The organism is Streptomyces sp. NBC_01142, assembly GCF_026341125.1.
Lineage (GTDB): Bacteria > Actinomycetota > Actinomycetes > Streptomycetales > Streptomycetaceae > Streptomyces.
In genome coordinates this window covers 1366046-1481388 of sequence record NZ_JAPEOR010000003.1, presented here as the reverse complement: position 1 = coordinate 1481388, position 115343 = coordinate 1366046, and the positions used below count along the sequence as shown (strand labels likewise).

Genomic DNA, 115343 nt, shown 5'->3' with positions numbered 1-115343 from the left:
TGTTCTCCCTACACCCGGGGCTGGTCTGGAAGGACCGCGGCGAGCGTACGCGCGGGCGGGCCGCCCGCGCCTTCCTCGAGCAGGAGGGGCTCGTCCGGCCGTACGACACGAGGGGCCTGCTGGACCATGTACGGCAGGCGCTCAGCGCGAGCACCGATCTCCGACTGCGGCTCCAGACCCTGCGGTTCGTCTTCCGGCTGTGGCAGCCGCGGCGTTCGCTGGGCGGGACGGAGATCTCCACGCTCGGCCTGTACGTACCGTCGGCGGACGGCCGGCTGATCAGGGCGAGCGGCGCCGTCTTCGGCCGGGGCTGGGGCCGCACGTCCGTCGGTGAGGACCTGGCGGCGGTGGTCGCCGCCGGGCAGGACGTGTCGAAGAGCCTCAAGGCGATCGCCGGACGCCTCCTCGCCGCGCCCGAGGAGTTCGCCAAGCGGGGCGAGACTGAGGAGTGGCGGGCGTTCCTGCTGGAGGCTGGGGTGGCCGACGGGCTGGTCCCGGTCAGATCCCCCAACGCCTTGAGCCGGGTAGACCAAGGCCGGGAGCTCACCGCTCGGCAGCTGGTCCGCATGGCGAAGGTGTCTGCCGAGGTGCAGGAGCAGTGGGAGCCGTACGTCCGCAACTGGTCCGGTGCCTACTACCCCCGGACGCCGTACCGGGGAACCCCCGCCTGGCAGCTCCCCGGCCAGGACGTCGTCGGACGCCTCGACCAGGAGGCCCGGCTGGCGTACGCACGGCTCGTCCTGCACGGCCTGGCCAGCTGGAACGACACGAGGTTCACCAGCGTCTGGACCAGTGCCGGCAGCCAGAATTCCCCGGACACGGAACAGGTCCCGACCCCGCTCGGAGCCTTCGTCCGGGAGCAGCCGTGGCTCCCGGTGCGGGGCCGCGACCGGGCCGTCCGGTTCGTCCGGCCGGCCGACGCCTGGCACTGCCCGCCCGGGCTGGAGGAGGAGCCCTCGTACGCGCCGACCGTCGACCATCGGCTGCGCCACCTCCTGGAACGCGGGAAGGCGGGCGACCGCCTGCGGGAAATGCGGCTGCCGACCTGGGACGACCCCCAGGACAGCGACCGCCTCATCGCCGCGCTGGGACGGCTCGCGGCGGAGGGCGCGCTGGGGGCCGAGGACCGGCCCGCCGCGCAGCGCGCCAACGAACGTGCCTGGAGGCACCTCGTACGGCGGCCCCGTCCTGCACTGCCCGAGGGCGCCAGTCTGCTCGCTGAGTCCGAGGACCGGCTGATCAGCGTACCGTTGTCCGCCCTGGACGGCGGGCAGAGCCATGGCGATGGTGATGCCACGACCGTGCTCTACGTCAGCGGTGAACGCGACGGCCTGACGGCCCTGCTGGTACGGGAGATGGCGCGCCCCCTACTCACCCTTCCCGGTGTCTCGGCGGAGGCCGCCGAGCTGCTGGCGGCCGAACACCCCGCCACCGTCCGGCACACCGACGACCTGACGTTCACGGTGACCGTGGACGGCGCACGGGTGGACCACGCGGCCATGGGAGAGCCACTGGTCCAGCAGCTGCCCTGGCTCACGCTGGCCGTGGGCGTCCTCTGCGACCACCTGGCGCGCGGCCCCCGGGCGAGCGAGGCCGAGCTGAGCGAGCTGACGTCCCTGGTCCGGAGCGTACGTCTGCACCGTTACCGCTCCTGGGACATCGAGCTCGACGGCCGGCCCGTGACGTTGCCGGGCCGCCTCGGCGGAGTGCTGCCGCTGCCCGATCCGAAGCATCCGCTCGTCCTCTCCCCGGCAGGCGAGCCGGGCTGGCCCGAGACCACCCGCATCGTGGTGGCGCTCGCCGAGCTGCTGGGACGGCGGGAGTTCGGCGACCGGCTGCGCCTCGCCGCCCACCAGCTCGCCTCCCGCCACGCCGACCTGCGCGACCCGGGCCAGGAGGAACTCGCCGACGCCCTGGAAGTCACGGTCCACCAGGTCGAGGAGACGAGCCGCCGGATCGACGGGGCCATCGGCGTGGTCCTAGAGCGCTGCCGGCCCTTCCTCGTTCACCTGCTCGGCACGGAGGCGGCGAACTCGCTGTTCCTGCCGCCGCCGGGCGACACCCGGGAGTTCCAGGCTCACCTCGAGGAGTACGCCGCCGAGCTCCCGGTCCCCGTACCCGAGTTCATCGCCAGGGCCCGAGCGGCCCGCAGTACGGACGAACTGCGGCGCGACCTGGGCATCGGATTCGCCGAGCTGAACGACACCCTGCGCGCGATGAGCCCACCACTGGAACCGATCAGCCACGCCGCCGAGCACGAGGAAGCGCTCCGCACCTACCTGGACCTGCGCAAGAAGGAGCTCGTCAACCGGCTGCGCTGGGCGGTGCTGGAGGACTTCGACGCGCGCCGTCCGATGCCCGACTGGCCCTCGGTCCGGGCCCTGGACTGGATCACCGCGCCGGAGGCATGGGAGTACACCGTGGACACGGCCGACACGAGGAGCCTGGAGGCGCACGTGGAGGAGCAGCTGGCGCTGCGCCTGGGCCGCTCGGTGCCGTTGCCCCGGTCAGGCGAACGCCTGCCCGCCCCTGACCAGGTACGCGGCGCGAACCTCCGTACGATCACCGGCCTGGCCGCCGACCTCGCGGTCCTGGTCAGGGCTGCCGGACACCCATTGCCCACGGCCCTGACCGGAGTCGAGCCCGCCGAGGAGGTCACCGCGCGGCTGGAAGCCGCAGGCACGCTGGACTTCCGACCCCTGTCCCCCACCGACGTCGTCGGCTGGCTTGCGGCCCTCGGCCAGTGGCCCGACGGGATGGCGATGGCAACGGATCCCGAACGGCACGGGCTGTCCGAGGGCGACCTGGACCGGGTGCGCAACGCGGCGGAACACGAGCGCCGCGAACGGGAGCGCAAACGGCGGTCGATCTCCGTCGGCGGCCGCGACTTCGACGTGCACTCAGGCGACTTCACCGCCCTCACCCGCGAACTCGACCGGGTAATGCAGAGCGGCTCGGCGCCGGGCATCACCGCCGCCGGGCCGCTCCGCTTCACGGACCCCCGTCGCCAGACCGGGCGCACCCAGGCCAGCAGTCACACGCGCGGGCGGCGGTACGGGGGCGGCACGGAGAGCGGGCTGACCACGGCCCAGCGGGAGGCCATCGGCTACGTGGGCGAGTGGTACGCGTACCAGTGGCTGTGTGCGTGCTACCCGGACCGCATGGACGAGACCGGCTGGGTGTCGGGCAACCGCCGCAAAGCCTTCCCCGGCCCGTCCGGCGACGACGGCCTCGGCTTCGACTTCCGGGTCGGCTCCGGCAGCCGGCCCTACCTGTACGAGGTGAAGGCGACCGGAGGCGAAGGCGGCCGCTTCGAGCTGGGAGAAAGCGAGGTCCGCGCGGCCCGCCAGCACGCGGGCAACGACCGCTGGCGCCTTCTGGTGGTCACACACGCCCTCACCCCTCACAAGATGGCCATCCAGATGCTCCCCAACCCCTACGGAAAGCGCGGCCGGGGCCGCTACCGCGAGGAGGGCGGGGCACTGCGCTTCTCGTACCTGCTGTGACCCTGACGTTCAACTCCAGCGCGAGATGAGTCGGGGTTGAACGTCAAGTTCAACGAGCTCGTGCACGGTTGGCGATGAGACGTCGGGCCTGGATGGTTGATCATGGTCGGGTGGTGGGGAACTCGACGCGTGCGGTGATCATCAGCAATCGGCGGATCACGGGCCTAGGCATCACGAGCCGCTCCTCCATGTCTCTGAGCGCGGCGACGATCGGATGAGGAGAAGTAAGCCGCGCGGGAACCGGAACCACCGAGGCGTCACCCGCCGGCTTCCGGCTCCGCGAGTCGGGGTGTGATCCCGGCGCGCACCCACCACGGACCGTCTTCACCAGGAGACCTGGTCGCCATCGGCTCAGGCGTGGCCGTGGCAACGCTCTTGGCCCTGCTGCTCAACGCAAGTCCTGAGCTGCCCCCAACGCCCGTCGGCCGCCCTGACGTCAGCGTCACCTCGCCCGCACGTTAAAGAGTCGCAATCGGCCTAGGCCGGTGTCAGGTCGTTCCATGCGCCTTGAAGGGCCGCCCCGGTCACCGGTGCCGCCTCAGCGACCTTCCGGAGGTCTTCACCGGTCAAGTACCGGTAGCTCTGCGGCGGATGGAACGATCCCGAGGCTCGCAGGGCGGCCAGCGGTACCGGGGCCTCGAAGGTGATCGGTTCTTCGAGAGACAGACCGCTGGCCTGGGTCGCTCCACTCATGTACTCGTCGTACTCACGCCGACTGATCCCAGCGCTCGTGCGGTTGGCCGACCAGACCTCCCGCGGCGAGGCCACCTGCACGGAAGAGATCCGCGCCATGCCCACAATGGCCATCGTGGGCGCGGTCGCGTACAGGAGCACAGGAGTTCCCGGTGGGGCGGCGACGCGCTGCCGGCGAACCTCGACCGTCTTGGTCCCAGCCAGGATCGCCGTGGCAAACCGAGGGTGGACGGACAGCAGCATCGCGCGCTCCGGATCACTCACGTCTTTCGGTGCCCCTCTTCGTACATGGCCTGGAACAGCGTGTTGCTGATCTTCGACAGCTGCATCGGCGGTACCCACCGTAGTCCCAGCCCCTTGGCCAACGCGGTCATTCGTGCATGCGTCACCTGTACGGGAAAGATCTCCGTGTCCGAAAACCTCAACGCCATGGCCTTGCCCGACACATCGGCTGCGGCACGCACTTCGGCATGACCATATACGCCAAGGTGTTCGAATCTCGAGAAGAGGGTGTCGGGGTCGTCGATGACCACCTCGTCGAGGCGCGAGCAGCCGATGACCATCTTGCCCTGCTGCCCGGAAGTCCCCTCACTGACGTACCACAGGATCCGGGCGGGAACGCTTTCTCCTCGGTGTCCGGACGAGCGGTAGTAGACGTGCTCGCGGCTGATGCCCAGTACGTCGTCCCGGGGAACGAGCATGGCCGGAATGTCGAAGAGCTCCGTGGACCAGCGCGGCTTGATGGGTGCGATGAAGGAGGGCAGGGCCGTGTCGGTCAGTTTAGCCGGCCACCACACCCGCTCGGCCATGCTCGCGATCTCGGGCGACACGCGATCACCCAGCCGTGGCGTCGACCGCCTCATCCGGCCCGCGATCTCCGCGGCCTTTTCCGAGACCGCCTCAGCAGGTCCGCAGACGTCGACCAGGAGTGCGGTGAAGCCGCTCTCGTCCTCGGTGAAACCGTCGGCGCCGGCAGCCGCCATCGCCGTCGGCGACAGGAACGGATCGGTGATACGGACCGCCTGCGCCCCTCGCTCCCGGCCAAGCCGCTTGAGCATGAACAGCAGTTGCCGTGCAAGTGTCTCCTCCAGCAGGTGCGACGCCGTACGGAGGAACGCGACGTTCAACGTGCGGCCGTCCATCGCCCAGACGTAAAGGGCCACCGGATACCCCTCTCCGTCCCGGAGCAACTCCCTGCGCCACAGCACCCCGTCATTGGCGAGGCTTTTCAGCCGCTCCGCGAAGCCCGTTCCACGGTCGCCCTCGGCCTGGTCGAAGAAGGCGACCAGCTCTCCTTCACCGCCTGGCGCGATCTCCTCGGCGGAGAAAGCAGTGCCCATGAGATCCGCAGGACGGTACACCTGGGCCTGGCGCAGTTCGTCCACATGCAGCGTGACCACAGCCGGCGAGACGACCTTGACCCGTGCGACATCCCAGGCGATGTCCGCCAGAGCCGCCAGTGCGGGATCGCGCGTCACCAGCACCTGGAGCCCGGCACACGACGTCTCGGCCACGTAGCGCAAGCGGGCGCGCTGCCAGCCATCGAGGGGGACATCAGGCAGCTCCTTTCTCACCGCCGCGGCCAGTTCCTCCAAGCGGATGGCCACGGCAACGCTGTCGGGAGACAGTGACCGCAACTCGGCAAGCCCCGCACGCTGATGGTTGCGCGCCTCACGCTCCTCGACATCACGCACATCGTGCAGAAGCTGCGGAGTAAACGCGAGCTCGATCAGGTCGGCGAGCCACCCCGCTTCGAGAGCACGCGACTCCGCAACCGCGCGCTCCGTACCCGCACCGCGCAGCCCGGCGAACACGCCATGGTCGACGGTCACCACCAGCAGCGCATCACTCTGGGCCTCGGTGAACAGATCCTCGTGCCCAAGGTCGAGCCACCAGGTGTCCAGCGTCTCCTTGTCCTTGCCCCGCCCCAGGCTCTCACCCTTGGGAACAAAGCCCAGCGCGGTCCACATACCGCTGAGCCCATAGTCGCGCCGACACTTCGCACGAATACCAAGCCGATGAGTATGCCGCGCGCGGATCGCCTCGATCAGCTCACGAGCAACACCCCTGCCTCGATGCTCCTCGGCCACGCACAAATGAGCCAGACGAACATACAGACTCCGCTTAGGCAGCCCGAAGAGCGCGTAACCGACGACCTCCTCGTCATCCACAGCTACCAGCAGGCCGCCGTCCTCGGCGTGCCTACGGTAGGCAGGCGGTGTGAGCAGACCCAGATACTTCGTGTATCGGTCGCCCAAAGCGACAACCGCGTCCAGCAACTCCAGCTGTTCCGCAGACACCGGCAGCACTCTGATCGCCATGTTCCCCCTCCGGTTCTCTCAACCGACAATGCCCCAGGACGGCATACTGCCCAACAGCGTCAGTGCCGAGCCACCGATTGATCAAAACCGGCTAAATGGCGGGAACTCACCAGACAGCCCGCAGCGATTCCTGTGACCGCAAATCCGAACAACCATCCCGGCCCTCTGGGCCAGTACACACTCCGGCGGTCACTCATGGGCAGAATCCGCGAGCTGGTTGATCAAGACCGATCTTCTCCACAGCCGCGTGGACGCCGCTTCTACGCTTGCCGTCATGCGCGAAGTCGAGTACCGGAGCAGCGGGGTTCCGTTGGAGGAGTATGAACTCACGCGCGGGGACCACCGCCGTCAGAAGCAGAGCGAGGAGATCAGCGAGTGGGCTCGGCGTCAGGTCGAGGAGGACGACGCCAAGTGCCGTGCAGATCCGGAGAGGACGGAGCGTCGTCGCCAGGCGTTCGAGAACGTCGCGAAGCTGATGCAGTCCTTTAAGAAGGCCGACCACGAGATCATGCGGTGGCGTGTCCGGCTGTACTGCGGCCACATCATCGAGACGGAGGCGCACTACACGTATCCCGACCCCCTCTCGGCCGGGTCATACGGCAGGCGATGCTCTGAGTGTGGGAAAGACCGGCAAACAATCGTGGCCTTCGAACCCATCGGACTGCGTGGCGAGCCACCGGAAGCAACAGAGCCCCTACCTCCAGCACCCCCGAAGAAGCCGACACGAGCCGAACTCGAACGACGCCTTAAGACGCTGGAGAAGGAGAACGAACGGTTGCGCGCGGAGCTCAGTGGCTGAAGGCGCCGGCCGAAGCCCCCGGGGTGACTCGCCAGCAGCTCACGGAGGCCGAAGTGACGGCAAGGGCGGAATTCGACGCCCGCACGGGCATCCAGTTCGCCCACACAATGGCAACTCATCGCTTCCTTCGGCGAAGAGCCGGCCACGCACCGGTCGGCGTTACGCCGCCATCGCCGCGTACACGCGGCCCGCGTCAGCCCCAGCTCGTTCGAGCGAACTGTTTCGAACCGCCCGTCGCTGACCAACGGAACTGACAACATGCCGCCGTCGTACGTCAACTTCAAGTCGAAGGCGGGCCATTGGAGCGGCAGGTCAATGAGCGGCAACTGTCAGTGCTGCAGTGGGTGGGGGCAGGGTGCCCTGTCGGCGTTTGGGAGACCAGCTCCTATAAGGGGTCGTCTCGATAGGCTGCGAGCAGTCCAGTTCGGCGGCCAAACTGCGCTCTGCGGGTGGCAACTCGTTTGCGATGGGCTGGGTGACCTGGGTGAAGATGCCTGCATGAACCGAGAAACAGATGAGGTACGCGAAGCGATCGCAGGCGAGCTGCGTTTGATGGACCCCAGCGTGCGTACATCACGCTCGCTTGCCCGGCAGCTACTGGACCCGGACTTCGTAGAGGTCGGCGCTTCGGGGCGACAGTGGACGTATGGGGAGATGCTTGCCGAGCTGCCCGAGCTGGGCGGTGCGGCAGAAAGCGGTCCGCGCTATGAGCCCTCAAATTTCATCGGCGTCCTGCTGGCACCTGGGCTGGTGCATCTCACCTACGAGACCACGTTTGATGGAAACCGGGCACGGCGGAGTTCGCTCTGGCGCAAACAGGGTGCGGGCGCGACCTGGCAGATGTACTACCACCAGGCCACACCCATCCCGCCCGACGGCATGTAACCGCGAATCTCGGGCGGTGATCCGTTCGCTGCCACCTGTATGGGGATGACGGAGCGTCTCGTGCCTGATGGACTGTGGGAGATCTTTCAGCAGGTCGTTCCTACGCGTCCAGTGCGTTCTCAGGGCTTGGGCCGGCAGAGGGCTGACGACCGGGCAGAGCTCGGGGCGATCATTTGTGTTGCCAAGACACGCTGCACCTGGCGGCAGCTCCCACCGGTCTTCGGCGCCTCCTGACAGCCGGTGCCTCGGCGCTTCACGGACTAAGAAGTCGTCTCAGTTGGATCGGGGAGCCGTGGCCCCGGCCACTTTCCGACCCGGTTGCGCATCAGTGTCTGGTGGTGTGGTCCAGGATCGCGGCGACGAGCGGCGTGTGCACCTCAGGTGGGAGTGCGTGCCCCATGCCGGGGATCTCGATGATGTATGCGCCTTGAATCGCCTGGGCGAGGTGGTGGGGATGGGGCGGCGGGGAGACCGGTTCGGCGGGAGCAGAGGTGACGAGGGTGGGCACTGTGGCCCCTGTCAGTTGCTCGGTGCGGTCCAGGTTGGACGCGTCGGCGCGGGCATGCGCGGTGCTGGTGGCGTAGTGCCCGGTGTGTTCGATGACCTTTCGCTCCAGGGCGCGGGCGTATTCGGCGTCGAAGGGAAGCTGATTGCCACCCAGGATCCGCCAATGCTCGACCCGCCGTTCCAACTCCGCTTCCAGGCCGAGGTCCACAACGGGACGGGACCACATCTCAAGCAGGCCGGGGGCGATACCGGGGAGTTCCTCAGGCGGGATCCGGGTTCCGTCCGGCTGGATGTACGGGACGGTGCTGAGCGCGCTCGTGCCGATCAGCGTCGCGCTGAGCAACCGGTCGGGATGGTCGGCGATGAGGAGTTGGGCGAGCATGCCGCCCAGTGACATGCCCACTATGTGGGCGCGTTCGACGTCGAGGCCGTTCAGCACCGTGAGGGCGTCTTCCGCAAGTTGGCTGAGGGGATAGGGCCGTTGGTCGAACGCCCAAGTGGAGCGACCGGTGTCGCGGTGGTCGTAGCGGATCACGCGATGGCGGGAGGTGAGCATGTCCACCAGTTCGTCCGGCCAGCCCAGGCCGGGTGCTTGCGCTCCCATGATCAGCAGCACCGGAGACGCGTCGGTGGCACCCCGGTCTTCAGTCCACAGGCGTACACCAGGTGCTGCGTCGATGAAGCGTTCCATGGTGCTCCTCCAGGGCGAGACCAACACTAGACGAGACGTATCGTATCGTATCGCTTTCGAGGTGACGCAGCGATCAGTGCGCAACACTAAGAGGATGTCCTGATCGGTTGAGGCGCCGGTAGCAGATCAGGACACTGGCCAAGCCGACGAAGGCGAGGAAGTGCTCGGCCTTGCGCTCGTAGCGGCGGTGCAGGCGACGGCAGCCGTTCAGCCAGGACATTGTGCGCTCGACTACCCAGCGGTGCCGGCCCAGGCGGCCGGACGGTTCGACGCCGCGGCGGGCGATGCGCGGCACTATCTGCCGACGGCGCAGCCATCCTCGCAAGTGGTCGAAGTCGTAGCCCTTGTCCGCGTGGAGTTTGGCCGGGCGGCGGCGCCGGGGTCCATAGCGGGAGCGGATCGGCGGGATGCCGCGCATCAGCGGGATCAGGGCCTGGCTGTCGTGGAGGTTGGCGCCGGAGATACCCACCGAGATCGGCAGTCCGTTGCGGTCACAGATGACGTGCATCTTCGATCCGAGCTTGCCGCGATCGGTCGGATTCGGTCCGGTCAGGGGCCCCCTTTGACCGCTCGGACACTGGCCGAGTCGATCGCGCAGCGCGACCAGTCCAGCTCGCCGTTCGCGCCGAGCCGGTCGAGGACCACGCGGTGCAGCTTGGCCCAGACCCGGGCCGCGGACCAATCAGTGAAACGGCGGTGGACCGTCTGCCAGGAGGCCCCGAAGACCGGTGGCACCTGCCGCCAGGTACAGCCCGAAGTAGCGACGAAGATGATCGCGGCCAGCACCGCGCGGTCATCGCACCTCCGGCGGCCTCCACCTTGGGCGCGTACCGGCGGCTCCGGCGCCACATCCTGGAAGATCTCCCACAGCCCGTCCGGCACCAGGCGCACAACCATGTCCATGCCCAGAGCAACGAGCGATCGCCAATCAAGACACCCTCTAATACTGCAACGGTGCTTGCCGTGACGGTTGGGCAGGTCGGTCGTTTATCAGGTCATGGGTGGGGAACTTGCTGATGCCCGGTCGTGGGCCGGTGAACTGAAGGCCTTGCACGAGCGGTTCGTGCACCGTTTCTCCAGGTCGGAGCCGCGGGAGTCGGCTCTCGCCTATATGCGGGGGCTGATAGCTCCGCTGGAGCGGAAGAACGGCTGGACGCTTGCCGAGGAGGCCGGGCATGGCGGCCCGGACCGGATCCACCGGCTGCTGAACCGGATCGACTGGAGCGCGGACGAAGTCCTGGACGACGTGCGGGACTACGTCGTCGAGCACCTCGGCGATCCGGATGCGGTGCTGATCGTGGACGACACCGGGTTCCTGAAGAAGGGCATCCGCTCGGCCGGGGTCCAGCGCCAATACTCCGGAACCGCCGGCCGGACGGAGAACTCCCAGATCGGGGTCTTCCTCGCCTATGCCGGCGGACGCGGCCGCACATTGATCGACCGCCGCCTCTATCTGCCCACCTCATGGACCGATGACCGCGACCGGTGCCGGGCCGCGGGCATCGACGACACGGTCGCCTTCGAGACGAAAGTGGTGATGGCCAAGGCCATGGTCCGCCGGGCGATCACGGACCGGATCCCGTTCCGGTGGGTGACCGCCGACGCCGCCTACGGCTTCTCCAAGGGCTGGCGTTCTGAGCTGGAGCGGGCGGATGTCTTCCACGTGATGGCCACCACCCGGCATGACACCGTCGTCACCCGCTGGGCCATGGACCACCCCGTTCACGATCTGTTTCCCGGGCTGTCCCGGCAGAAGTGGAAGCGCCGTTCCTGCGGCAACGGCGCCCACGGCCCGAGGGTCTACGACTGGGCGAGGGTCGAGGTCCGTCCCTGGCACCGCGAGGACCGTCGTCACTGGGTGATCGCCCGCCGAAGTGTCCGCCGGCCCGAGGAGATCTCCTACTACATCGCCTACTGCCCGGCCGACACCACACTCGACGAGCTGATCCGCATCGCGGGCAGCCGGTGGGCGGTCGAGGAGTGCTTCCAGACCGCGAAGCAGGAGTGCGGCCTGGACGACTACCAGGTCCGCCGCTACGACGGCTGGCACCGCCACATCACCCTGGCCATGGCCGCACACGCCTGCCTCACCGTCCTGCGGGCCCGTGAACTCGACACCGGGAAAGCAGAAACGGATCCTCCCAGCTCATACCCCTGACCCTCCCCGAACTCAGACGCCTGATCACCCGCCTCACTCGACCCCGCCCAAGCACCGACCACGTCCTGCACTGGTCACACTGGCGCCGCAGACGACAACACCAAGCCCGCATCAGCCACTACAAACGACGCGGCCACACACCACCAGAAGCCAACAAACCATCAGAGCAAAGACCGTTGCAGTACTAAGACCACCTCTCAGGCACTGCAGAACCGGGGCCTGGTCACGGTCTCCCGGAAGGCCGGGCAGTGGAGCGTCGCCCTGACGAGTGCAGGCCAGCACTACCTGGCGCACGGCACGTACCCTCCCCGCGGGTCACGCCCGCCCAAGACCCAGGCCACCGCTCCACGACCCCGGTCCCCCCGAGCGCACGAAACTCCGGCCACCGGGCGGACGTCAAGCCCTCCATCACAGCCTCGTATGACGTTCACGGAACAGCTGCTGCAGGAGCTTGCGGACGCCGGCGGCAGGATCGTCAAGAGCGGCAGCGGCCCGGACTTGGAGAAGTGGCCGTCCCGCGTCGCCGCGGCACGTAGGTCCGGAAGGGTCCCGGAGACGAAGGAGCTATACGGGGGTTGGTGCCGTGGCGGGTACGAGATCAAGCTCGTCGACATCCCCGCCTGGCGCCTTGCCGTCCTCGAACCCGTCCCTGTGCCAGCGCGGCTCGCGCATCCGCACACCGTGGTACAGGCCATGCAGAGCGAAACCCAACCGCTGGGCCTCACGAAGCCCGTCCAAGGACGTGCCCTCCGGCTCATCCAGGCGCTCATCACCGCTGCCGAGGCCATAGGACATTCCACTTCTGCTGGACGGCCCGGCTTCGCTCCCCCGTCTCATCGCCGCCGCAGGGCATCTCCCCATTTCACCCTGACCGCACAGGGCCAGACCGTGGGGTTCCTTCTCCTCCAGGAACAGGACCGGGCCGAGCACGTCGCCACCGAGAAGGAACTCGCCGCGACCAAGAAGGACTCCTGGGTCAGGATCCCCCGCTACGACTACACCCCGTCCGAGCGGCTCCGCTTCGTCCTCAGCGGCGGCCAGCCGCACCGGGCGAGCGAATGGGCCGACGCCCCGGGCCGCTCCCTCGAAGAGCAGCTCGCCGAGATCGCCCAAGAGGTCACGCTCCGCGGCGAAGCCGCCGAACGCAGACGCCAGGACGAGGCCGAAGCGGCACGTCAGAAGCGCATCCGCTGGGAAGCCGCCATGGAAGAAGCCCGCATCCGGTACGCGGAGGCGTACCGCGTCAGGCACTTCGAAGCGCAGGAAGCGGCTTGGCGCCACGCCACTCGGCTGACGGAGTACGTGAGCGCCGTGCGCGCGCGAGTCGAGGCCATGCCGCCGGGGCAGGTCAGAACCGACGCCGAAGCATGGATCTGCTGGGCAGCGGCCACAGTCGAGCGCCTCGACCCGCTGAGCTCACCACCCCGGTTGCCCGACGTTCCAGAGCCGCGAGCCGACGACCTAAGGCCCTTCCTCGGGCACTGGAGCCCTTACGGACCGACCTATTGAGCGCCCGCTCCGCCAACGTCCGACCCGCCGAACTACGGCATGCAGGAACTCGGCCTAGTTTCCTTCGAGTTCCTGCACAGACAGCCCGCGGGCACGCGCCCTCCACCCGGCACGACCTGCACAGTAAGTCAGGTGACATCCCGTCAGAACGAGCGTCATTTCAGCGTCAAGATATCGCGCGTAACGCCCACACCGCACATAATGCGCACGCACAAAACCGCAGGTCAGGAGCCCTTCGCGGCCGGTTCAAGGATGGCGACGCACTCCACGTGATGCGTCATCGGAACAGCGCCTTTCGTTCGACGGCACCTCAGTTGAGCTGACGTGAAAGACCCACTTCCGACACACGGCCTAGCCCCCGCAGCCGCCCGACCTCGCCCTGCGCGAGGTTTGCCAGCCACGTCCGCGTGCTCGACCGGGAGATCTGCGCCACAGCCGTGCAACCGGAGCCAGCGCCTCACACAGGTCCTCCGGTACCGAGACCGGACGACGGAACACCAACCTCCCGCCGCGGAACGCCCCTTCACTCGCTGCGATTTGACCAGGCTTTCCCCCGCGCAGCGGGCCAACCTCGGCCTGAGACTGCCCGGCGGGTTCGCCAGAACGGTCTGTCCGAGAGGATCCTCCTGATCCTCCAGAGCCGGCAGGCCAGCACTCCCGGACCGGACGACGCCCGCAGCAGCGAGGACGCCGACAACCGGCGGCGCCAGGACGACTGGTACGCCCGGCAGCAACGCGAGGAACAGGCCCGTCACTTCCACCACCTCCTCGCACAGGGCAGCACCGCGCCACCGGGCCCCTCGGATCCGGCCCCGGCTGGCCCGCTAGCCTGGGAAGCGGGAAGGCCCACGCCCTGTTGTCCCTCGCAGTCCCCGCCGCCGCGCCGCCCACCGGCCAGGTGACCACGTAGACCGGGCACCGGCCGACGCCGGGGCCCATGGCATCGGGCCGGGCGGCGAGTTCGGCATCCAGGACGCGAACCCGGCCCCCCAAGGGCGGGTCGCCGGACAGTACGGTGAGTGCGCCCCTCCCGTGCCGGGGGCGGCGACCCTCACCGTTCGACCGACAGCAAGGGGCGTCCGATCGTGGGCGACGACTACTTCGGCATCCGGGACTACCGGCCCCTCTGGCAGCCGGGTCGCGATGCCGCTGCTGTGCACGGCGAGCGCCTGGCCCGTCTCACCGGGCGGACCCTGACGCACGCCTGGCTGCTCTGGGACGTCGACGACGACGAGTGGTTCGCCGACGCGCCGGTCCTGCTCGACTTCGAGGGCGAGCAGCTGGAGATCCAGCACCGGAAGTTCGACGACCTCTCCCTGACGTGGCACACGGTCACCCCTGACACAAACCCTTTCACCTGGACGGGCTTCACGCTGCGCTGGCGCAACAACCTCGTTGCCGGGCCGGGCGAGTCGGTCTCGGCGGTCGAGCTGCTGGAATGGCGCGGGCGAGACATGGCACGCGGCATGGTCGCGGTGAGCATCGTCCTCGCGCACGGCCGGGTCACAGTCCACAACGCGCTCGACGAGAACGGGCTGGCCTTCGGCCCGCCCGAACCGGAGTACCACGCTCTCCCCCTGCAGTGAGCGACGGCACGGGATGCGCGGCCGTGGCCGGCAGATTGCAGCGATCCGGCCTTATGCGAACTGAATTCCGGCTATGCTGACCGCTGTTGAGCGGGTTGCGTGCCTGCTCTGTTTCCAGGGGCAACCGTCGGCCGCCCCTTCGTCGTTCCGGGAGGCACGCCCCCGGCCGAGTCCCACGAAGGCCCCGTCGCCGAGCCGCAGGGGCCTTTCGCATGCCCTCTTCCCCGTTCCAGGTTGGAGACAGCCATGCCCGCACGCCTCCACGACCCCGAACTGCAGGCCATTTACGACTTCCTCGCCCCCGCCGTGCGGCCGCGGCCAGCCGGTGCCGAAGCCGTCGCCGCCCACGAAGGGCTTGACCTCGCCGCCGCCTGGCAGACGTGCGACGGCGTACACCGGCACCGGCACGGCCGACGCGCCGGAGCCGTCAGCACGACCGCAGAGATTTGCAGGACCACATCCTCCGTGCCCTTCGGGCCGGGTCGCCGCGCACCCGGACGTCCGTCCTGCGGGCGCAGGCCGCCGCGTGGGCACGCCTTGGCACGTGGCCGCAGGAGACCGAAGCGTGGATCCGGGCCCTGGGAGCGGACGGCACCGGCCTCGCCGCGACCTGCCGCCGCCTGGGCGTCGGCCTGGCCGCCATGGACATCATGCTTGACGGCCAGTACGCGAGCCGCCGGCTCCGCGGCGGCGAGAGCGTGACTGCCGTCCAGGCCCGCGCCGCCGCCCTCGGCATCACCCTGCCCACCTGACCCACACCCGCACGGCGAAGACGGCACGACACGGCCACCCGCGTTGGTGCCGCGACGGCACAACGGCTGCCGAGCGGGCCGCGGAACAGCAGGGCAGGGCCGGTTGATGGCACTCGGATGATCCAGCGTGCCAGTTGTCTCGCCTCGGTCCAGCAGGTCCCGACATATGGCAGCCAGGGCCTCCTCATCAGTCAGCACGCGGGCGGCTCCCCTCTCGACCTGCCCACTGAGCCAGCCCTTGATCCTCAAGTCCATGGGACCCGCGCTCCTTCGGTCGGCGTCGTCGCACCGGCTGGCGGACCCACAGCGTTCATGTTCGATCCAGCATGGTCAGTTTTTGATTGATTGCGATCTCGGAGGGAGAACTCGCCGCCGTCAGCCGTCTAGACGGTGAGGGCGCGATCCGCGTCCAACGGGAACAGATGGAGATCGACTCAAAATGACGCCGTCCTTCGAGTGGGCCGGGCTCGCCTCGGTCATGGTGAGCGGGACAGCTCCCCTGCTTGCCGCGCTGGTTCCTGTGTACCTGGAACGGCGGAGGATCTCCCAGCGAGCTCGGCACATCCCTGCAGGTGACGGGCAGCAGACTCAGGAGTCGTCGGACTCTGAAGAGCGCACGGGCGTGTCGGTTCGGATCGCCATCACCCCGGCGCAGGGTGACATCGTCACCATCAGTGTGGTGAAGGGACCCGCCGCTGTCGCCCAGTCGACCGCGAAGGAGCGCGCCCCGTGGTAGGTGGTGAAGCTCGCACGAGCAGAGTCGCCGCCGAAGGCAATGTGGGCCAAGAACTGGTCGACTGCTACGAGGCGTTCATGGCTCATGAGCCTCCTTCGCTGCGGAGGAGGACGGACAAGAAACTGTCTCTCCATGCTTGTCAGGACGTCGCCCAGGAGGCGTTTCTCAGTGTGGCGCGCCGGTTCCAGGCCGGTGATCTTGAGGAATGTGTCAATGTTCGGGCCTACCTGAAGACCGCTGCGTGGAATCTGGCCCGCGACCGGTTGCGCGGCGAGCGGCGTCTTGAGCTCGCCGAAGACGTCCTGCGCTCGTCGGCCCCGGAGCAGAGGCTCGATTCGGTGGCGAATGAGGTCGATCTGCTGGAGGACTTGGTCCTGCCGGCCATCGAGGCCATGCCTGGGAGCATGCGTCGGCAGGTTGTCCGGCTGCAGAGCCACGGGCTGACGGATATCGAGATAGCAGCCGCTCTCGGCGTTCGCGCCGACCGAGTTCACCGGGAGCGACACAAGGCGGTGGTGGAGCTGCGGACTGTGCTGGTCAAGTTCATCAGGGATCAGCATCGGAACAGAACACGATGCTTGAAGAAGGACAGGTGACGGGTGTGAGCCGCTTCAACGAGGACAGTGGCAATCGCCGGGCGCCGGTGACTCCTGTCGGGCTCGTGAAGCTGATGAGCGCACTGTCCGGGCCGCCCGATTTCTGGGATCGCCCGGACGGGGACTTCGGTGTGCTGGGCGAGACTCTCGAGCCGGACCGCACTCAGCGGCAGCGGGCGAACTCGCTGTATCGGCTGGGTTCGAAAGCGCTGGGCCGCAATGAACTGCTGGATGCAGCGGACTGGTTGGGGGAGGCTGCGTCCTGTGGACACCCGGGGGCGTTGTTCCGCCTGGTCGTCGTGGCTCTGCGGGCGGGAGAAGACTGGACGCACGAGGCGCAGTTCCTGGTCGCGGAGGCGGCGCGTCTCGGGCATGGTGACGCGTCCCGTCTGCTGCGTGCCCTCGGCCACCGCCGTCCGGACCCGCAAGCCGGCGCCGTCATGCTCGAGGATGTCCAGTACTTCGAGGAGGCCCGCGTTCGTCTGGGCATCCCTGAGAAGATACTGGTTCCGGATGACGGGGTCTCCGACGGCGCCGGGGGGCCATACCTGTCCGAGAACGCTGCCACGACAGGCACTGCCGGTGCCTTTGAGGAGGGACAGCCACAACTGTTTCTGGTTCCCGCTCCCCCAGTGCCGACCGAGTACAGCCCCAGGCGTCCGGGGCTGCCACGGGGGCACGCCGACCGTGACCGCCGCCGGCTGTCCGCCTTCCTGGCTCCTGAGGGATCCATCCCCGCACTCGTCCTTCCGGATCTGCGCCTCGACGCTGCAAGCTCGTCTGCCTTGTCCGCCGACGCCGGCAGTCAGGCCAGGGAGGAACCGTGGTGGTCTGCGCATGCCCTGAGGCCAGCGGTGCTCACTGACATGGCACGGCGCTGTCCCACTCCAACGCCGATTCCGGGGAAGTGGCAGGCTACGCAACGAGCCAGAGACCTTCTCCACCTCATCCACGAGGCGGGCGGTATCGACACCCGCACACTCGCGCAGCGAGGACAGATGTCGATGAACTCCACCGTCAGGCTGCTGGAGTGGCTGCGCGCTCAGCAACTCGTCGACACCATCCGCGGCACCCACCACCCGGGGCCGCTCATGAAGCTGGCCACCGGCGCGGACCGTGACTTGCTCCAGAGAACCCTTGCCGACCTACGCGATGATCTCGACGCCGCGATCTACCTCAGCAGCTACACCAGCGGAGAGATCCACATTCACGAGGCAGCACACAGCTCCACGGCTCCCCCAGTCGACGAGTGGGCGCCGTTCACGGACACCGGCCATGCCAGCGCCGTCGGCAAGAGCCTTCTCGCCCAGCTCGACTTCGACTCCCGGATGGATCACCTGGCCCGCTATCCCTCGATTCAGCTCACCGAGCGCACCATCACCAACCCCCGTGCCCTGGTCGAGGAACTCGACGGACACGGGCCCCATGCTGCCCAGTTCGATCTTCTGGAATACTCCCGCACGGAGGTTTGCGTCGCCTACTCCCTCGGCCTGCCCGGCAGGGCCTCGAGCATCGCCCTGTCCCTGCCAGCCAACCAGCATCCGCGGCTCATCAGCGCGGCCCGCTCACTCAGTGGGCGTGCGACTGGCATCTTGCTCGCCCATCTCCTCACCGACGACACGACCGCCGGCAATCAGGCCGTAGTCCTGCTGCCGCCCACCGGCACCCCCGGCGAGCAGGAATGGCAGCTGGAGGCGCTCGAAGCCCGACGGCCGTTTCACGCATGAACATTCGGGGACTTCCATCTGGCTTGTCCTCCCGGAACAATGACAGTTCGGATCCCGCGTAGAAAGAAGGCTCGATGACGCTCGGTCAGCACGATGAGTCGGGATTTCGGCTCGGCTGGCGCGGCATCCGCTACCCCGGCATGTCCATTGACGACCTGTGGCTGGCGGTCGGCAAGGCCCCGGACGGAACCTGGTGGTTCGACGCGTACTTCATCGGACGCGTGACACTGCGCGGCGGCGCGCCCCGGGCCGCCGCGTTCGCCCAGTGGCTGCTGACGCCCCCGCCCGAGGTCCAGTACGAGAAGGAGTTCATACTGGTTCACGGCGAGCCACAGTGCAGATCACGGCAGATCGCGGACGGTACCCGGCTCACTATCGAGATCTTGATGGGCCGTGAAGAAGCCGGTGGGCCCGAGTACCTGCAGGTACTCCCGTCGGGCGAGACGCCTAGGCAAGGCATCGCCTTCGAGGTGTGCGCGCCACTCGAGTGTCAGCCGGTCCCCCGCGCTGATCTCGAAGCCGCCGCAGCCCGACTCCTCACGATCTCCGCTCCCGAACGTCCGGACGTCAGCGCCTGACGTGACGTGCGGATCGACCAGGTCAGGAGGGGCAGGAATCTGGAAGGTGCAGTCGGAGGACGTCGACGACTGCGCGAACCCTGATTCATCGTTCGCAGCAACCTCCGGCGGCCTTCGGTTACTTGGGGACGTTGTCTGAGGGCGTCCTGAGCGAGCTTCGGTTGCGACGGCTCCACCCCCCCTCACGGTCCAGGCGCGTTCCCGAGCCTGTGGCAGGGACTACCGGGGCAAGGTCGCTGCGGCGGTGACCCGGTCGAAGCGACGCGGACGTACTACCTCGCCACCGACGCGCTCGGCGACGTCGAGGCGTACGTCGATTCCTCGCGGGCGTGGGTGGTCCGCAAGGCCCAGCAGCTGGGCCGGTACGAGCGGCTCCTGCAGATGCGGCTGGTCAAGAGGTGACCGCGCGGTTGCGGCATCCGCGTACTGACCGGCGACGCCCCGCCCGGCTGGCTGGCCGGCCCTTGGCGGCTCGATCACCCGGCCGATCCGGTGGGAGCTGATCCGGGACGGCTTCGTACAAGAGTGCGGGGAGCAGGGGGCTCCTGCCGCGACGGGGGAACACGGCAGGAGCCCTCATCGGTCCGTCTGCCCCGGCCGCGACCGTCAACGCCCCGCACTGGCAAGGGGTTCAGGTGTCGCCCGTCCAGGCGAACCGTGACCCTCGCGCCGAACCCGTGCCCGGGTAGCAAGCGTCATGCCGGGCATGGAATCTGTTGACCTGGCGCATGTCGCCGAGCCCGGCCTTGTCGTCCTCGATTTCACCGCCGCTGATGAAGCGACCGCGATCGCCGTCATGCACGACCTGGAGCAGTGCTGGGCCACCTCCGGCACCAGTCCCGTCCGCTGCCGGCCCGGCGAGCGGGCGTGAGCGTGCGCGTCTACGCCGACGTACGACGCCCCGGCAGCCTCGACACCTGAGACCACCGGGGCTCCACACCAACCCGTTCGGGCGGACTGTCTCTACGGTGCGGGCGTGTACTGGACGACCGTGTCCTCGCACGGCCCTTCGGCGAACACCTTCAAGGCCTCCAACTCGGCGGAGTCCGCGCCCAGCTGCCAGCGGAGCTTGGTAGCCACCCACTCCCCCACATACCGGCAGTGCCCCTCCGCGGCCGGCGGCAGCCACTCCGCCGGATCCTGATCCGCCTTGGACCGGTTCGTCCGCGCGGTCACCGCGACCAGCGACGTGGCCGCCTTCTGATCGTTCGCATACGCCTCACGTCGGGCCGCGGTCCAAGCGGAGGCGCCGGAGTCCCACGCTTCAGCGAGCGGGACCATATGGTCGATGTCGAGCGCGCCGGGGTCGGAGACCTCCTGCCCGTCGTAATAGGACACCCACGTGCCGCCGGTGAGTCGGCAGCCTGCGCCGACGGTCGGGACGACGACCGCCTCCGCGATCAGGACTTCATTTCTCGTGCTGCAGCCGTCAGTCAGGACTTCCCCGGAGTTCCAGTGCTTGAAGGAGGTACGGGCGTAACCGGTGCGGTCCTCCGCCACCACCGGCAGCAAGCCGACCGCGTCGGCGAGCGTGGTCACTTCCGCTGCCTGGGCCGGTGCGGGCGCGGTAAGGGGGACAAGGGCGAGGGCGAGGGCGAGCGCGCTGAAGCCGCGCAGCAAGTTCTTGATCACAAGCGAGTTGATATCGCTTGAGCCCTTGCTGTTGCGGCTTGTCGAGCATCTGCTCACCCGGTCGGGGGTGTGAGTTCACCGCAGGAACGATTCGATCCTGCCGCCGAGTTGCTGCGCTTCGGCTTCACTGGTGACTGCTTGCCTGGGGGCAGGCGGCTGGGTGGCCGCTGATCCAGGACAAGCCGCCGACGTCGAGGCGGGCTGGGGCTCGGGCTCGGGTGACCGCTACGCAGGCGAGGCGAGCTTCTGCTTCGTCGATGAGGCCGGAGATGGGGCAGCCGGTAGCGTCTTGTTCGTCGGTGTCGTTGGACGACGTGCCAGGTGGGCAGGGTGCGTCCCTTGTCGGCTTAGCAGAACCGCAGGTGGGAACGGGATGGTTCGGATCTCCGCCCCGAGAAGCAGAGGAGTGCTGATCGCCGGCTGTTCGGCTGTTCGGAAGGCTCGTCATGGTGCGAGCAAACGAGTACGGCGGCGCGCAGTGTAGGGTCTCGCTGCTCGCGGCTAGAGCGCTGCCGTGACCTGCGGCTTCTGCGGTGTCTCACGGCTTGGCCGGCGGGTTCTGTCTCACGAACGCGTCATTTCCTACGGAGGGGACGGCGCATCCTCTCCCCTCCACAAGTCTCGAGCTGTTCCCGGTGCGGCTTTCGGACTGTCCTGGACCCGCCGCAGCCGTGATCACGGCCGTGACACCACCGGCCCCATGGCCTCGGAGCGGGACCCACGCGTGAGAAGGACGGATGACCCCCGTCGGAGCGGGGGTCATCCGTCCTTCTCACGAGGATTCAGCAGAAGGCCACCTTGGCCGAGTTCCTCGGGGCAGCGGACGAGGTGATCGCCGGGGCCGGGTCCTGCGCACGCCACAGCGTGCTGCGCAGATCGGAACCGCGGACGAGTTGTATGCGCCAGGGGTCGATCCGCAGCACGTGGTAGCCGGGATCGTCGGGACCGCCGCGCCAGTAGTGGACCGGGTCGTAGCCCACACCCGGCGGGCCGCCACGCTTGTACAGGTCCCACGCATGAAGCTTGGATTCCTCGTCGTCGGCCCAGGTGGAGACACTGTCCACGAAGACCGCGTTCTGACGGGGATTCCAGTACGCGTACGTCGTGTGGGGGTTGCCCGCGAGATGCGCGCTCTTGACGGGGGTCCGGTACGCGGCGAGCCAGCCGACCGGCACGCCGTCCACGATCTCCCACACGGGCAGCAGCACACGAGCGCGCGGGCGGTGCTGACGGTCGACAGTGATCATGGTCGCGTACTTGATGTCGCGGATGTAGTCGAGGAAGGAGTCCTGGATCTCGGAGAACTCGCTGACGGTGTCGGTCATGAGTCTGTCCCTTCGAGGCTCAGCGGGAGACTGGGACGTTGATTCGCTCAGCGGCAGAGTCCACCGCGGCGGAGGGCTCGCCGCCGCGCCGGGTGCGCAGGCCGAACGCGCTGATGACAGCGGCGACGACCGCCGCCGCGAACGGGACGAGCAGGCCGGCCCGGTAACCGTCCAGCAGTGCGTCACGAGTCTCCGCGTGCGTGGCGGCCACGCTGACGGCGGTGACTGCGGAGAGCCCGAGGGCGGCACCGAACTGGAAGGCGGTGTAGAGAAGGCCGCCCGCGAGTCCTTGCTCCTCCTCCGCGATCCCTTCCGTGGCCACGATGGTGAGCGGGCCGTACGCCAGGGAGAACGCGAGGCCGAGGGTGATCAGGCTCGGGAACATCGCCGCGTAGCCCCAGTCCGCACCCAGCGGGAGGAACAGTCCGTAGGAGAGCACCGCGAGCAGGAGTCCCCCGAAGATCACCTTGGCGATGCCGAAGCGGTTGACCAGCCGTGGGGTGAGGGTCGGCGAGAGAATCGCGTCGACTCCGATGACCAGCATCGCGAAGCTCGTCTGCAGCGTCGACCAGTCGCGCAGTTCCTGGAGATACAGCACGACCAGGAACTGGAAGCCGAAGAACCCGGCGGCGAACAGCATCGCCGAAAGGTTCGCCCGCACCAGGGAGCCGTTGCGGAAGATGCCCATGCGTACCAGGGGCTCGGGGGAGCGCCGTTCGATGACGAGGAAGGCCGCGAAGAATGCCAGCCCGGCCAGCAACGTTCCGGCGCTGGCAGTGATTCCTGCGTGGGCCGCACGCTCGACGCCCAGCACGATCAGCACGAGGGCCGCGGTGACGGTGAGCGCGCCGGCGGCGTCGACGTGCTTACCGGATCTGTCCGGGCGTGCCGACCTGGGGACAAACGCGAGGGCAGCGATGAGGATGAGGAAGGAGAGCACGACCGGGGCGAAGAAGACCCACCGCCAGCCGATGGCGGTGAGCAGCCCGCCGGCGACCAGGCCGATCGTGAAGCCTCCCGCGGCGGTACCCGAGTAGATGAGCAGGGCCTTGTTCCGCTCCGGGCCCTCGGCGAAGCCCGTGGTGATGATGGACAGACCCGCCGGGGTCATGAAGGCTGCGGCGACGCCCGTGATGAACCGCGCGACCATCAGCATCCATCCCTCGGTGGCGAATCCGCCGAGCCCGGAGAAGAGCAGGAAAACGATGAGCCAGAAGACGAACATCTGACGGCGTCCGAACAGGTCGGCCGCCCGCCCGCCGAGGAGCATGAAGCCGCCGTAACCGAGTACGTAGGCGCTCATGACCCACTGCAGCTCACCGGTGGAGAGTGAGAGGTCGGCGCGGATCGACGGCAGCGCCACATTGAGCATGGCGACATCGATGCCTTCGAGGAAGATCGCGCCGCACAGCACGAGCAGGATGCCCCACTTGTGTGCGCTCAGCCCGCTCGAAGTACTCAAGGCACTCACGACGATGCACTCCTTCCGGAGTGGTGGGAGTTGGTGGTGCCTCAAGCTTTCGCCACGCCCCGGACGGGAACAACAGCGATGATCGCAACGTTCGGAAAGCCAGGCTTACCAATCCATGTGCCATGCGATCCCGGAGATGTACGTGGACCAGAACGAGCTCGAATGCTTTCTCGTACTCGCCGAAGAACTGCACTTCGGCCGTACCGCCACCCGCCTGCATCTCTCCCGCGCCCGGGTGAGTCAGCTCATCCAGAAGCTGGAGCGCCGCGTCGGAGCATCTCTGTTCACGCGCACGAGCCGACGTGTGGCCCTCACCAGCCTGGGCGACCGCCTCCGTGACGACCTCGAACCGCACTACCGCGGCATCAAGAACGCCTTGGTGCGTGCCGTCGCCTCGGCACGCGGCATCGAAGGAGTCCTGCACGTCGGCTTCTCCACGCCCTTGGCCGGCGAGATGGTGATGAAGACGATCGAGAAGCTGCGCATCACTCATCCCGAACTCGCCGTCGAGGTATGCGAGGTGCCGCTCTCCGATCCGTACGGGATGCTACGAAAAGGCGATTTCGACCTCCAGTTGACGGACTTCCCCGTGCGCGAGGACGACCTGACCCGCGGCCCCACACTCCTCGCCGAGGACAGGGTGCTGGCTGTCGCGGCCGGGCATCCCCTGGCCGGACGGGACACGGTGACGCTTGAGGACCTGGCCCGTGTGCCGTTGCTGACGATCGCGGGAGACATCCCGGAGTACTGGCTGGAGCATCAACTGCCGACGCGCACACCCAGCGGCAGGCTGATCGGTCAGGGGCCGTCCGTCACCAATTTCCAGGAGGCTCTGACACTCGTCGCCGGCGGCAAGGGAGCCTTGCTGTCAGGGGCCCACATTGCCCTTTACCACGGCCGTCCCGGCATCTCCTACATCCCGGTGGAGGGAGACAAGCCCCTTGGATACGGCCTGATGTGGCGGTCCGACGGCGGCAACCGGGCGATAGAACTCTTCGCCCGTGCAGCAGGCGAGATCGCACGGGACATGGCTCCGGCCGATCCCAGGAGAGCGATACCCGGCTGATCGGGCATCCCGGGGTGTCGGCCCCGGGTGATGAAGTCCTCAGCCGAACCGGCCTCCACCTCGACCGGCTGACGAGGCAGGGGGAGGAGACAGGACAGGGTCCGTTTGCCTACAGATGACCGGGACTGCCTACACATCGCCGGGACCGGACAGCATCGCCGGCGCGGCTTGACCCGCCTACTGCCGGGACCCGGTATCCCTTTCCCATGCACTGAAAGTGCATGGGAAAGGGAGTAAAAAGTACGCGATAAGTTCGTTTCAGCTGGTGCCGCGACTCATCGACGAGTGGCGTACCCCGGCCTGGGAAGCGGCCCACCGGTTGGTTCGGTCGCAGGCGTGAGGCGGCGTTGCCGGACGTGCTTGACCGGGATGGTGTCCACCGCGGGGGGCTTGACCAAGGCGGGGACGGGGACGCCCGGTCCATGGGGCGTGGCGGGGGTCAGGCTTGGCGGTTGCGTGTTGTCCGTGAACGCGGGTCCGTAGCGCCGGGGATTGCGGATCGGTAGTCCGGCGCGGGTGTATCCCGCCGGCGGGAGAGGCGGCTGCGGGCGGAGCCAGGTGCGTGTGAGCCGGGCGCGTTTGCGGGTCTGCGGACCGTGAATCCGCAGGTAACCGAAGTCCCCAGGGGTCACGAACTTCAATGTCAGGTCGCCCGCGGCTCGTGCGCCCGGCGTGCTGTGTGCGGTGATGGGAGCCTCCTGGATGCGAATGACGACGGCTTCGGGTGTTCGGGCCGTGTGCGTTGGGGGTGTCGTCTCGTGCGGCACGAGGTGCCTGCGGGAGGTGCGGGTTGGTGGTGGGGCCGTGTCCTTCTCGGCGATGCGGTCCCAGGCCATTTCCCAGCGCTGCACTTTGCGCCGGGACTGACCCATGGTTTCCATGAAGGCGGTGACGTGTTCCCTTGAGGGGATGGCTTCGCCTCGCAGGATGGCGCTCAGGCTGCTCTTGGGCAGGCGGTGATGCCGTCCGTTCGGAGTCCTGCCCGCCTTGTGCTGCAAGGCGCTGAGGGACGGCTGTCCCTCCTTGGCGCGCAGCTGGATCATGGCGTGCCGTAACTGGCCGAAACTTTCAATGAGTTGTGGGTGGGTGAGGGCAGAGTCGACGGTGGCGGCCAGGTCCCGGAAGTCCTGCGGAGTTCCTCCGCGGCGGCGGCGGTTCTCTTCGGCCCAGCGGGCTGCCTTCCACAGGCGCAGTGCCTCGGTGGTGTCGGCTTCGGCGTCGCATGCGCTCGTGTATGCCTCGACGAGGCGCCACGAGGGGACGGTGTGTCCGTTGGCGGCGCGTGAGAGCACCGACGCTGTGAATTGGTAGTCGATCGTCTTCGCCATCGTCGCGTAGCTGATGCCCTTGCGCTGGCGCTGTGCCCGGAGCCACAGCGCCAGCGCCTCTAGCTGGCGTGTTCCAGCGGCGACGGCGTTCTCGCGCCGTCCCATGGGGAAGCGGTCAGATGCCTTCGGCGGGCGTCGGCTGCCCGACCCGCATGCCCTTGACCGCGCGGACGGCAACCACGAGGACGCCCGCGATGAACTCTCCGACGCCGAAGATCGGCATGCCGAGGAGGGCGAGGCCTGCGGCCACCAGTACAACGACGAGGACCACGATGACTTCACCGGTGGTCAGAGCACCGTTGGACCGATCCCCACCGCTCGGCGGCATGATCTTGAAACGCATGATGGTTCCACTCCCTTGATGTTGGCGTATCAGCACCCCGTACAAGGCGCGATGGTGTGGCTGCACAGTTGAAGCCGACGGAGGCTTCCAGACCTGCCCGCCGACCGAGGAGATCCTCTCACCGGTAATGCGACCATCACAACGAGTTGCCCCTGGGGGCACGGCAGTTGATACGCACACGTCCGAGCCGCCGTGGCTTGGTGCAGGCGAACGGGTGGTCGAGCATCAGCATCCGCACAGCGAGCGTGCAGGTCAGCAGAATTAAACCCGCCCGTTGATTCAATTCCGTCCATGGGACCGTTGCCGAGGAAGCATCGGCAGTGACACTCTCCTAGTAACGCTGATTCCCGGGCACACCGGGAACTCCCCTGGCGTCGTGGCTGCACCATGAAACAGGGACCGGGCACCACCGCGTTCCAGCGCGGCGCCCTCGAGGGTGGCGCATCCCCACCGGATGCGACCACCCTCCGCCCTACCCCCAAGCACATTCACGAAGGACCGCCACCCGAAGTGGTATGTGCCCAGGCCCGGGCCACGATTCCCGCCTGGCTGCAATGACTCGGGCGTGTCCCGACGGGTCGTGTGACTGGGCGTTTGTGGATCGTTCCGGTCGATGTGGGGCGGATGATCTCTCAGGTGACGAGTGGGCTCGGCTGGAGCCACATCTGCCAAAGAGCGTGGGGCGGAGCGGATGTTCCACGGCATCGTCACCACCGCGGCAATTCGGTTATGGCTCCGTACGTGAGCCGTCTGCGGGAGCCTGGCAGGCACTGCGGAACAGGCAGCCCACAGAAAAGACTCGCCGAAGTCCGAGGACTGGGCTGGCTCGTCGTGCATGCGGCGCAGTTTCGATCTCCGTCAGTTCTGAGAAGATCCAGCGCAGTGACTCCGGCGTGTAGGCGAGCCCGCCGTGGAGCCGGGACTCGCGGTAGTAGGCCGCGTCAGGGAGTTCGGAGCCCATCTCGCCGGCCGCGAAGTATGTGAGCCCTGACTGATCAGAAGATCATCAATCGTCACAAGATCAGCGACAGAGCCCGTTCGAGCGTACGCAGTTGGGGAGTTTGGACCGTACGCCGACAGGCTGCCCCACCGCGGCCTGGTGCAGCGGCCAGCCTGCTCGGACCGGCGGTGCGGCGACGGAATCCGCCTGGACACCGGCGGCGAGTGCGACAACTGCGGCAACGTGATCCACCGCCGGCGGGCCCGGCGGGCAAGGATCGCGGCGGAGGTCGACGCGCAGCTGCCCGGCCTCGGGCGATCTTCACCGGGATGGGCCTGGGAGACGTCAAACTCGCCCCTGCCATCGGCGCGCTGCTGGGCTGGAGCAGCTGGACCAACGTGTGGTGGGGCACCGCCGCCGGACGCGACCGTCGCAGCCAGATCGCCTTCGGCCCCTTCATGGCCATCGGGGCGCTCGCCGTATCGCTCACGACCATCTGAGAGCGTGTCTGAGATCCGCCGTATCGGCTGTATGGGTGACTCGTTGAGTGGTGTGTGAGTGCTGCTGGGGATGGTTACCCGTCTGATCTGACGGATGAACAGTGGGCGTTGATTGAGCCGTTGCTGCCTGCTCCAAGGACGGGTCGCAAGGGCGGGCGGCGGGAGAAGCACCCGCGTCGGCGGATCGTGGACGCGATCTTGTACTTGGCGCGGACCGGGTGCCAGTGGCGGTATCTGCCCAAGGATTTCCCGCCCTTCCAGACGGTGTACTGGTACTTCACCTGGTGGCACGACGACGGCACCGTGGAGCGCGTCCACGACGCGCTGCGGGTCAAGGTCCGCGAGGCCGACGGCCGTTCCGCTGAGCCGTCCGCGGGCCTGGTCGACTCGCAGTCCGTGCGGGCGGCCGACACGGTGCCGAAGTCCACCAGCGGCTTCGACGCGGGCAAGAAGACCAAGGGCCGCAAACGGTTCATCGTCACCGACACCCTCGGCCTCCTCCTGGCCGTGCACGTGCTGGCCGCAAGCGTCCAGGACCGCGACGGAGCCAAGCGCTCCCTGCTGTGGACCCGCCTGGACCACCCAACCATCGAGAAGATCTGGGCCGACCAGGGCTTCGCCGGCCGACTCGTCGAGTGGTCCTCTGCCGTCTTGCACCGCACGCTGGAGATCGTCCGCAAGGACCCCGGACAGCGCGGCTTCAAGGTCCAGCCGAAGCGCTGGGCGGTGGAGCGCACGTTCGCCTGGATCACCACACGCCGCCGCCTGGCCTGCGACTACGAACGCAACCCGGCCCACTCCGAAACCATGATCCGCTGGGCCATGACCGACCTGATACTCCGCCGACTCACCCGAGGCCGACCCGCCACCCGCCAAGGACCCCGACCACTACGGAAAATCACCCCGTAACCCGATCTCAGACACGCTCTGAGAAAATTCTTCCCAGTGGACTTTCTCCTGTATGGCTGAGGTGGTTCACGGGCCTGGGTGCTGCCCTACCGGGCGCCGGTAGGGGGGGTTCTTCGGGCAGCTCCAGGCGGGCCAGTCGTGCTCCCCTTCCTGGGACAGCTCCATGGGATGACGGTGGCCGGTGTGGCATCTCGGCCATACGGCGCCGGACAGGAGTTGGGCGTTCTCCAGGATGGCCGCCTGTGTGGCGAAGGCGACCGGCCAAAGGGCCATGCCCAGGGTTTCCGTGCTCAGTTCCTCATCGAATTCCAGTGTCCCCACTTTCACCCCGCTGACGACTAGCACCCTCCAGGCGTCAGGGTTCTGCACCCCGGGTGCTCCGTGGAGGAGGCGGCTGGTGAGCCCGCAGACCTCCAGGTCATGGGCGAGAGGGGCGAATACTTCTTCAGGGGACAGCGGCACGGGGACCCTCCGGGTGGATCAGGCGCTGAATCGGCAGTTGACGAACCGGGCCCCCCCGGACTTGGGCTTGCTGACGGACTTCCAGGTCCATAGGAAGGACACTTCGTCGCCGCGCTTGATAGTGTACTTCTTCGCCTTGCCCTTGGGGTTGAACGTCCGGGGAAGCGGGCCATGGAAATGGTAGTTCCACGGTTCGGTGTGGGGTTGGTAGACGTTGGCCTCTCGCTTGTTCGCGAAGATCTGGGCCTTAAGGCGGATGATGCCCTGGGGGGCCATCCGCTTGGACAGCTTCAGCCCCCAGGGGATGCCGTATTTCTTGGACTCCTGGAGGGTGACTTTGCCGACCGCGTGCCTGAAGGTGCCTCGACACTTGGGCAGTTTGGCCTTCGCCGCAGGCGACCTCTCAGCTAGTGCCTTGAGATCGGTGAGGCTTCCGGCGCCCTGGGGGATGTTCTTGCTTCGGAGCTGGCCAAGGATATCGGCCAGCTCTTCTTGAGACACCGAGGAAGCTACGGTCTTGTGGCGCTGCTCGGGCACGGCGTTTGCGGGAGCGGCACCGGCGAGCACTGCGGCGGCGGCTATGCCTATGCCTATCGTCTTCAGTTTCGTCATCCGCCTACCCTAGGAAGGCGGGGCGGGTGGATTCCATTGTCTCTTCGGGCAGTGCCTGAGAGCGTGTCTGAGATCGGGTTACGGGGTGATTTTCCGTAGTGGTCGGGGTCCTTGGCGGGTGGCGGGTCGGCCTCGGGTGAGTCGGCGGAGTATCAGGTCGGTCATGGCCCAGCGGATCATGGTTTCGGAGTGGGCCGGGTTGCGTTCGTAGTCGCAGGCCAGGCGGCGGCGTGTGGTGATCCAGGCGAACGTGCGCTCCACCGCCCAGCGCTTCGGCTGGACCTTGAAGCCGCGCTGTCCGGGGTCCTTGCGGACGATCTCCAGCGTGCGGTGCAAGACGGCAGAGGACCACTCGACGAGTCGGCCGGCGAAGCCCTGGTCGGCCCAGATCTTCTCGATGGTTGGGTGGTCCAGGCGGGTCCACAGCAGGGAGCGCTTGGCTCCGTCGCGGTCCTGGACGCTTGCGGCCAGCACGTGCACGGCCAGGAGGAGGCCGAGGGTGTCGGTGACGATGAACCGTTTGCGGCCCTTGGTCTTCTTGCCCGCGTCGAAGCCGCTGGTGGACTTCGGCACCGTGTCGGCCGCCCGCACGGACTGCGAGTCGACCAGGCCCGCGGACGGCTCAGCGGAACGGCCGTCGGCCTCGCGGACCTTGACCCGCAGCGCGTCGTGGACGCGCTCCACGGTGCCGTCGTCGTGCCACCAGGTGAAGTACCAGTACACCGTCTGGAAGGGCGGGAAATCCTTGGGCAGATACCGCCACTGGCACCCGGTCCGCGCCAAGTACAAGATCGCGTCCACGATCCGCCGACGCGGGTGCTTCTCCCGCCGCCCGCCCTTGCGACCCGTCCTTGGAGCAGGCAGCAACGGCTCAATCAACGCCCACTGTTCATCCGTCAGATCAGACGGGTAACCATCCCCAGCAGCACTCACACACCACTCAACGAGTCACCCATACAGCCGATACGGCGGATCTCAGACACGCTCTGACAGGCACCATCCGTACCCGAAATTTCTCTTCCTGCAATTCCTCTTCCTGAGCACCGCCTTCCGGAAAGACAGATACCTGAAATCTGGTGTCACTGGGTCGTGCTCTGGATGGCGAGGCGGCGGCGCCCATGACGCACCTGAAGGCGGCGCTTGGCGGCGCCGTAGGCGATCGGCGACGCCCCCGACGCCCCCACCCGCTGTGGCAGCCGTCCGCTGACGTTGCCGTCGCCGTTGCCGTCAAAGGGGGCCTGCGTGCAAATGGGAGTAGTTCCATGGCACGCAGGCCCCCTTCCTCATCTCTCGTTCACAGATGCGAACTGAATCGCCGAGAGACCTGCGATCTCACTTGCAGGAACGGCTGCGCGTCCGTCACCTCTCTCCCGGAGCGTCTCCCATGGCCTTCAAGGCTTCACGCGCCGCGGCAACGACATCACCCCACCCTTGGGAATGAATCATCTCTGCGTCGCTTGATACAGAAGAAGACAAAACGGAATCAAGCGAAGAGTTCAGTGCAGCCATTGCGGAGACTTCCTCATCGTCAACAAGGACGTACCCCAGCCTTCCGGTCGGCTCAGCCAAGACACCCGAGTCATCGAAGAAATCTAGCGCCTCATCAAGGTCAGAGGCCCCCGGGGCTTGACTCGCCCAATTCTCCTCTTGCCACTCCCTGTCGCTTAGCTTGACCAGCCAATCAATCAGCTGGCTACGTATCCAGGGCGTCTGAAGGTCATGACCCTTAGGGGGCATTCCAGCTCCTCCATGTCTGCCACTCGCTGAGCGGGATGTGAGCTTCCGCCGGGTAATCCTGTATTCGCGCATTGGGAGGCAGAAGCTCGCCGCCACGACCCACGACCCTTCCCCCAGAGTTAATCACTACGTGATCAACTTGTTGGGTTCCCCATTGAGAATTGGGATCCCCCCTGTCGATACGAACACTGTCTTGCCCCTTCGGAGCGCGCCACACGAAGCCCTGCTTATTTGCATTTTTCCTGAATTTGCTCGTCATATTGGGGCCAGACCAGCCGCCCGGTATTTTCTCACTCCCATACGGGAACCAACCAGGACCGATTCCCGGGCAATTCGAGTTGTGAACGAGCACCGGCGTTTCGCCCGCCAGCACATAGTACGTGTGAAGGTCATCGACAGTGAGGTTGTAGGTTCTGGCGTGCCTGGTAAAGGCATGGTTCGCTGTCAGGATGACGGTGTGGCCGTCGTCAGTGAGCAGGGTCATTCCTGGTGCGAGCTCAGCCGCTTCGACCCAGCGGTGTTCGGAGGGTGACCAGAAGGGGTGCTCGTGGGTCGCTGTCAGAGTCCGAATACCGTCACTGGTAGCGATTGACAGCTTGTTGAAGTACTTGTCACCCTGCGTAACGATGAGGCGTGTTACTTCCCGTGGCCCTGACTTGCCTGTCTCGGGGTCCGTTGCCAGGACTTTGTCGCCGATCTCAACGTCCTCAATGTCCTTCGTTTCTCCATCGGCCATAAGGACGTCGGTACCGGCAAGGAAGCACTTACCACAGAGTTTCCCAACCCGGACTCCATATACTGTCGCAAGGAGCTCCGGAATCATGTCGAGGACTTCTTGGGCTGTCTGGTAGTCAGCTGCTTCACTTGCGCACTGCTCTGTATGAACGAGGCAGTAGGTTGCGGCAATTTTCTTCGCAGCTGCAAGGTCCCCCGTTTTCATGAGGTGCCGGTACGCTTCACGGCATCCAGCGCGACCGAAGCACGCCATGGCCGTTCTGTCGCCGTCCCCGACTGCGGCCTCCCAGTAGCTTGCGCCGTCGACCCGGTGGAAGACCCCTATCCACTGAATTGGCAAGCGCTCATCGTCCCGCGACATCAGGTTGAGGAGCGTTTCCTCAATGGAGCTCTCACCGCAACCGCTTGTGCAAGGGTATTCGGGGCGGGGCTTGCTGTAGTCGACGGCTTCGTTGGGCCGGCCGTTTCCTTTGGAGCCGTCGGGGCGGGTGGGGCAGGCTTCTGAAGAGCCGCCGGCTCCTCCGCACGCGAGGCCGAGACCGGTGGGGTCTGTGAAGGTGAGGGGGTTGTTGATGCTGTAGCTGTAGCCGTTGAGTGTTTGTGCCTTGTCCGTCTCGAGGAGAGGGTCGACGCTGATGAACTGGCCGATGGACGGGTCGTATTGGCGGGCGCCGATGTGGGTGAGGCCGGTGGTTTCGTCTCTGGTCTTGCCAAGGAAGCCCTTGTCGTCGGGCCAGGTGCCGCCCGTCGGTGTGCCGCGCTCTGCGCCGAAGGGGCTCATGTAGCGCTTGGTGATGGTTTGTGAGCTGTCGGCGGTGATGGACAGGCTCTGGGTGCCGTGGTGGTCGCCTGCGAGGTACGAGAGCTTGGGGGTGCCGCTTTCATTGCTTCGGGCAGCGACAGCGCGGCCGCCGGAGGTGTAGTAGCGCTGGGCCCAGGTGGTGCCGTTGGCTTCGAGATGGAGCTCGGTGGTTCCGGCGTACAGGATCCGTTCGCCGTTCTCGGTGCTGCGGATCAGCAGGGTGCCATCGGCGTCGTAGATGTAGGTGGTGGACTTGCCGTCCTCGGTGAGCTTGGTGAGCTCGCCCCTTTCAGACCAGATGAGGTCCTGGGGGGTTTTCTTTCCTGGCCGCTTGGTGGTGTTGCCCGTTGCATCGTAGCTGTAGGGGCGGTCGGGCTTGGCGCAGTCGGCCTTGGTGCTGGTGCCTGTCAAGGCGTGCGGCTGGTCGCCCTTGTAGCAGTAGGTCGTCTTCGTGTCGCCTGCGGGCTTGTGCTGGGTTTCGCTGGTTCGCTGGCCTGCCGTGTTGTAGGCGTAGCTGGTCGAGTACGGGGCGGGGCCGGAGAGGTTGTCCGGGCTGCGTGGGTCGGCGCATTTCTGGGAGGCGGGGGTCCAGGCTTCGGTGAGACGGCGGTGGCCGTCGTAGGAGAAGCACTGGGTTTCGGCGCTGCTGGTTCCGCCGAGGGTGGTGGGGTCGGTGATGGAGGTGATGTTGCCGGCGGGGTCGAAGCCGTAGTTGAGGTCTTGCAGCATGTACGGGTGGGTCTGGTCGGTGACATGACTGCGGGTGAGTCGGCCGGTGCCTTCTTCGTAGGTGTTGGTGACGTAGCTCTTCTTGTGATCCTCGGTGTTGGCGGTGCCCATGGTGAACTGCTGGGGCTGGCTGAGTGCCGAGTAGTCCGTGTCGAGGAGGTAGCCGGTGGAGCCACCCACTGCGGTGACCTGACCAAGTTCGTTGTAGTCGTATCCGATGATCTCGGATGCAAGACCGCCGAGGGCGGGTTCCTTGGTGTTCTGCAGGGTGCCGTCGATGTTGTAGTAGCTGCTGAATTCCAAGATCGACGGTGTGCCGGATTTGATCAGAGGGTCGGCGGCGGGGAGTTTGAGCTGAGTGGTGACGGGCCGGGAGAGGCTGTCGTATTTAGTGACTGCCTTGGTGTATGCCTGGCCGCTTTTGCCGTCCAGGTAACGCGTGGAGGTGTCGGGCTGGCCCTTGACGAGGGTGTCGTACGTGTTGGCGGTGATCTGGTTGGCGTCGCTCTGGGAGCCGGACCAGGTGCCGGTGGGACGGCCCAATGAGTCGTAGGCCGTGAGGACAGACTTGCCGCGTGCGTCAGAGGACTTGATCACCTGGTCGAGATCGTTGTAGACGCTGGTCGTTTTGCCCTTGTCGGGATCGTCAGCGACTACTTGACGGCCGAAGAGGTCATAGGTGTAGGTCCACTCCGCCTTGTCCGGGCCGGTGACCGATGTCTGCAGCCCGTCCAGCGCGGAGGCAAACTTCGTGGAGGCGTAAAGAGTGCCCAAGCCTCCGCCGTACTCTGCGTCGGCGGGACTTTCACCGACGTATTGACGGCTCTCTACGGTGCTGCCGCGGGCGTCGGTGATGGTGCGTGACGCCAAACCGCCTGCGAGAGCGGTGGTGGCGGTTGAGTCACCGGTGTAGCTGGAGCTGGTGGACCATTTCTTGGCCCCGTACACGTACAGCGTGCTGGACGTTGGACGACCGGCGCCGTCGAAGACAGTTTGGGTCTGGTTGGGTGCTTCGCCGTATTCGGCTCGAGTGTATGTGCCGTTCGGAGTGTTCTTGTTGTCGAAGATTCCGGCGTGCGTCTCGTACGCCAGGCCTCGGCTGTCATAGCGGGTGTCGGTGAGCAGGCGGCCGCCCTGCGGGGTCGGAGACTGGGTCTGCAGGGGCCGCAGAAGTGAGTCGAAGATTCCGTGGGTGGTGTTGTAGGTCTTGCCGTCCCGCTTCAGGGTCGAGGTCGCCACTGAAGATTCACTGGTGTTGTCGAGATGGTAGGCGAATGTGCTGTTGGGGCTCTGGCTGCTGCGGATGCGGTCTGGCAGCCACACGTCGGTCAGCCGCCCAAGCCCGTCATAGGCGACTTCGGTCAGCTTCTGGTTGGCGTCGTAGCTGCGCAGTGTCAGGCCGCGCCGGGGGTCGAGGAAGCTGACCGAGCGGTGGCCCTTGGCGTTGGTGGTGATGGTCTTGGTCAGCGGTCCGGCGTCGGTGGGTGTGTAGGCGGTGGAAGTGGCGTTGCCGGCGGCGTCGGTGACGCTGAGCGGGCGGCCGAGGCCGTCGTAGTTGGTGGTGGAGCGTTTCTGCCAGGTGACGGCTCCGGCGGCGGTGTACGCCTTGGCGCGTCCTGTCCAGGTCGCCATTCCCGCTTTCGGTTCCGCCGTCGGTGACCAGGTGGCGCCGTCGTAGGCGACGGCGGTGTCGGAGAGCACGTCGCCCCGGCGTGTGTCGTCGGCCGGCAGGTCGAGTTTCGCGTCAGTCACCGCGCATGGTTTGGCCACCGTGCGGCTGCGGGAGATCAGGCTGGTGAGACCGCCGTTGCGGGCGTACCAGGTGCGGGTGCAGGTCTCGTCGCCGCTCTTGGTGTTGTCGCCCAGGTCTTCGGCCTGATAGGGCATGCCGTAGCTGTCGTAGTCGGTGTCGGTTGTGCGGGAGCGCCAGGTCTTGGGCACCGTCAGGTACGAGTAGTTCGTGGACTTCTTGGTGCGTACGTAGCGGGCCACGTGATCGTCCGCGTCGGGCACTTTGTCCTGGCGGGCCGTTTCCGTCGACCAGGGCTCGTTGGCTACGGCGCTGACCGGGGTGCTGCCGTTGTAGGTGACTTGCTGTCGCAGCTGTCCGGTGTACTGCCCGGCATCCTCGATTCCCGCGATGCCCAGGGCAGGGGTGGCCAGTGCCGGTACCGTGACGGAGCGGGTGGTGCCGTCTGCCTTCTTGTCGCCGTGCATGCCCTGCAGGTAGAGGGAGACGGTCTTGGAGCGTGTGGTGTCCTTTGCTCCGCCGTAGACGGTGACCTGTCGGTAGCCGCGCCAGTCGGACCAGGTGCGTTCGTCCTTGGGAGTGAACGGCTCGTCGCTGTAGTGCCAGCCTGCGCCTGCGTAGTCGTAGGTGTGCTCGACCGCGTCGTTGTGTCCGGTTGGGTCGGATACCACTACGGCGAGCACCCGGTACTTGTGGAACCAGTCCACGGACGCCTTCTGGGCGCCGTTGATGTGCCAGTACTGCGGGTAGCAGGAGCGGGTGTTGGCATCTTCCGCCGAGCCGAGGACCTCGCCGCGGCGGCATTCCGGCGACGACAGCGTCACCGTGGTGATGCCGCCCGTCTCGGAGGTGATCGTGGAGATCCGGGGGCGGGTCAGCGGCAGGATGTTCTCTGCCGCGTCTACCCGGTTCGGGCGCATCTGGTAGGTGAAGGAGATCGGCTTCAGCTGAGCAGGGCTGCTGGCCGACTTGCCCCAGCGCTTGAGCGACTTGAGCGTCAGCGCATGGTCCGAGGTGTCGTCGAGGTCACCGCCGTCTTCGTATTTCTGTTCCAGTTCCCAGGCGTCGACCTGGTCATAGTCGCTCTTGGTGGCGTTGTAGGAGTAGGTGTGGATGTCGGTGAGCCGCTTGCGTGTGAAGAACGACGGGCCGGCCGCGTTGCATTCGTCGTCGTCCTTGGAGCAGATCGCGTCGAAGGGGACGTCAGGCCATTTGTCGGCCGTGTCCTTGGTCAGTTCTGTGCAGTCCGAGACGGTGCAGCGCTCGGCGTACCCGAAGGTGACCCTCGCATCGGCCTGGTCGGTGAACAGCGCTCCTTTTCGCAGGCCGTATTTGATGTCCTTCAGATAGCCGCCGCGGATGTAGGAGGCGTTGGCAGTCTCGGACTTGTTCTTCTTGTAGTGGTTCGAGTCCTTGGCGTACCAGTAGGTGGAGGCGTTGCCGGAGGTGTCCTCGACGTAGTCGAGGTTCCACCGCCACGCCTGCGTCAGCGACCGGCCCGCAAACGAGGTGCCCTCGGCGTAGCCCGGCTCTGCGGAGTCGTCACCGAATACCGGTACGGTCCAGGTGGAGTTGGTGCGCTGGGTGCCGGCGCCGTCCAACTTGTCCAGGCCGAAGACGTACTTGGTTCCGTCTCCGGTGACGACGGTCCAGTACTCACCGTTGTCGTCGCCGTTGTCCGCCCCCGTTGAGCGCGTTACCTGGGAGGCGTCGTCCTTGGCCAGCTTCCACTTGCCCGGGTCCTTGTGCTTGACCAGACGGTCCGACTTGCCGTTCAGGACCAGGCGCGCGTTGTCGTACGTCCAGCACTGGTCGAAGACATCCTCCTGCCCGTCCTCATCACACGATCCGTAAGCGCGCTCGATGTACGACTCGGACAGGGCGAAGCCTTCACCGACCGAGGTGCCCTGGTTGTTCGTGGTGGCGGTGCGGCCGTCGATGGTGCCGGAGTCGTAGGACAGTGACAGGTTCGGTGTCGGCCCGGCTGCCGCCGGCGGCATGGTGAAGCCGTAGGACCAGGTGAATGATCCCGAACTGCTGCCTGCCTCCCACGCCGAGGACGCGGACAGCTCTGTCGCCGAATAGTCTCCCGACCCCGTGGGCGACTGGCCCGTGCCGGCCGCGGCGGCGGTGAGTGCCAGAACCATCGCACCGGACCCGCTGTGACTGCGGGCCAGCTGTGTCGACGCGCCGCTCTTGGCCTCGGGCAGGGTGATGTGTGCCGAGACGGACTGTCCGGTGACGTCATTGTCAGACTTCAGCGGTGTCTGCTTGCGGCATGCGGCTGCCTCCGGCGTGCTCAGCACGCACGCGGGCATCTGCACCAGGCGGAGCCGCTGGGACCAGCCGCCGCCTATGGCCGAGGCGAATTTGCTGTAGTCCACGCTCAGGGCTGCTGTGTGCGCGGCGTTCGTCTCCGCGGTCAGCAGCACGCCGGTAATGCCGGCGTTCTGGGCGGCGTTCTGGTCCAGCACGGTGACCTGGGTCTGCCTGTCGGCTGCCGTGGCCGTCTTCGCCGGCAAGGGGCCTACTGTCACCGGCATGCCGCCCGGTGACGCGTTGCCCGCCTTGCCGTTGACGAGTCTGACGGTTGCCGTGCCCGGCTTTGGCCAGGCTGCCTCTTGCTCCGCCCGGGCGCGCCTGGCCAGCTCGGCGTTGGCTGCCTCGTCTTTGGCGACCTTCTCCCGGGCTTTCTTGGCTCCCAGGCTGTTGACTGCCTTGACCTTGCTCACGCGCTGCTGCGGCAGATCAGGCCTCCCCAGCCCGCCCGGCTTCGCCTCTGCCTCCGCCACAGGTGCCAAGCCAAGGGGCACCACCATGGCCAAAGCCAGTGACTGCAAGACCAGTCGGCCGTGCCAGCTCCGCGCTATACCGCGACGCCGTCTTGAGGTGCCTATGCCAAACGCCATCTGCTCTGCCCCACCCAGTTCCGCAAGAGAAAAGTTCACAACGTCGTGCGTGCGGCCCGCCACGGGCCGCAGTGCGGGCAGCTGCTCCGGCCGCCGCCCGCGCTGTGGCCTGTCAGTCGCCCACGCTGTTCTCGATCTGCGTATGGCTTGCCATGGCCCCCGCCCACAGCCGCACCTCAGAGATCCGGCCCGGCAGGTAGTGCTTCCATCCGCCCGATGTGAAACCCCGGCCGATTGCGAAGTCCCCCGCTCCAGCCTTCGCAGTGAACTCTTGATCAGCGCCGTTCTGATCATGTGCCAGATACAGGCTGATCCTTCCGGCCTGTGCGTCGAAGAGGCCGGTCAGACGGACTGGGGTGTCCAGTGCCGCTTCCAGGCTTGAGGTAACCGAGGAGAAGGTGCCGTCCGTGTTCAGCCGGCCGAAGTGCCAGAAGCCGGCCGGTACGGTCTTCTCCTCGCCCATGTCCCCGTCCAGCACTGTCTTCTTGCCGGTGAGCTGGAACCAGAATCCCCACGCGGAGCCATCCGCCGTGCGCTGGCCGAGGACCTGACCGGTGTAGCCGACGTCCTTGGACAGGAGCTTCGCGCCGTCCAGGGCCGCCAGTGCGGTGACGGTGAATGATCCGGTGTCGTCCACCAGAGGGCCGGCGGCCGTGGCCGCGCCGTCGACTCCGTCCAGGACGATCTCCTCGCCCTCCAGCGAAGCCCCGCCGGAGAGCGCGAGAGCTTTGCCGTAGCCAGAGGTGGAATCGGCAATCGTGGTGCCGCTCTCGCGGGAGGCAGACCAGTCCGCCACAAGCTCCGCCCCCGCGTACTTGTCAGAGGTCAACAGCCGTGCCTCGTCCGCGACCTCTTTCTCCGTCAGTTCTCGTTGCCACACCGCGACCTCGTCGATGGAACCGTGCATGTAGTCCCTGTAGGCATCGGCGTACATCACGCGGCCGATCTGCAGCGGCCCGTCTGCGGAGAACGGCGTTCCCCAGGCGACCGACGACTGGAACTGCCCGTTGAGGTAGAAACTGACCTTCTTCTCCACTGCATCGTGGACCCCGGCTACATGTGTCCATACATCGCGCGGGGAAGGCTGCTTGGCCTTGGCCTCCTGGAACGTGCCCTCCCCGGTGAGAACCCGCATACTCCAGGTATTCGAGCCGCCTCCGTATGAGAGATACAGCGGGCTGTACTTCTTCGAGAACGGGCTGGTTGTCTCGGCTGTCTGGCTCAGCACGGTCAGCGTCTTCGCTGTGTCCGGGTCGACGCGCACCCATGCCGAAACCGTGTACGACGATCTGGTTTCCAGCACCGGGCCGCTCGTGGCCGCGTAACCCGTGCTGCCATTGAGGGAAAGGCCCTTGTCCGTCACCGGCGCCTCGAGCACGTTGCCCTTGCTGTCGTGTGTGATCAGACCTCGGCGACCTCGATCGTCCCGCGCCGCTCCACCGGCGAGTGTCGCATCGCGGCGGACAGAACCGCCCGTGGCGGAGTCGACCGCGGTCCCGCCGGCCTCGTTGAAGTGCCAGCGGCCCACCGGGCCGTCGCCCGCAGCCACCAGGAAGTCCACCACGTTCTGCGCGCCGAACCGATCGACATTGTCCTTGGCCCGCACAGAAAGCCGGTATGTGCCGGATCGCTCAGGAGTGATGGCGGCCTGCCAACCGAGTACAAAGAAGGCTGTCGACGCAGCGTTGGCGCACATGGGTGCCGGAGTGTTCGGGGCACAGACCTTCTTGGCATCGCTCCAGGACCCGCCCGAGGTGAGCCGGTACTGGAAAGCGACGACGTTGGTGTCACCCGCCGCCGGCTTGAAGGTGAAGGTTCCCTTCACACCCGGGCCACCCTTGGGCGCACAGTCGCTGGCGGTACATGCGGTGTACGGAGCGCCGATGGTGATCTGGGGCGGCAGGGGTGCGGACGGGTCGACCTTGAAGTAGCACCAGCCCGTCGTCGAGGCGTTCGACGGCCCGGACAGGTGGCTCTTGCCGCCGTTGTAGTACGAGCGGGTCCACGACCGGTACCGGTACAGCGTCCCCTCACTCAGCTTCTGTGCATCGGGGACCGCCTTGGAGAGCTTGATGTTGTCCCCGACGTAGCCGGTGCTCGGCGCCTCCATCTCGGTGATCGCGTTCGACCAGGTTCCGTTGGACGCCTTCTTCTCCACAGCCATCGCGACCCGCAGCTGTGCGTCTTTCTCACCACCAGAAGCCGTCTGGGCCGTCGCAGTCATAGCCGGCGTGGGATCCGAGACGATGGCCGGATCGGACGCGGACGTGTCGCACACCGCGCCAGAACCGGTCATCAGGCCAATGCCCGTGGGCTTCGCCGGCAGGCCCACGAAGTCCACAGCCAAAGTGGCGTCGTTCTTGAACCGCTTCCACGCAGAGGGGTCGCTCTCGTTGTTCGCCCGGATCTCCAACGTGAGCCGCGAGAACTTGCCCGCCGCGAAGTCCCGCACCGTCGGGGTGAGGTTCTCGTTCGGCTCGTCCGGGAGGTTGTCGTGGAACTCGATCGGCGCCTCGGGCGAATCCGGATCACACAGCGACCCCCGTCCCGCCGACACATTCTTGTCGCCCATCCAGTCCAGTTCCTTGGGACGCGACGACCATGAAGTGGACGAGGAAATGTTGTTCGTGCGCACCAGGTCCACCCAGCGCGGGTCGCACTGGAACGCCCACGGCTCCGTCACCCGGAACGTGGCATCCAGGACCTGCTTGCCCTTCAGACTTGCCGGCGAAAACTCGAAGTACAGCCGCTGGACATAGCCCGGTCCGCAGTAATAGCCGCTCCAGGTGCCGCACTTGCCCACGCCCATGCCTTGGCCATCGTCGCCGTTGCCCCAGCCGTAGGACTCGTAGCCGTCCGAACGCAACAGGGTTCGCTCGGACTCTCCCCAGGTCACAGTCGGGTCGATAAACAGAGGGAAGGCAGCTGTCTCCGTGGTGGCCAGCATGTCTGCGTCCGGCACCACCGACAGCCTGTACTCGCCCAGCTTCACATCCATCCGGGCCACCCTGTCGCCCTGGCCCGGCTCGAGGCCCGAGCCCGACGCAGCCCTCTCGGAAGCGTCCCCCGGCACCGCCTGCCCCTCAGCAGCCGGCAATGCAGAGCTGCGCTGTGTCTTGTGGGGCTGCTGCGTGGGCATCTTGCCCGCCGAGTTCCACATCTGTGCTGGCGGCGCCCGGAACACTGTGTTGCCGTCTCCGTCCACCGCGGCGAGGCTGCCCGCCGCGCCCTTGCGGACCGTAAGCCCCGTCGCCTTCAGTCCGAATTCGAGCTCCTTCAGTTCCGGACGGGATGCTGCCTTCGGGGACTTGACCACGAGCACATGCTGGAAACTCTCGGCCGTTGCCGTGACCTTCACATCAATGTCCGGAAGCACCTCCCGGTACAGAGCGCTCGAGCCGTCCAACTCCGGTTCCGGCAGGCGCCCTAGCCAGCTCAGCTCCAGCGACTGGCCCAGCTCACCGATCTGCACCAGCGGATCGTGGTCCCCGCCACCGGAGAACGTCATCTTCACGGTCGCTGCCTTCGGACCGACCGATCCGTCGGAGCGCCGCTCCAGCGTCGGATCCGGCGCCTGCCAGCCACCGTTCGGCGTCGCGACGCGTACTGGGACCGCCGACTCCTCCAGGGTGAAGGTGTAGCCGTCAGGGTTGGCGAACACAGTGGTCTGCTCGGAGCGCTCCCCCGTAACCTCCACGCGCTTCCCGGACTCGACCGCCTGGGCCAGCGCCTGCTGCCCCTCCGACAAGGCAGGGGCATCCCCCACAGCAGCGCCGGCAGCCGCCGCAGGCAGCGCAAGCGCCGAGAACACCGTCACAAACGCGGTCACGACCGCGGCACCACCGCGCATGCAGGCACGCATACGCAGACTCCCCCGCCCAAACCCCACAGTCCCCACCCCAGAGTCACAAGATCCCCACAAACGCAGCGAGTTAACGCCTGTTCACCCGACGTCGTCAACAACTCGAGCCTTGACCCAACCGGGCCTGAACCACAGAAATACGTACACATGCCCGACCCGGGGGCCCACTCCCCGCACTCCCGAACCATCCCGCAGGTGACACACCGTCACATTAGCCAAGTCCCGTGCATCCGCCCGCAAACGACCTTGCAACTACGCCTCAACCCCACCGGCCCGCAAGGCCAGGCATACATGCGCAAGCAGACGCGCGCCGCAAAATCCTTAGCGGAGCAACAAAATCCAATTGCGCTACGCCAGGTGACCAAAAGCCTGCGCCCCGCACAACGTGATGCACATCACTCAATGTGCGGCAACAATCCCGGCACTCACCGACCACACACGCACGCCAGACCCAGACGCCCCCGCCATGGGCCGAACTCGCCTGCCAGAAGCCGGGAATGCACGCCTCCGTCCCTCACACCCCCTCGACTTCACTGCGCAACTGGTGGTGACGTTGCTGCGCCGGCTCGACGATCCTGAGTGGCTGGAGCATCGGTTCTAGTGGTCGTCGCAACACCCCATCTCAAGGGGTGCGATGGACTTCGAGATCCGTAGGGTTCGCAAGGCTCAGGGGCCTGTGAAGCTCCGAGCCGAGCGGGAGGAATACTTCCGGCCCGTGCAGATGGGGCTGACCAACCGAGAGGCAAGCCGACGCGTCGGCGTTCATGAACGGACCGGCCGCGAATGGCGAAACGGCCGGACCGACCCGAAGCGGTGGCGGGCTCCTGCTCTGGCAGAGCAGGAGCCCGAGCCTTCGCCGACGAGGTACCTGCGGGAAGACGAACGCATCCACTCAGCCGCCCGGCTGCGGGAGAAGGTGTCCGTCCGAGCGATCGCCGCCGAGCTGGGCCTCAGCCCGTCCACGATCAGCCGTGAAGTACGCCGCAATGGCACACCCCTGCGCGGCGACCGCACCCGATGGGCCTACCGTCCCCAACGCCGCTCAGCGCCGGGCCGATGCCCGCCGGCCCCGGCCCAAGCCCAGCAAGATCGGCCAGGACGCCGGGCTGTGGGACTTCATCCAGGCTCACCTGGCGATGCGGTGGAGCCCGGAACAGATCTGTCAGGCTCTTCGCAGACGGTTCCCCGACCGGCCGGAGATGCACGTGGTCCACGAGACGATCTATCAGGCCCTCTACGTCCAGGGCAGCGGGGAACTGCGCCGCGCATCGTCCGGCAGCCATCAGGTACAAGACAGTCGCCAAGATAGCGAATGAACGCTGGAGATAAGCGTCTGATCAGGCTTCCGGAGTGATTGTCAGTGGGGCGCTCTAGGCTCTGCACCGTTTGGGAGATCGGTATCTGCTGTCCCGTCCCGATCGATGCTGAGGCTTCGGAGAGTGAGCGGTGTGAGACTGAGGTTAGCTGTCACAACAATGGCCTCCGAGCTGCCCTGGGCGGCTGTTCTGGCTCCGGGGCGTGGCCTTGTCTACGACGTACTGGCCTGTACAGCCCCCGAGTTAGGCAGACAACTCCACGAGAAGGGTGCCGGGGTGCACGGCATGGTGCCGTTCGGCCACAGCGCCCCAGTGTTCGCCTCGGCGCGGCGCAAGTCGGGTCGTTACGCGGCTGGCGGACGCGGTGTGGTGGAGTTCGGCAGCCCGATGCCGGAGGTGATGGAAGCGCTCGGCCGGGGCTTCGCCGGGCGAGACGTGCTCGACTGGGGCGGCGTCGCGCTCCGGCTGACCGGTATCACGGCGCTCACCCCTCCGGACTTCGCTTTCGGCCGGGCCATTCTGCGTACGACGACGCCGGTAGTGATGAAGGGCTCCGGACGCGGCGAGGACGGTGTTCGTACCACCCGGCAGGGCTGGCTGTTGCCGACCGAGCCGCAGTGGGCCGGATATTTCCAGGGCAACCTGCGCCGTAAGGCCGAGACCCTGGGGCTTGCCCCGGATGTGGAGCTGGAATCCGTCACCTGGATCGGACCGAAGCGGTCGTTCAGCGTAGGCCAGGGGCTGAAGCCCGGCGCCGCTGTGGAGGTGGAACTGGCCGGTCCTCCGGAGACCCTGCAAGCCCTGTGGAGCTGGGGACTCGGTCAGGCGAACGCAGCTGGCTTCGGATGGGTAGCCGCGTGAACGCCGCGCCCGATCTGGGCACGCAGTCCCGGCTGGTACTCACCGCGCATCCGCTGCAGCGGATCGGGGCGTACGCGCTTGCCGCGCTGGTCGATTGTGATCGCCCCGAGGATCTTGCGCCTGAAGACTTCAACGACGCAGTGGAACAGATAGATGGGCACGCGATCCAGGCAGCACTGTTGCGGGATAGCAAGGCCATTAACGGGTTCTGGTTGAAGTGCAGTCTCTCCCTGTTTCCCAACTCGCCGATGAACCACAACAGCAACGGCCGTAAAAGTGACGATGCAATCCGTGAGCGCATCAGAACCTGGCACGCTCTCGCAGATCCGGCCACCTGGCCTGGGGTTAGCTGTGTACTGTGCGGGCGCCCGGCTGTGGACTTCTTCGGCCATCGTGATGTGGTCCTGGCTGAGAGCGTCTCGTATCGGAACACCACCCCGCGAGGACATGAGGGGATGGCGCTGTGCCGTCCGTGTCATGTCTGCTTCTACGCGCTCCCGTACGGAAGCCACCTGACCGGCGGTTCCTCCGTAGCCGTGCACAGCTGGGACGAGCGCTTCCTCAGGCGCGCCGTGACCCGTCAAGTGGACCGCAGTCTTCGCATTGCGGAGACCGGCGATCCGAGCCGTCGTCAGACCGATGTCCGCGAGGTCGTCGCGCTGACTTCTCTGCGTCGCTATGGCGAGCGGGTCACCGATGGAGTTGACCTCCTTGTCTACAACAACTTCAACGGCAAGCCGTCCTTGGAAGCCCATTCTCTGGAACAGCCCCTGGCCGAGTGGCTGCGGATGACCTCGCGTGCCCCAAAGCTACGACGCGGATTCACCGCCCTGCTGCTGGCCCACGCCACCAAGACCGACGCCGGTGTGGTGGCCCTGGCGCGCAACGCCTTCCGGGATCCGGCACGGATCCTGGGCCGTGGCGTGCGCTACCTGGGCGGGTTGGTGACCACCACGGCCCCCGACCGAGAGCGGGTGGCCGACCTGGCGGCCTTGCTCTACTCCTTCACCACCGAGGTGACGCTGATGAATGAGAAGGACCTGTCCGAGATCAGGTTGACCGCCGGCAGGATCGCGCGCCTGCTCAGCGAGGAGACCTCCGGCGGCAAGCTCAGGAGGTTCCGTGCCGATCTCAAGGACTCGCCCAAACTGCGGAGTTGGCTGACCAGTCATGGGGTGCAATGGGCGATCAAACCGCCTAAGGGCTCCGAGGGACCGCTAGCGACCGAGCGGGCCTTCACCCTCCTCTTCGCCCCCGGTGCGGACAACCCAGCCTGGTTTCACCGGGACCTGCTCCTGGTCGGGGTGCTGGAGGAATTGTCCCGGCTCGGCTGGCAGGCCAAGGAGGACGCGGACGGCGACAAGGACGACGAGGAACTCGGCGCCGTCGACCAGAAGTTCATCACGGACGAAGCGGAGGACAAGCAGTGAGTTTCCTGGTGGGCAAGATCGTGCTGGATGTGGTCGCAGGCGCTCCCAACAACGGGGAGGGCGAGGACAACACCGGCCGGATCAAAAAGCTCAGGGTCGGGCGCGAGGAATACCCGTACGTCTCCGCACAAGCGTTTCGCAGGTGGGTGCGCGACTCGCTGCCGCTCGAGGAGTCTCGCTCGGCGGTCACCCGCATCGGCAAGGGGGCCAAGCAGCAGGCGTACACCGCCGGCCGCCCCGACCGGCACCTGGACGACGACCTCTTCGGCTACATGGTCGCTGTGAAGAAAGAGAACTATCAGCGTGACACCGTGTTGGCCACCGGCACACTGGTCTCCGTGGTTCCGCAACGCCCCACTATGGACTTCGGCACGATGAGCCGGGACTTCCCGGTCGGCGAGCACCCCGTCATCCACTCCCACGAGCTCTACAGCGCCACCCTCGCCGGGGATCTGCTGCTGGACCTGCCGCGCGCCGGGGTCTTCGAGACCGACGGCAACGGCCTGCGGGTGGCCATCAGCCAGACCGTCGCCGAGGAGGCCCAGGCCGCCGGCGCGGAGGCCACCACGCTGCGCGGCACCGCAGCTGTCCGGTTGCCGCTCGCGGAGCGCCGCCGCCGGATCGCCACCCTGCTGCAGACCCTGGCCGCTGTACGCGGCGGCGCCAAGCAGGCGCTGCACTACGGGGACCGCACGCCTTCACTGGTCCTGCTCGCTCCCCTCAAGGGCGGCGTCAACCCGTTCACCCGCGTCCTTGGAGCCCGCGACGGGAAGCCGGTCTTTCTCCCCGACGTACTGCGCGAGGAGCTCCATGCCTGGAGTGACGAGTTGGAGGACGGCCCGGTGCTGCTCGGCTGGGCCCCCGGCTTCCTCGGCGAGCAGCGTGAGCAGGTCCGAGGAGAACTCAAGGACCTGATCGACGAGGGCCGTCTGCTCCTGGAACACCCGCGCGTGCTGCTGAACCAGTTGGCCGAACAGATCCAGCAGGGTGACCACGACGCGTGGTTCGAGGACCCCACGGCATGACCGCTACGGACACCACGGCGCTGGAGGTCACCCTCACCGCGCCCGTCGTCTCCTTCCGCAACCCCCTGTACGCCGGGGTGCAGGTCACCCTGCCGTGCCCGCCGCCGGCCACCGTCGGCGGCCTGCTCGCCGCCGCGGCCGGTGGATGGACACGAGTGGATCCGGGGCTGCGCTTCGCCATGGCCTTCCGCGCCGGTGGCAAGGGAGTGGACTACGAGACATACCACCCTCTGGACGCTTCCGGGAAGAAGGCATCTCCCACCCCGCGCAACCGCGAGTTCCTCACCGACGCCGTGCTGACGGTGTGGCTGCTCGACGAGCCCGAAGCCTGGCAGCGCAGGCTACGCCGACCGGTGTGGCCGCTTCGGCTGGGCCGCAGCCAGGATCTGGTAGGCATCCGTATAGAGCGCATCTCGCTCCGTACAACGCCCGGATCACAGCGTTCCGCGGTCGTGCCGGACGGGGCTGGTACGGCGGGCACGTTGCTGCGGCTGCCCACCGCGATCGCGCTCGGCCGGGACCGTACCCAATGGGACGCCTACCGGTTCGACTCCTCCGGACGCTCCGAACACCCCGTCACCGGCAGTTGGTCGACAACCGACGGGCAAGCCGTAACCCTGCTGCCCACCTCCCATCCCGATACCGGCCTGCGCTTCTGACAGACCTGTCCCAGCCCCGGCCCGTGCCACAGAGACGGATCACCCTCGCTATGACGGACATCTTGTCCACGCTGCGGGCCAAGAGCGCCCAACGGCAGCGCCCAGCCGAACTCCTCACCACCCACCTCGCGTACACCCGCGCCGCCGCAGCCCAGCTGCGGCGGCGTGTGGGTCGGCTGAACGCGGCAGAGGAAATCTTCGACGGCAGCTTCTGGACGGCCGTGGAGCTCGCCGGCCTCGCCCACGACGGAGGCAAGGTCCCTGAGGGCTTCCAGAGGATGCTCACCGGCCGGATCCGCAGCTGGGGCGAGCGCCACGAAGTCGCCTCACTTGGCTTCCTGCCCTCCCTCATCAACGACCCCGACCTCCTGTCGTGGGTGGCCACTGCGGTCGCCACCCACCACCGCGCGCTCACCGGCCAGACCGGACACGACCTGGAGACCCTCTACGGAAGCGTCACCGCTACAGAACTCGCCGACCGCTTCGGTACGGTCGACCCGCGTGCCGTCGCGGCCCTGGAGGCATGGCTGCGCGAAACCGCCAGCCGGGCGGGGCTGCCGGTGGCAGCCTCCCAGGACCATGACGGCCTCACCACCGTCCAGTTGGTGACCTCCGCCCACCAAATGCTGGGGGAGGTCCTCGACCGCTGGGCCGACCGCGTGGGCCGCATGGAGGGCCTGGCCGCCGTGCTCCTGCAGGGCGCCGTCACCCTGGCCGACCACCTATCCTCGGCCCACCAGGCCCTGTCCACTGTCCAGCCGCTGGACGCCACCTTCCGCCTCCTGCTGGAGAAGCAGTTCGCCGACCGCGGCAGGACACTGCGCAAGCACCAACTCCAGGCCGCGGACATCACCGAACACCTTCTGCTGCGCGGGCCGACCGGCAGCGGAAAGACCGAAGCCGCCCTGCTCTGGGCCGCTCGCCAAGTCGCCGCTCTGGCGGCGGCCGACGGCGGGGTGCCGCGCGTCTTCTTCACTCTCCCCTACCTGTCCTCCATCAACGCCATGGCCAAACGGCTGGGCGAGACACTCGGCGACCCCACGGCGGTCGGTGTCGCCCACTCCCGCGCCGCCTCGTACCACCTCGCCGCAGCGATCTCCGCGGAAGACGGGGACGAGGAACACGAGGACGGCTCCCCGTGCCGCGTCGACGCCGCCACCAAGGCTCTGTCGCGCGCCGCGGCCACCAAGCTGTTCCACGAAAGCGTCCGCGTCGGCACCCCCTACCAGCTGCTGCGGGCCGCCCTGGCCGGTCCAGCGCACTCCGGCATCCTGGTCGACGCAGCGAACTCCGTCTTCATCCTGGACGAGCTGCACGCCTACGATGCCCGCCGACTCGGCTACATCCTGGCCAGCGCCCGGCTGTGGGAGCGCCTCGGCGGGCGGATCGCCGTCCTGTCCGCGACCCTGCCGGGTGTCCTGGCCAGCCTGTTCGAGGAGACCCTCACCGAACGGACTGCCCTGCTGGACGCCCCCGACCTCGGCCTGCCTACCCGTCATCTCCTGCGCACCCGCAGCCACCACCTCACCGACCCCTCCGCGCTGGAAGAGATCCGCCTGCGATTGGCGCAGGACGAGTCCGTCCTGGTCATCGCCAACAACGTCGCCCATGCCCTGGAGTTGTACGAGGAGCTCGCCCCCGCCGTCCGGGCACGCCACGGCGACAACGCCGCGCTCCTGCTGCACTCGCGGTTCCGCAGAATGGACCGCTCCCGTATCGAGAAGAAGATTGCCCGCCGGTTCGGGACCGTAGCCCCGGATGCCCAGTACACCCGCCTCCCCGGCCTGCTGGTCGCCACCCAGGTCGTAGAGGTCAGCCTCGACGTCGACTTCGACGTCCTGTTCACCAGCGCGGCCCCGCTGGAGGCTCTGCTACAGCGCTTCGGCCGGATCAACCGCATCGGAGCCCGCCCGCCCGCAGACGCGATCGTCCACCACCCCGCCTGGACCACCCGGCGCCGTCAAACCGGCGAGTACGCCGACGGCATCTACCCACGCGAACCGGTCGAGAGCACCTGGCACATCCTCACCCGCCACAAGGGCCGGGCCATCGACGAGTCGGACGCTACCGGCTGGCTGGACGAGGTGTACGCCACGGACTGGGGTGCCCAGTGGCGCAACGAGGTGCTGGAACGCCGCGACAGCTTCGACCGCGCCTTCCTGCAGTTCCGCTACCCCTTCGAGGACCGCACCGCACTGTCCGAGACCTTCGACGAACTCTTCGACGGCACCGAGGCCATCCTCGCCGAAGACCGCGACGACTACGCCGATGCCCTCGCCGAAGCCGGACACGACCACCAGTCCGCCGGCCGCCTCCTCGCCGACGAGTACCTCATCCCCATGCCCCACTGGGCCGGGTCGCTCACCCGCTACGAGAGAAGCCTCAAGATCCGCATCATCGAAGGCGACTACGACCCCGACCACGGCCTGCTCGCCGTACGCGGACTGCCCCAGCAGACCTACCGGGCTGGGGAGGTCCTGTGATCGACGCAGAAGACGTCGGCGGCGTCCACATCAAGTACCTCTACCACTGCCGACGCCAACTGTGGCTGTACGTACGGGGAATCCGCCCCGAGCACCTAAGCGCCACCGTCCAGCTCGGCGAGGCCGTCCACGACGCCTCATACACCCGAAACACTCCCGTCGATCTTGAAGCTGCCCGGCTCGACTTCATCGACGGTGCGCACTGGGTCCACGAGATCAAGTCCTCCTCCCGGCCCAGCCCGGCCGACCAGGCCCAGGGCCGTCACTACTGCCACCGGCTCCGCCGCGTAGGCATCGAAGCCCAGGGCGCCGTCCTGCACTACCCGAAGACCCGGCGCACCCAGCGCTTCCCGTACACCCCCCAAGCCGAGGCCCAGGCAGAAGCGGACATCGCCGAAGTCCTGGCCGTGGCTACATCACCGGCCTCCCCAGACCGGCTCGCCCGCTCTGCCTGCCGGGGCTGCAGCTTCACCGACTACTGCTGGACGGAATGAGATGCCCACCGCTGCCCGTACGTACTGGCTTACCAGCCCCTGCCGGATCCGCCGAAAAGATCAGTCGCTAATTATCGAGCGCGAGAACGCCGACAACGTCCACATCCCCATCACCGACGTCCGCGACATCGTCGCCTGCGCCGAGGTCGACATCAACACCTCGGTGGTCTCACTGCTCAACCGGCACCGCATCAACGTCCACCTGCTCAGCTACTACGGCGACTACGCCGGTTCACTTCTCACGTCGGAGACCAGCACCTCCGGAGAGACCGTCCTCGCCCAGGCCAGAACCGCCGAGGACCCCAAGGCCAGCATGGAGATCGCCCGCAGCATCGTGGACTCCTGCGCGTTCAACGTCCGCCGGGTCGTCGACCGCAAGCTCCTGGCCCGTCCGTACAAAGTGCTGCAGGAGTCCATCGGCGGAGCCCGGAGCCCGGAGCAGCTCATGGGAGCGGAGGGCACCTTCCGCCGCTCCGCCTGGGAAGTCGTGGACACCAAGCTCCCCGACTGGCTGCAGCTCGGCGGCCGCAGCCGCCGACCGCCGAAGAACGCCGGCAACGCGTTCATCAGCTACGTCAACGGCATCACGTACGCGAGACTGCTCACCGCCGTACGCCTCACCCCGCTGCACAGCGGAATCGCCTTCCTCCACAGCAGCATGGAACGGCAGCGGCACTCCCTGGTGCTGGACCTGTCCGAGATGTTTAAACCGCTCTTCGCTGAACGGCTCATGCTACGCATGGCCGGCCGCAACCAGCTCAAGGAACACCACTTCGACCGCGAGAGCAACCAGGCGATGCTCGCCGAAGCAGGCCGCAAGCTGGTGGTCCAGACCGTGCGCGACGAATTCGCTGTTACCGTCGCGCACCGGAGCCTCGGTCGGAGCGTCGCGTACGACGAACTGCTCTACCTCGACGCGCTAGCCCTGACCCGCCACTGTCTGGAGGGCGCCCCGTACAAGCCGTTCCGGATCTGGTGGTGACGACGCCGTGTACGTGGTCGTCGTGTACGACACCCTCGCCGAACGCAATTCCAGAATCCTGCGGACCTGCCGCCAGTACCTCCACCACGCGCAGCGCAGTGTCTTCGAAGGCCACCTCACCGAGGCCCAACTCCGCCGCTTCCAGGCCGACGTCGAGACCGCCCTCGACCTGACCTACGACAATGTCCTCGTCTATACCTTCCCGCCCGGTACGGTGCCCCAGCGCCTCGAATGGGGCGCGGTCGAGCCCGCTCCAAGCGACATCCTGTGAACGGGAGCTAAACCGTTGTCGATCAACAAGGAGCTCTACTTTTCAGCGCCACACCGAGCTGAGCTGCACAACCGGAGGTCTGCTGCAGAAGTACCCACCGGATGCCTTGCTGGACCGTCCATGACCTGCACCTTTACCCTGGGGTCCTCATCGACCCTGTGAGGGGTCTCAACCAGGCGTAGCCGTAGGCCAGGACTCGGCGCCCTACGCCGGTCCTCATCGACCCTGTGAGGGGTCTCAACACGTCGACCAGGACACCCAGACCGCCATCAACGTCGCGTCCTCATCGACCCTGTGAGGGGTCTCAACCCGTCGGTGACCACGTCGCAAATGACGGGCTCCTCGGGTCCTCATCGACCCTGTGAGGGGTCTCAACTCGTCGGACTGAGTCCAGATGACGAGCTCCCCCTCGAGTCCTCATCGACCCTGTGAGGGGTCTCAACGCGGTGATGCCCTGGGCGGCGAGGCGCTGCAGCACCGTCCTCATCGACCCTGTGAGGGGTCTCAACACGTGCTGCCCTTCGACAGCTACCTCACGAAGGCAGGTCCTCATCGACCCTGTGAGGGGTCTCAACGTGAAGCGGCGCCGTTCGGGGCCGGGGACGCGTATGGTCCTCATCGACCCTGTGAGGGGTCTCAACCCGCCCCTGCTCTCGACATTGACGCCGCCGATCGTTGTCCTCATCGACCCTGTGAGGGGTCTCAACTCGAACCAGGTGTCGCACTCCTGGTGCTCAGTGAGGTCCTCATCGACCCTGTGAGGGGTCTCAACCCGCGCTGCACCGTCACCGGCAACCAGGTCCGCCGCGTCCTCATCGACCCTGTGAGGGTCTCAACACGACACCGATGGCCATGCTGATGGCGGCACGCTTGTCCTCATCGACCCTGTGAGGGGTCTCAACCCGTAGAAGTCCCCGTTCCCGCCAACGGCTGTTTGTAAGTACCTCTTCGGGCCCCAGTGCAAGCACTTCTTCGGGGACCAGCGGGGTACGGAGTTGATCTGGCTCCACGTCCGCGGCCGTCGTGCCCCCGCGGGCCTTCCTCGCGGCGGAGTGTGGCCATCGTTCGCCACTCCTCGAGGGGTTGACCCAGGTAAGCCCAAAGGCTGCAACTTCTTGATCTTGAGCCTCTGAGGTGCGCTCGATGATGTCGACCTGGGCAGCCGGTCTCCTCCCCCGGCTTTGGCCGGGGGAGGAGACACGTCCGCACCTCTGGGTTTCCTGGCCGACAACATCAAGCGAGGCTTCAAGGCACGACCGTCTCACGCGACTTTGTCTCTGCCCACGTCAGGGCGTCGCGTGGCGGCAACGACGATTTATCACGGACAGCGGACAGCTAGACAAGTAGTTCTTTCTTGCCATTTCTTAGAAGCCGTTGTTGTATCGATCAGTGGGCTTGCCTGAACGACCAGAGTTCCTAGTGTTCCTACCCCATCCGGCCAGGCCCGCGGTCTGCCGTAGCCTCTATGGATGCAGGTCATGGAGTGGGACGGAGGTCAGCTGGCGGTAGTGCGTCCCCTGTCGGGCGGGTTCCCGCGGCACAGCCACGACGAGTACGTGATCAGCGTCAACCTCTGCGGCTTGGAGCGGGTCCGGCTAGATCGCACCTCATTCGACGTGAGCCTGGACGAGTTCACCATCTACAACCCCGGCCAGGTCCAATCGTGCACCACCCAGGTCCCGCCCGAGATGTCCTTCGCGGCCGTGAGCTGATACGTCCCGCCAACGGTGGTGGAATCGCTGACCGGCGATGCCACAGTCGACTTCGAACTACCCGTCGTCCGTTCTCCGCACCTACGCGCCGAGTTTCTCGCTGCCGCCAGGGCATTCAGCAAGCTAAGGGCTTGCAGATCATTAACACGTCGTCTTGATCTTGTTGCTGGGCTCGCCGGTTTGGGCGAGGACCCGAGCTCGGAGGGCCGCGAGGACGACGGGTGGTGTCGTCGCGGGTGGGATGACGATGCCGTGTGCCTCGAGCAGTCTCCTGTTCTTCAGGAGGGTGCGGTGCATCGCGGTGCGGCTGCTGCCGAATAGTACGGCGAGAGGTTCCGCGGCCAGGGCGACCCGCAGATGGAGCACGGTGGCCAGGACCTGTTCGGGGAAGGCGAGCCGGGGCGGACGGCCGCGCCGGGCATCGCCGTCGGGGGTCAAAGTCCTGGTGAGGGCGTCCAGTTGTTGCCGGGACATGCCGGTCAGGGCGGGATCGGACAGCAGGGCCTGCTCCCACTGCGGGGCCGGCGCATGCGGAGCCCGGGCCACCGGGACGGCAGGGCAGGGCTGCGGGTGCAGGGCATAGTTCCAGTCGCCATGGAATGCGTGCCGGGTCAGCGGCAGTGCCGCCATCTGGGCGTCACCGATGCGGACTCCGGTGGGATAGGTGTTGGTGTCGAGTGCGGCACTCACGCGCAGCCCGGTGCGGGTGGTGGTCGCAGCGATGGACTGGACGATGACTTCGTGGCTGGTCAGCGGGCGGCCCCGCCAGTTCATGGTGATGTGCGAGAACAGCCGGTGCTCGATCTTGTTCCACTTCGATGTGCCCGGCGGCAGATGACACACGGTGATGGTCAGTCCCGTTTCGGCAGCGAGCCGGGCCAGTTGCAGTTTCCAGGCTCGGGTGCGGTAGCCGTTGGAGCCGCCCGCGTCAGCGGTGATCAGCAGTCGTGCCGCCTGCGGGTAGGCAGCCCGGCCCTGGCCGTGCCACCAGCGGCGGATCGACTCGACCGCGAACGCGGCGGTGTCGTGATCGGTGCCGACGTTGACCCAGCCGGTGTCCGCCGCCAGATCGTAGATCCCGTAGGGGACGGCCTTGCCCAGCTGCGGGTCGGCGAAGTCATGCACGTTCACCGGCACCGGCTCACCCGACGGCCGCCACTGGCGGCCGTTGTTCTTGAACTCGCCGACGAGCTCTTTCTTCTTGGTATCCACGCTGATGACCGGCTGGCCGGCGTCCCGGTGCTCGCGGGCCTGCTCGTTGAGATAGCGGAACTGGGCATCCCGGTCCGGGTGCTGGCTGCCCTCGATTGTCTTGGCATTGGCCTGCAGGCTGAGCCCCTCCTCCCGCAGCAGGTTGGCGACGGTGTCGGCACTGACGCGGTGCCCGGCTCGGGTCAGCTCCCGCGCAAGCGTGCGGGTGGACTTCACCGTCCACCGCAGCGGCGACATCGGGTCACCCCGCACATCCGGCTCAACCAGCGCCAACAGTGCCGGCCGCAGCCCTGGATTCAGATCCGCGACCCGCTTGCGGCCCCCGCCGGGACGCCGCACCCGACCCAGAGGCCCCTCACCCGCCTCAAGTTCGAACACGCCCTTGCGGACCGTCGTCTCGCTGACCGCAGCGGCCTGTGCCACCGCCCGGACACCGCCGTGCCCCAGGCCCCGGGCCTCCGCAGCCATCAACAACCGCCGCTGCCGCTCGTCCAGCTGCGGGAGCAACACCGCGAACTTCACGGCGAGTTGGTCACGAGTCTCATCCGGGATGCGCATACCACACCAACGAGCCTCAGGGCGGGAAGCAACACCTTGATTCCCTGCAAGCCCTAAGGCTTGTCCCGTAAATGATCTTGGGTGGGTGCGGGCGTGGCTGGTGGCCGGTCCGGCCGCCCGCCTATCCGGCGAGGTTGAGGTTGTGGAGGCGGGCGATTCCGAGCATGGCGTGGTGGACGCCATCGCCCTTGAGGCGGCAGTCGCGGAGGATCTTCCAGGTCTTCATGCGGGCAAAAACGTGCTCCACGCGGGCGCGAACCTGTTTGTGGGACTTGTTGTGGGCCTGCTTCCAGTCAGGCAGTTCTTCACCTTTGCGCCGACGGTGTGGCATGACGAGTCCGGTGCCCGGATAGCCGCCGTCGGCGATCGTCATGGCCTTGCCGACGGCGGCCTTCGCGCCGGACTCCTCCCACGCCCTGCAGTCGTTGCGGTTGCCGGGCAAGGGCCGGCCGACCACGACGACCAGGCGGGTATCGGCGTCGATGACGACCTGGTGGTTCGTGGAGTACCGGTAGTTCTTGGACTGCTCGGCGATGCTGTGGTCGCGGGTGGGCACCAGGGTGCCGTCCACGATGAGCACGGTGTCCTTGCGGAACCGTTTGCGGGGCTGGAGCGCCAGCGACGGGCCGAGGTGGTCGATGATGCGGTCCGCCGCGGACTTCGATACACCGAAGAGCGGAGCGAGTTGGCGCATTGTCAGGTTCGTGCGCCAGTAGGCCGCGACGAGCAGAACCCGGTCCTCCAGCGGAAGTCCCCACGGGCGGCCCTTACGGACCGGATCTGCACCTTCGCGGCGCAGTGCGGTCACCAACCTGCCGAAGGAACGCGGGCTCAGCCCGGTGAACGGGGCTATCCAGGACGGCTCCGACGCCGTGATCACACCAGACACCCGAAGATCATCTCACCCGTGACCAGCAGTTACGGGACAAGTCTTAGCACCGGACGGACACCCTTCGCCCGCCGAATCCGCTGCTCTGGTTCAGGAGCGACTGGTGCTCGTGCTGTCGCGGCTGCTCGACTTGGCCGCAGGACGGCGCGCGCGTGCTCCAGAGCCCGCTGACGCCCGGATCGCCGCGGTGCTTGACCGGCTCCGCACCGACCTGTCCGTCGCGCCCCGGCTGGCCGAGCTGGCCGACGAGGCAGGCATGTCCCGGGAGCATCTGATCCGGACGTTCAGCCGCGCCACCGGCGCCCCGCCCTACGCCTGGCACCTGTCGGCCCGGCTGGCCGAGGCGCGGCGTCGGCTGCGTAGGGGCGAGCTCGTCGCCGACGTCGCGCACGGGCTCGGCTTCGCCGACCAGGCGCATTTCCACCGCCACTTCGCCGCGGCCTACGCCATCACGCCGGGCCGGTACCGTCGGCTGTCCCTGATCAACATCTGACAAGACCAGACTGCCCGACCCCACGCACAGTGGCTGCCATGTTCGAGATCTTCATGGTGGCTATGTGGTTGGGGCTGGTGTTCAACGCGGCACCAGGCGCGGTGTTCAGCGAGTCCCTGCGACGCGGGATACGGGGCGGGTTCCGCCCGGCCTTCGCGGTACAGGTCGGCTCGCTTGTGGGCGATGCCGTGTGGGCGGTGCTCGGCCTGGCAGGCGTGGGGGCGCTGTTCGCGGTGCCGGCCTTGCGCGTGCCACTCACGGTGACCGGGTGCTTGCTGTTGGCCTGGTTGGGGGCGGCGGGCCTACGCGACGCACTCGCGGGGAAGGTGCCCGATCCGACGGCGGAGCCGCACGACAAACAGGACTGCAAGGCCATGGCTGTGGGAGCGGGCATGTCGCTGGCGAACCCGTGGAACGTCGTCTACTGGTCGGGCGCGGCCGGCGGGGTGGGCGCCGTCCTGGGCTCGGGCGGCACGACGGAGCTGGGCGTCTTCTTCGCCGGGTTCATGGCCTCCTCAATGCTGTGGTGCATGATCTCGGCGGGGCTCATCGTGGTGCTGCGCAGGGCGATGCCGCCACTGGCCGTACGTGCGCTCGAAGCCTGCTGCGGTGTCTCGCTCCTGGTCTTCGCGATTCTTCAGCTGTACCGGCTCATGTGACGAGCGGTGCGCTGGGAGATTCGCCGGACCGTGCGGCTACGAACCGTTCCGGACTGACCGGGTTTGAGAAGCCGCCGATCAACGGGCTTGGTTGAGAAGCCGTTGTCGTGCCGAGCGTCGGGGCTGCGGATCGAACAGGGTTCCTGATCGGATGATCTTGGAGTGGCCGCCGCATGAGGTCAGGGCCTCCTGAGCAACTCGGGGCTACCACACCAAGGAGGCCCTGATGTCGCATGCCCAGTCGTGTGATTGCCTCGCGCACAGGTTCGGGAACGCGGCCGATCAGCCGGATCGGGTGCGAAGGTATCCATCGGACGTGACAGATGCGGAGTGGGCGGCCATCCGGCCGTTGCTGCCGGTGCCGGGCTGGATGCGCGGCCGGGGAGGACAGCCGGAGGCGTACTGCCACCGGGCGATACTCGATGCGATCCGCTACCTGGTGGACAACGGCATCAAGTGGCGGGCGATGCCTGCCGACTTCCCGCTGTGGGACCGGGTCTACGCGTTCTTTCGCCGCTGGCGCGACCACGCCCTGGTCAAGGAGTTCCACGACCGGTTGCGCGCGAGGATCCGCGAGAGAGAGGGGCGGGATACGGAGCCGACGGTCGGCGTGATCGACTCGCAATCGGTCAAGGCAGACGCCCGACCAGCTGAAACGCAGACCTCAAGTCCGGAAAGACAACAGCTTCTCAGACTCGCTCAGTCCGATCTCTTCGCAGTAGTCCGGCCAGGTCCGGCCGTCCTCGCGGAGTCACGAACGGCGTGCAGTGCCTGACCGCGCATCCACTGCGTCTGCGTTGGCGAACGCGCGCTCGCGGCGCTCCAGCTCGGTCCGGTAGCTGGGGAACCATTGCTGGTCCCCAGCTACCCGACCTCACGAGAGCTGCGTCACCCGACCGGAGCACTCAACACCGTTTCGGAGTGGGCGAGATCGGCTGTGCGACGTTCTGGCAGCCCGCCAGGTGCTCCGGGATCGGCCCCACACCGGCAACTTCGAGATCGGCTGCCTACGCCACCTTTCTACGGGTCACCTTTCAGTCGGAATGCGCGATTTAACCGATTCCGCCCACGCGACAACTCAAGGCGGGGGCGGCTTCCTTCGTCAGGGCGGCGAGCGGCGAGCACCTGCCTTTGCCGACAGCGCAGCAGTTAGGAACAGTTCGACTGTCTCATCCAGTTGCTGATGGTCGGCTGAGACGGGCCAGTCCGGCATACAAGTCACCTCGGCCCGAGGGTCGAGTGTGTCAGCCGGCCGGGAGATCCATTTACCGACTCTTTACCGATCGCGCTCGAAGCTGCCGACTCCCCTCGCCGGTGAACGATCGGCGCTGGGATCGCCACGCCTTGGCTGTTGAGGTGCAGCAAATGGATCCCGCGCGGGCCCTGGCCGTGTCACGGTTAGGTGGGGCTTTGCGCGTTGAACGATTGCTCTCAATACCGATAACTTGGGTGCAATCTGGTCGATGGTGTCTATGTGCCGAGAGCGGTTCAGTTGAAGTCATCTGGTGAGGTCTGTCGGACCGGGTCGCGGTCGGGGTGCTGACGCAGGCTAGAGCTGGAAATGAACAGATCCCCCGCCTCGCGCGGCCCGGCTCTGGAATGAGAAGGGGCGTGGGCGCACGGGTACAGGGCGGGGTGGGCGGCTGTTCAGTCCTGGCCCCCGGCCGGAGTGTCGGAGCCGTTCGCTGACTGCGCCGGGGGCGCCCCCGGTGCTGGCTCGGCTTCCGCCTCCGGCTTAGAGGAGCTAACAGAAAGCCGCCTGGTTGGGCATGCCCGTTGGTGCGGTGGCTCGTTGGACGTGTCATGGGGAAGGGAAAGGGCCCGCCGTGGTTGGTGTCGGACGACTTGTGGGGGCGGGTTGAGCCGTTGCTGCCCGTGAGAGCCCGGCGGGTCCGGAATCCGGGCCGGCTGCCGCTGGATGACCGTAGGTGCCTGCAGGGCATCTTGTTCGTGTTGCATACCGGTATCCAGTGGGAGTGGCTGCCGCAGGAACTCGGCTTCGGTTCCGGGATGACGTGCTGGCGCCGGTTGCGGGACTGGCACGAGGCCGATGTGTGGGACCGGCTGCATCAGGTACTGCTGACCGAGCTGCACCAGGCCGGGAAGCTGGACTGGTCGAGGGCGGTGATCGACGGTTCGCACCGGCAGGCACGTCGGGGCGGCCCCAAACCGGGCCGAGCCCGGTTGACCGCGCCTGACCGGGCTCGAAGCACCATGTGATCACCGACTCGCGCGGTACTCCGCTGGCCATCACGCTGACCGGTGGCAACCGGCACGATGTCACCCAGCTCATGCCCCTGCTCGACGCGATACCGCATATCAAGGGCCGGACCGGTAGGCCCCGTCACCGGCCGCGGCAGCTGTTCGCCGACCGTGGCTACGACTTCGACAAGTACCGCCGCCTGCTGTGGAAGCGCGGGATCAAGCCGGTCGTCGCCCGACGCGGAGTGCCGCACGGTTCCGGGCTCGGCACCATCCGCTGGGTGGTAGAGCGCACGAACGCCTGGATCCATGGCTTCCGCCGCCTCCGGATCCGCTGGGACATCCGCGACGACATCCACGAAGCATTCCTCAAACTGGCCTGCTGCGTGATCACCTACCGACGCGTCCAAGCATTGTGTTAGCTCCTCTTAGAGGCGGCCTGCCGCCGGCTTGCGGCCCTGCCCGACGCCCGCTCCACCGCGACCACCGGCCGTGCCGCCCGTGACGAGGCCCGGCACGCCCTGCGCGAGGCGTGACGCCTGGACGTCGAGCACCAGGTCCAGCTCGACGTCCTCAGCCGCTCTGGCCAGCTCCCCTCCGGCACACCGCGCGCAGGAGGGCAAGCCCAACCGCTGCGCGCTGGACTACGCCACCCATGTCACCCAGCATGTGAGCAAGTGCTCCTCGGCGCAGGCAGGCCCCCGAACCAGCGCCTCAGCAGTCACCGATCCGGGACGCTCCACGGACCTGGCTGGGCGTGCCGAGCATGGTGTCCGAGCCCGCTGCCACACAGATCTCGCTGTCCCACCAGAGGATGAAGTCGACCTTGATCTTCTCGCTCTTGGAGATGCAGTTCCTCCAGAAACGGTAGTTCTGGTCCAGGACGTAGTGGGTGTGATTCCCGCAGCGGTCCGCTGCTGTCACAGAGGCGGCGGTCGCTTCGACTTTCGGCGCAGGAGCCGCAGTGGCGATGCCCGCTGACCCGACCATGGCCAGGGCGAGCGCGGCAGCGCTGACACCCAGACCCCGTGAGCTGCGTAATGCCTTCATTTCGCCGTCCTTCATTGGTCCTGGGAGACACCGACGATCACCAGGCGCGTGCGAATCTCCCGCACTCGTCGTAGCGCTCCCGCCTCAGTGACCACCCCGGCCACTGTCGCTCTTTCTCTCACTGGACCTGGAAGGCAGCCGACAGGAATGCACTGCGACACACCAGGTTGCGCCTTGAGGCGATGCTCAGGTATCCGCTCTTGCGCACCGGAACGCCACTCCAGTGCGTAATAGGTGCTCGAGCGCGGCCATGGGGAACATCGGTACAGCGGTCATACGCGTCCTCCCCTTGTCGAAGGCGGCTTACCTCCAGGAGTTCGGCACCGAGCATGCCCGGACACGACCGAACGCCATGAATGCTCCGGGCTGCCGGCACGGGCGGCTACGCCCTTAAGCCATGACTTAAGGGCCCACGGCCACGCTGCGCGGCGCTATCGGTTCCCGTCCAGCAGTTCCCGGCCCAGGGCAGTGGCCATGTGCAGTACGGAACCACCGCGCCGACTGGTGGTGATGAGGCGCGCGTCGCGCAACGCCTTGGTGTGCTGGCTGACGGCCGCCAGGGAGACACCGAGTCGCGCGGCCAGTTCAGTGGTGCTGCAACCATCGGCGGCCACGCGCAGCGCGGCGGCCCGGGTACGTCCGAGCAGGACACCCAGGGCACCGTCGGCCACGGAGCCCCTGGGATGCCACAGCGCCGCGCCGGTAGCCGGATCGGTCACCGCGGGTACGGTCAGCCGCGGCACCGACGCGTCGTCGTACGGGTCGTACAGCAGGCTGAACTCACGCCAGGAGAACAGAGTCGGCACCAGGATCAGCCCTCTGCCGCCCAGGTGAACCTCGACCGGGCGGGGGTAGCGTACCTCCAGCACAGGCGGACGCCAGCGCACCAGCGGAGGGCTCAGGGAGGCCAGCAGAGCGTCGACTCCCCCTTCCAGGAACGTGCGGGCGTACTGCGCCCGTACGACGTCCAGCTGTGACTGGGAAGCCGCCCAGTACGGTGCGACGGCCACCCGGTGACAAGCCACGAGGCCGGCCGCCAGTAACCGCCGGGCATCGGCATCCCCCTCGGCGACGGCCCGAGCCCACGACATGTGGGCGGGGCGGACGGCAACGGGTTCCAATTCGCGGCGTACCCGGATGCGCGGTGCCCGCAGCAGAGCCTCCACCGCGTGGTCGATGTCGGGCGAGTCGCCGACCAGCGCCAGCAGGTCGAGGCCCGGGCCTCGGGCCGGCATCAGTGCAGTGAGTGGCCCGGTGTCCTCGCCCAGTCGGCCGGCCACCGTGGCGCGCCACCGTTGAAAGGGCACCGGGAGGGAACGCCGGCACAGCATCTCCAGGCTGTAATACGTCTCCGCGGCGGCCCCGATGGTACTGGCCACCCGGGTGCGGGCGAGATCCTCCGCGGTGAAATAGATGCGCAGCACCACAGACCTCCGTCACGGAGCGGGGGCACCTTCAGGTGCGGTGCCAGTCCCGGCCGCCGCCTCCGTGGCGACCGAAACATTGTCGGACGGGACGAGCGGGGCCTGGAACGCCCTTTCCGGACCTTTCAGGGGGTCAGCCAAGGTGAGACCCCGAAAGCGTGATCCTCAGCGGGGGACTCGTCGGCTGCGGTCCGGTCAGCGTCCAATGAGCCTGTGGAACATGGGTGCGCTGAGCTTGATTCTGTCGGGGATCTTGGATGGTAGAGCTCAGCTGCCGAGGGTTCGCCAGGACTTTGACCGGGGGATCTCGTTCTGGTCCAGGAAGGTCTGGAAGGCGGTCGGCGGTCTCGGCGAAGAAGGTTCCGCGGTCGCTGACTGGCTGCTGAGTCGTTCGATGTTCACGGCGATGGCCGTGAGTACGTGTTGCAGGTGGGCTTTCGGCTGTCCTGGGTAGCGGCAGCGGCGCATGCCGTGTCCGTGGACGAACTCGTTGACGGTGCCCTCGACTGCGGAGCGGACCGCGTAGCGGGTCTTCCAGTCGAGGGTCTGCTGCTCGGCGCGGACGCGGAGTTGCAGGTCGCGGAGTTCTCGTGGGGGAAAGCCCACGGTCCGGGCGCTGTCGGCGGTGGTGGTGCAGCGGGTGCGGGCCGGGCAGGGGCGGCACTGCCTCTTGGTGAACCGGGCCACGATCAGCAGGGCGGCGGTGGGTGAGGAGGTCGGGTAGGGGCCGTGCCAGCCCGCGCTGACCTGACCTTGGGGCAGGTGACCTGTCGGCGGCCGAAGTAGATGTGGAAGTCGTCCCGGTCGAAGCCTTCGTTTTTGCGGTGCTGGCGGGTGGGGTTGCCCGGCAGTGGGCCGCTGACAATGATCTGGTGTTCGCGCGCGGCTCGTTCCATGTGGACCAGGGAGGTGTAGCCGCCGTCGACCAGGTGCTCGGCGGGCAGCAGACCGCGGCGCGCCAGGCGGGTGTGGATGCCAGGCAGGGCCTCACCGTCGTTGGTGGCGGCCGAGGTGGTGGCCACGCCCGTGATCACGTTGACGCTGTCGGAGGCACACGTCTCGGTGACATGTGCGGCGAACCCCTTCCAGCGGACGATGTGCCCGTGCCGGACGTAGCGCGCGGTGGTGTCGTAGGGGGAGACGATCACCGAGGAGGAGGGTGGCAACCCGCCCTCGTCGGCGGTGCGCCAGCGCAGGCGGCCTGTCGCGTCGCGGTAGTAGTTCTGCACGATGATCTGCCGCAGCGCCTCGGCCTGCGGGCCAGGCCGGTAATCCGGTCCCTGCCGGTGGAGGTGTTCCATCAGTCGGGACGCGTCGTCGCCGGCGGCGAGGATCCTGGTCTTGGGCCGGGTGGGGTTCTTGCCCAGACGGACCGGACGGCCGTAGCGGCGCCCCCAGTCCTCATCGACCAGGCCGTCCAGCAGATGCGAAGCGGTGCGGGCCACTTCCTCCAGCACGGCACGGACGGCCTCGGTGACCAGTTCCAGCCGGGTCAGGTCGCGCACCGCGGCCAGGACATGGGTGGAGTCGGTGCGCTGCGTGGTGCGTTCTCGCACGAGACCGGCCTCCTTGAGGCGGGCCAGCGCGAGGTCGAGGAGGCGGTCGGCGCGGTCGCCCTCGGCGAGACGGTCGCGGAAGTCGGCCAGCACACTGTGGTGGAAGCCGGGATCGTCCAGCTCCAGGGCCATGGCGTACTTGAAGTCGATGCGGCAGCGGACTGCTTCCACTGCCTGACGGTCCGACAGGCCGAGCAGGAACTGCAGCACGCAGACGGTGGCCAGCTGGGCGGGCGACAGACGACGAGATCCGCCGGGAACAACGGACGAACGCACTCGAAGACCTCCAGCGCGCCCTTGTGACGGAAACTGAGAGGACCGATGCACAAGGCGACCCGTGCTTTGCGGAACTCCGGTCGGACGAACGCTTCCAGGAACTTGTCCGCGCCGGGCAAGACCGGTCTCCTCGCTTGTGACCACTGCATGAGCATCTCCGGTTCACCGACGATGACACACGGTCCAGCTCCGCAGGAGGGAGCTCACCTGGCCGACCTGCGATGACGACCTTCAGCCTCGACGAGCAGAACGGGCCGGAACCGGGCGGCGATCACACCCGCCCGGGTGCGCTGTCGCGGCCGATGCGAACCCACAGGTTCTCCGTCTCCGCCGTGGCCGGGGCTTCGCCGAGGACGCGGGTGTGCAGGTTCTCGACGGTCCGGCGGACCGGGTCGGGACCCAGGGCCCATAGGACCTGCACGCTGCCCGGCGGGCGGAAGACCAGGTCGATTGCTGACCACTTCTGGATCCGGTAGCCGAGGCGGGCCGCCCGGTCCGCGGCGGCCGGGCTGTCGCCGGCGGCCAGGCGGTCGGTGACGATCCGCTCCGCGTCCGGGTGGCGTCCCTCGCCGAACAGGTTGTGCATCTGCCGCTCGGTGACCGTCTGCCTGGGCGTCAGGCCGACCGCGGGCAACGCGCGGCCCCTCCACGCACTCGGCGGCACCCCGGCCTCGTCCTGCGCCTCAGCCAAGGGCTTGCGGCGGGGCCGGCGGCCGTCCCCGACCTGCCGCATGTAGTACCGGTACGAGGATCCTCTGCTCACCTGCTTGAACGTCATCACACAGGCCAGCCCAGCACAACAAAACAGCAGGTCAAGCGGCAAATGCGGGTCCGTCCCGCGGGGCGGGAGAACAGGAACGGAATCCCGGGCCGGCTTCCCGCACCACGGGCCCACCCGCCACCAGGCGCCCATCCGGCCGGCGAACGCGCGGTTCCCGCGATCCGGACCGGCAGAGCTCCAGTGCAACAACACCCGGACAAGCCAGAGCCCCCGAGGCGGGACGTGACGGCCGCTACGGGGACTCTCGCTCAGCAACCCCAAAGAGGCGCTTGGAGTTAACCCAGCCACTGTCCCACTCCCCTGCACATCGCCGGTCGGCCGCCACGGCACAAGTCACCTGGACGGACCGGTACACACGTACACAGGTCCCGATCCAGCGTTCGGGCATACCGTCGCGCTACTGGGGCGTGCGGGAGCCAGCCAGCATCACTGGGCCCGCCCCCGGACATGGCGGACCAGCTCGCGGGCGTCTGTACCGGCGGCCGCGCCACCGGCGAAGCACCGCGAACATGGGCGGAAGCCGCCAGCAACTACGAGAGCCAGGCATGCAGCCGCGTATTGCCATCAACACGGGCTGAGTGGACCTGCCCCTCACCACTTGCCCCGCAGAACTCAGGTCTGGGCCACGTAGGTCCGTGCCGAGCAGCGCCGCTAGCGCTGAGCCTCGCCTGTACGATGATCATGTGACCACTCGCCGCAATTAGGCACAGGCTCCGAGGCTCCCGCGCACATCCATGCCGCCCGAGCCGACCTTCTCGACACACTGCCCGGCGTCCATCTGCCAGATCTGAGCGAGCTGCGAGCCCGCCGAACCCTTGGAGTGCATCCCACCTCGTCGCCGAGCCCGCGACGGCACCTCGGAACGGGCTGCCCAGAGGACACGGAGCACATCCGGTAACTGGATGCGTGAACGTCACGGATGTTCCAGCGCCAGCGGCGGTTAGTTCCTCCCCGCTACACCCAGCCGTCGATGGTCCATTCCCTGGCGTCCGCATACAGTTGGGCGCCGGAGATTCGTGGGCCGTCAGGTCCGCATGGTCGTGCTCCTGGTTGTCCACTCCGCGCCCGCCCGCGCCTCGGGGCCCGATGTATGCGAGCAGTTCGCCATCCGGCCCGCCGGTCGCCTGGTTTGGCTGCATCACGGATTATTCCAAGGTCTGCGCCCGTGATAGGACTGTTCGGCTTGATGATCTACAGCTGATACGGGGGACGGGGTCATGGCTGTCACGGTGCCGGATTGGGCGGACACACTGCTGGATCTGGTGGGGGTGAACTGGCCCAACGTGGACGAGGACGCCTACCGGGAGATGGCGGACGCGTTGCGGGAGTTCGCGGACGACCTCGCCGACGACGGTCAGCTCGCCAACAACCACATGGAGCGTTTGCTGTCGTCGGGTCACGGCGAGGCGATCGATGCGCTGAACGAGCACTGGGGCAAGGTCAAGGGCAAACACCTGAAGGACATGATCTCCGCGGCCCGGACGATTGCGGGCGCACTCGACCTGGCGGCGGGCGCGATCGAAACCATGAAGTGGAAGGCGGTCGCGGAGCTCGGCATTCTGGCCGGCCAGACGGGTCTCGCCATGGCGCTGATCCCGGTGACCGGTGGTCTGTCGGCACTGCTTGGTGCCGGTGCGATCGCTTTCACGAAGAAGCAGTTGCTGAAGCTCATCACGGGTGCGATGGAGGAGGCGGTCGGTCACATCGTGGCGGTGATGACCGAACCGGCCGTTGCCTCACTGGAGAACATGGCCGCGGACCTGGTGGTCCAACTGGGGGCGAACGCACTGGGCGTGCAGAACGGTGTGGACCTCGACCAGACGAAGCAGGCCGGGAAGGACGGCTTCGACCAGGGTGTCCAGGGTGCCAAGGAGGGCATGAGCCTCGCCTCCGCCGGAGGCGGTGGCGGCGGAGGCGGTGGCGGTGGCCCCAAGGGCAAGGGTTTCCACATCGAGCACGACGAGCACGATCACGCCGGCACCAGGCTGAACTTGGTGAGCGTCGGGATCCACGGCAAGACCGCCGGCAAGCTGACGAAGGCGAAGACGGCCCAGGGCCGCAACAAGGGCCGGGACGACATCGCCGACGTACTGGACCCCGTCATCGAGAAGGCCATGGGCGCTCTGGTGAAGTCGGCCAAGACGATGGGCGACCATGTCGGCAAGACGCTGCCGAAAGCCGTGAAGCAGATATCCAAGGACCACAAGAACAACGACGACGACACCCGCGAACGCCTCGCCCGCCAGCGCAAGGACGACGATGGCCGGGACGGTGCCGGCGGCGCGGGCGATCACCGTCGTGGCCGCGGTGACGGCGACAGCGCTCGAACGAGGCCGAACGGGCTGCGCGAGGTCCGTGACGACGCGCGTCGCCACTCCATCCCGCTGGACCGCAAGACGTGCAAGTCCGACCCGGTCGACATCGCGACGGGGGAGATGACCCTGCCGCAGGTCGACCTCTCCCTGCCCGGGGTGCTCCCCCTCGTCGTGGACCGTACACACCTGTCGAAGTACCGCTACGGTCACTGGTTCGGCCGCAGCTGGTCCTCGCTGTTCGACGAGCGCCTGGAAGCCGACCCCGTAGGACCGGGTGTCGTCTGGGCGCGCAGCGACGGATCGTGCCTCGTCTACCCCCGGCTCCCGCAGCCCGGCGACGATCGGGTCCTGCCCACCGAGGGACCGCGGATCGCCCTCGCCCACGGCGGCGTGCACGAGGACGAAACCACCTACACCCTGTCCGAACCCGCGGGGCTCACCCGCTCGTTCACCGGGAGTCCGTACCGCACCTCCCCGGCCTACTGGCTCACCGAGCTCAGGGACCGCCACGACAACACCGTCGTCCTCGCCCGCCGCCCGGACGGCGCGCCCTCCACGGTGTCCCACAGCGGCGGCTACACGGTCAGGGTGGACGTGGCCGACAAGCGGATCACCGCCCTGCGTCTGCACACCCCGCAGGGCCCGGTCACCGTCATGTCATACGGATACGACGCGGACGGCAACCTCGATGCCGTCACCAACTCCTCCGGCACAGCGACGCGCTTCACCTACGACCCCACCGGCCGCATCACTTCATGGACCGACCGCAACGGGTCCACCTACCTGTACGTCTACGACGCCGCCGGCCGTGTGGTCCAGACCGTGGGACCCGACGGCTTCCTGTCATCGCGCTTCTCGTACGACAGCGAGGGTGGCATCACCCGTTACACCGACTCCACCGGCGCCACAAGCGTCTTCCGTTTCAACCGCCTCCTCCAGGTCGTCGCCGAGACCGACCCCCTGGGCAACACGGTCAGCCAGGTCTGGGACCGCTACGACCGGCTCCAGAGCCGCACCGACAGCCAGGGCCGCAGCGTCACCTACACCTGGGACGAGGACGGCAACCCCACTTCCGTACGCGAGCCGGACGGCTCCCTCGCCACCACGCAGTACGACGAGCGGGGCCTGCCCACCGTCGTGACCGCCGCCGACGGAAGCGTGTGGCGCCGCACCTACGACGACCGCGGCAACAACGTCTCCCTGACCACACCGGACGGGGTCACCACCCGCTACGCGTACGACCCGAACGGCGCCCTCGCCGCGGTCACCGACCCGCTGGGCAACAGCCGGACCTACCGCAACGACGAGGCCGGTATGGTCCTCGCCCACACCGACGCCCAGGGCAGGACGACCACCCTGGTCCGCGACGCGTTCGGCCGGCCCGTCTCCGTCACCGATGCCGACGGCGCCACCACCACCTGCACGTGGACCGTCGAAGGACACCTCACCTCGCACACGCGCCCCGACGGCGCCACCCAGCGGTGGACCTACGACGGGGAGGGCAACTGCCTCACCGAGACCGACGCCAACGGCGGCATCACGAGCTACGAGTACACCCACTTCGACCAGCCGGCCTCCCGCACCACTCCCGACGGCGCCCGCTACGACTTCCGCTACGACACCGAACTGCGCCTCACCGAGGTGCACAACGCCGCCGGACTGACCTGGACCTACACATACGACACCGTCGGACGCCTGGTGTCCGAGACCGACTTCGACGGCCGCACCCTGCACTACAGCTACGACCCCTCGGGCCGCGGACACAGCCGCACCAACCCGCTGGGGCAGACCGTCACCACCCACCTGGACGATGCCGGCCGCGTCATCGCCCGCGACGTCGAGGGCGCCGTCACCACCTACACCTACGACCGGTCCGGCCGCCTCACCGAGGCGCGCTCCGCCGACTCCGTCCTCGCCCTGGAGTGGGACGCCATGGGCCGCACCGTCGCCGAGACCGTCGACCGACGCACCAGCCGGTACGGCTACGACGCCCTCTCGCGCCGGACCCTGCGGGTCACCCCCAGCGGGTCCACCACCCGCCTCACCCACGACGAGGCGGGCAACCGCACGCACGTAGCCCTCGACGGCCACGGCATCGCGTTCGCCCACGACGCCACCGGCCGCGAGGTGGCCCGGTCCTTCGGCAGCCCCGAGCAGCCCGTGGTCCTCGGCACCGCCTACGACGCCGCGGGCCGGATCCGGGAGCACCGCCTCACCGCCCAGGACCGGACCCTCAGCCGCCGCCTCTACGCCTACCGCGCCGACGACCGGCTGGAGACCGTCACCGACGGGCTGACCGGCAACCGCAGGCATTACGAACTCGACCCGGCCGGACGGCCCCTGCGCGTCGAGTCCCACGGCTGGACCGAGACCTACGCCTACGACAGCGAGGGCAACCAGACCTCCGCCCACTGGCCCGACAAGGCCCCGCACGCCGAGTCCCGGGGCCCGCGTGCGTACAGCGGCAACCGGCTGCAATCCGCCGGCGCGCTGCAGTACACCTACGATGCGGCCGGCCGCATCGTCGAACGGCGCAAGAAGCGGATATCCCGCAAGCCGGACATCTGGCGCTACGAATGGGACGCGGCCGACCGGCTGACCGCATGCACCACACCCGACGGCACCCGATGGACCTACCGCTACGACCCGCTGGGCCGCCGCACGGCCAAGCGCCGGCACGCCTCCGACGGGACCATCGTTGCCGAGACCCTCTTCAGCTGGGACGGCAGCCGTCTGGCGGAACAGACCGACTCCTCCACCGGCACCACCTTGACCTGGGAGTACGACGGCCACTGCCCGATCGCCCAGGCCGAGCGCCGCACGACGCAGGACCCCGGCGGCGACCAGGATTCCGTCGACGCCCGCTTCTTCGCGATCGTCACCGACCTCGTCGGCACACCCACCGAACTCGTCGACCACACCGGCGCCACCGCCTGGCACAGCCGCGCCACCCAGTGGGGCGCCACCGCCTGGAACCGGGACGCCACGGCACACACCCCGCTGCGCTTCCCCGGCCAGTACGCCGACCCCGAGACCGGTCTGCACTACAACTTCTTCCGCCACTACGACCCCGAGGCCGGCCGCTACGTCAGCCCCGACCCCCTCGGCCTGGACCCCGCCCCCAACCCCGCCGGCTACGTCACCAACCCCGCCACCGAGGCCGATCCCCTCGGGCTGGCGCCCTGTATGCAGAGCCTGGAGGACATGGCACACAAGATCTCCCAGGTCCTGCCCAAGCGCGGACAAGAGGGACAGACCGTCGCCATCATCGCCACGCGTCACAAGGGGAAGGACGTGCTGATCGTCTCCGGGACCAGCAAGAGCAAGCTGACCCCCGCCCAGCGGAAACTGGCCGAGGAGATGGGCCTCTACCCGCTCCCGAACGACCAGTACCTCCCCCCGACACCGCCCAAGGTCCCAGGCGGGCACGCAGAGCAGAACATCCTCCACTACCTCAGCCGCCTGCACAGCAAGGGCTCGGACGACTGGCTGCCCACCCACGGCGCGGCCATGCGCAGCGTCTGCCCCGATTTCTGCGCCCCCATCATCCGCATCGAGGGCATGCTCGCGGGGCCGACGTACGGTGACGACAAACCCACCCACCGGCGACAGTTCTACTGGCCCAGCCGCTACACCCCGGACACGGACTAGGAAGAGCACATGAACTACCCCCACGTACCCGTACGGCTGCTCGCGCATGAGTCCCTGCCCGGCATCACCGAGGCATTGGGGAACATGGACGGCTGGCTCCTGCGCGACGGCGCACACTGGCTCGTGACCCGGCACGAGGGCACGATCACCACCAACAGGGTCAGCACCGATCGCTCTCAGGTGGTCGCTGCCCGCGCCACGTGGAGCGACCCGACTCCGGACGATCCCAGCCTGTACTGCTCGCCGCTGCCCGACGGTGCCTTGGCCATGAGCACCCGGGAGGCCGTCACCATCCAGGAGCCCGACGGAACCGTCCGCTGGGAGCACCGCCACCGGGACTGGCAGCATTCGCCCGGGGCCGCCGGCGCGTGCACGCCCGACCCGGCTGGCCGTGTCCTTCTGGCGACCATGGCCGGACCCCTCGGAGCCGACGGGCTCTCCACGGGCGACATCTGCCGCGCCCTCGACCTGGCCACCGGCGAGGTGCTCGCCGAGCACGTCCTGCCGTCCTTCTCAGCGGCGTACGCCTTCCAGCAGTTCCCGGACGCACGCCCTGAGGTTCTCCTCACCGCTTCCATGGGCCAGGACGGCACTCACTGCCTCCTGATCGCCTACACGGCTGCCGGGCTCGACGTCCGGGCAGCGGGTACCGCCGAGGAACCCTACGTCGGCCTCGGTGCGGACGGGGCGCTGGTCAGCCAGGACGTCGGCGGCGGATACCTCTGCCGCACGCAGGACGGCGCCGACGACGTGATCATCGAGGCCGGCGATGTTCTCCCGGACGAAAGGGTCTTCGTCGGCTACACCCCGGGCTTCGCCGACGACAAGCGGATTCTGGTCGTGACGGCCGAGGAACAGTGGGCGGAGGAGGGCACCCACCTCCTCCTCGACGCCCGCACACTCAGGCCCCTCGCCGAACTCGACTACCCGCAGACACCGGGAGTCACTGCCGTGCCGCTCGGCGACGGCACGTGGCTCATCCGCGACGAAGAGACAGTACAGCGCTGGACGACCGCCTGACCCGGATCGCCCTCGATTGAGGGCTCGCAGAGAATCAAGGTGTTGCTTCCCGCATTCGGGCTCGTTGACGTGGTATGGGCATCCCGGACGAGACTCGTGATCAACTGGCTTTGAAGTTAGGGGTGTTGTTCCCGCACCTGGACGAGCGGCAGCGTCGGCTGCTGATGGGGGCCGAGGCCCGGGTCCTGGGACACGGCGGTGTCCGGGTGGTCGCGTGGGCGGCTCAGGTCAGCGAGACCACGGTCCGCAAGGGCGTGGATGAGCTGGAAGCCGGTGCGGAGTCTCTGGGCCGGGTCCGCCGGCCGGGCGGCGGACGCAAGAAGGCCGCCGAGGTGGACCCGGGGCTGCGACCTGCCCTGCTGGAGCTGGTGGAGCCTGACATGCGCGGGGATCCGATGTCGCCGCTGCGCTGGACGACCAAGTCGACCAGGAAGCTCGCTGCCGAACTCACCCGCCAGGGGCACCGGATTGGCGCGGACACGGTCGGGGACCTGCTGCGGGAGGAGGGCTTCAGTCTGCAGGCCAACGCGAAGACCGTCGAGGGTGCACAGCACCCGGACCGCGACGCCCAGTTCCACTACATCAACGACCAGGCCAAGGACCACAGCGGCGCCGGCGATCCGGTGATCAGCGTGGACACCAAGAAGAAGGAGTTAGTCGGCGAGTACAAGAACACCGGACGGGAATGGCAGCCGTCGGGCGAACCGGTGCTGGTCAAGACACATGACTTCCTGGACCGGCAGGGGCCGGGCAAGGCGATCCCGTACGGGATCTATGACATCGCGGCGAACACCGGCTGGGTCAGCGTAGGCATCGATCACGACACGGCCGCCTTCGCGGTCGCCTCCATCCGCGGCTGGTGGCAGGCCCGCGGCCAGCTCGACTACCCGCACGCAACCCGGCTGCTCATCACCGCTGACGCGGGCGGCTCCAACGGCTACCGCACCCGGGCGTGGAAGAGCGAACTCGCCGTCCTGGCAGCCGAGACCGGCCTGGAGATCACCGTGTGTCACCTGCCGCCCGGCACACAATGCCGTTGCTTAACTACTGGACTATCGTCGCGTGGAGCGTGATGGCTTTGGTGGGCACCTGGCGCACGGGGACGCGTGGCTGGTCCTTTGGTCGGTAGGAGTAGAGCGAGTTGGGCCGTTTGAGGAACCGGTCCGCTTCTCGGAGCCGGCGAGTGCCGTTGTCGAGTTTCCGGCGAACCTTCGCCGCCAGCGAGGCCAAGAACCCTTGGATCTTTGTCGGAGTATCGGTGTGGTGTCGAACCACGCTGCGGCGGGTGTGCTTGAGGACCTTGACGAACGAGATGCGGTCCGGGTCGATGCCGTGTCCGTCGGCAAGTCGCATGATGATCTGGGTCAGGCAGTGGTGGACGATCAGGTGCGCCCATACTTCCTGGCGTACCAGCTGCGGGTCGGCCGATCGCAGGACCTCCTGCCGGCCTCGCTGGAAGGTCTTGATCTGCCGGTAGGAGGACTCCACCTCCCACCTCTCGTGATAGAGGGCCGCCAACTCGGCAGCGGGGTAAGCGTCTTGGTCGAAGAGGTCGGTCAGCAGACGGATCACCTCGCCCCCGTCCACGCGGTACTCGATCACGCGGACCAGGACACCGCCCGGATGAGCCCCCTTCTGTCCGCCAAGGTTCATCCGGGCCAGGTAGGTGCCGTCGGGCAAGTGCCGGACCGGCCGGCGGGCGACACACGAGCGGGCCCGCAGCAGCAGGTGGGAGCCAGCGCCGGCGTACGCCTTCCACAGCTCAACCCCGGGGAACCCGCGGTCCATGATCACGAGCATCCCTGCGGCCGAGGCGGCCATCTCCACGGCCGGGTCGCGCTCACCGCTGTTGTAGCCACCCACCCGCGCGTCAATCGAGGCGTGCGTGCCGGTCTCGGTCAGCGTCACTACCCGCACCTGCGGAAACCCGCCCGGCTTCCCGCTGGAGTCTTTCGGCCCGCCGAAGGCGCGTCGGTTGGCGTCGTTATCCGGAACGTCGAGCAGGAAACCATCGACCGCCGCGAGACGCATCCCCTGGTAGAAGGACCCCGCCAGGCCGGTCGGGGCCAGTGGGCCGGCCAGGCGATGGAAGAGCCGTTGCAGAACCTCCGGGCCCAGACGCTCACGGGCCCGGGTGAACGAGGCCTTGTGCGGGATGCACCCACTCAACTCCGGCATGCCGCCCACCACATGCTCGGCCACATCATCGCAGGAATCCTGGTGAAAGAGCGCCAGCGCGAGCGTGAAATACACCATGAACCTGGCCGGCAGCGCACCCGGCCGACAGTCCCGCTTACGACACTCCGACAGGACCTCGTCCACCAGCTCCGGCGTCACCCACCGCGTAACCACGCCCAGCCGCACTCGCTCAGATACCCCAGCCCACGGATGCACACTAGACACAACGGCCCAACGGTCGGCCCGTCACGCAAAACCGCAAGAAACTTCAAGCAACGGCATTGGCCCGGCACATCGAAGTGGAACAAGATCGAACACCGGCTGTTCTCCCACATCTCGATGAACTGGCGCGGCAGGCCCCTGACCAGCCACGAAGTCATCGTGAACAGCATCGCAGCGACCACCACCCGCACCGGGCTGAGAGTCGAAGCCGAACTCGACCCCGGCACCTACAACACCGGCCTGAAAGTCACCGACGCCGAGATCGACGCACTGCCCATGCACCGGCACCGCTTCCACGGCGACTGGAACTACACACTCCACCCTGCCGATCCCCACCCGGCCCCCAGCCATGACACGGAATCGGAAGCCGCCGCCGCGACGACCACCCAGCCGACTGGGCCCCCGGCCGGCATTGCTGCCTCCTCCCTCCGCGACCCGGAGCTGACCGGCATGACCATTCCACAACTGGACGCTCTGGTCAGTGCGTTGATCCCGGCACTGGCGCAACGACGCGAGCGAACCCGCCACGAACGCCGGGGCGGTGAGCGCCGAAGGAGGCCGCGGGCGGTGGCGTAGGCGGCGCCAGCTCGCTGACTGCGGTGCTTGACCAGCGCAAGCTGCTGGCCGGACGGATCGAGGAACTCCTGGAGGCACACCCTCTTTCGAAGGTCCTGACGTCCATGCCGGGCATCGGCGTCAGGACCGGAGCCCGCATCCTGATCGAGGTTGGCGACGGCAGCACCTTCCCGACCGCCGGCCACCTCGCCGCCTACGCCGGACTCGCTCCGGCAATCCGCAGTTCAGGGTCTTCGATCCGCGGCGAACAACCCTCCAGGAGAGGGGACAAGCAGCTCAAACGGGCCTTCCTCCTCTCCCCTTTCGCCGCCCTGGGCGACCCCGCATCGCGTGGCCTACTACGACAAGAAGATCAGCCAGGGCAAGCACCACACCCAGGCCTTGCTCTGCCTCGCCAGACGGCGGGCAGACGTCCTCTTCGCGGTGCTCCGCGACGGCATCTTCCACGAATCCCGGCCGACGGCCGCGGTCACATGACCGGCTCCGCCAGGAGGACGACCCGATCGGCCTCGACATCGAAGCCGAGCACCGGACGGCCATGGCCGCCCTCCGGATCCATCAGCACCGGCTTGCCCAAGTGCCGCCCGATCTCCCGCAGAAGGCCAGAACACATCCAGTCGCTCCTGGCCCTGCAACTCCCGCAGGTCAACATCGAAGTCGATCTCATCGTCTGCATGGAAACGGAAGATCGCCAGCACATCGGCAGCCGGCCAGACCCGCAGGTTCGGGTACTCCGCGTCTGCCGGACGGGACAGCACGGTCGCCGCCCGAGGCAGCGGCAGCACCGTCTCGCCTTCCGAGTACAGGCACCTCCAACCCTTCACCTCGACGAGATCGAGGACCGCCTGCCAGTCCCCCACCGAGGCATCAGGGACCCGCAGATCCGGCAACGCCCCCATCAGGTCCGGGTCGAAGAAACAGCTCACGTCATCCCACAGAAGATCAGCCACACCGCCATGCTGACCGGCTCCCCGACCCAACACAGCCCCGTTTCCCTTGACCAAGAGGATGGGGGCACCCCCCCACACACACAGGGTCGGTAGTAGCGATTCCCATGACCTTCGCGGTTTCGGTGTTCAGCGGGGTTCACGCGAACGAGGATGAACGGAGACGGTCCACCTTGGAGAGAGCCGGGGGCAGGCAATGGGGGATGCAGAGCAGCATCCGTTTGAGGAGCTGGGCGCGCGGCTGCGCACGCTCCAGCTGCAGCGAGGGCTCACCCAGGCGGGGCTGCGGCACCGCAGCGGGCTCGGGCGTACCACGATCAGCCAGGCTCTGAGCGGCGTCAAGCTGCCGTCGGAGGCCACCGTCGTCACTCTCGCTCGCGCGTTACGGGCGGACGTCGGGCCGTTACTCGAGCTCCGGCGCAAGGCCAGTCCTCCCGATGGCCGCGCTGCTCGCCGCCCTTTTGCCTCAGCCGGTGTCGCATCGTCGTTCGATGAGCGATACCTGAAGTACGTGGCCGCACGGCACTCGCGTCTGACGGTCGTAGGACTGGACCTGAGCCGCCCTGATCGGGCCTGCTGGCCGTTGGACGCCGCCTATCTGAGCCTCGAACTGGCCGAGGCCGATCACGGCCCTGGAGCCTTCGCAGATGACACACCTCGGCCGACAGTGATCCACCGGGCCGAACAGGCCATGGCAGGGCGTCAGCGCATCCTACTCAAAGGGCTTGCCGGGAGCGGAAAGACAACGCTGCTGCAGTGGCTGGCTGTGTCGGGCGCCAAAAACGAGCTGCCCGCCGATCTGGCTGGACTGCGTGATCGCGTTCCGTTCGTGCTGCCGCTGCGCACGCTGGTTCGGCGCGGACCTTTGCCGATGCCGGACGAGTTCCTCGCAGCCGTCGGTGTTCCGTTCGCAGCGCAGCAGCCGCCCGGATGGGCCGACGGCATGCTGACGCGTGGCGCTCTCGTCCTGGTGGACGGCGTCGACGAAGTACGGCAAGAGGACCGGTCGACGACCAAGGAATGGCTCGGCACTCTGGTGTCCGCCTACCCGCGCACCGCGTTCGTTGTGACCACCCGGCCTTCGGCGGTACCGGACGGCTGGCTCGCATCGCTCGGCTTCAATGAGCTGACGGTACGTCCCATGAGTGCAGCTGACATCGGCCTGTTCGTCGGCCGCTGGCACCACGCCAGCCGACAAGGCGCTGACGATGCGGAGAAGGCGCAGCTGCACAAGCTGGAAGCGCAGCTGCGGGTGACGGTGCGCGCTGAGCGGGACGTGGCGCAGCTGGCCACCACTCCCCTGCTGTGTGCCTTGATCTGTGCGCTTCACCGTGACCGTCGCGGGCATCTGCCGCACAGTCGCATGGAACTGTACGAGGCAGCGCTGTCGATGCTGCTGGTACGCAGGGACCGCGAACGCAGCGTCGCACTGACCGAGGGCATCCGGCTCACCGAGCTCCAAAGCATGCACCTGCTGCAGCACCTGGCGTACTGGCTCATCCGCAACCAGCAGACGGAAATGGATCTACACACGGCCCGAAGGCTCATCAAGGACGTGCTTCCGGCCATGCCAGCCGTCGCCGAGCAGGGCAGCCCTCATGAAGTTCTGACGCACCTGGTGGGGCGCACCGGGCTGCTGCGCCAGCCCACCGCCGACACGATCGACTTCGTCCACCGCACCTTCCAGGACTACCTGGGTGCGAAAGCCGCTGTCGAAGCGCTCGACTTCGCGCTACTGACGCGCCACGCCCACGACGCCCAGTGGGAAGACGTCGTGCGCATGGCCATCGCACACGCCCGCCCCGTCGAACGGGCCAGGATGCTGCACGAGCTGGTCACACGCGGAGACGAGGCGGAGGAGCACCGGGCCCGCCTGCACCTGCTCGCCGCTGCCAGCCTTCACTACGCCCCAGAAGTCGCCCCGCAGGCCCGAGAGATCGTCACGAGACGAACCACCGCACTCATGCCGCCCCGCTCGCACAAGGAAGCCGTCGACCTCATTGCCCTGGGTCCGGGCATCCTGGATCTCCTGCCACGCAGCGCTGCCGGCCTCGAGCCTGACGAGATCGACGCCGTCATCCAGACGGCTGCAGGGATCGCAGGAGACCCTGCCTATGTCTACCTCCAGCAGTTCACGAACCATCTGGACCAGCAGAACACCAGCTTCCAACTCGCCCAGGGCTGGTCGAACTTCGACGCCGACGAGTACGCCCGTCACCTCTTAAGCCGCCTGAACGGGAAGGCCACTCTCCAGGTCCGCACCCACGCCCAGCGGAGCGCTCTGCGCCATCTGACTCCCGTCAAGCGGATCATGTACTGGCTTTCCCTGACGCCAGAGGAGATCATCGAGCACTTGTCGGCCGAGCACACAGTGCACCTCGACATCCACGACGGCAGGTTCTCCGACCTGAGCTTCCTCAAAACCCTGCCAGCCCTGCGAACTCTGTATCTCCGCACGTGCACCGACGTCACCCACCTCAACGGCCTGGCCGGACTCCCCCTCACGTCTCTGCACCTCGGCGACGTGCCCGACTCCTTCTCCTTCGAAGGCCTCGCCGACCTACCGGAGCTGACCGACCTCTTTCTGTACACCCGGCTTCCCTGGACCAATCTCAACGAGCTCCCAGCACCTCCGCACCTCAAGAAGCTCTGGCTGGGGTCCCAGATTGCAGCCTCTGTCCCCGGCGTCAGCCGCTGGCAACAGCTGGAGGACGTCGTGATCAACCACCCCCTCACGACAGCGGAGTGGGAGGAACTCGCGGATCTTCCTCGCCTGGCGTCCCTGCAAGGACTCCGCAACATCAATGCAACCCGTGCTATGACCGCCATCACGAGACTCCAGATCTATCCCGGCCACGACGCCCCCTGCCTTGATCTGATACCCGAGCGCTTCCCGCGCCTGGAGTCCCTCATGCTGGACTGCCACGACGACTGGTCCCCCAACCTCGCACCCCTCAACGAGATGCCGGACGTGCAGATCACTCTCACCTCCCCGCCCCCCGACTTCAGGCTCAAAGGCCTACCCCCGGAGCGGGTCACCTTCACCCCGCGCCCCCGCACCATCAACACCAGCAGCTGACGACAACGCCGCCCCCGCCGACGGCGGGGGTCTGGAGCGAATTGGGGCTACGGAAAATGGCCTTCGCACGAGCGGTGCGGGGGTCTCGGAAAGACAGGAGCTCCGGCGCGTGGTTACGAGGCACCCACGCGGAGGGACGGGACGGCGCGCCTGCGCCACGGCCGATATCACCGCCGGGGGACCGAGGCCAGCGGTCTGCGGACACCCCGACGTACGGGCGTCTACCGGCCGCCCAGAGCGGCCAGGGCCGCGGTCACGGCGGCTGCCACCATCAGCGTGGTCGCGAAGGTCTTCGCCGCCCGCATCAGCGCTGCCGGGTAGGAGGCGCCGTCCCGACGGGCCAGATAGCCGGCCCCCGCCGCTGTCATCGAAGCCACCACCACGACCAAGGCCAGAGCCAGCACAGTCACGGCCATCTCGTTGTTCACGGAGTCTCAGTCCTTCGCTCGTCGACAGGAGTTGATGCAGCCGAATCTCGCGAAAGATGTGTTCGCCGAGGTACGCGCGAACGAAGATGAACACCGACGAACAGGCAGCACGGCACACGGCGGGGGACGGCGCAGCATGACCTATACAAACGTGCCGGAGACCGGACCCGCAGATGCGCTGGCCGAACTGCGCAACAGACTGGATACCTCCCGCGCCGAGCGACGCCTGAACAAGACCGAACTGGCCCGCCGCTCGCCCCGGACGCCGCCGCGACGCCCTTCGGCGCCTACCTGCAGGACCACCGGGACTGTGCCGCCGGCCACCCCACCCCGCCCGAGGCCCTCCACCGGTTCCTGACCTTCTGGACCCGCCTGCACGGCGTCCTGTCGCTGGAGCTCGCCGGCCCTTTCGCCGGCATGGACCTCGACCCTGCTCTGCTCTTCGCGGCCGAACTGGACCGTCTGCTGGCCCCCCGGACCTGAGGTCGTACGCGGCGCGACTCCCCCGATCCTGCGATCGGCTGGAAGCAGCGGACCCGATCGCCCGGGACGGGCCTGCCCGCCGAGTTCGGACCGTCACCGTCTAGCGGCGCGCACGACCGGCTGATGAGCGGGCGGCCGACGAAACCTGGGACGCGTGCCACCTGCCTGCCTAGGCCGACGGCGACCTTGACCGCGACCGGAGAACCGTGCGGCGATCCGGCAGCCCCGATCAGACCGCCGAGCACGGGACCCGCGGCTCGCACTGCGGCCGACCACATCGGACGGGGCCTTGGGCTCGTGGTGGGCTACCTGGCGCGGTCGCTCGGCATGGTTCCGATGGCTCCTCTCTCACGCAGCGAGGCGCCCAGGGCCGGGGCGTCGCGTCGCCGAAGCCGCCCGCCCGCGACGAAGCCCGCAACGCACTATGTGACGGAGGGGTCCGGGCCTGCGAGATCTGTCGCCCCGACTCCGAACGCGGCATCGTGAAATGACCACTGATGGGGGCGCCGCCCGCGGATGCCGTGGGCTTTAGGGGCTCGTGCCTCCGTACCAGTCCTGGTATCGGCGGGCCCGGGGGGGTGACCTGATGGTCGGCGGGGGTCTGCTTGATGGGTAGGTCGCGGCCGAGGGCTCCGCCTCGCACATCGGGCGGGGATCTGGCACGGCAACAGCCGTTGTGCACGCTTCCCTACTCAACCAGACCGCCGTTGACGCACGAAGGCGGACCTGGGCACAACAAAGGGTCCCCCGCGGCTAGAACGCCACGGGGGGACCCCTCGTGTCTCTACCAGAGGTGCTGCACCCACAGCTGATTGCCTCCGCCGTTCGGCTCCCACATGATGGGCCGAGCGCCCCAGGTGCCCGTGCCTCCCGGGACGTCGACCACCTGGTTGAGAGGGGTGTTCACGATGGCATTAGTTCCTCCGCCAAAGGCGAAGACCTGGTTCCAGGTGTTGTTGCAGTGCCAAAGGATCAGCTGGGAGCCCGTCCTGGTGTCGTCGTGCCGGTCCAGGCACAGGTTGCTCCTGGAGTTGACGATCCTCGGGCGTCCCTTGGAGTCCCAGCTTGTGTACCAGAACTGGTTCGAACCCCCGTTGCACTCCCACTGGATCACAGCGGCGCCAGGGCCGGCACCGCCACTGCCGTCCAGGCAGAGCCCCGTCTGATAGTTCCACAGCGACCCCTGGAAAGAGGCTGCGGAGGCGGGCTGTGCCACCACCAGGCTGCCGCCGACCATCGCCAGGCTCGCCGTGGCCACCGCCATCAAACGCCTGACGGTTCTACTCGACTTGATCTTTGAGATCATGATCCCCCCTCAAGGAAACAGGCCGTGCCCCCCTTGGCACGGCTTCCTACCAAGATCGATAGTAGGCCATTTCGGGGTACACAACCCCTCTCCGGGAGCCGCCGTCTCACCGTCCGGACTGGCCTCAACTCCCCAGCCGCCTAAGCGGAATGCTTCCGGGTGACCTTCGTCGCCACTCGCACTACGCGTCCCCTTGATGCGTACTCGAGGCATCGACGACAGTTCCCGGTCCCCGGTGTGCAAAAGTGGAACCGCGGCCATCGCTGTGGACGCTGATCAGGCCGCGGGCATGTTCGGCGTTGGCCTCAGCGTTCTGCCGAGTCAGTGAGAAGCCGTTGTCTTTCCGAATGTGATCGCTGCGTTTTCGCTGCTCAGGCATGATGCCGACGGTTCTGCGGCAGGGACGACACGTCGTGTTGTTTCGTCGGGGAGGTATGCAGGTGCCGTCGGTGATGGGGATGTTGGAGGCTCGGGAGTCGGTTGCCCGGGTGCGGGTGGAGGAACTGCGCGCCGAGGCGGACCGGGTTCGGGCCGAGCTGGCAGAGGCGGAAGCCGTGCTGGAACGGCGGGTCGTCGCGCTCGTGGAACTGGCCGAGGCCCTGGCCGCAGGTGCTGTGCCGCAGGAGCCGGTCCGGCCGGCACCGGTTCCGGTCGAGGTGAAGGAGCCCGTGGCCGGTTCGGTGGTCCCCGAGTGGCGCGAAGGTGTTACGGCTCAGGTGCTTGCTCCCGAGTACCGGAGGCTGGAGGCCAACGGCGGCGGGGAGGGGCTGCGGGCGAAGGACCTGGCTGCTCGGTTGGGCCTGGAGTTGGTGCCGGCGAAGGTCGAGGGTGTGCGGGTCAAGGCAAAGCGGCTGGTCGCGCGAGGCTGGCTGGCCGAGGACCGGCCGGGCCTGTTCCTCCTCCGATGCCCGGCGGGGTGAGTGATCAGGTGCGGCGGCGGGCGAGGCGGCGTCCCATGAGTATGGCCATCGACCAGTGCACCACGGCTTCGCTGGTGGCGGGCCGGGTCTCGTAGTCGCGGGCCAGGCGACGGGAGCGCATCAGCCAGCCCAGGGTGCGCTCTACGCACCAGCGTCGGGGCAGTACGACGAAGCCGTGCATGTCGTCGCTGCGCTTGACGATCTCCAGGGTGAGGCGGAGTTTGTTCCTGGCCCAGTCGACGAGGCGGCCCGCGTAGCCGCCATCGGCCCACACGAGCCGGATCGTGCGGTGGCGGGGCAGCATGCCGCAGGCGGCGTCCCGGTCAGTCACGTCGGCCGGGGTGACCAGCACCATCAGCAGCAGACCAAGGCAGTCCACGATCAGGTGCCGCTTGCGGCCGTTGATGTTCTTGGCCCCGTCGAAGCCCCGTGACGGCGCCGGGACGGACGCGGCTGCCTTGACCGACTGAGAGTCGACGATCGCGGCCGTCGGTTCCGTCTCCCGGCCCTCGCTCTCGCGAACCCGGCTGCGCAGTCGGTCGTGGAACTCGGTGATCAGGCGATGGTCGCGCCAGCGGCGGAAGAACGCGTAGACGCGGTCCCAGGCGGGAAAGTCCGCGGGCATCGCCCGCCACTTGATCCCGTTGTCCACGAGATACCGGATCGCGTCGATCATCTGCCGATGGCAGTAGCCCTCCGGCTGGCCGCCCTTGCCGTTCATCCATGCCGGCACCGGTAGCAGGCTGCGGACCACCGCCCACTCCGCGTCGGTCATGTCCGACGGGTAGCGTCGCACACGCTCGCCACGATCGGCCGCGTTGCCGTACACGTGCGCGAGGCAATCACACGGCCGGGCGGGTGAGTTGGACGCCGCAGGCAACGACACGGAAGACTGCGGCACCAGGGCCGGCCTCCTGTTGCTCATGGACTTCGACACCCACGAGCTGTGCAGGAGGCCCTGCCTCTATGCCCGGCAAGCCGGAAATCACCCGCCCGAGTCGCCGCACTCGAACCCACGCTCACCATGATCGGTACGACAACGGCTTCTGAGAGTGACACCCTGATCAGGCGTCGCCCTCGGCATCGTGACCGGAACCGTACTCGGTGAGGAGCAAGGCGATGTCGTCGGCTCGGTACGAGGAGCCCCGGGCGTTGCGCAGGAGCCGGTCGGCGAGTTCGTCCGGTGACTCCGCAGGGGCGTGGGCCAGGGATGACCGCAGGCGGTCAATCCCCACGTTGATGTCGGGGTCGTCCCAGCACTCCTTGATCTCCTCGGCGGCAAGTTCGACGAGGAGCTCGGCGCCGTTTTCCCTCAGGTAGTCGAGCAGGTCCGTCTGCTCGAGCGCTCGGGCCGCCTCGTACTCCGCGACGCTGATGCCTGCGGCTTCGAGTGCCTTGCGCTCTGCGTCCGACAGATCGCCGCCAGGGGCCTCCTTCTTCGTCTTGGCGGCTTCCTCGCGGGCCTTGCGTTCTTGTTCGCGCTGGTATTCCTCGGCCTTTTTGGCTGCCTCGTCGGCCTCGTGGGCGTACTTGTTGGCGTTTTTGGCGGCGGCTTCGGCTGATTTGGCGTGCTTTTCGGCGGAGTCGGCCAGGCTGTTGGCGTCGGCAGCGTCCTTTTCTGCCTGTGCTGCCGCGCCCTGGGCCACGGTGGCTTCGTGTTCGGCGAGGTTGGCGGCGCTGTTGGCGGCGGCGGCGTGGTTGTCGGCCTGGGCGGCGGCGCCGCGGGCGCGTGCTGCTTCTGCTTCGGCCTGGGTGGCTGCCTGGCGTGCCGCTGTAGCGTCCGCGTAGGCCTGGTTAGCGGCTTGGCGGGCGAGTTTGGCGTCGGCTTGGGCCTGGGTGTCGGCCTGGTTGGCGCGGGCTGCGGCGGCCCTGGCCTTTGCGCCGTCCTGGGCTGCTTGCGCGGCGGACTTCAGTGCTGCCGAGGCGGAGCGTGCCGCGTTTGCGGAGGAGCGGGCGGCGTCGGCGGCGGCTTTGAATGCCGGGGCGACTTGGGCGTTGGCGCGTTGTGCGGCGGCTTCGGCGGCCTTGACTGCTTCGGTGGCTTTGGCCTCGGCCGAGGCGAGTTGTTCCTGTCCCGTCTCCTGGGCGGCGCTCGCTACCGTGGCGGCGAAGTCGGCGTCGACGTCGGCGCCGGAGAAGGGGGCGGTCAGCTGGATGGCGGTGTTGGCGGGGTCGGCGATGGCCGCTGCGGTGGCCTGGGCGGCTGCGGTGGCCTGTACCGCGATGGTGGACTGGATGCGAGCCATGGCGGCTTCGCGGACCGCGCCGTCGGCCTCGTCCCGGGTGCGGTTGGCTGCCTGCAGGGCCTGGTTGGCTTCGATGGCGGCCAGTCCGGCCAGGCGGGAGGCTTCGTGGGCGGCGATGCCGGCACGGGCTTCTTGGGCGGTGGCCTCTGCGGACTTGGCGTTGGCCCGCTGGGCTGCTGCGTGGGTGGCGGCGGCCTCGGCCTCGGCCTTGTTCGCCGCGGCGCCGGCGGCGGCAGCGGCGGCCTCGGCCTTGTTCGCCGCGGCGTTCGCGCGGGCGGCGTGTGCGGTGGCCTCCGCCGCCGCGGCCCGTGCCCGGGCAGCCGCCCCCGCAGCCTCGGTGGCCGCGGAACGGGCGCGTACCGCCGCGCCGCTGGCTGTGTTCGCGGCGCTGCGGGCCTGACCCGCTGCCGTGCCGGCGGTGTTCGCGTCCGTCCGCGCCGCGTCCGCCGCGGTCCGGGCTTCACCGGCGTGCACCGTGCCGCGGGCCGAGGCGGCGATGGCCTCGGTGGCTTTCGCTCGGGCTTCCTGGGCGTTGTGCTGCCGCTCGGCCTCGAACGCCTTGTTCCTGGCGTCGCGGGCGTTGGTCTCCTCACCTCGGGCGTTCTCGTCGGCCTTGGCGGCGATGCCTTCATGCGTCGTGGCATCCGCTCGTGCCGAAGCCGCGGTGGCTGCGGCGGCCTTGGCCTGCGCCCGCGCTGCCGACGCGGTGCGGGCTTCGGCCTCCGCGCGTGCCCGTGCTGCCGCGGCGATGTCCCGCTCGCGTTCGGCCCGTGCCCGTGCCTGCGCGGCCAGATCGCGAAAGCGGCAACCGGTGCGGCCAGGCCGGTGACGGCCGCGCCGACGCCGGCGCCCCACAGGTGAACACGCCGCGCGGCCCCCTTGTTCGGGGTGCATACGGCTCGTCACTTTCCCTCAAGCACTCGAGCCCACCGAGAGCCAACCTCACCGCCCCCGACAGGCGCCAACAACCAGAGCGGGTCACTTCTAGGCGCGGGTACCGTGCGACCCGCACTTCGAGGGAGAGGGGTTCAAGCACGCACTCGAGCATCACGTGGCTGGCAGCCCGGGTGCCACGCTGGAGAAGACCGTGTTCTCGGAATACATGGACGCGGACGAGATCGGTGACCTGATCATGGACACGGTACGGAACACCAAGGGCAGACCGAACACGCCCGACCGCGATGGGCTGCCCCGGGACGGACTCGTCCACACGCTGAAGTACGACTACCCGATCGGCACCACTCAGGGCCCCAACCCGAAGCTGCTCTACAAGGTCGAGGTGGTCGTCAACCCGAACGGGTCGATCCGCACCGCGTATCCGAGGTAGGAACCAGACATGGCAGAGAAGATGAGGCACATGCACTGGGAGCTAATCGGGACGGGAAGCGCCACCTGGCGTTGGAGCGTCGCGGGCGAGGACCTGGAGGTCCACACCACGTACCTGGGCGACGCGCTCAAGAGCATCCTGCAGTCCGCCCGCGACCTGCAGATCGGATCCAGGTCGTCCTTCGCGGTCTTCGAGAGCGAGCCCAGCGGCACACGGGTCTTCTTCTCCGGTGCGGAGGACGAGGTCTACGTACAGATCGTCTACTTCGACGATCTGCAGTCCATGGATAACCGGTGGGCCGGCGGACAGCCCAGGTGGGCGGGACGCGTCTCCACCAGCGGCTTCGTCGACAACGTCCGGTCGATGGCCGAACAGCTGCTGTCCGAGGTCGGTGAATCCGGCTACCAGAAGGCATGGGGGTACCCGTTCCCCATGCACGAGTTGCAGGCACTGCGCTGATACACAGCCCCGCCGGAATCCGTTCCGGCGGAGTACCTCCTGCTCCCACCTGCGACGATGGTTACCTGAGCGCGGCATCCAACATCGAATCGCACGTGAAGGAATCGAGACCAATCTGCCCGCTGCGCCCCAGCCGCCGAGCAAAGCGGCCAGGGTGTGAGGGGCACAGGCGCCACGCTCAGTTGCTGGTTGTGGCCAGCTTCGCCGCGAAACCGAGGAACAGCGCTCCCGCCCCCGTCGTGAGGCCCGCTGACAGCTTCCGGCGGCGGCGGAACTGCGTGGCGAGATACGTACCGCCGAGGATCACTGCGGTCACGTACGCGATGCTGATGACTTGGTAGACGAATGCGAGAAGCGCGAAGGACAGCCCCGGGTACGCGTACTGGGGGTGGACGAACTGCACGAAGAACGAGATGAAGAACAAGATCGCCTTCGGGTTCAGGACGGTGATCACCAACGAGCGTCGGAACAACCTTCCGCCCGTCGACGGTCTCGGTCGCGTCAACGATGGCGCTCTGCCCGCTCACGCCGAGGTGGTCGACGACGTCAGCGAGCGTACGCAGCCGGATACTCGGCCCCACCGTGCAGCCCCGCTGGGCCAGCAGGGGCCGTATCTCTCCGATCGCGCGGGTGACGGTGGAGGTCCACTCCGAACCAGCAGGCCAGCACGTCTTCCCCATCACCGACGCACCGTCATCCGCGCCCAGGAGAACTGAGCGGCGTTCCGACAGCACCGAGCCCACAGCAATGTCTGCGGAGCGGTTCTATACGCCGAGGTCCTTGCGGAAGACCGTGGAGCTCTGCCGGACCGTCATGCCGACCCGTAGATAGAGGTCGAGCGCGCCGGTGTCCGAGTGGGTCCACAGGGTGCAGGAGCAAAGGCCCGTGCGGTGGAAGGCGCGGAACGTGTGTCGCAGCAGGAGCCGGGCGATGCCGCGGCCGCGGTGGTCGCGGCGTACGGCAACCTGTTCGAGGTAGCCCTCGTCCGTGCCCGGCACGTCCAGCCCCAGGCCGGATGCACGTCCACCTCGGAGCGCCGGTCCGCCCAGGCGCGGGCGACGAGGCGCCCGGCCGGGTCGAGAACGAGGACGGTGTCCGACTCCGGCACCAGGCCCGGCCGCGCGAGATCGGCAGCTACGGCCCCAGCGTCGCTCTGACCCCGCCCGTACACCTCCCGTTCGCAGGACGTGACCAGCGCGTGAATCGCCAGAACGTCATCGGTGGTCGCGGGCCGCGAACGATAGCCGGGCGTCGACCGGTCACCGACGTGCGGCTCCTCCGTGGGGACTGGTGAGCGTCGGGTGTCCTCCATGGGGCAGCGCACTTGCGGCGCCAGCGGACGGAAGATGCGGAATCGGATTGGACAGGGCAGGCCGATACCGACCACTGCGTCACCAGGTGGCGTCAGCTGCACGTCCAGCCCGCAGGGTGGCCCCGCCCCATGTGCATCCGCCGCAGGGACGCGGGGCCACCCCAGGTGGTTCAGGGGATGTGTGCTGCTACCCCTGGCGTTTGACGAACGTCATCGGAACCGCGATGCCGGGTGCCTGGACCAGTACACGTGCCGGGATGAGGGCCATCTTCTGCTTCCGGTCACCGTTGCCGTCGGTGAAGTCGAGCTTGTAGACGATGTACCCGATGTACGTACCGCCGTTGGCGCGCCCCTCGACTCACCCGGACACGCCGTCCGGGACGTCATAGGTGTTGTTCTGCTCGGTCATGGTCGTCCACTTGTTGGTGGTGGTGGTCGACTCGCTGTAGGTGAAGTTGAGCTCCGTTCCGGCATTGCCGCCGCCCGGCCCGCCGGGGGTGGTCAGTTGTGAGGTGACCTTTCCGCCGACAGACCAGCCGCTGGTCTGGCTGGTGTCCTGGCCGACCGTGGCCCCGGTCTTGGGAGAACTGCGCCTTACCCATCACCGCCGCTGAGGTCTGCATGGTCGGATACGCCTTGTCGAGCACGCCCACGAAACCGCAGGGCATCGGCTCGCCGCCTTGGGTATGGCTGGGCTGGCCGCACATCGACTTGGCGTCCCAGTTGCTAAGCCACGGCTCCTTGTCGTCGCTGCTGCTCCTGCGGATGTCGGGATCCTCGGTGGGGATGCTCTGCGGGAGGTTGAATCCGCTGCCGAGCACGGACGGGACGTCCTTGAGTGCCTGGTCGTGCGGGTAGGCCTTCTCGACGTCGTCGAGTTTGACCTCCTGTGAGCCCTGGCCGCTGGCCGGGTAGCCCTTGACGGCTTCCTTCTGGTTCAGGGGCGCGCTCTGGTTGAGGAAGTTGAAGACTTCCTGTTCGGTCTTGAAGAAGGTGTTGCCGTCGGCAGCGCGGGCCGGGGTGGGGGAGCCGATCAGCGATATGCCGGTGAGGAAGGCGGTGGCGAGTGCACCCGTCACCAGACTGACCTTCCGTCGGCCTCAACGAGCAGGGGCTGTGCACAGTGTGGACACGTGAATCTCCTTGACTTGTCGGGAACTTCTCGGGCGTCGACCGCTGGTCGGTCGCGCCGGTATTCAGAGGGCTTCAAGGGCTGTTCAGGGGCTGATCGCGCGCCGCGGTTTCGCGAGTGGCAGCCCGACGCGGCCCGGTCTGCGGGGTGCCGCACCCCCTCTTGGCTCAACTCGGCTGAATCGACCGCAGCATGTTCAGGCGGGCCGCTCGGCGGGCCGGCCAGATCGCAGCCAGGACCCCGGTCATCAGCGCAAGGGCCAGGAAGGTGCCCAGGCGCTCCCAGGGCAGGACGGTCTCGTACTCCTGCATCGAGGACGTGGTCAGGCTGCCTCCGGCCCAGGCCAGGAAGATGCCCGTGCCGATGCCGAGCACCGCGCCGAACAGGGAGATGACTACCGATTCCAGCCGGACCATCTGCCGGATCCCGGAGCGGTCGAGGCCGATGGCCCGCAGCATCCCGATCTCGCGGGTGCGCTCGAAGACCGACATGGCCAGGGTGTTGACGACGCCGAGGATCGCGATGACGACGGCCATGCCGAGCAGCCCGTACATCATGGTGAGGACCGTGGTGACCGACTCGTTGTTCTCCTTGATGAGCTGCTCCTGGTTTCGGACCTTAAGCAGCGGGCTGTCGCCAAGCGCGGCACGGATCTGACGCTCAAGGCCCGCAGCCTTGCCGGGCTCGGCCTTGACCAGCACGTGCTCAAGCTCCTGGGAGCTGGAGTGCGGGAGCACGTCGGTCAGCGTGCCCAGCACCTCGTCGGCGGCGCGGGTCTTGGCGTAGATGCCGACGACCGTCAGCTTCTTCTTCTGGGCCTTGCCGGTGTCCGCGCCGGTGCCCACCTCGGCATCGATGGTGTCGCCGACGTGCAGGCCGGCCTGCTCTGCGAACTCGTCGGAAACCGCGATCTTTCCGGGGCCGATGTCGTGCAGCGAGCCAGCGCGGAAGTCGAGCTGTGCGGCCTTGCCGAACGCCTTCGGGTCCGTGCCGGTGATCACAGTGAACTGGCCCTGGGTGTCGAGCTGCGCCGAGGTGACGGGGGCGGCCGCCGCGACCCCGGGCACCCGCGCGACCTTGCCGGCCGCGGCCGCGTCGAGCCCGCGGGCGGAGCTGTAGTTGACCTTGTAGTCGGCGGCCAGCCCCTGGGTGGCCTCGATGTCCATCGCGCGCTGGGCGGAGTGGGCGCCGACGGTCAGACCGGTGATCAGGGCGAGCCCGATCATCAGGGCAGAGGCGGTGGCGGCGGTGCGGCGCGGGTTGCGCAGCGCATTCTCCTTGGCCAGCTTGCCGCTGACACCGAACCAGCGCGTGGTGACCTTGCCGGCCAGGGCGATCAGCGGCCGGGAGAGCAGCGGGGCAAGCACGATCACGCCGCCGAGCGTCAGTACGCCGCCGAGCATCGCGCTGATCAGGTTCGACTCCTTGCTCGTCTTGAGCGAGGAGACGTACAGCATCACCAGCACCCCGGCCACGGCGAGCAGCGTGCCGAGCGCGTTGCGGACCACCAGGGCGCGGGCGGGCGGCGCCTGGTCGACGCTGCTGAGCGCCGCCACGGGGGCGATTTTCGCGGCCTTGCGGGACGGCAGCCAGGCGGCCAGGACGGTGACGAGGACGCCGACCGCGAGCGAGGCCAGTGGGGCCGCGGGCGTGATGACCAGCGGTCCGTCGGGCAGTGCGGCACCCGTCGTGTTGAGCAGCGGGCGCATGACGGTGGCGATGCCGAGGCCGAGCGCGAATCCGGCGGCGGAGGCTACGAGCCCGAGGAGGGCGGCCTCGATGAGGACGGAGCGGACGACCTGGCGGCGCGTGGCGCCCACGGCCCGCAGCAGCGCGATCTCGCGGCTGCGCTGGGCGATGAGCATGGTGAAGGTGTTGGCGATGATGAACACGCCGACGAACAGCGCGATCCCGGCGAAGACCAGCAGCGTCTTGGTGAGGGAGCTGGTGTTCTCGGCGATCTGGGCAGACTGCTCGGCGGCCAGGTCGGCGCCGCTGGTGGCCCTGGCGCCCTGCTCGGGGAGCAGCGTCCGCACCTGGTCGGTCAGCGCGTACTCGTCGGTACCGTCCTTGGCCGCGACCGCGATCTCGTCGAACTGGCCGGGGTGGTGGAACAGTTGCTGTGCGGTCTGGGTGTCGAAGAGCGTGAGGGTGCCGCCGGCGGTGACCTGCGGGTCGTCGGTGGAGACGATGCCGACCAGCTTCTTGGTCAGGGCGGGCCCGTCGGTAGCGAAGCGGACCGGGTCGCCGATCCGGTAGCCGGCCTTCGCGGCGGTCTTCGCGTCCAGCGCCAGCTCACCCTCGGCGGAGGGGCCGCGGCCTTCCTTCAGCGGGAAGCGGCTGTCCTTGCCGTTCTGGCCGGGCTGGTAGTTGGTGGCCAGGTCCTGCCCGTTGGTGTCAGCATTGACCGGGCGGCCGTCCATACCGGCCAGGGTGGCCTGCCCGTGGACGGTGGGGCGCACCGAGGCGACGCCGGGCAGTTGGCGGATCTTCCGCGCCAGCGCGCTGTCGAGGGCGGTGGCCGGCTTGCCGTCCTCGCCGCCCGCCATATCGGGGGCAGCCGTATCGGTGGCGGTGGCTGCCTCCGCCCGGACGGAGACGGCCACGCCCTTGAGGCTCTGGGCAGAGGCGTTGCGGAAGGCGTTCGCGGTGGTGTCGGCGAAGACGAGGGTGCCGGAGACGAAGGCGACGCCGAGCAGGACCGCGAGCGCGGTCATGATCAATCGGGCTTTGTGCGCAAGGACGTTGCGCCGGGCGGTACGCAGCATGGTGGTATGTCAGTCCTTGAAGTACGCGGTGGGGACAGGGAGCCGTGTGGGAGGAGAAGCCGTGCCGGAGGGGCGCGTCAGCTGGTCCGTCCCTTGGCGTCGAAGCGCCGCATGCGGTCGAGCACGGTCTCGGGGGTGGGGGCGGGCAGATCGTCGGTGACCCGTCCGTCGGCGAGGAAGACCACCCGGTCCGCGTAGGAGGCGGCCACCGGGTCGTGGGTGACCATCACCACCGTCTGGCCCAGCTCGCGTACGGACTCCCGCAGAAAGCCAAGGACTTGCGCGCCGGAGCGGGAGTCGAGGTTGCCGGTCGGTTCGTCGGCGAAGATGATCTCCGGACGCCCGGCCAGCGCGCGGGCCACGGCTACTCTCTGCTGCTGGCCGCCGGACAGCTGCGAGGGGCGATGCCGCAGCCGCTCGGAAAGGCCGACGGTCCACACGACGAACTCCAGCCACTCTTTGTCGTGCTTGCGGCCGGCGATATCCATCGGCAGCGTGATGTTCTCCAGGGCATCCAGCGTGGGCAGCAGGTTGAACGCCTGGAAGACGAAGCCGATCTTCTCCCGGCGGAGTTTGGTGAGCTGACGGTCGTTCAGGCTGGACAGCTCGGTGTCACCGAGCCGGGCCGATCCCCCGGAGAAGGCGTCGAGCCCTGCCATGCAGTGCATCAGCGTCGACTTGCCGGAGCCGGACGGCCCCATGATCGCGGTGAACCGGCCGCGCTCGAACTCCACGGTCACCGAATCGAGAGCGACCACGCGGGTCTCGCCCTCGCCGTAGACCTTGGTCAGCCCCGTCGCGCGGGCGGCAACGGAGGGGGTGCGGAGGCGGGTGGTAGCAGTGGCGTGCTGCGGCATAAGTGCTCCTGGAAGGGGTGCGGAACTCCCGACCATCGTGGCCGCGGCGCACCCCCGTATCCGTCGCTCTCAGGTCGGGAATGCACCGCCTACCGAAGGGCAGACCCGCCCCGGCCTTGTCGTCCTCGCGGACCACGGCCCCTCTGTCCGAAGAGAGAGCCAACGACCCCGGCGGGTGCTCAACCCTTGAGCCCGGCCTGGTGCGCCAGCACCGCCGCCTGCACCCGGCTGCCACACCCGGTTTTCTCGAGGATCGACCGGACATGGGTCTTGACCGTCCCCACGCCGATGCCGAGCCGCTTGCCGATCTCCAGGTTCGACAGCCCCTCCCCCAGCATGACCATCACCTCCCGCTCCCGGTCCGTCAGCCCCGCCACCCTGCTGTCCGGGGCGGCGGTCCCGGCCGCAGCCCCGCCGCCGCTCAACATCCGCCGGACGACGGCTCCGGTGACGCCGGGCGAGAGGACCGCGTCCCCCGCTGCCGCGGCCCGTACCGCGCTGATCAGCTCCTGCGGCCCCTCGTCCTTGAGCAGGAAGCCGGTGGCGCCGGCCCGCAGGGCCCGGGTGACGTTCTCCTCTTCGCCGAAGGTGGTGAGCATGACGACCTGCGGCTTGGGGTCGAGGGCGACCAGCGGTTCGACGGCCGCGAGCCCGTCGAGCACGGGCATACGGATGTCGAGGAGCACCACGTCGGGCCGGTCCTCGGCGGCGAGCCGGATGGCCTCGGCGCCGTTGACGGCCTCGCCCACCACCTCGATGCCGTCGGCGTGCCGGAGGATCAGCCGGACGCAGTGCCGGATCATCTCCTCGTCGTCGGCGAGCAGCACCCGGATCGCGGAACCCGTACCGGAGCCCGCAGAGTTGGCCTGGTCAGTCATGCGTCTTGCTCCCACGGGGCGGTTCCGTCGGCCTTTCGGTCACTATAGGGACGGTGAAACGGTCGATCGCGATCAAAATATCGGACCGGAAGCAGTAACGGACGATCTCCAACCGCCCGCCCTTGGCCACCCCGGCCCCCCACGGATACATGCAGTCCGTCGCGGAAGCCGGCCGCGGCGGCTCGCGCCCGGCAGCAGCCGCGCGCACCGCATCGTCGTCACCGGCCACGGAACGCTGCACCTGCTCCCGCGACATCCCCACCCGGGGCTTTTCGGGGCTCCGGTACACAGGCCCGTACGCATCGACCACCAGCACGAGCCCGAACAGCATCATCACGCCCACCCCCGCCAGGCCGAGCAGCCCGGTGACGGCACCAGCAACGCGCCGCTGGAGGGTGGAGAGCCCGCTGCCGGACCCGTCGGCGACGGCTGGCCTGTTCTCGTATGACTCCACTTCCGCCGTCTCTGCGCCGTGCCCGGGATCGGCAGGAATGCCGGCCGCCACAGCGAAGCCACCACCGGGCGTCCGGCCCGCCTCCAGGTCACCCCCGAGTAGCGCCACCCGCTCCCGCAGCCCGATCAGCCCACGCCCGGTGCCGAGCCCAGTGGCGGCGGGCGGCACGAGCGGCACGCCGTTGCACACCCGCACCTCCACCCGCTCATCGCCGTGGCGGACGGCGACGGTCACATGCGCCCCGGCCGCATACCGGTGAACGTTGGTCAGCGACTCACGCACCACCCGGTGCACCGCCCGCCGCACCCGCGCCGGCCGCGCATCGACATCCGGCCCCTCCCAAGAGAACTTGACGGGAATACCGCCACTGCGCGACTCCTCGACCAGCGCCTCGACATCCACGCGCGTACCCGTCGCATCGGTCAGCGCATCGGTGCCGGTATCCCGCTCCAACGGACCGAGGACCCCCAGCACCTCCCGCAGCTCCTGCATCGCATCACGGGCGGCACGGCCCACCACAGCGGCCTCGTCCCGCAGCTCGGGCGCCTCCTTGCGCAGCACCATCTCCAGCCCGCCCGCGTGCAGGGAGACCAGGCTCAGCCGGTGCCCGACCAGATCGTGCATCTCCGCGGCGATACGCGACCGCTCGAGCACCCGCGCCTCGCTGTCCGCCAGCCGCCGCGCCTCCTCCGCAGCAGCAGTACGCTCCCGCAACGCCCGCAACAGCCGGTCCTGCTGCCCCGCGGCGGTACCAACCAGCCCAGGCACCACGACCGTGGTCACGGCAAGCACCGCACCCAGCGCAAGACCGAACGACCAACTGCCCGGCCCCAGCACGGGAGTGAACACCGCACATGTCACCATCACCAAGGCAGCCGCCACCAGCAGCAGACCCACACGCCACCGCGGCGCCTCCCTCTGCCGGCTCGCGGTGTAGACGGCCACCGCTGTCAGCAGCGCCACGGACGGCACCACCCCCATCAGCGCCGCAAGCCCGACCACACTTGCCACCGGAAAACGGCGCCTCACCAACACCAGCCCGACGCCAATGAGCCCAAGGACCACCACCGCCGCCCAGCCCACCTTCAGCCTGACGTCGATTTCCGACTCACCCGTGTTGAAGAGCAGCACCAGCGCCCCGGCCAGGACCGCCTCACCCGCCGCCCGCCACAACTGCCGCCCCCGCTCCCCAGGCCCCGCGAAGGGGCTTCGGGAGCGGCGGTTCTCGATGACTGGTGGTGCGCTGGACGACATAACGCCGATTATCGGGGGCTTCGTGCGGGGGTTCCCTGCGCCTCGCGGACGATCCGCCTCTACCGAAAGGCAGAGGCCCTGCCCCCAAGCCAGAGGAACGGGTAAGAGTGCCCTCCTCGCCGGCGGGACCCCGGTTCTCCCTCGGCCAAGAGAGTGTTGATGGCAGCGAACACGCGGGTTTGCAGGTCACCGGCGAACAGCTCGGTAACGGGGGTGCGCGCGTGGTCGGGGGTCACCGGAAAGAGCTCTCCGCCCGGTGCGGCTGGCACCCGGCGAAGACCACTCGCAACAACGGCGTTGTACGGCCTCCACGGACACATCCGTCCCCGGCATCGCTCCAGGATCTCCGCCCAGCGGTGCAGGACGAGGAAAGCGGTGGCGTCGGCCTGCGCCTGGACCAGCTCGCTCAGGGCGTCAACGAAGGGCTGCGCGACGGTGCCAGCGGGCATTGCTGCCGCCGCCGCGCGGCTGTCACCGTCGAGCAGGACCAGTAGCCAGTCACGGACGGCGCTGGCGAAGCCGGCGGGCAGTTCGCTGGTGCGGTGGTCGGCCCAGGAGCGGATGGCCAAGGCGCTGTCGTCGTCCAGAAGGTCCAGATCGGCAAGTACCTCGGCGACCCGGTAGCTGGAAGCATGTCGCGGTATTCGCGTACGGATTTCGGTGACCCTCACGGGCACGCCGGGCTCCGCGCCGCTCACGCTCCCGGACGGCGATGACAGCCGGGAGACCAGGGCTCCGTCGTTCTCGCGGAGTGTCCGGGTTGATCATGTGATGCCCAGGGGACCGGGCCGAACCGGGCCCGCTCGGGATCCGGCGGTCGTCGGCCACGCTGCGGCCCACGCCGCGGCCGTCATGTCACAGCTGCTTCGGCGCGGCCCTGCTCTCCTTGGCCAGGTTCGAGTTCCGGTACGAGTACCCGAAATAGATCACCAGGCCGATCACGAGCCACACCGCGAAACGGAGCCAGGTCTGCCACGCGAGGAACGTGATCAGCCAAAGCGAGAACACGACACCGATCGCCGGCACGAACGGCATCCCGGGCAGCGGAACTTCCGCGGCAGGTCCGGCTGCCGGTAACGCAGCACGATCACAGCGATGCACACAACGACGAACGCCAGGAGAATGCCGATGTTCGTCAGCTCCGCGGCCTCGCCGATCGGCAGGAATCCGGCGATCAGCGCGGAGCCCACCCCGACGATCCACGTCACCCGCACCGGCACATGCCGCGTCGGGTGCGTCTTCGCGAACCAGTGCGGCAGCAGCCCGTCGCGGCTCATCGAGAACCACACCCGGGTCACACCCAGCATGAACGTGAACATCACGGTGAGGATGCCGATGATCGCGCCCACCGCGATGACATTCGCGAGACCGGGCCGCCCGACCGACTCGAAGGCCGTGGAGAAGCCGCTCTCCGGGTCGATCTCCGTGTAGTTCTGCATACCCGTCAGCACCAGACAGGCCAGCACGTACAGCACCATCGAGATCGCCAGCGAATAGATGATCGCCTTCGGCATGTGGTTCTGCGCGTCCTTGGACTCCTCGGCCGCCGTCGACATGGCGTCGTACCCGAACACCGCGAAGAAGACGGTCGCCGCACCCGTGAACGCCCCGCCGATGCCGTACGGAAAGAACGGGTTGTAGTTGGAGGTGTCGATGTGGAAGAAGCCGACCACGATCACCAGCAGGACGACCAGGACCTTCAGCACCACAACGACCGTCTCGAACCGGGCGGCGTTCTTGATCCCGAGGGTGAGCAGATACGCGGTGAACAAGCACAGGATCATCGCGAACAGATCGACCTGGTGCCCCTCCCCCGTGCCCGGCGCGCCCAGCATCCACGCGGGCAGGTCCACCCCCAGCGCCCCCAGGAGGAAGCCGAAGTAGCCCGAGATTCCGATGGCGACCACCGCCACGATCGCCGTGTACTCCAGCAGCAGGTCCCAGCCGATGAACCAGCCCGCCAGCTCCCCGAGCACGGCATAGCCGTAAGGCCGAACCCGCTTTCGGGATCAGGCCCGCGAACTCGGCGTACGAGAAAGCCGCGGCCGCGCTCGCCACGCCCGCGATGAGGAACGAGACAACCACTGCGGGCCCCGCCGTACCGTTGGCGACCGCGCCGGCGAGGGCGAAGATCCCAGCACCGATGATGCCGCCGACACCGATGGCCGTCAGCTGCCACAGGCCGAGAGTTCTGGTGAGCTGCTCGCTCGGAGCGCCTTCTTCGATCTGTTCGATGGGCTTGCGGCGCAGTACGCCCTGTCCCATCCGGAGCCCTGCCATGAGTCACTTCTTCGCATACTGCGGTCGGCCGATGGCGGCTCATGATGGCCCAGGTCAGGCGGTGGCGGAAGACGACATGCGGTGTCGCCGAGGTGAGGTTTCCGGGAGAGTTGCGAAACCACCGTCACGGCCCGGTGCCAGGTCTCCCAGCCGCACCGCGCAGACGAGGACGATCCGTGACCAGCTGCGGCGACGGATCCGTACGAACCTTGGTCGCTGCCCTGTCCCGTGACCCTGATCGTCGACTCGCAGTCGGTGAATGTACGAAGCCCGCTGCCGTGCCCAGCACAACCATCCGGCGGCGGGACCGGTCTAACCCTCATGCGGAAACGTCTGGTCGCCGGTCTCGTCCTCTCCCTCCTGACTGCCTGCGGGGCGCCGGGACCGGGGCCCGCCGAACCCACAACGACATCGAGACCGAGCACGCCCGTGCCTTCCGCGCCCTCCACGCCCTCCGTGTACTCCGACTTCGACGGCGACGGTGTAAGCGATCTCGTCATCACCGACACCTCGGCCACGGTCAACGGCAAGTACGCTGCCGGTTACGCGGCCGTCGTGCACGGCTCGTCCTCATCCTCGGCCGACGGTCCGAACCTCGAGCGACAGCAGGTGATCACGCAGAACAGCCTGAACCTGGGGAAGGCCGGCCAGGGGGGCTTCTTCGGCACCGGCACCGTCTCCGCCGACCTCGACAGCGACGGTCTGGCCGATCTCATCGCCCAGGCGGGCCGCAACACAGTTTTCGTCATCTGGGGCGGCAAGGACAAGCTCGCTGGCGCGGCGCGGCAGGCCGGCCGCGCGCCACTCGCAGGAGACTTCGACGGCGACGGTTACGCCGACCTCGTCACCGCGGGCGGAACACCGTCCACGGCCACCCTCTCCTACGGTCCCTTCACTCGGACGGGCATACCCAGCCGTACGAAGGCCCTCGACCTCGCCCCCGACGACCCGACGTACTACACGGCCGAACCCACCGCCGTCGGGGACATGACCGGCGATGGCCGGGACGATCTCGTCGTCACCTGGTCGCATGTGTTCGCGGATGAGATCCCCGTTCCGCGCGCCACCGTCGTGTACCGCGGGACCGCCGACGGACTGTCGGCCGCGGGCCCCCGCCTCAAGGACGGGCGGGGCAAGGACATGTTCGGCTCGCACACCCTCACGGCCGATGTGAACAAGGACGGCCACGACGATGTGATCGTCGGCCTCACCTGCGAGATCCTCGGCGAGGTGGCAACTCCTGCCGGTGGCAGTCGGCTGATGATCTCGTACGGCGGTCCTGAGGGCGCGAGCAGCGAGTTGAAGCCGGTGACGATCAACGAGAAGACACCAGGACTGCCCGGCTCGCCCAGTTCCTCATCCTGCGGCTTCGGGTTCGCGCCGGCGACGGGGGACGTGAACGGCGACGGTTACGCCGATGTGGCGTTCGCCGCACCAACCTCGGACAACACCACCACGTCCGCGGACAACACCTTTGATGTCCTGGTGCTGCGCGGCGGCCCGGAAGGGCTGACCGGCAAGGGCGCCCAGAACGTTCCGGGCTTCCCCGCCACGGTCCGGGTGGCGCTGCTGGACCTGAATGGGGACCGCGCGGCGGAGCTGGCGATCGGCACGGTGAACTCGCGTTCGACCGACGACCATGTACGGATCCTGCGCGGCGGCCCCTCAGGCGTCGACACCACCTCCCGGCCGACCCTGATCGGCCCGGAGGATCTGAGGCTGAAACCGGTGCCGGGCGACAGATTCGGCTCGGGCTTCGGTCACTGAGCACAGACAAAGCGCGGAGCGCTGGGACACCATGTGGCGACTGGGACCGGCGATATGGGCGGGGTGGACGGGTCGTGGTAGATCGGCGACGAACCGGGCCAGGTGGTCCTGGGGGCGCCGGACTGGATCTCCGGGAGGGTGCCGTCGGCGTCAACCAAGTAGGCGAGTACGCGACGGTGCCGCTGCCAGTCCAGCGGCCATGCGCAGTTCCAGTCCGGGTCGATCGCGGCGAGCTTGGCGCGGTCCTCAGCTCGCTCCGAGTCCTGCCGAGGCCTCTCTTCCTGCGGAGTCGGCCATGTGCTGCCCGATGGGCACCAGCTCGTTGTCGTCCTCGCCCCAGACGGCGTCCTGACGCGGGGCCAGGTACCCGAGAATTCACCGAAGTAGCATTGCCGATACCTCACGGCAAATTGTATTGCCGTAGCCATGACAGCACGAGAGACTCTCGTCGTCCGCCGCCATGTCGATTTCGGTCGACTGGCCAGCGGTCTGTGTACCGCCGCCTCGGCGTGACAGCCTCGACCGACTGCCGTCTGACCAAACAGTAATCCGGCGCTCGAACGCCATATCGCTACCGGATCTTCCGGAAGTCCTCCTGCCCTCAAGCATCTTCGCCCGCACGCCTGTTACGGCATACCAAGGAGGCGTCGGCGACCAGTTGCTGCTCGGGGGGCAACACAGTGACGGTCCCAGGAAACACCTGATCCGGATTCTCATCGAGCCTTTTCCAACCTCAGGCTGGCGCAAGGTGAAGCGCGAGGATGGCCTGGACGATGCCGGTGATGCGGGTGGTGCTGCAGCGGAGTTTCCGCAGGAGGCGCCAGGCCTTGAGGGTGGCCATGGCCTGCTCGCCGAGGGCGCGGATGCGGGCATGGGCGACGTTGACGCCTTGCTGTCCGGTGGAGAGGTTGCGGTGCTTGCCGCGGAAGGGCACCCGTACGGTGCCGCCGGCGCCCTGGTAGCCCTTGTCAGCCCAGCAGGCCAGGTCGGCCTTGGCCAGGGCGTCGATGATCCCGTGGGTGCGGGCGGCCTTGATGTCGTGGATAGCGCCGGGCAGCGCGGCCGAGGCCCACAGCAGGCGGCCGAACGGATCGGTGAGGGCTTGGACGTTCATGCCGTGCTTCTTGTGCTTGCCGCTGTAGAAGGGCCGGTTGGCGGCGATCCGGTCGATCGGCAGCAAGGTGCCGTCGAGGATGACGTACGCCTTCCTGGCCGCGGCGCGGACCGCCTCGGCCAGGGTGGGGGCGAGCGCAGCCAGCAGCTCGACGGCCTCGACCACGTACCGGTAGGCGGTGGTGGTGCCGACTCCGAACCCGGCCGCGAGCTGGGCGTAGGTGTGCCCGCACCGCAGATGGGCGGGGGCGAGCAGCGCCTGGCGTCCAGCGGTCAGGCGCCGCCATCGGGTCCCGCGCTCGTTGCGCCGAGCGCGCAGCTGCTCGGACAGCAGGCGCAGGGCCGAGGTGGACACGTCAATGCCGGACGGGTAGACAAGCACATGAAGCCCCTGGTGGAGACGGTTCTCTTGGTCGAAAACTCATCTACCAGGGGCTTCACCCGCCTGTCAGCCCAACTGCCCAATCCACCCAGCAGGTTGGAAGAGGCTGATTGAATGCCGTTGGAGGCAAAGGCGTCAGGTTCGGATTTCGTCGGCAGGAAGCGCGTGGCGCCTGGATCTGCCGAGCGCTCGTGTCGCCGTCACAGTCGACCGACGGCTACCCCCATGGTGTCGCCGGCGCCGACGGTGATGGGGGTCACGGCGTTGGTTGCGGTGTTGATCGCGAACACGGTTCCCTGGGGTGTCCCGTTGCCGTAGGAGCCGACCACGTAGGCGCTCTTGCCGTCGGGGGTGAGGGCCACCTCTGCGGGACGGAAGTACCTGCCTGACCCGGTGTCCGGCGGGATGTCGCCGATGGGGATGGTCTTGGTGACCTTGTCAGTGGTCAGGTTGATCACCGACACCTTGCCCTGCCTGATCTTGTTGTCGACGCCGACCACGTAGGCCCGCTTGCCGTTGGGGCTGATCGTCAGCCCGCCCGTGCCGGCACCGGGGATGGTGCGGACGATCTTCTGCTTCACGAGGTTGACCACCGAGACGGTGCTGCTGTTCCCGGTCACGTAAAGGCGCTTGCCGTCAGGGGTGACCGCCATGCCGTTGGCCGCTTCGTTGAGGCGGATGGTGGCGATGACCTGGTTGTCGGCGGTGTTGATCACGGACAGGCTGCCCTTGCTGTCGGCCACGTAGAGGCGCTTGCCGCCGGGATTGATCACCACCTGGTCGGGCCTGCTGGTCTTGATGGTGGCGGAGACCTGGTTGGTGGCGGTGTCGATCACCGACACCTTGTCCCCGTCGAAGGGGTTCTGCACGGCCACGTAGACGTGCTTGCCGTCCGGGGCGATCGCTTCGCCGTAGAGGAGGTCGGGAGAGAGTTCGTCCTTGTCGAAGGGGATGTCCGTGACGCTCTTCTTGGCGATGTTGACCGCCGACACGTACTTGGGGGGTCACCTCAAACGTTGTCGCCACGGCTCCGGGTAGAGGGTGAAGGTCAGATTGATCCTCTGGGTGTCGTCCCCGATCAGCTGCGCGCACCGCAGTTCCGTGGCGCGGCCGGAAGTACGCTCCGGGCGACTTCGCCGGCAGCGTGTGCACCCGCGCTAAAGACGCAGGTCACGCAGTCCGCTCCCCGCCCCCGCGGGGATGGTCCCGAATCTCCGGCACAGCTCACAAGGCAGCCTTCACCGCCGTCCAGTGCTGCTCGCTTTCCCCATTGATCTCGTCGAACTCGAGCTCGAGGCTGTCGGGCAGTAGAGGCTCCAGCGCGAAGCCGGGCGCGATCCGCGGTCGGATGGTTCCTGAGCCGTCCACGATGAACAGCAGCCCGTCCCGGCTTTGGACGTCGGAGCATCTCCAGATGCCGACACCCCGGTCGACATCCCCGCGTGAGTCCACGCAATAGTCCGAGTCCGCGGAACTGCGCAGCAGGCCGCTGGAGTCCAGGCTCCACAGCTGGGTCGGGGCGCCGGTGCAGCCCGCGGAGACGACGTCCGTGTAGTTCTCCAGCACGCCGCCCTCGACGGCCAGACACAGCCCGGAGTCATCGTTGACGATCCGGGTATATCCCCCTCCTGCAACGATGGGCACCGGGCGCAGTACTGGGACCTTCGACGGGGCGGGAGGCTTTGGCTTGGGGGCCACCTTGCTCGGGACCTTGGTGGTCGCACTCGCGGAGGGTGCGGGAGACTTCGACGGTGTCGGAGTGGGGCTGGTCGACATGTTGGGTACAGGGATCGCCGGTATGGTCGGGACGTCCTGCACTGGTGGCTCCTCCGAGCGGTCAGGCGCCGCTCCGGAGCCCGCCCCGATGCTTCCTGGCTGCATTCCGACGACGGCGATCGTGAGCGCCGCCGCCGCCACCGCTACGGCGACGAGCACCAGCGGCAGCGACGGACCGTTCTCGCGCCTGCGCGAACCCGTCCCGCCCACTGCGGTTGCCGGTACGGGCGTTGATGACCCGCTGGGCGGCCTGAGCAAGACCTCGCCGAGCAGGCCGCGTACCTGCGTACGCGCCGCGTACGCCGCCCCTCCCCAGCGTAGCAACCCCTGCGCCAGCGCGGTCCTCGGATCGTCCGTCATCCGTTTCAGCTCCGCGACCAGTTCGGGGCAGCTGGGGCACTCATCAAGGTGCTCCGCCAGGTCCTGGCTGTAGCGCCCGTCTCCCGGCTGTGCCGCCGCCTCGATGATGCGGCGGAAACCAAGACACCGCCGGTCGCCGCTGCTCTCCACATGCGCCTGGATGTATGCCTGGCGCATGGCGTCCTGGGCCCTGGTGCGCAACTCGGGGACGACGGCGGGCTCGACCTGGAGGAAAGTGGCGACGGTCGCGTCTGGCTCGTCGTCCACGACGGCGTGCCAGAGGACGCACTGCGTCGCCTCGGCAAGCCAGTAGAAGCCGGTGAGCATCGCAGACGACGACGCTCCTGCGTGCTGCGGGTGGGAGGCGTTCGGGTCGATCGAATCGGCGGCTTCGTCGAGCCATGTGGCGAAGTCAGGTTCGAGCACATGTCTGCGCTTGCCGGAGGCCCACGTGAGAGCAACCCGCTGCACGAGCATCAGCAGATGGTGCCGCCAGGTCCCGCGGGGCTCGATTCCCCGGCACGCCTCCTGCGCGGCGAGCTGGATCGCCTGGGCGGCCAGCTGGTTCCCGGCCGCCCACGTGCGCGCGCAGAGCCGCGCGTACGTGAGGACTGTCGGCAGATGACGGCGCTTGAGCTCCTGCGCGGCCGGGTACGCGGCAGGCGCACCTGAGCGGATCCGTTCCATGAGCTTCGCGTCCGACAGACCCGCGAACGTCGCGTCCCCGTCTGCGGTACCCCAGACGTCAGGGTGGAACTTTGGCACCCACTGACTCCTCACGTACTACGGCTGTGCGACCACCCCTGACGAGGCCGAACCACAGCTGGTGTTGCTTGCGCGAATCAAGAGTCAATAGTGCGCCAGCGGTCACAACGGGGAAAGATGTTTCCGTCGGTAAGTAGTCAGGAAGGCTCTGATCAGTGGACGAGAAGAGGCAGATCCAGGCCCTGGATCGATCCCAGCCGGTGCTGCCGACGATGCCGGGCATGCCCGAGCGGCGCACCCACGACTACTACCGGCACGACATCAGCCTGTTCGCAGCCTTCAACATCACCGCCGACGCAGGCTACGACGTTACCCGGCTGGCCTTAGGGCCCGTAAAGAATCAAGGTGAGGGTTTTGCCTGTGTTGCGAGGGCGGCGCCGTGTGCCGCGGCGTAGACGAAGAGGCCGGTGAGGGTGGTCAGGTGTGCCGCTGCGGGGCCGAGGGTGTGTCCGTGCTGGTCCATGAGGTGTCTGATCTCGCCGGTGGCGTCGCGGATGGTGTCCTTACTGACGGTGAACAGGCGGGCGAGCACGGTGGGCGGCAGGGCGAGGTGCTGTTGCAGCACAGTGGCCAGGACTCGGTCGGCCAGGTCCAGTTTGGCCTTGCGGCCGCCGCCAGGGGCCCGGCGCCGTTCGCCGCCATCGCGCCGGGTGGTGCGGTCCGGTGCGTGCAGCGCCTGCCATTCGGTGGCCAGGGCCTCGGCCAGCGCGGTCAGTGCGGTGCTGGTCATGCCGGTCAGGGCGGGGTGCGACAGTGCCCCGCAGTCGAGGCCGGCGGCAGGGCCGCCGGAGTGCGCCGGCTCGGCGGTCCGGGGGTGCACGGTGTAGTTCCATTCCCCGTGGAAGGCATGGCCGGTCAATGGCACCGCGTTCAGTTCGACGTCGCTGACCTTCACCCCGGTGGGGTAGCTGCCGGGGTCCATTTCGGCGTGGACGGTCAGGCCGGTGCGTGTGTTGGTCGCGGCGATGGTCTGCACGATGACCTCGTAGCTGGTCAGCGGGCGGCCGCGCCAGTTCATCGTGATCGCGGAGAACAGCCGGTGCTCGATCCGGTTCCATTTCGATGTGCCCGGAGGCATGTGGCAGACAGTGACGGCCAGGCCCGTCTCGGCGGCGAATGATGCGAGTTCGGTCTTCCAGGCGCGGGTGCGGTAGCCGTTAGAACCGCCGGCATCGGCGGTGATCAGCAGCCGTGTCGCCTGCGGGTAGGCAGCGTGGCCCTGGCCGTGCCACCAGCGGCGGATCGATTCGACCGCGAAGGCCGCGGTGTCGTGATCGGTACCGACGTTGACCCAGCCGGTGTTCGCCGCCAGGTCGTAGATGCCGTAAGGCAGGGCCTTGCCCAGCGCGTCACCGGGGAATTCATGGACGTCGACCCGCACCGGATCACCGGCCGGCCGCCACTCGCGTCCGGCATTCTTGAACTCCCCGACGACTTCCTTCTTTTTCGTGTCCACGCTGACCACCGGCTCGCCACCCGCCTGATGGTCCTTGACCCGGTCGTTGATGTACCGGAACTGCGTGTCCCGGTCGGGGTGCTGAGCGCCCTCAAGGGTCTTGGCATTGGCCTGCAGGCTGAAACCGTTCTCCCGCAGCAGCCTGCCCACGGTCGGCGCTGACGCGGCATGGCCCTGCCGGGTGAGCTCCCCGGCCAGAGACCGCAGCGACTTCGTCGTCCACCGCAGCGGCGACATCGGATCGCCCCGCTCGTCCGGCTCGACCAGCGCCAGCAACGCCGGAACCAGCAGCGGGTCAAGCTCCTCGGCGTTCTTGCGACCGCCGCCGTCCCGGCGGACCCGGCCATCGGGCAACGGGCCCTCGCAGCCCTCCAGCTCGAAGACCCCCTTCCGCACCGTCGTCTCGCTCACCCCCGCGGCACGCGCGACGGCCCGGACCCCGCCGTGCCCCAGCAGCCGGGCCTCGGCGGCCAGCGCCAGCCGCTGCTGCCGCTCATTCAGATGAGGGAACAACACTCCGAATCTCAGGGCAAGTTGGTCACGAACCTCGCTCGGTATGCGCATACCACACCAACGACAGTGAGACCGTGAAGCAACGTGTTGATTCTTTACGGGCCCTTAGCTTGGCGTTTATCGTCTGTGGTCGAACATGGCCTCGAACTTGCTGGAGTTTTCGGCTGAGTGCCAGACGTGAGAGCGGCCTTCGCCTGATTCTGTGCTTCGTCACAGAGGCACTTGACCAGTACGAAGGCCGGAGCGATGAGTCTGCTGCAGCGGGGTGTCCCGCGGGATGCGTTTGCCGAACTGTCGTGGTTCCGGACGGAGTTCTATGCGTGCCTGACCGAGCGGCGCGACGCGTTGTTCGAGCTGGGTGACGCCTTGTTGTGTGTGGACGGTCCGGTGAAGACGTTGGTCGAGTTGTCCCTGGCGCCTGAGCACCGCCGCGGGCATGGTGCGTTGTACGGGGGGCTGAACCGCGGGCATCTGGATGTGGCACGGCTGCGCAGGGCGCTGGCGGGACTGCCGCTTCCCCGGACGGCTGAGGGGCGGTTGGTCCTGGCGGTCGATGTCAGCAACTGGCTGCGGCCGGATGCGAATACCAGCCCGGATCGGCTGTTCTGCCACACATACGGTCGGGGCAGGGGCTCGGCCCAGATGATCCCCGGGTGGCCCTACTCCTTCGTCGCTGCCCTGGAGCCGGGGCGGACTTCGTGGACTGCCATGCTGGACGTGGCCCGGCTGTGTCCGTGGGACGACGAGATCGCCGTCACCGCCGTCCAGGTCAGGGAAGTGTTCCAGCGGCTGTATGTGGCAGGCCAGTGGCAGATCGGCGACCCGCCCGTCCTGGTCGTCGTCGATGCTGGCTATGACGTGACCCGCCTGGCTTTCCTGCTCGCGGAGCTGCCCGTGGAGCTGCTGGGCCGGATGCGTTCGGACCGCGTCCTGTACTTCCCGCCCCCGCCTCAGCCGGCGGGCAAACGCGGGCGCAAGCCCAAGCGCGGGGCGGAGTTCAAGTTCGAGGATCCGGCCACCCAGCCTGTCCCGTCCGTCACCACGCTGACCGACACCACCCACTACGGGAAGGCCGTCGCCACTGCCTGGGACCGTCTGCACCCGCTGCTGGTCCGGCGCTCGGCGTGGGCCAACTACCCCGAAGGACAGCTGCCGGTCATCGAAGGCACGGTCATCCGTCTTCAGGTCGACCACCTGCGTGGCGACCGCAGCCCCAGGCCAGTCTGGCTGTGGTGGTCAGTCACCGGCGCCACCGCCGGGGATGTGGACCGGCTCTGGCAGGCATTCCTGCGCAGATTCGATCTCGAACACACCTTCAGAATGATGAAGCAGACGTTGGGCTGGACCGCTCCCAAACTCCGTGCGCCAGCCGCCGCCGACCGCTGGACCTGGCTGGTCATTGCCGCCCACACCCAACTCCGCCTCGCCCGGCCCCTCGCAGAAGACCTCCGCAAGCCCTGGGAACGGCCCGCACGCTCAGGGCGCCTCACACCTGCGCGTGTCCGTCGAGGATTTCGCCGCCTCCACGGGAAAACCCCTCAGCCGGCCGGTGCACCGAAAACGAGCACCGCAGGCCCCGGCCGACCAACCGGCATGAAGAACAAGCACCGCGCACGCCAGCACCCCGTCGGGAAACAGGGCAAACCGAACCTCGCGGCAGCCATCACGAACAGCAACGCTGCATAAACGCCAAGGGCGTGCAGATCATTAACTCGTCTTCTTGATCTTGGTTTGGGTGGGGTTTGAAGCGAGGAACGCCGTGATGTCGGCTGGTGTGCGGAAGCGGGCGGTGGAGGCTTTGATGCGATGGCCGTGTGCTTCGAGGAGTGGGCGGACGTCCTGGCTCGCTCTGCAGATGGTCACGGCGGTGACGCCGAAGAGTTGGCCCAAGAGGTTCATGGTGGCGAGTTTGCGCAGGTGGAGCACGGTGGCCAGGATTCGGTCGGCTGGGGTGAGTTTGGCTTTGGCGCGCCTGTTCCGGGTGCGACCAGACGCTCGTGGCCACGACGTGTGCGGAGCACTTCCTCGCGTTGAATCTCCAGCGCGGGCGTCAGGGTGTCGATGAGTTGGGTGAGTTGTTGGCGGGGCATACCGGTCAGTTCAGGGTCCTGCAGTGAACGCCGCGTGAGGCGATCCAGCTTGTTCGCCGGGGTCTGGTCTGACGTGCTGTCGATCTCTGTCGCGTCCAGAGGATGCTGGGGGTGGTGAAGTCGGCCCGAAGCGCGGTCTCGTCTTTCGATCGAGCCGTTTCTTCGGGCCGCTTCCCGCACCCGGCGTGCCACTCTCATGGCACCGGGCGCTCCACAAGTCCCGCCTTGCTGTCGATGATCGTCCTCATGCCGTGGTCGGCCAGGGGGAAGGGATGGTCGCGCCCCGGTAGCGGTAGCGCGTTGTGCGCACCTTTCCGGGGTCGAACAGCGTCCGTTCCTCCCCAACCGGCCACCAACCACCCCCGCAGTCGCCGTGGAAGCGGTGCCGGTGCATGGGCAGGGCGTCGATGTCCCTGTCGGTGACCTTGATGCCGGTGGGGTACGGATTGGTGTCTAGTGCTGTGACCGCATTGGTTGGCCGGGTCGGTAGATGGAACGGTTGGATGTGCGGTGGCGTCCGTTTCGACCGTTGGGGGTGTGGTGGCTGAGCCTGTCCGTGTGCGCAGGTTGACCGACCAGGAGGGGCAGAAGCTGCAGCAGATCGTGCGTCGGGGCAGCACCAATTCGGTGCGGTTCCGGCGGGCGATGATGCTGCTGGCCTCGGCCGGCGGGAACCGGGTGCCGGTGATCGCGCAGCTGGTGCTGGCCGACGAGGACACCGTCCGGGATGTGATCCACCGGTTCAACGAGATCGGCCTGGCCTGTCTGGACCCTCGGTGGGCGGGAGGCCGTCCCCGCCTGCTCAGTCCTGACGACGAGGACTTCGTCGTCCAGACGGCCACCACCCGCCCGACCAAGCTCGGCCAGCCCTTCAGTCGCTGGTCCATCCGTAAGCTCGCCGCCTACCTGCGGCGCGTTCACGGTCGCGTGATCCGGATCGGCCGCGAGGCGTTACGGTGCTTGCTCGCCCGCCGCGGCGTGACCTTCCAGCGCACCAAGACGTGGAAGGAGTCACCGGACCCCGAGCTCGACGCTGTTCGCGGGCGGCACGATGCCCGATGACCTCTCGGTGCGTCTTGTGGACCTGGGCCCGCCGCTGCGGCACCCAAGCGGCGAACGCGGCGTCCATCTCCTCGACGGAGGAGAAGGCCCGTCCGGACAGGACGTGGTCGCGGACAATCAGGACCTGCCGCTCGACCCGGCCCTTGCCCTGCGGCCGGTAGGCAGCCAGCACATCGATGTCGAAGTCGTAGTGGCCGGCGAAGCCGACCGCTTCCGGATGCAGCGGGACCGCTTCGCCGGGGGCGACATGCCGGCGGACAACGGTCTTGGTTCGGTCGTAGACGATCGTCATCGGCACCCCGTTGAAGTGCGCGAACGCCCGCCGGTGGCAGTCGAAGAACGTCTGCAGATCCAAGCTGGTGGTGAAACAGCAGAACGGGTCACGCGAGTACGACAGCACCATGTGGAACGAGTAGACCTTCGGGATGCCCAGGTGAGCGAGGACCCGGCCCTCATCCCCCCAGTCCACCTGAGCCTGGGCCCCCGGGATCACCTCGAACCGGCGGTGCATACCCGCCAACTCCCTTGGTGTGATGCCCAGTTCTTCTGCGATCCTTGGGCGGGCTTCCTGAACGTAGAGCTTGACCCGCTGATAGTTCCCCGTGAACCCATACTCCTTGGCCAGCCGCTCGTGAATCACCGCGGCCTTCATCAAGACCTCGGCCCGCAGCATCGCGTCGATCAGCGGCGCGACCTCATCGACCACCCGTTTACGCACCGGACCGTTCGCCGTCCGGCGCGGCGGCGCAGACGACCCGTCGGCAGACAGGTACTTGCTGACCGTCCGCCAGTTCAGCCCGGTCTCTTTGGCGACCTCCGACAGGCTCATCGCCCCGGACTCCACCAGACCGCGAAAACGCCGGAGTTCAAGCCATCGCTGCGGGTCCAAGACCATGGCCAGCCCACCCCTCTCTGCAGCCTTTGGGCAACAGGCAGCAGCGTGCCGGGGACCGGCTCTCAGCACATCAAGAACTCTGTACGTTCATCCGTACGCGGCTATGCGCGTTCATGTGTACGCCGACAACCGGGCGAGTTCGGTCTTCCAGGTGCGGGTGCGATACCCGTTGGAGCCGCCCGCATCGGAGGTGATCAGCAGTCGGCCGGCCGTTGGATAGGCGGCCCGCCCGGCTCCATTCCACCAGCGGCGGATGGATTCAACGGCGAACGCGGCGGTGTCGTGGTCGGTGCCCACGTTGACCCAGCCGGTGTTCGCGGCGACGTCGTAGATGCCGTAGGGCACCGCCCTGCCTAGCTCGCGGTCGGGGAAGTCGTGGGTGTCGATCCGCACCGGCTCGCCTCTCGGCTCCCATTCACGGCCGTTGTTCTTGAAGGGGCCGACCAGTTCCTTCTTCTTCGTGTCCACACTGATCACCGGAGCCCCGCTGTCCTGGTGGTTGCGGGCCTGCTCGTTGAGGTAATGGAACTGTGCGTCCCGGTCGGGGTGCTGCTTGCCTTCCAGGGTCTTGGCATTGCTCTGCAGGCTGAAGCCCTCCTCGCGCAGGAGGTCGCCCACCGTATCCGCGGAGATCCTGTGGCCTTGCCGGGTCAGCTGCCCGGCGAGCTTGCGGGTGGATCTGGTGGTCCAGCGCAGCGGCGACATGGGATCTCCGCGGACGTCGGGCTCGACCAGCATGAGGAGTGCCTCCCGAACGGCTGGGTTCAGGTCGGCGACGCGTTTGCGGCCGCCGCCGGGCCGACGGACCCGCCCCAACGGGGCCTCTCTGGAGTCGAGTTCTCGCATCCCCGCAGACACCGTGGCCTCACGAACACCGACTGCACGAGCGACCCTTTTGATCCCGCCGTGGCCGAGGGACTGGGCCTCTGCCCCTATTAACCTCGCTGTTTCGGTTGGGGGTGATGAGGCGTCGCTGATCGTCAGCTGTCGGGTGGGCGAGTGTTTTCTCTGCTCGGGCATGGCGGAGTCCCGGCGCGGGGGTCGGGTTCTCCGAGGTCTTTCGGGTCGTGGGCGGGCTGGGGGTTACCGGTCAGCCGGCGGGTCGGGGCAGTGCGGCGAGGCGATGGAATGCCGTGGCGAGTTCGTCTCTCCAGGGCCAGGTCGCCGATATCCGCAAGCGCAGACGCCGACCGCCGCGGGTGAGGCGTGCGGCGACGTGCAGCAGCCGGTAGCGGAGCTTCTTCGGCTCGGCAGACGCGAGTTCACCGTCCAGCAGCAGGACGCGCATCCAGGCCAGCAGGTCGATCGCCGCAAGGCTGAGTTCGAGCCAGGCGGCATTGACGTTGAAGTCGCGGGAGGGGAAGCGGCCGAAGCCGGTGGTCTTGCCGCACCGGATGTGGTCCTCGACGCGTGCATGGCCGCGGTGACGGACCTCCAGGAACTGGGCGGATCCACCACCGGGGGAAGGGGTGTCGGTGAGGAACACCTGATGCCGCAGGCCCTCGTCCTGGTCGAACAGGGACAGCTGGGCTCCGGGGTGCGGCCGCTCCCGGCGCACGATGATGCGGGTGCCGGCCGGGTAGCCGTCCAGGTCGACCATGCCGGTCAGCTCGGCGACCTCGGCCCCGGCACGCAGTGTCCCGTCCTGGTCCAGGGCGGGATGCCAGAGACGGCTGGGCATGGCCCGGATAGCGCGTCGGACCGGCTCGGTGATGGCGTATCCGACCGAGAAGAAGGTACGGATTCCTCGTTTGCGCAGGTCGCGGACGTGAGCGAGGAAGGCTTTTGCGGATCCGGCGCCGTCGGTGCGGATGAGGAGGTCGGTGCCGTGCCGGTGGGCGTCGGGGATCTGCCCGAGCGCCTGGTCGAGCACCGTGATGTGGTCGCTCGCGGTGTTGGCGCCGGCATTCCCGGGCCGCAGCCGGCCGGACAGTGCCTCGCCGGTGTTGGCGAGGAAGCACAGCAGCGGGTGGAACCCGAAGCCGCCCTTGTAGGTGGGTGCGGCCTGCGCTTTCTCTGAGTGGCAGGCGATCAGTGTGGCATCGAGATCCAGGACCAGACCGGGCAGCAAGCGCCCCGCGGTGCGGACTGCGGGTATGCCCTCACCGTGTTCGGCGGCCTGCAGCCAGGCGACTTCCCGGGCCTGGGCGCGAGCAGAAGCCAGCGAGGCGAGGGCGGTCTCGTCGACGTCGGCGAGCAGCCGCCAGGCCGTTGGTGTCGAGGCGATCGGGCCGAACACCCCTACCTGGTCCCGTAGCACGGCCAGGTCCGCGATGGCCTCACCGCCGTCGGCGAGCATCACCGCCAGGTCGGTGGCGATCCGACCGGGGTCATGTCCCGTCCCGCGCGGCCGAAGCGGCCTGAGCGCGGCGGAGTACGCGGCGGTCAACCCCATGGCATCGGCGAGATCCGCCAGCAGCCGTGCCCTGGCATGACCGACCACCCCCGAACCATCGGCGCTGACATGGATCTTGGGACGCAACCCGATACCCTGCACGTAGAAAGTGCCCTCCGCCTGGACCGACAGAACCCCTCAGCAAGGTTCATCGTCCCAGGTCAGGAAGGCACTTTCGCGTTTCCGCCGCAACAGCCGCCGTATTCAAGCGAAACGGCGAGGCTAGTGCACGGAGTTCTCTTGGTACCAGCGACGGACCCGAGGGGGCGTGTGACAGGGGCTTCACGCCCCTGTACGGAGCGGAGTTGGCGCCACTGCTCACCGGGACAGCCGGCCGGGCAGGGATGCCCTTCCTCAATAGTTGCCGCCCGTGCCGTCGACGAAGCCGCTGGTCCAGGTGGAGCGCCCCGAGTGGAGCGAGGGCGAACGACCTGGAGGGGGCATGACCCAGGTAAGCCCCAAGGTCGCCACTTCTTGATCGCTGTCACAAATGTTTCTCGCAAGGGGATGGGACCGCTTGTGCGTGAGAGTGAGTTGTGCGAACCGATTCGGGATCCAGAGCGGTTCGGCGGCTCATTGTTGACCTTGCTCCGGGAATGGGACTGTTTGCGAGAACTGCTGTCGAGTCCAGGTCTTCCTGCTCCGAGGCCGGAGCAGGAAGACCCGTAGCCTCTAGTGCGGCAGTTGTAGATCGTGATCTTGCTGGGCAGTGTGATGCTTTTGAATCTGTGGGCCGGTATCGCGGCACGGCACGTTTCGAGGTTGGCCCGGCGGAGTGGCTCGTCTTACCGGACGGAGGGGAGCGAGGCGCGACGGGGCCCCGCCTGCCCTGCTCCTTGGCTCACGATCGCATGGCTGGGAAGAGGTCGCCGAGCACGTCCTGGCCGATGGCGATCGCCTGCGCGCCCGTGATCACGGCGTCCTGCGGCACGTCGGGCACGGTCGCGCCCATCGCCTTACCGAGCGCGAGTATGCCGCTGAAGAGGGCCTTGCCCAGCCCGTTCAGGGGGGCGTCCAGCGGCAGCAGCGGCTCGGGCATCGGCTCGACCGGACGGGCGGCGACGTCGGGCCAGTCCGACTGCGGCCGTGGCGTGTCGAGGGAGAAGACCGGCCTGAAGCTGCGGGCCGTGGCGTCGCGCCCGCTCAACGGCGGGCCGAGGTTCCATCGCTCGCGCATGGTCGAGATCAGGGAGGTGGACCGGTGTGTCTCGGTGACGACGGTGCGCTCCGGGATCCACGCCGAGATCGCCAGTGTCGGGATGCGGACACCCGAGCGGTCAAACGCGAAGCCGAACTGACCCGGGGGCGCGGAAGGGTCCGGTGGTGCCGCCGGCGGTGGGGCGACATGGTCGTAGGTGCCACCGTGTTCGTCGAAGGTGACGAGCAGTGTCGTGTTGAGGTAGTTCGACCCGTTCGGGGAGGACGACGAGCGGATCGCGGTGTAGAGGCGGGCCAGCAGATCTTCGCCTCCGATCAGTGACGATGGTGGATCCCACGAAATGCCGGGGGTGAGCATGGCGTAGGCGGGGTGCATGTCGTTGTGGGCGTGGCCGATGATCTGCGGTTCGATGAAGGCGTAGGTCGGCAGTTCGCCCTTCTCGGCGTCCTCGAAGAACTGGTCGGTAGAGAAGAAGTGCGTCGCGAACCTCGGGCGCAGACGCGGGGCGTGGATCAGCCCGGTCAGCGAATAGTGCGACGGCGGGTCGCAGTACACCCTCCAGGTCAGGCCGTTCGCCTCCAAGCGATCGAAGAACGTCTCCGCGGTGTTGTGCGCGATGAACGACTCCGGTGGGGTCATGTTCACGACGTAGCCGCTGGAGGTCGCGGCGTGGAAGAACGACCGGTTGGGGAACGTGCACGAGGGCACGTCGCAGAACCAGTGGTCGAACGTCGCGAACCCGCGGGCGATCCCGGACGTCACCGGCATCTGCTCGGGTGTGTATCCGGTCATGAACTGCGCGTACTCGTCATACGTCGGCTGTCGGCCGAACTCCGCGCTGTACATGCTGATGTAGTCGGTCAGGAACCCGTCCATCGTGGGCTGCCGGTTCGGGTAGTCCGGCGTGTTGAAGGTCTTCTCCGGTTGGAGCACCCCGCGGTTGCCCTCGTCGAGGATCCCGAACAGCTGGGTGTTGATGTGGGGGAACTCCTCACCCGGATCGGGCCACGGGGTGTTCATCGTCGGCGCTGTGCCGTAGGGCAAGACTTCCAGGCCCGCCCTGTGCTCGGCCCACTCTGGGATCGGGTTGCTGAGGTTCTTGCCGATCACGCCCTCGAACGACTCCACCTCGCCCGGCTCGTACAGCCGGCCGAGCAGGTTGCCGAACGAGCGGTTCTCGAACATGACCACGACCACATGGTCCATAGCATTCGTTGGGTCGGGACTCGCCATCGACGGACTCCCATCCACGATGTCGGCTCGCCGGGGAGAACCGGCGCTTGTCGAATGCCGCACCGGCGCGACCTTGACCTGCCGTCCCAGGCGCTCGCCATTCGATCTGCCCGCGAGAACCCGTCACGACTCCGCATGGTTACTCATGGTTACCGCGCCCTTCCTCAGGACGGCCCCGGTGTTCAGAGCTGCTCGTCCATTATCCGCGGCCCACCGACCATCACGCATCACCTACATCTGGGGCCCCACGACTGCAGCGCGGCACATCCGCCTTCGCGTGCGTGTGAGCGTGTCCGTGCGGGCCTCGTCCCTGAACGAAGCCCAAGCAACACCAGCAACGAAACCAGGCCGACCGGGTGACGCTCCCAGGACTCCAAGAGCACTGCACACCCCCTTGCGGCTGTCCAATACGGCAGCTGCAAAATCATGATCGCGATTGATCTGCTGCTTGTCGCAGGTAGTGGCTGTCGCGAGCTCGGGCCTGGTGGCGTCGTCGCCAGCGGGACCAACGGAGGCGGTGCGCAGCGGCGTGGGCGGGCCGCACGATCAGAGTGTTGAACAGGTGCGCGATCTCGTTGCTGGTCAACGGGATTAGGGTCTGTTGCGAAAGTGCTGGTCACAGCCACTCGTTGATGGCCGCGATCAGCACGGTTGCCTCATAGCGGACGGCGAGTTTGTCGTACCTCGTGGCCACTGCGCGGTGTCTCTTGAGGCGGTTGATGCCGCACTCGACCGCGTGGCGTTGTTTGTAGTCTTCCCTGTCGAACTTCGGTGGTCTGCCTCCGCGGGAGCCGAGGTTCTTGCGGTTACGGATCTGGTCCGCCTTCTCCGGCATGGTGCAGGCGATCCGGCGTCCGTGCAGATAGGCACGGTTCGCTCGGGAACCGTAGGCCTTGTCGCCCCGCACCTTGTCAGGTCTGGTTCGCGGCCGTCCGGGGCCTGGACGGGGTACTCGGATCTTCTCCAGGACCGGGCGGAAGTAGGGACTGTCGTGCCGGTGGCCGGCGGTGATGAGCAGTGACAGTGGTTTCTGCCCCTGCTCGGTCGCGAGGTGGATTTTCGTAGTCAGACCGCCGCGGGAACGTCCGAGGCCGTGATCGTCGGGCTCGGTGACGAAGCCGCCGGGCGATTCCTTTTGAAGGTCCCCTTTTTACGTGCCCCGGCGGCGTGCTGATGAGCACGGCAGACCGTGGAGTCCACGCTGACGTCCCACGTGATCAGGCCCTTCGCATCGGCATCGGCCTGCAGTTGCTCCAGAATCCGGTGCCAGGTGCCGTTACGCTGCCACCGGCGGAACAGGTCGTAGACCCGGTCCCACGGCCCGTACCGCTCGGGCACATCCCGCCACGGCGTTCCCGCCCGCGTCCGCCACCGTATGCCGTCTATGAGCTGCCGCCTGGTCCAAACCGGCGGCCTCCCGGCCTTCTTGCCCATCGGCAGCAGCGGCTCCAGCCGCGACCACTGTGCATCTGTCAGATCTCCATGCGCCACAACGCATGATCATCACCGATCAAGATCCACTTTCGCAACAGACCCTAGTCCGGCCGGTGCGGGCCGGTGAGTGCGTTCGTCTGCGGTGGCGACGGCGAGGAAGGCGTGCGCGAGCATTGCGAGGGTGACCCAGCGGTGCCAGGACGTCCACCGGCGGACCTGGTGCTCGTCCAGTCCGGTCAGTCCCTTTCCGGACTGGAAGGTCTCCTCGACCGTCCACCTGCGCCCGGCCACCCGTACGAGCGTGGACAGTGACACGGTCGTGGGTGAATAGCAGCGATAGAAGGCGAGTTCGCCTGTACGCC

The 115343-nt window shown here is 67.7% G+C and carries 81 protein-coding genes, 19 pseudogenes and 1 CRISPR repeat array (2 of these 101 running past the window's edge); of the genes and pseudogenes, 45 read left to right on the top strand and 55 right to left on the bottom strand.

The window, feature by feature from the left end:
• A protein-coding gene (locus OG883_RS40870) for a sacsin N-terminal ATP-binding-like domain-containing protein (RefSeq protein ID WP_266552331.1) crosses the window boundary here: on the top strand, positions 1-3506 show its 3' portion. 1921 nt of this gene lie to the left of the window's left edge; only the last 3506 of its 5427 coding nucleotides appear in the window; its start codon lies beyond the left edge, outside the window; its stop codon occupies positions 3504-3506.
• 477 nt (positions 3507-3983) lie between these two features.
• Here OG883_RS40870 and OG883_RS40865 read toward each other — a convergent pair whose 3' ends face one another.
• Together OG883_RS40865 and OG883_RS40860 are read right to left on the bottom strand one after the other, a co-directional pair.
• On the bottom strand, positions 3984-4463 hold the full coding sequence (locus OG883_RS40865; protein WP_266552329.1) for an ASCH domain-containing protein: 480 nt from the start codon (positions 4461-4463) through the stop codon (positions 3984-3986).
• The gene (locus tag OG883_RS40860; protein ID WP_266552326.1) at positions 4460-6478 is read right to left on the bottom strand and encodes a GNAT family N-acetyltransferase; all 2019 of its coding nucleotides are present in this window, start codon (positions 6476-6478) and stop codon (positions 4460-4462) included. Before OG883_RS40860 ends, OG883_RS40865 begins: the two co-directional genes overlap by 4 nt.
• A 316-nt stretch (positions 6479-6794) precedes the next feature.
• Between OG883_RS40860 and OG883_RS40855 the strand changes: the two genes are divergently transcribed.
• From OG883_RS40855 to OG883_RS47120, 3 genes are all read left to right on the top strand, one after another.
• Positions 6795-7319 carry a hypothetical protein gene (locus tag OG883_RS40855; protein ID WP_266552323.1) on the top strand — a complete coding sequence of 175 codons (525 nt, stop codon included), beginning with the start codon at positions 6795-6797 and terminating at the stop codon, positions 7317-7319.
• A gap of 498 nt (positions 7320-7817) precedes the next feature.
• Positions 7818-8204 carry a DUF4440 domain-containing protein gene (locus tag OG883_RS40850; protein ID WP_266552321.1) on the top strand — a complete coding sequence of 129 codons (387 nt, stop codon included), beginning with the start codon at positions 7818-7820 and terminating at the stop codon, positions 8202-8204.
• Positions 8205-8243: 39 nt separating this feature from the next.
• Positions 8244-8438 (top strand): transposase, encoded by a 195-nt coding sequence (locus tag OG883_RS47120; protein WP_353963148.1) that lies wholly within the window; start codon positions 8244-8246, stop codon positions 8436-8438.
• 91 nt (positions 8439-8529) lie between these two features.
• Here OG883_RS47120 and OG883_RS40845 read toward each other — a convergent pair whose 3' ends face one another.
• Positions 8530-9402 (bottom strand): alpha/beta fold hydrolase, encoded by an 873-nt coding sequence (locus OG883_RS40845; protein ID WP_266552319.1) that lies wholly within the window; start codon positions 9400-9402, stop codon positions 8530-8532.
• A 73-nt stretch (positions 9403-9475) separates the two neighbouring features.
• A protein-coding gene (locus tag OG883_RS40840) for an IS5 family transposase (RefSeq protein ID WP_266553272.1) occupies positions 9476-10299 on the bottom strand; the annotation gives its coding sequence in 2 pieces (ribosomal slippage) (positions 9476-9954 and positions 9954-10299; 825 coding nt in all).
• A gap of 100 nt (positions 10300-10399) precedes the next feature.
• Here OG883_RS40840 and OG883_RS40835 point away from each other — a divergent pair.
• From OG883_RS40835 to OG883_RS40800, 8 genes are all read left to right on the top strand, one after another.
• Entirely contained in the window at positions 10400-11560 is a 1161-nt protein-coding gene (locus OG883_RS40835; protein WP_266533120.1) for an IS701 family transposase, read from the top strand.
• A gap of 420 nt (positions 11561-11980) precedes the next feature.
• Positions 11981-13069, top strand: a complete 1089-nt coding sequence (locus OG883_RS40830) for a hypothetical protein (RefSeq protein WP_266552316.1) — start codon at positions 11981-11983, stop codon at positions 13067-13069.
• 1019 nt (positions 13070-14088) lie between these two features.
• Positions 14089-14655 (top strand): hypothetical protein, encoded by a 567-nt coding sequence (locus OG883_RS40825; RefSeq protein WP_266552313.1) that lies wholly within the window; start codon positions 14089-14091, stop codon positions 14653-14655.
• A 446-nt stretch (positions 14656-15101) separates the two neighbouring features.
• Positions 15102-15407: a hypothetical protein gene (locus tag OG883_RS40820; protein ID WP_266552310.1), complete on the top strand. Its 306-nt coding sequence runs from the start codon at positions 15102-15104 to the stop codon at positions 15405-15407.
• A 439-nt stretch (positions 15408-15846) separates the two neighbouring features.
• A complete protein-coding gene (locus tag OG883_RS40815) occupies positions 15847-16143 on the top strand; it encodes a hypothetical protein (RefSeq protein WP_266552307.1) in 297 nt (98 codons plus the stop codon).
• Entirely contained in the window at positions 16137-16739 is a 603-nt protein-coding gene (locus tag OG883_RS40810; protein ID WP_266552304.1) for an RNA polymerase sigma factor, read from the top strand. The genes OG883_RS40815 and OG883_RS40810 overlap by 7 nt, the downstream gene beginning before the upstream one ends.
• The gene (locus tag OG883_RS40805; protein WP_266552301.1) at positions 16736-18466 is read left to right on the top strand and encodes an IclR family transcriptional regulator C-terminal domain-containing protein; all 1731 of its coding nucleotides are present in this window, start codon (positions 16736-16738) and stop codon (positions 18464-18466) included. Before OG883_RS40810 ends, OG883_RS40805 begins: the two co-directional genes overlap by 4 nt.
• Positions 18467-18540: 74 nt before the next feature.
• The gene (locus tag OG883_RS40800) at positions 18541-19044 is read left to right on the top strand and encodes a hypothetical protein (protein WP_266552298.1); all 504 of its coding nucleotides are present in this window, start codon (positions 18541-18543) and stop codon (positions 19042-19044) included.
• Positions 19045-19263: 219 nt separating this feature from the next.
• Here OG883_RS40800 and OG883_RS40795 read toward each other — a convergent pair whose 3' ends face one another.
• Entirely contained in the window at positions 19264-19524 is a 261-nt protein-coding gene (locus OG883_RS40795) for a hypothetical protein (protein WP_266552295.1), read from the bottom strand.
• 226 nt (positions 19525-19750) lie between these two features.
• Here OG883_RS40795 and OG883_RS40790 point away from each other — a divergent pair, with 226 nt between their 5' ends.
• Complete coding sequence (locus OG883_RS40790; protein WP_266552292.1) at positions 19751-19915, top strand: DUF6207 family protein; 165 nt, start codon at positions 19751-19753, stop codon at positions 19913-19915.
• 92 nt (positions 19916-20007) lie between these two features.
• Here OG883_RS40790 and OG883_RS40785 read toward each other — a convergent pair whose 3' ends face one another.
• The 3 genes from OG883_RS40785 to OG883_RS40770 form a co-directional block, all read right to left on the bottom strand.
• On the bottom strand, positions 20008-20676 hold the full coding sequence (locus OG883_RS40785; RefSeq protein ID WP_266552289.1) for an HNH endonuclease family protein: 669 nt from the start codon (positions 20674-20676) through the stop codon (positions 20008-20010).
• A gap of 782 nt (positions 20677-21458) precedes the next feature.
• On the bottom strand, positions 21459-22001 hold the full coding sequence (locus tag OG883_RS40775) for a pyridoxamine 5'-phosphate oxidase family protein (protein ID WP_266552286.1): 543 nt from the start codon (positions 21999-22001) through the stop codon (positions 21459-21461).
• Between the two features lie 19 nt (positions 22002-22020).
• Positions 22021-23472 carry an MFS transporter gene (locus OG883_RS40770; protein ID WP_266552283.1) on the bottom strand — a complete coding sequence of 484 codons (1452 nt, stop codon included), beginning with the start codon at positions 23470-23472 and terminating at the stop codon, positions 22021-22023.
• Positions 23473-23608: 136 nt separating this feature from the next.
• Here OG883_RS40770 and OG883_RS40765 point away from each other — a divergent pair, with 136 nt between their 5' ends.
• Positions 23609-24538, top strand: a complete 930-nt coding sequence (locus tag OG883_RS40765) for a LysR family transcriptional regulator (protein ID WP_266553271.1) — start codon at positions 23609-23611, stop codon at positions 24536-24538.
• Positions 24539-24813: 275 nt separating this feature from the next.
• Here the strand turns inward: OG883_RS40765 and OG883_RS40760 are convergent, their stop codons facing one another.
• The 3 genes and pseudogenes from OG883_RS40760 to OG883_RS40750 all read right to left on the bottom strand — a co-directional run.
• Positions 24814-25971, bottom strand: coding sequence for a helix-turn-helix transcriptional regulator (locus tag OG883_RS40760; protein WP_266552280.1), 1158 nt, complete (start codon positions 25969-25971; stop codon positions 24814-24816).
• 10 nt (positions 25972-25981) lie between these two features.
• Entirely contained in the window at positions 25982-26209 is a 228-nt protein-coding gene (locus tag OG883_RS40755) for a hypothetical protein (RefSeq protein ID WP_266552277.1), read from the bottom strand.
• 780 nt (positions 26210-26989) lie between these two features.
• Positions 26990-27194, bottom strand: a pseudogene (locus OG883_RS40750) (SAM-dependent methyltransferase); the annotation flags it as partial.
• Positions 27195-27478: 284 nt separating this feature from the next.
• On the opposite strand from OG883_RS40750, the gene OG883_RS40745 reads away from it, so the two are divergent.
• Together OG883_RS40745 and OG883_RS40740 are read left to right on the top strand one after the other, a co-directional pair.
• A complete protein-coding gene (locus OG883_RS40745) occupies positions 27479-27649 on the top strand; it encodes a hypothetical protein (RefSeq protein ID WP_266552274.1) in 171 nt (56 codons plus the stop codon).
• 54 nt (positions 27650-27703) lie between these two features.
• Entirely contained in the window at positions 27704-28558 is an 855-nt protein-coding gene (locus OG883_RS40740) for an IS5 family transposase (protein ID WP_266537907.1), read from the top strand.
• Between the two features lie 66 nt (positions 28559-28624).
• Here OG883_RS40740 and OG883_RS40735 read toward each other — a convergent pair whose 3' ends face one another.
• The 6 genes from OG883_RS40735 to OG883_RS40710 all read right to left on the bottom strand — a co-directional run bounded on the left by OG883_RS40735 (position 28625) and on the right by OG883_RS40710 (position 42156).
• Positions 28625-29020: a hypothetical protein gene (locus OG883_RS40735; protein WP_266552271.1), complete on the bottom strand. Its 396-nt coding sequence runs from the start codon at positions 29018-29020 to the stop codon at positions 28625-28627.
• An 18-nt stretch (positions 29021-29038) separates the two neighbouring features.
• On the bottom strand, positions 29039-29632 hold the full coding sequence (locus OG883_RS40730) for a hypothetical protein (protein ID WP_266552268.1): 594 nt from the start codon (positions 29630-29632) through the stop codon (positions 29039-29041).
• A 78-nt stretch (positions 29633-29710) separates the two neighbouring features.
• Complete coding sequence (locus OG883_RS40725) at positions 29711-30565, bottom strand: IS5 family transposase (protein ID WP_266537907.1); 855 nt, start codon at positions 30563-30565, stop codon at positions 29711-29713.
• Between the two features lie 426 nt (positions 30566-30991).
• Positions 30992-31369 (bottom strand): hypothetical protein, encoded by a 378-nt coding sequence (locus OG883_RS40720; protein ID WP_266552265.1) that lies wholly within the window; start codon positions 31367-31369, stop codon positions 30992-30994.
• The gene (locus tag OG883_RS40715; protein WP_266553270.1) at positions 31359-38204 is read right to left on the bottom strand and encodes a polymorphic toxin-type HINT domain-containing protein; all 6846 of its coding nucleotides are present in this window, start codon (positions 38202-38204) and stop codon (positions 31359-31361) included. The genes OG883_RS40720 and OG883_RS40715 overlap by 11 nt, the downstream gene beginning before the upstream one ends.
• 202 nt (positions 38205-38406) lie before the next feature.
• Positions 38407-42156, bottom strand: coding sequence for a LamG domain-containing protein (locus OG883_RS40710; protein WP_266552262.1), 3750 nt, complete (start codon positions 42154-42156; stop codon positions 38407-38409).
• A gap of 634 nt (positions 42157-42790) precedes the next feature.
• Between OG883_RS40710 and OG883_RS40705 the strand changes: the two are divergent.
• The 10 genes and pseudogenes from OG883_RS40705 to OG883_RS40660 form a co-directional block, all read left to right on the top strand.
• Positions 42791-43421: pseudogene (locus OG883_RS40705) on the top strand (helix-turn-helix domain-containing protein); the annotation flags it as partial.
• Positions 43422-43631: 210 nt separating this feature from the next.
• Positions 43632-44333, top strand: a complete 702-nt coding sequence (locus OG883_RS40700; protein ID WP_266552259.1) for a CRISPR-associated endoribonuclease Cas6 — start codon at positions 43632-43634, stop codon at positions 44331-44333.
• Entirely contained in the window at positions 44330-45763 is a 1434-nt protein-coding gene (locus tag OG883_RS40695; protein ID WP_266552256.1) for a hypothetical protein, read from the top strand. Before OG883_RS40700 ends, OG883_RS40695 begins: the two co-directional genes overlap by 4 nt.
• Entirely contained in the window at positions 45760-46788 is a 1029-nt protein-coding gene (gene cas7i / locus OG883_RS40690) for a type I-B CRISPR-associated protein Cas7/Cst2/DevR (protein WP_266552253.1), read from the top strand. Before OG883_RS40695 ends, cas7i begins: the two co-directional genes overlap by 4 nt.
• Positions 46785-47447: a CRISPR-associated protein Cas5 gene (gene cas5, locus OG883_RS40685; protein WP_266552250.1), complete on the top strand. Its 663-nt coding sequence runs from the start codon at positions 46785-46787 to the stop codon at positions 47445-47447. Before cas7i ends, cas5 begins: the two co-directional genes overlap by 4 nt.
• Positions 47448-47497: 50 nt before the next feature.
• Positions 47498-49930: a CRISPR-associated helicase Cas3' gene (gene cas3, locus OG883_RS40680; protein WP_266552247.1), complete on the top strand. Its 2433-nt coding sequence runs from the start codon at positions 47498-47500 to the stop codon at positions 49928-49930.
• Positions 49927-50424 (top strand): CRISPR-associated protein Cas4, encoded by a 498-nt coding sequence (locus OG883_RS40675; RefSeq protein WP_266552244.1) that lies wholly within the window; start codon positions 49927-49929, stop codon positions 50422-50424. The genes cas3 and OG883_RS40675 overlap by 4 nt, the downstream gene beginning before the upstream one ends.
• Before the next feature lies 1 nt (position 50425).
• The gene (gene cas1b, locus OG883_RS40670; protein WP_266552241.1) at positions 50426-51406 is read left to right on the top strand and encodes a type I-B CRISPR-associated endonuclease Cas1b; all 981 of its coding nucleotides are present in this window, start codon (positions 50426-50428) and stop codon (positions 51404-51406) included.
• Between the two features lie 7 nt (positions 51407-51413).
• Positions 51414-51677, top strand: a complete 264-nt coding sequence (cas2, locus tag OG883_RS40665) for a CRISPR-associated endonuclease Cas2 (protein ID WP_266552238.1) — start codon at positions 51414-51416, stop codon at positions 51675-51677.
• A gap of 143 nt (positions 51678-51820) precedes the next feature.
• Positions 51821-52579: direct repeats of the CRISPR family, unit length 30 nt; unit sequence GTCCTCATCGACCCTGTGAGGGGTCTCAAC.
• Positions 52580-53146: 567 nt separating this feature from the next.
• Positions 53147-53389 (top strand): AraC family ligand binding domain-containing protein, encoded by a 243-nt coding sequence (locus tag OG883_RS40660; RefSeq protein WP_266552235.1) that lies wholly within the window; start codon positions 53147-53149, stop codon positions 53387-53389.
• Positions 53390-53530: 141 nt separating this feature from the next.
• On the opposite strand, the gene OG883_RS40655 is transcribed toward OG883_RS40660, so the two are convergent.
• A complete protein-coding gene (locus OG883_RS40655) occupies positions 53531-55159 on the bottom strand; it encodes an ISAzo13 family transposase (protein WP_266552232.1) in 1629 nt (542 codons plus the stop codon).
• A gap of 121 nt (positions 55160-55280) precedes the next feature.
• Positions 55281-56048, bottom strand: coding sequence for a transposase (locus tag OG883_RS40650; RefSeq protein WP_266534967.1), 768 nt, complete (start codon positions 56046-56048; stop codon positions 55281-55283).
• Positions 56049-56151: 103 nt separating this feature from the next.
• Here OG883_RS40650 and OG883_RS40645 point away from each other — a divergent pair, with 103 nt between their 5' ends.
• The 4 genes and pseudogenes from OG883_RS40645 to OG883_RS40630 all read left to right on the top strand — a co-directional run bounded on the left by OG883_RS40645 (position 56152) and on the right by OG883_RS40630 (position 59824).
• Complete coding sequence (locus tag OG883_RS40645) at positions 56152-56541, top strand: helix-turn-helix domain-containing protein (protein ID WP_266552229.1); 390 nt, start codon at positions 56152-56154, stop codon at positions 56539-56541.
• Positions 56542-56579: 38 nt separating this feature from the next.
• Positions 56580-57200 (top strand): LysE family transporter, encoded by a 621-nt coding sequence (locus OG883_RS40640; protein WP_266552226.1) that lies wholly within the window; start codon positions 56580-56582, stop codon positions 57198-57200.
• A 226-nt stretch (positions 57201-57426) separates the two neighbouring features.
• A pseudogene (locus OG883_RS40635) lies at positions 57427-57720 on the top strand (transposase); the annotation flags it as partial.
• A gap of 1283 nt (positions 57721-59003) precedes the next feature.
• A pseudogene (locus tag OG883_RS40630) lies at positions 59004-59824 on the top strand (IS5 family transposase).
• 6 nt (positions 59825-59830) lie between these two features.
• Here the strand turns inward: OG883_RS40630 and OG883_RS40625 are convergent.
• The 7 genes from OG883_RS40625 to OG883_RS40595 form a co-directional block, all read right to left on the bottom strand.
• Entirely contained in the window at positions 59831-60031 is a 201-nt protein-coding gene (locus tag OG883_RS40625) for a hypothetical protein (protein WP_266552224.1), read from the bottom strand.
• Between the two features lie 85 nt (positions 60032-60116).
• Complete coding sequence (locus tag OG883_RS40620) at positions 60117-60452, bottom strand: hypothetical protein (protein WP_266552222.1); 336 nt, start codon at positions 60450-60452, stop codon at positions 60117-60119.
• A 431-nt stretch (positions 60453-60883) separates the two neighbouring features.
• The gene (locus tag OG883_RS40615; RefSeq protein ID WP_266552219.1) at positions 60884-61876 is read right to left on the bottom strand and encodes a helix-turn-helix transcriptional regulator; all 993 of its coding nucleotides are present in this window, start codon (positions 61874-61876) and stop codon (positions 60884-60886) included.
• Positions 61877-62143: 267 nt separating this feature from the next.
• Complete coding sequence (locus OG883_RS40610; RefSeq protein WP_266552216.1) at positions 62144-62563, bottom strand: transposase; 420 nt, start codon at positions 62561-62563, stop codon at positions 62144-62146.
• Between the two features lie 2 nt (positions 62564-62565).
• Entirely contained in the window at positions 62566-63708 is a 1143-nt protein-coding gene (locus tag OG883_RS40605; RefSeq protein ID WP_266552214.1) for a transposase, read from the bottom strand.
• Between the two features lie 271 nt (positions 63709-63979).
• Positions 63980-64471: a relaxase domain-containing protein gene (locus tag OG883_RS40600; protein ID WP_266552211.1), complete on the bottom strand. Its 492-nt coding sequence runs from the start codon at positions 64469-64471 to the stop codon at positions 63980-63982.
• 718 nt (positions 64472-65189) lie between these two features.
• Entirely contained in the window at positions 65190-65315 is a 126-nt protein-coding gene (locus OG883_RS40595) for a hypothetical protein (protein ID WP_266552209.1), read from the bottom strand.
• A gap of 391 nt (positions 65316-65706) precedes the next feature.
• On the opposite strand from OG883_RS40595, the gene OG883_RS40590 reads away from it, so the two are divergent.
• The 3 genes and pseudogenes from OG883_RS40590 to OG883_RS40580 form a co-directional block, all read left to right on the top strand.
• Positions 65707-70455: an RHS repeat-associated core domain-containing protein gene (locus OG883_RS40590; RefSeq protein WP_266552207.1), complete on the top strand. Its 4749-nt coding sequence runs from the start codon at positions 65707-65709 to the stop codon at positions 70453-70455.
• A gap of 9 nt (positions 70456-70464) precedes the next feature.
• On the top strand, positions 70465-71475 hold the full coding sequence (locus tag OG883_RS40585; protein WP_266552204.1) for a hypothetical protein: 1011 nt from the start codon (positions 70465-70467) through the stop codon (positions 71473-71475).
• Between the two features lie 74 nt (positions 71476-71549).
• Positions 71550-72503, top strand: a pseudogene (locus tag OG883_RS40580) (ISAzo13 family transposase); the annotation flags it as partial.
• 16 nt (positions 72504-72519) lie between these two features.
• Here the strand turns inward: OG883_RS40580 and OG883_RS40575 are convergent.
• Positions 72520-73827, bottom strand: coding sequence for an IS4 family transposase (locus OG883_RS40575; protein ID WP_323181059.1), 1308 nt, complete (start codon positions 73825-73827; stop codon positions 72520-72522).
• Between the two features lie 111 nt (positions 73828-73938).
• On the opposite strand from OG883_RS40575, the pseudogene OG883_RS40570 reads away from it, so the two are divergent.
• Together OG883_RS40570 and OG883_RS40565 are read left to right on the top strand one after the other, a co-directional pair.
• Positions 73939-74205 (top strand): annotated as a pseudogene (locus OG883_RS40570) (ISAzo13 family transposase); the annotation flags it as partial.
• A gap of 272 nt (positions 74206-74477) precedes the next feature.
• Positions 74478-74928, top strand: a pseudogene (locus tag OG883_RS40565) (transposase); the annotation flags it as partial.
• Here the strand turns inward: OG883_RS40565 and OG883_RS40560 are convergent.
• Positions 74921-75401, bottom strand: a pseudogene (locus OG883_RS40560) (hypothetical protein). The pseudogenes OG883_RS40565 and OG883_RS40560 overlap by 8 nt on opposite strands.
• 193 nt (positions 75402-75594) lie before the next feature.
• On the opposite strand from OG883_RS40560, the gene OG883_RS40555 reads away from it, so the two are divergent.
• Positions 75595-78477, top strand: coding sequence for an NACHT domain-containing NTPase (locus tag OG883_RS40555; protein WP_266552198.1), 2883 nt, complete (start codon positions 75595-75597; stop codon positions 78475-78477).
• 221 nt (positions 78478-78698) lie between these two features.
• On the opposite strand, the gene OG883_RS40550 is transcribed toward OG883_RS40555, so the two are convergent.
• A complete protein-coding gene (locus OG883_RS40550; RefSeq protein ID WP_266552195.1) occupies positions 78699-78905 on the bottom strand; it encodes a hypothetical protein in 207 nt (68 codons plus the stop codon).
• A 252-nt stretch (positions 78906-79157) separates the two neighbouring features.
• Here OG883_RS40550 and OG883_RS40545 point away from each other — a divergent pair.
• A pseudogene (locus OG883_RS40545) lies at positions 79158-79388 on the top strand (TetR-like C-terminal domain-containing protein); the annotation flags it as partial.
• 206 nt (positions 79389-79594) lie between these two features.
• The gene (locus tag OG883_RS47115; protein WP_353963147.1) at positions 79595-79879 is read left to right on the top strand and encodes a DUF6233 domain-containing protein; all 285 of its coding nucleotides are present in this window, start codon (positions 79595-79597) and stop codon (positions 79877-79879) included.
• A 293-nt stretch (positions 79880-80172) separates the two neighbouring features.
• Here the strand turns inward: OG883_RS47115 and OG883_RS40540 are convergent, their stop codons facing one another.
• A complete protein-coding gene (locus tag OG883_RS40540) occupies positions 80173-80694 on the bottom strand; it encodes an RICIN domain-containing protein (protein ID WP_266552192.1) in 522 nt (173 codons plus the stop codon).
• A gap of 452 nt (positions 80695-81146) precedes the next feature.
• Here OG883_RS40540 and OG883_RS40535 point away from each other — a divergent pair, with 452 nt between their 5' ends.
• A complete protein-coding gene (locus OG883_RS40535) occupies positions 81147-81614 on the top strand; it encodes a hypothetical protein (RefSeq protein ID WP_266552189.1) in 468 nt (155 codons plus the stop codon).
• A gap of 4 nt (positions 81615-81618) precedes the next feature.
• Here the strand turns inward: OG883_RS40535 and OG883_RS40530 are convergent, their stop codons facing one another.
• On the bottom strand, positions 81619-82389 hold the full coding sequence (locus tag OG883_RS40530) for an IS5 family transposase (RefSeq protein WP_266552186.1): 771 nt from the start codon (positions 82387-82389) through the stop codon (positions 81619-81621).
• A gap of 289 nt (positions 82390-82678) precedes the next feature.
• Positions 82679-84715: a hypothetical protein gene (locus OG883_RS40525; RefSeq protein ID WP_266552183.1), complete on the bottom strand. Its 2037-nt coding sequence runs from the start codon at positions 84713-84715 to the stop codon at positions 82679-82681.
• 196 nt (positions 84716-84911) lie between these two features.
• Here OG883_RS40525 and OG883_RS40520 point away from each other — a divergent pair, with 196 nt between their 5' ends.
• Together OG883_RS40520 and OG883_RS40515 are read left to right on the top strand one after the other, a co-directional pair.
• Positions 84912-85187, top strand: a complete 276-nt coding sequence (locus tag OG883_RS40520) for a hypothetical protein (protein ID WP_266552180.1) — start codon at positions 84912-84914, stop codon at positions 85185-85187.
• Between the two features lie 9 nt (positions 85188-85196).
• The gene (locus OG883_RS40515; RefSeq protein WP_266552177.1) at positions 85197-85646 is read left to right on the top strand and encodes a hypothetical protein; all 450 of its coding nucleotides are present in this window, start codon (positions 85197-85199) and stop codon (positions 85644-85646) included.
• Positions 85647-85824: 178 nt separating this feature from the next.
• Here the strand turns inward: OG883_RS40515 and OG883_RS40510 are convergent.
• From OG883_RS40510 to OG883_RS40465, 10 genes and pseudogenes are all read right to left on the bottom strand, one after another.
• Positions 85825-86133, bottom strand: a pseudogene (locus OG883_RS40510) (LysE family transporter); the annotation flags it as partial.
• Positions 86134-86188: 55 nt separating this feature from the next.
• Positions 86189-86287: pseudogene (locus OG883_RS40505) on the bottom strand (transposase); the annotation flags it as partial.
• A 123-nt stretch (positions 86288-86410) separates the two neighbouring features.
• The gene (locus OG883_RS40500) at positions 86411-86644 is read right to left on the bottom strand and encodes an N-acetyltransferase (protein WP_266552174.1); all 234 of its coding nucleotides are present in this window, start codon (positions 86642-86644) and stop codon (positions 86411-86413) included.
• A 697-nt stretch (positions 86645-87341) separates the two neighbouring features.
• Positions 87342-88037, bottom strand: coding sequence for a hypothetical protein (locus OG883_RS40495; RefSeq protein WP_266552171.1), 696 nt, complete (start codon positions 88035-88037; stop codon positions 87342-87344).
• Positions 88038-88257: 220 nt separating this feature from the next.
• Positions 88258-90858 carry an ABC transporter permease gene (locus OG883_RS40490; RefSeq protein ID WP_266552168.1) on the bottom strand — a complete coding sequence of 867 codons (2601 nt, stop codon included), beginning with the start codon at positions 90856-90858 and terminating at the stop codon, positions 88258-88260.
• Between the two features lie 77 nt (positions 90859-90935).
• Positions 90936-91715 (bottom strand): ABC transporter ATP-binding protein, encoded by a 780-nt coding sequence (locus OG883_RS40485; protein ID WP_266552166.1) that lies wholly within the window; start codon positions 91713-91715, stop codon positions 90936-90938.
• A 179-nt stretch (positions 91716-91894) separates the two neighbouring features.
• A complete protein-coding gene (locus tag OG883_RS40480) occupies positions 91895-92593 on the bottom strand; it encodes a response regulator transcription factor (protein ID WP_266552162.1) in 699 nt (232 codons plus the stop codon).
• Positions 92586-94178: a sensor histidine kinase gene (locus tag OG883_RS40475; RefSeq protein WP_266552160.1), complete on the bottom strand. Its 1593-nt coding sequence runs from the start codon at positions 94176-94178 to the stop codon at positions 92586-92588. The genes OG883_RS40480 and OG883_RS40475 overlap by 8 nt, the downstream gene beginning before the upstream one ends.
• Before the next feature lie 182 nt (positions 94179-94360).
• Positions 94361-94972 carry a hypothetical protein gene (locus tag OG883_RS40470; protein WP_266552157.1) on the bottom strand — a complete coding sequence of 204 codons (612 nt, stop codon included), beginning with the start codon at positions 94970-94972 and terminating at the stop codon, positions 94361-94363.
• A 184-nt stretch (positions 94973-95156) separates the two neighbouring features.
• Positions 95157-96581 (bottom strand): annotated as a pseudogene (locus OG883_RS40465) (APC family permease).
• A 429-nt stretch (positions 96582-97010) separates the two neighbouring features.
• On the opposite strand from OG883_RS40465, the gene OG883_RS40460 reads away from it, so the two are divergent.
• Complete coding sequence (locus OG883_RS40460) at positions 97011-98348, top strand: FG-GAP and VCBS repeat-containing protein (RefSeq protein WP_266552155.1); 1338 nt, start codon at positions 97011-97013, stop codon at positions 98346-98348.
• 125 nt (positions 98349-98473) lie between these two features.
• Here OG883_RS40460 and OG883_RS40455 read toward each other — a convergent pair.
• From OG883_RS40455 to OG883_RS40440, 4 genes and pseudogenes are all read right to left on the bottom strand, one after another.
• Positions 98474-98717, bottom strand: a pseudogene (locus tag OG883_RS40455) (helicase); the annotation flags it as partial.
• A gap of 364 nt (positions 98718-99081) precedes the next feature.
• The gene (locus tag OG883_RS40450) at positions 99082-99843 is read right to left on the bottom strand and encodes a transposase family protein (protein ID WP_266552153.1); all 762 of its coding nucleotides are present in this window, start codon (positions 99841-99843) and stop codon (positions 99082-99084) included.
• A gap of 200 nt (positions 99844-100043) precedes the next feature.
• Positions 100044-100835 (bottom strand): YncE family protein, encoded by a 792-nt coding sequence (locus OG883_RS40445; RefSeq protein ID WP_266552151.1) that lies wholly within the window; start codon positions 100833-100835, stop codon positions 100044-100046.
• Positions 100836-101067: 232 nt separating this feature from the next.
• Positions 101068-102744 carry an RICIN domain-containing protein gene (locus OG883_RS40440; protein WP_266552148.1) on the bottom strand — a complete coding sequence of 559 codons (1677 nt, stop codon included), beginning with the start codon at positions 102742-102744 and terminating at the stop codon, positions 101068-101070.
• Positions 102745-102896: 152 nt separating this feature from the next.
• Between OG883_RS40440 and OG883_RS40435 the strand changes: the two are divergent.
• Positions 102897-103031 (top strand): annotated as a pseudogene (locus OG883_RS40435) (IS630 family transposase); the annotation flags it as partial.
• 53 nt (positions 103032-103084) lie between these two features.
• Here the strand turns inward: OG883_RS40435 and OG883_RS40430 are convergent.
• Positions 103085-104764 carry an ISAzo13 family transposase gene (locus tag OG883_RS40430; RefSeq protein WP_266552146.1) on the bottom strand — a complete coding sequence of 560 codons (1680 nt, stop codon included), beginning with the start codon at positions 104762-104764 and terminating at the stop codon, positions 103085-103087.
• Between the two features lie 195 nt (positions 104765-104959).
• On the opposite strand from OG883_RS40430, the gene OG883_RS40425 reads away from it, so the two are divergent.
• Positions 104960-106399, top strand: a complete 1440-nt coding sequence (locus OG883_RS40425) for an NF041680 family putative transposase (protein WP_266552144.1) — start codon at positions 104960-104962, stop codon at positions 106397-106399.
• A 21-nt stretch (positions 106400-106420) separates the two neighbouring features.
• Here OG883_RS40425 and OG883_RS40420 read toward each other — a convergent pair.
• Positions 106421-106660, bottom strand: a pseudogene (locus OG883_RS40420) (transposase family protein); the annotation flags it as partial.
• Between the two features lie 683 nt (positions 106661-107343).
• Between OG883_RS40420 and OG883_RS40415 the strand changes: the two are divergent.
• Positions 107344-107829: pseudogene (locus OG883_RS40415) on the top strand (transposase); the annotation flags it as partial.
• A gap of 10 nt (positions 107830-107839) precedes the next feature.
• Here OG883_RS40415 and istA read toward each other — a convergent pair.
• The 7 genes and pseudogenes from istA to OG883_RS40380 form a co-directional block, all read right to left on the bottom strand.
• A pseudogene (gene istA / locus OG883_RS40410) lies at positions 107840-108760 on the bottom strand (IS21 family transposase); the annotation flags it as partial.
• A gap of 120 nt (positions 108761-108880) precedes the next feature.
• Positions 108881-109696 (bottom strand): annotated as a pseudogene (locus tag OG883_RS40405) (ISAzo13 family transposase); the annotation flags it as partial.
• A 154-nt stretch (positions 109697-109850) separates the two neighbouring features.
• Entirely contained in the window at positions 109851-111242 is a 1392-nt protein-coding gene (locus OG883_RS40400) for an IS1380 family transposase (protein ID WP_266552135.1), read from the bottom strand.
• Positions 111243-111996: 754 nt separating this feature from the next.
• Complete coding sequence (locus tag OG883_RS40395; protein ID WP_266552142.1) at positions 111997-113520, bottom strand: alkaline phosphatase family protein; 1524 nt, start codon at positions 113518-113520, stop codon at positions 111997-111999.
• A 451-nt stretch (positions 113521-113971) separates the two neighbouring features.
• Positions 113972-114142 (bottom strand): annotated as a pseudogene (locus tag OG883_RS40390) (IS701 family transposase); the annotation flags it as partial.
• A 21-nt stretch (positions 114143-114163) separates the two neighbouring features.
• Positions 114164-115038 (bottom strand): IS5 family transposase gene (locus tag OG883_RS40385; protein ID WP_266551946.1). Its coding sequence is split into 2 segments (ribosomal slippage): positions 114164-114691 and positions 114694-115038, totalling 873 coding nucleotides; the frame shifts between segments, so codons are not numbered across the junction.
• A gap of 12 nt (positions 115039-115050) precedes the next feature.
• A protein-coding gene (locus tag OG883_RS40380; RefSeq protein ID WP_266552140.1) for an IS701 family transposase crosses the window boundary here: on the bottom strand, positions 115051-115343 show its end. The gene runs 817 nt beyond the window's last position; only the last 293 of its 1110 coding nucleotides appear in the window; the start codon falls outside the window, past its right edge — the gene reads right to left on this strand; its stop codon occupies positions 115051-115053.

What these genes read in the sequence shown, in the direction of transcription:
- OG883_RS40760 (WP_266552280.1), bottom strand. Translation starts at nt 25,971, where the DNA reads ATGGGACGGCGCGAGAACGCCGTCGCCGCTGGAACACGCCAGCTAGAG.
- OG883_RS40595 (WP_266552209.1), bottom strand. Translation starts at nt 65,315, where the DNA reads ATGCACTCCAAGGGTTCGGCGGGCTCGCAGCTCGCTCAGATCTGGCAG.
- OG883_RS40655 (WP_266552232.1), bottom strand. Translation starts at nt 55,159, where the DNA reads ATGCGCATCCCGGATGAGACTCGTGACCAACTCGCCGTGAAGTTCGCG.
- OG883_RS40855 (WP_266552323.1), top strand. Translation starts at nt 6,795, where the DNA reads ATGCGCGAAGTCGAGTACCGGAGCAGCGGGGTTCCGTTGGAGGAGTAT.
- OG883_RS40700 (WP_266552259.1), top strand. Translation starts at nt 43,632, where the DNA reads ATGGCCTCCGAGCTGCCCTGGGCGGCTGTTCTGGCTCCGGGGCGTGGC.
- OG883_RS40425 (WP_266552144.1), top strand. Translation starts at nt 104,960, where the DNA reads ATGAGTCTGCTGCAGCGGGGTGTCCCGCGGGATGCGTTTGCCGAACTG.
- OG883_RS47120 (WP_353963148.1), top strand. Translation starts at nt 8,244, where the DNA reads ATGGGGATGACGGAGCGTCTCGTGCCTGATGGACTGTGGGAGATCTTT.
- OG883_RS40480 (WP_266552162.1), bottom strand. Translation starts at nt 92,593, where the DNA reads ATGACTGACCAGGCCAACTCTGCGGGCTCCGGTACGGGTTCCGCGATC.
- OG883_RS40730 (WP_266552268.1), bottom strand. Translation starts at nt 29,632, where the DNA reads ATGACGAAACTGAAGACGATAGGCATAGGCATAGCCGCCGCCGCAGTG.
- OG883_RS40395 (WP_266552142.1), bottom strand. Translation starts at nt 113,520, where the DNA reads ATGGACCATGTGGTCGTGGTCATGTTCGAGAACCGCTCGTTCGGCAAC.
- OG883_RS40490 (WP_266552168.1), bottom strand. Translation starts at nt 90,858, where the DNA reads ATGCTGCGTACCGCCCGGCGCAACGTCCTTGCGCACAAAGCCCGATTG.
- OG883_RS40765 (WP_266553271.1), top strand. Translation starts at nt 23,609, where the DNA reads ATGTACGTGGACCAGAACGAGCTCGAATGCTTTCTCGTACTCGCCGAA.
- OG883_RS40845 (WP_266552319.1), bottom strand. Translation starts at nt 9,402, where the DNA reads ATGGAACGCTTCATCGACGCAGCACCTGGTGTACGCCTGTGGACTGAA.
- cas1b (WP_266552241.1), top strand. Translation starts at nt 50,426, where the DNA reads ATGCCCACCGCTGCCCGTACGTACTGGCTTACCAGCCCCTGCCGGATC.
- OG883_RS40815 (WP_266552307.1), top strand. Translation starts at nt 15,847, where the DNA reads ATGACGCCGTCCTTCGAGTGGGCCGGGCTCGCCTCGGTCATGGTGAGC.
- OG883_RS40555 (WP_266552198.1), top strand. Translation starts at nt 75,595, where the DNA reads ATGGGGGATGCAGAGCAGCATCCGTTTGAGGAGCTGGGCGCGCGGCTG.
- OG883_RS40585 (WP_266552204.1), top strand. Translation starts at nt 70,465, where the DNA reads ATGAACTACCCCCACGTACCCGTACGGCTGCTCGCGCATGAGTCCCTG.
- OG883_RS40835 (WP_266533120.1), top strand. Translation starts at nt 10,400, where the DNA reads ATGGGTGGGGAACTTGCTGATGCCCGGTCGTGGGCCGGTGAACTGAAG.
- OG883_RS40715 (WP_266553270.1), bottom strand. Translation starts at nt 38,204, where the DNA reads ATGGTGGTGCCCCTTGGCTTGGCACCTGTGGCGGAGGCAGAGGCGAAG.
- OG883_RS40485 (WP_266552166.1), bottom strand. Translation starts at nt 91,715, where the DNA reads ATGCCGCAGCACGCCACTGCTACCACCCGCCTCCGCACCCCCTCCGTT.
- OG883_RS40540 (WP_266552192.1), bottom strand. Translation starts at nt 80,694, where the DNA reads ATGATCTCAAAGATCAAGTCGAGTAGAACCGTCAGGCGTTTGATGGCG.
- OG883_RS40720 (WP_266552265.1), bottom strand. Translation starts at nt 31,369, where the DNA reads ATGCCCCCTAAGGGTCATGACCTTCAGACGCCCTGGATACGTAGCCAG.
- OG883_RS40590 (WP_266552207.1), top strand. Translation starts at nt 65,707, where the DNA reads ATGGCTGTCACGGTGCCGGATTGGGCGGACACACTGCTGGATCTGGTG.
- OG883_RS40530 (WP_266552186.1), bottom strand. Translation starts at nt 82,389, where the DNA reads ATGACCGACGCGGAGTGGGCGGTGGTCCGCAGCCTGCTACCGGTGCCG.
- OG883_RS40515 (WP_266552177.1), top strand. Translation starts at nt 85,197, where the DNA reads ATGGCAGAGAAGATGAGGCACATGCACTGGGAGCTAATCGGGACGGGA.
- OG883_RS40755 (WP_266552277.1), bottom strand. Translation starts at nt 26,209, where the DNA reads ATGCGTTTCAAGATCATGCCGCCGAGCGGTGGGGATCGGTCCAACGGT.
- OG883_RS40660 (WP_266552235.1), top strand. Translation starts at nt 53,147, where the DNA reads ATGCAGGTCATGGAGTGGGACGGAGGTCAGCTGGCGGTAGTGCGTCCC.
- OG883_RS40790 (WP_266552292.1), top strand. Translation starts at nt 19,751, where the DNA reads ATGGAATCTGTTGACCTGGCGCATGTCGCCGAGCCCGGCCTTGTCGTC.
- cas3 (WP_266552247.1), top strand. Translation starts at nt 47,498, where the DNA reads ATGACGGACATCTTGTCCACGCTGCGGGCCAAGAGCGCCCAACGGCAG.
- OG883_RS40850 (WP_266552321.1), top strand. Translation starts at nt 7,818, where the DNA reads ATGAACCGAGAAACAGATGAGGTACGCGAAGCGATCGCAGGCGAGCTG.
- cas5 (WP_266552250.1), top strand. Translation starts at nt 46,785, where the DNA reads ATGACCGCTACGGACACCACGGCGCTGGAGGTCACCCTCACCGCGCCC.
- OG883_RS40830 (WP_266552316.1), top strand. Translation starts at nt 11,981, where the DNA reads ATGACGTTCACGGAACAGCTGCTGCAGGAGCTTGCGGACGCCGGCGGC.
- OG883_RS40640 (WP_266552226.1), top strand. Translation starts at nt 56,580, where the DNA reads ATGTTCGAGATCTTCATGGTGGCTATGTGGTTGGGGCTGGTGTTCAAC.
- OG883_RS40745 (WP_266552274.1), top strand. Translation starts at nt 27,479, where the DNA reads ATGGGCCTGGGAGACGTCAAACTCGCCCCTGCCATCGGCGCGCTGCTG.
- OG883_RS40710 (WP_266552262.1), bottom strand. Translation starts at nt 42,156, where the DNA reads ATGCGTGCCTGCATGCGCGGTGGTGCCGCGGTCGTGACCGCGTTTGTG.
- OG883_RS40775 (WP_266552286.1), bottom strand. Translation starts at nt 22,001, where the DNA reads ATGACCGACACCGTCAGCGAGTTCTCCGAGATCCAGGACTCCTTCCTC.
- OG883_RS40430 (WP_266552146.1), bottom strand. Translation starts at nt 104,764, where the DNA reads ATGCGCATACCGAGCGAGGTTCGTGACCAACTTGCCCTGAGATTCGGA.
- OG883_RS40800 (WP_266552298.1), top strand. Translation starts at nt 18,541, where the DNA reads ATGACGCTCGGTCAGCACGATGAGTCGGGATTTCGGCTCGGCTGGCGC.
- OG883_RS40620 (WP_266552222.1), bottom strand. Translation starts at nt 60,452, where the DNA reads ATGAAGGCATTACGCAGCTCACGGGGTCTGGGTGTCAGCGCTGCCGCG.
- OG883_RS40535 (WP_266552189.1), top strand. Translation starts at nt 81,147, where the DNA reads ATGGGGATGTTGGAGGCTCGGGAGTCGGTTGCCCGGGTGCGGGTGGAG.